103 protein-coding genes and 9 tRNA genes (1 of these 112 running past the window's edge) are annotated in these 115343 nt (G+C 39.7%); 29 read left to right on the top strand and 83 right to left on the bottom strand.

The features are described 5' to 3' along the window. Positions 1 to 500: the 5' portion of a 23S rRNA (uridine(2552)-2'-O)-methyltransferase RlmE gene (gene rlmE / locus ACNART_RS13805; protein WP_036939360.1), read on the bottom strand. 130 nt of this gene lie to the left of the window's left edge; 500 of the gene's 630 nt are visible here — the first part of the coding sequence; it begins with the start codon at positions 498 to 500; its stop codon lies beyond the left edge, outside the window. A gap of 145 nt (positions 501 to 645) precedes the next feature. Between rlmE and yhbY the strand changes: the two genes are divergently transcribed. Next, a complete protein-coding gene (gene yhbY / locus ACNART_RS13800; RefSeq protein WP_036914752.1) occupies positions 646 to 939 on the top strand; it encodes a ribosome assembly RNA-binding protein YhbY in 294 nt (97 codons plus the stop codon). A gap of 120 nt (positions 940 to 1059) precedes the next feature. Here the strand turns inward: yhbY and greA are convergent, their stop codons facing one another. Then, a complete protein-coding gene (gene greA, locus ACNART_RS13795) occupies positions 1060 to 1536 on the bottom strand; it encodes a transcription elongation factor GreA (RefSeq protein WP_088493984.1) in 477 nt (158 codons plus the stop codon). 409 nt (positions 1537 to 1945) lie between these two features. Here greA and dacB point away from each other — a divergent pair, with 409 nt between their 5' ends. Further along, positions 1946 to 3388: a serine-type D-Ala-D-Ala carboxypeptidase gene (gene dacB / locus ACNART_RS13790; protein ID WP_198626352.1), complete on the top strand. Its 1443-nt coding sequence runs from the start codon at positions 1946 to 1948 to the stop codon at positions 3386 to 3388. Between the two features lie 85 nt (positions 3389 to 3473). On the opposite strand, the gene cgtA is transcribed toward dacB, so the two are convergent. The 3 genes from cgtA to rplU all read right to left on the bottom strand — a co-directional run bounded on the left by cgtA (position 3474) and on the right by rplU (position 5362). Continuing rightward, positions 3474 to 4646, bottom strand: a complete 1173-nt coding sequence (cgtA, locus tag ACNART_RS13785) for an Obg family GTPase CgtA (RefSeq protein WP_349443278.1) — start codon at positions 4644 to 4646, stop codon at positions 3474 to 3476. A 130-nt stretch (positions 4647 to 4776) separates the two neighbouring features. Further along, a complete protein-coding gene (gene rpmA, locus ACNART_RS13780; protein WP_006535706.1) occupies positions 4777 to 5034 on the bottom strand; it encodes a 50S ribosomal protein L27 in 258 nt (85 codons plus the stop codon). A gap of 19 nt (positions 5035 to 5053) precedes the next feature. Then, the gene (rplU, locus tag ACNART_RS13775; RefSeq protein ID WP_006535707.1) at positions 5054 to 5362 is read right to left on the bottom strand and encodes a 50S ribosomal protein L21; all 309 of its coding nucleotides are present in this window, start codon (positions 5360 to 5362) and stop codon (positions 5054 to 5056) included. Positions 5363 to 5625: 263 nt separating this feature from the next. Between rplU and ispB the strand changes: the two genes are divergently transcribed. Further along, positions 5626 to 6597: an octaprenyl diphosphate synthase gene (gene ispB, locus ACNART_RS13770; protein ID WP_196571106.1), complete on the top strand. Its 972-nt coding sequence runs from the start codon at positions 5626 to 5628 to the stop codon at positions 6595 to 6597. A 49-nt stretch (positions 6598 to 6646) separates the two neighbouring features. Here ispB and ACNART_RS13765 read toward each other — a convergent pair whose 3' ends face one another. Then, positions 6647 to 7063, bottom strand: a complete 417-nt coding sequence (locus tag ACNART_RS13765) for a DNA-binding protein (RefSeq protein ID WP_023583583.1) — start codon at positions 7061 to 7063, stop codon at positions 6647 to 6649. 82 nt (positions 7064 to 7145) lie between these two features. Then, a complete protein-coding gene (locus ACNART_RS13760; RefSeq protein WP_109372684.1) occupies positions 7146 to 7496 on the bottom strand; it encodes a DNA-binding protein in 351 nt (116 codons plus the stop codon). 186 nt (positions 7497 to 7682) lie between these two features. Here ACNART_RS13760 and ACNART_RS13755 point away from each other — a divergent pair, with 186 nt between their 5' ends. After that, positions 7683 to 7949 (top strand): helix-turn-helix domain-containing protein, encoded by a 267-nt coding sequence (locus ACNART_RS13755; RefSeq protein ID WP_198620218.1) that lies wholly within the window; start codon positions 7683 to 7685, stop codon positions 7947 to 7949. Between the two features lie 102 nt (positions 7950 to 8051). Here ACNART_RS13755 and mdh read toward each other — a convergent pair whose 3' ends face one another. Next, positions 8052 to 8990, bottom strand: coding sequence for a malate dehydrogenase (gene mdh, locus ACNART_RS13750; protein ID WP_196533556.1), 939 nt, complete (start codon positions 8988 to 8990; stop codon positions 8052 to 8054). A gap of 447 nt (positions 8991 to 9437) precedes the next feature. Between mdh and argR the strand changes: the two genes are divergently transcribed. Beyond that, positions 9438 to 9908 carry a transcriptional regulator ArgR gene (gene argR, locus ACNART_RS13745; protein WP_006535714.1) on the top strand — a complete coding sequence of 157 codons (471 nt, stop codon included), beginning with the start codon at positions 9438 to 9440 and terminating at the stop codon, positions 9906 to 9908. A gap of 58 nt (positions 9909 to 9966) precedes the next feature. Here argR and mpl read toward each other — a convergent pair whose 3' ends face one another. Beyond that, positions 9967 to 11346 (bottom strand): UDP-N-acetylmuramate:L-alanyl-gamma-D-glutamyl-meso-diaminopimelate ligase, encoded by a 1380-nt coding sequence (gene mpl, locus ACNART_RS13740; protein ID WP_109372688.1) that lies wholly within the window; start codon positions 11344 to 11346, stop codon positions 9967 to 9969. A 164-nt stretch (positions 11347 to 11510) separates the two neighbouring features. Here mpl and fbp point away from each other — a divergent pair, with 164 nt between their 5' ends. Together fbp and ppa are read left to right on the top strand one after the other, a co-directional pair. After that, positions 11511 to 12518, top strand: a complete 1008-nt coding sequence (gene fbp, locus ACNART_RS13735) for a class 1 fructose-bisphosphatase (protein WP_198632457.1) — start codon at positions 11511 to 11513, stop codon at positions 12516 to 12518. A gap of 199 nt (positions 12519 to 12717) precedes the next feature. Beyond that, entirely contained in the window at positions 12718 to 13245 is a 528-nt protein-coding gene (gene ppa, locus ACNART_RS13730; RefSeq protein ID WP_072069581.1) for an inorganic diphosphatase, read from the top strand. Positions 13246 to 13308: 63 nt separating this feature from the next. Here ppa and ACNART_RS13725 read toward each other — a convergent pair whose 3' ends face one another. The 6 genes from ACNART_RS13725 to tamA all read right to left on the bottom strand — a co-directional run bounded on the left by ACNART_RS13725 (position 13309) and on the right by tamA (position 22385). Beyond that, positions 13309 to 14511 carry an MFS transporter gene (locus ACNART_RS13725; protein ID WP_198620219.1) on the bottom strand — a complete coding sequence of 401 codons (1203 nt, stop codon included), beginning with the start codon at positions 14509 to 14511 and terminating at the stop codon, positions 13309 to 13311. 8 nt (positions 14512 to 14519) lie between these two features. Further along, positions 14520 to 15812, bottom strand: a complete 1293-nt coding sequence (locus tag ACNART_RS13720; RefSeq protein ID WP_198632456.1) for a dTDP-4-dehydrorhamnose 3,5-epimerase family protein — start codon at positions 15810 to 15812, stop codon at positions 14520 to 14522. 49 nt (positions 15813 to 15861) lie between these two features. Further along, the gene (locus ACNART_RS13715; protein ID WP_198620221.1) at positions 15862 to 16131 is read right to left on the bottom strand and encodes an XRE family transcriptional regulator; all 270 of its coding nucleotides are present in this window, start codon (positions 16129 to 16131) and stop codon (positions 15862 to 15864) included. 337 nt (positions 16132 to 16468) lie between these two features. Further along, positions 16469 to 16816, bottom strand: coding sequence for a gamma-glutamylcyclotransferase family protein (locus ACNART_RS13710; protein WP_109372692.1), 348 nt, complete (start codon positions 16814 to 16816; stop codon positions 16469 to 16471). 5 nt (positions 16817 to 16821) lie between these two features. Continuing rightward, positions 16822 to 20646 carry an autotransporter assembly complex protein TamB gene (gene tamB, locus ACNART_RS13705; RefSeq protein ID WP_198632455.1) on the bottom strand — a complete coding sequence of 1275 codons (3825 nt, stop codon included), beginning with the start codon at positions 20644 to 20646 and terminating at the stop codon, positions 16822 to 16824. Continuing rightward, the gene (tamA, locus tag ACNART_RS13700) at positions 20643 to 22385 is read right to left on the bottom strand and encodes an autotransporter assembly complex protein TamA (RefSeq protein ID WP_198620223.1); all 1743 of its coding nucleotides are present in this window, start codon (positions 22383 to 22385) and stop codon (positions 20643 to 20645) included. Before tamA ends, tamB begins: the two co-directional genes overlap by 4 nt. Positions 22386 to 22571: 186 nt before the next feature. Between tamA and msrA the strand changes: the two genes are divergently transcribed. Both msrA and ACNART_RS13690 read left to right on the top strand, forming a co-directional pair. Beyond that, positions 22572 to 23150: a peptide-methionine (S)-S-oxide reductase MsrA gene (gene msrA / locus ACNART_RS13695; protein WP_232797615.1), complete on the top strand. Its 579-nt coding sequence runs from the start codon at positions 22572 to 22574 to the stop codon at positions 23148 to 23150. Between the two features lie 149 nt (positions 23151 to 23299). Beyond that, positions 23300 to 24679 carry a hemolysin family protein gene (locus ACNART_RS13690; protein WP_109372696.1) on the top strand — a complete coding sequence of 460 codons (1380 nt, stop codon included), beginning with the start codon at positions 23300 to 23302 and terminating at the stop codon, positions 24677 to 24679. A 79-nt stretch (positions 24680 to 24758) separates the two neighbouring features. Here the strand turns inward: ACNART_RS13690 and ACNART_RS13685 are convergent, their stop codons facing one another. Further along, positions 24759 to 24965 (bottom strand): DUF1107 domain-containing protein, encoded by a 207-nt coding sequence (locus ACNART_RS13685; protein WP_100159789.1) that lies wholly within the window; start codon positions 24963 to 24965, stop codon positions 24759 to 24761. Positions 24966 to 25248: 283 nt separating this feature from the next. Here ACNART_RS13685 and ACNART_RS13680 point away from each other — a divergent pair, with 283 nt between their 5' ends. Then, complete coding sequence (locus ACNART_RS13680) at positions 25249 to 25809, top strand: YtfJ family protein (protein ID WP_198626356.1); 561 nt, start codon at positions 25249 to 25251, stop codon at positions 25807 to 25809. A 53-nt stretch (positions 25810 to 25862) separates the two neighbouring features. Here the strand turns inward: ACNART_RS13680 and cysQ are convergent, their stop codons facing one another. Further along, the gene (gene cysQ, locus ACNART_RS13675) at positions 25863 to 26603 is read right to left on the bottom strand and encodes a 3'(2'),5'-bisphosphate nucleotidase CysQ (protein WP_196533595.1); all 741 of its coding nucleotides are present in this window, start codon (positions 26601 to 26603) and stop codon (positions 25863 to 25865) included. Between the two features lie 142 nt (positions 26604 to 26745). Further along, a complete protein-coding gene (locus ACNART_RS13670; RefSeq protein WP_006535733.1) occupies positions 26746 to 27366 on the bottom strand; it encodes a peptidylprolyl isomerase in 621 nt (206 codons plus the stop codon). A gap of 260 nt (positions 27367 to 27626) precedes the next feature. Between ACNART_RS13670 and ACNART_RS13665 the strand changes: the two genes are divergently transcribed. Further along, a complete protein-coding gene (locus ACNART_RS13665; protein ID WP_198632454.1) occupies positions 27627 to 29075 on the top strand; it encodes an NAD-dependent succinate-semialdehyde dehydrogenase in 1449 nt (482 codons plus the stop codon). A 142-nt stretch (positions 29076 to 29217) separates the two neighbouring features. Here ACNART_RS13665 and zinT read toward each other — a convergent pair whose 3' ends face one another. The 3 genes from zinT to ACNART_RS13650 are packed head-to-tail and all read right to left on the bottom strand — an operon-like array spanning position 29218 to position 30254. Then, positions 29218 to 29865, bottom strand: a complete 648-nt coding sequence (zinT, locus tag ACNART_RS13660; protein ID WP_198620227.1) for a metal-binding protein ZinT — start codon at positions 29863 to 29865, stop codon at positions 29218 to 29220. 4 nt (positions 29866 to 29869) lie between these two features. Further along, on the bottom strand, positions 29870 to 29995 hold the full coding sequence (gene ykgO, locus ACNART_RS13655; RefSeq protein WP_006535739.1) for a type B 50S ribosomal protein L36: 126 nt from the start codon (positions 29993 to 29995) through the stop codon (positions 29870 to 29872). A gap of 10 nt (positions 29996 to 30005) precedes the next feature. Continuing rightward, on the bottom strand, positions 30006 to 30254 hold the full coding sequence (locus tag ACNART_RS13650) for a type B 50S ribosomal protein L31 (RefSeq protein ID WP_023583603.1): 249 nt from the start codon (positions 30252 to 30254) through the stop codon (positions 30006 to 30008). Positions 30255 to 30489: 235 nt separating this feature from the next. Here ACNART_RS13650 and ACNART_RS13645 point away from each other — a divergent pair, with 235 nt between their 5' ends. Further along, positions 30490 to 32184, top strand: coding sequence for a hypothetical protein (locus tag ACNART_RS13645; RefSeq protein ID WP_198630254.1), 1695 nt, complete (start codon positions 30490 to 30492; stop codon positions 32182 to 32184). Positions 32185 to 32252: 68 nt separating this feature from the next. Next, positions 32253 to 32897 (top strand): LysM-like peptidoglycan-binding domain-containing protein, encoded by a 645-nt coding sequence (locus ACNART_RS13640; RefSeq protein WP_232799443.1) that lies wholly within the window; start codon positions 32253 to 32255, stop codon positions 32895 to 32897. A gap of 82 nt (positions 32898 to 32979) precedes the next feature. Here the strand turns inward: ACNART_RS13640 and rplI are convergent, their stop codons facing one another. The 16 genes from rplI to tsaE form a co-directional block, all read right to left on the bottom strand. After that, the gene (gene rplI, locus ACNART_RS13635) at positions 32980 to 33429 is read right to left on the bottom strand and encodes a 50S ribosomal protein L9 (RefSeq protein ID WP_023583606.1); all 450 of its coding nucleotides are present in this window, start codon (positions 33427 to 33429) and stop codon (positions 32980 to 32982) included. Positions 33430 to 33469: 40 nt separating this feature from the next. Next, entirely contained in the window at positions 33470 to 33697 is a 228-nt protein-coding gene (rpsR, locus tag ACNART_RS13630; protein ID WP_000135199.1) for a 30S ribosomal protein S18, read from the bottom strand. Positions 33698 to 33701: 4 nt separating this feature from the next. Then, positions 33702 to 34022, bottom strand: a complete 321-nt coding sequence (gene priB, locus ACNART_RS13625) for a primosomal replication protein N (protein WP_006535746.1) — start codon at positions 34020 to 34022, stop codon at positions 33702 to 33704. 8 nt (positions 34023 to 34030) lie between these two features. Continuing rightward, positions 34031 to 34429, bottom strand: a complete 399-nt coding sequence (gene rpsF, locus ACNART_RS13620; RefSeq protein WP_023583607.1) for a 30S ribosomal protein S6 — start codon at positions 34427 to 34429, stop codon at positions 34031 to 34033. A gap of 163 nt (positions 34430 to 34592) precedes the next feature. Further along, a complete protein-coding gene (rlmB, locus tag ACNART_RS13615; RefSeq protein ID WP_164996193.1) occupies positions 34593 to 35324 on the bottom strand; it encodes a 23S rRNA (guanosine(2251)-2'-O)-methyltransferase RlmB in 732 nt (243 codons plus the stop codon). Positions 35325 to 35426: 102 nt separating this feature from the next. Further along, positions 35427 to 37919, bottom strand: coding sequence for a ribonuclease R (gene rnr, locus ACNART_RS13610; RefSeq protein ID WP_198620230.1), 2493 nt, complete (start codon positions 37917 to 37919; stop codon positions 35427 to 35429). A 39-nt stretch (positions 37920 to 37958) separates the two neighbouring features. After that, positions 37959 to 38387, bottom strand: a complete 429-nt coding sequence (gene nsrR, locus ACNART_RS13605; RefSeq protein WP_109372704.1) for a nitric oxide-sensing transcriptional repressor NsrR — start codon at positions 38385 to 38387, stop codon at positions 37959 to 37961. A gap of 426 nt (positions 38388 to 38813) precedes the next feature. After that, a complete protein-coding gene (locus tag ACNART_RS13600) occupies positions 38814 to 40112 on the bottom strand; it encodes an adenylosuccinate synthase (protein ID WP_099076371.1) in 1299 nt (432 codons plus the stop codon). 456 nt (positions 40113 to 40568) lie between these two features. Next, on the bottom strand, positions 40569 to 41573 hold the full coding sequence (gene hflC / locus ACNART_RS13595; RefSeq protein ID WP_075672791.1) for a protease modulator HflC: 1005 nt from the start codon (positions 41571 to 41573) through the stop codon (positions 40569 to 40571). Between the two features lie 2 nt (positions 41574 to 41575). Then, positions 41576 to 42850, bottom strand: a complete 1275-nt coding sequence (gene hflK, locus ACNART_RS13590; protein ID WP_198620231.1) for an FtsH protease activity modulator HflK — start codon at positions 42848 to 42850, stop codon at positions 41576 to 41578. A gap of 92 nt (positions 42851 to 42942) precedes the next feature. Further along, positions 42943 to 44226, bottom strand: coding sequence for a ribosome rescue GTPase HflX (gene hflX, locus ACNART_RS13585; protein WP_198630252.1), 1284 nt, complete (start codon positions 44224 to 44226; stop codon positions 42943 to 42945). Positions 44227 to 44320: 94 nt separating this feature from the next. Further along, positions 44321 to 44608, bottom strand: a complete 288-nt coding sequence (gene hfq, locus ACNART_RS13580) for an RNA chaperone Hfq (protein WP_075672788.1) — start codon at positions 44606 to 44608, stop codon at positions 44321 to 44323. Positions 44609 to 44717: 109 nt separating this feature from the next. Next, entirely contained in the window at positions 44718 to 45659 is a 942-nt protein-coding gene (miaA, locus tag ACNART_RS13575) for a tRNA (adenosine(37)-N6)-dimethylallyltransferase MiaA (protein ID WP_196533568.1), read from the bottom strand. Beyond that, positions 45628 to 47640: a DNA mismatch repair endonuclease MutL gene (gene mutL / locus ACNART_RS13570; protein ID WP_368927630.1), complete on the bottom strand. Its 2013-nt coding sequence runs from the start codon at positions 47638 to 47640 to the stop codon at positions 45628 to 45630. Before mutL ends, miaA begins: the two co-directional genes overlap by 32 nt. Positions 47641 to 47663: 23 nt before the next feature. Continuing rightward, positions 47664 to 49067 (bottom strand): N-acetylmuramoyl-L-alanine amidase, encoded by a 1404-nt coding sequence (locus ACNART_RS13565; protein ID WP_416303620.1) that lies wholly within the window; start codon positions 49065 to 49067, stop codon positions 47664 to 47666. 13 nt (positions 49068 to 49080) lie between these two features. Then, on the bottom strand, positions 49081 to 49548 hold the full coding sequence (tsaE, locus tag ACNART_RS13560; RefSeq protein ID WP_198620234.1) for a tRNA (adenosine(37)-N6)-threonylcarbamoyltransferase complex ATPase subunit type 1 TsaE: 468 nt from the start codon (positions 49546 to 49548) through the stop codon (positions 49081 to 49083). 224 nt (positions 49549 to 49772) lie between these two features. Here tsaE and queG point away from each other — a divergent pair, with 224 nt between their 5' ends. Further along, positions 49773 to 50927 (top strand): tRNA epoxyqueuosine(34) reductase QueG, encoded by a 1155-nt coding sequence (gene queG, locus ACNART_RS13555; RefSeq protein WP_368927633.1) that lies wholly within the window; start codon positions 49773 to 49775, stop codon positions 50925 to 50927. Between the two features lie 865 nt (positions 50928 to 51792). On the opposite strand, the gene ACNART_RS13550 is transcribed toward queG, so the two are convergent. The 4 genes from ACNART_RS13550 to orn form a co-directional block, all read right to left on the bottom strand. Then, a tRNA-Gly gene (locus ACNART_RS13550) sits at positions 51793 to 51868 on the bottom strand. Between the two features lie 34 nt (positions 51869 to 51902). After that, positions 51903 to 51978, bottom strand: a tRNA-Gly gene (locus tag ACNART_RS13545). A 36-nt stretch (positions 51979 to 52014) separates the two neighbouring features. After that, positions 52015 to 52090: transfer RNA gene (locus ACNART_RS13540), tRNA-Gly, on the bottom strand. 166 nt (positions 52091 to 52256) lie between these two features. Continuing rightward, on the bottom strand, positions 52257 to 52802 hold the full coding sequence (gene orn, locus ACNART_RS13535) for an oligoribonuclease (protein WP_109372712.1): 546 nt from the start codon (positions 52800 to 52802) through the stop codon (positions 52257 to 52259). Positions 52803 to 52917: 115 nt separating this feature from the next. On the opposite strand from orn, the gene rsgA reads away from it, so the two are divergent. From rsgA to mscM, 3 genes are all read left to right on the top strand, one after another. Beyond that, complete coding sequence (rsgA, locus tag ACNART_RS13530; protein WP_349443462.1) at positions 52918 to 53976, top strand: small ribosomal subunit biogenesis GTPase RsgA; 1059 nt, start codon at positions 52918 to 52920, stop codon at positions 53974 to 53976. An 88-nt stretch (positions 53977 to 54064) separates the two neighbouring features. After that, positions 54065 to 54961 carry an archaetidylserine decarboxylase gene (gene asd, locus ACNART_RS13525; RefSeq protein ID WP_151436684.1) on the top strand — a complete coding sequence of 299 codons (897 nt, stop codon included), beginning with the start codon at positions 54065 to 54067 and terminating at the stop codon, positions 54959 to 54961. 22 nt (positions 54962 to 54983) lie between these two features. Beyond that, positions 54984 to 58319 carry a miniconductance mechanosensitive channel MscM gene (mscM, locus tag ACNART_RS13520; RefSeq protein ID WP_198620237.1) on the top strand — a complete coding sequence of 1112 codons (3336 nt, stop codon included), beginning with the start codon at positions 54984 to 54986 and terminating at the stop codon, positions 58317 to 58319. Between the two features lie 70 nt (positions 58320 to 58389). On the opposite strand, the gene yigL is transcribed toward mscM, so the two are convergent. The 4 genes from yigL to pldA form a co-directional block, all read right to left on the bottom strand. Beyond that, entirely contained in the window at positions 58390 to 59190 is an 801-nt protein-coding gene (yigL, locus tag ACNART_RS13515) for a sugar/pyridoxal phosphate phosphatase YigL (protein ID WP_109372716.1), read from the bottom strand. 12 nt (positions 59191 to 59202) lie between these two features. Then, positions 59203 to 60207 (bottom strand): lysophospholipase L2, encoded by a 1005-nt coding sequence (gene pldB, locus ACNART_RS13510; RefSeq protein WP_198620238.1) that lies wholly within the window; start codon positions 60205 to 60207, stop codon positions 59203 to 59205. 18 nt (positions 60208 to 60225) lie between these two features. Then, the gene (gene recQ, locus ACNART_RS13505; RefSeq protein WP_416303619.1) at positions 60226 to 62055 is read right to left on the bottom strand and encodes an ATP-dependent DNA helicase RecQ; all 1830 of its coding nucleotides are present in this window, start codon (positions 62053 to 62055) and stop codon (positions 60226 to 60228) included. Positions 62056 to 62169: 114 nt separating this feature from the next. Continuing rightward, positions 62170 to 63045 (bottom strand): phospholipase A, encoded by an 876-nt coding sequence (pldA, locus tag ACNART_RS13500; protein WP_109372719.1) that lies wholly within the window; start codon positions 63043 to 63045, stop codon positions 62170 to 62172. Between the two features lie 233 nt (positions 63046 to 63278). Between pldA and ACNART_RS13495 the strand changes: the two genes are divergently transcribed. Continuing rightward, positions 63279 to 63746, top strand: coding sequence for a thioesterase family protein (locus ACNART_RS13495; RefSeq protein WP_109372720.1), 468 nt, complete (start codon positions 63279 to 63281; stop codon positions 63744 to 63746). Between the two features lie 145 nt (positions 63747 to 63891). Next, positions 63892 to 64785 (top strand): EamA family transporter RarD, encoded by an 894-nt coding sequence (rarD, locus tag ACNART_RS13490; RefSeq protein ID WP_099076355.1) that lies wholly within the window; start codon positions 63892 to 63894, stop codon positions 64783 to 64785. 7 nt (positions 64786 to 64792) lie between these two features. Here rarD and ACNART_RS13485 read toward each other — a convergent pair whose 3' ends face one another. The 7 genes from ACNART_RS13485 to lptM all read right to left on the bottom strand — a co-directional run bounded on the left by ACNART_RS13485 (position 64793) and on the right by lptM (position 71062). Then, positions 64793 to 65206: a hypothetical protein gene (locus tag ACNART_RS13485; protein WP_368927640.1), complete on the bottom strand. Its 414-nt coding sequence runs from the start codon at positions 65204 to 65206 to the stop codon at positions 64793 to 64795. Positions 65207 to 65354: 148 nt separating this feature from the next. Further along, positions 65355 to 67511 carry a DNA helicase II gene (gene uvrD / locus ACNART_RS13480; protein ID WP_160229888.1) on the bottom strand — a complete coding sequence of 719 codons (2157 nt, stop codon included), beginning with the start codon at positions 67509 to 67511 and terminating at the stop codon, positions 65355 to 65357. 145 nt (positions 67512 to 67656) lie between these two features. After that, the gene (gene yigB / locus ACNART_RS13475) at positions 67657 to 68373 is read right to left on the bottom strand and encodes a 5-amino-6-(5-phospho-D-ribitylamino)uracil phosphatase YigB (protein ID WP_198620242.1); all 717 of its coding nucleotides are present in this window, start codon (positions 68371 to 68373) and stop codon (positions 67657 to 67659) included. After that, positions 68373 to 69296: a tyrosine recombinase XerC gene (gene xerC / locus ACNART_RS13470; RefSeq protein WP_368927642.1), complete on the bottom strand. Its 924-nt coding sequence runs from the start codon at positions 69294 to 69296 to the stop codon at positions 68373 to 68375. The genes yigB and xerC overlap by 1 nt, the downstream gene beginning before the upstream one ends. Next, complete coding sequence (locus ACNART_RS13465) at positions 69293 to 70003, bottom strand: DUF484 domain-containing protein (protein ID WP_198630244.1); 711 nt, start codon at positions 70001 to 70003, stop codon at positions 69293 to 69295. Before ACNART_RS13465 ends, xerC begins: the two co-directional genes overlap by 4 nt. A 25-nt stretch (positions 70004 to 70028) precedes the next feature. After that, positions 70029 to 70853, bottom strand: a complete 825-nt coding sequence (gene dapF, locus ACNART_RS13460) for a diaminopimelate epimerase (protein WP_099076350.1) — start codon at positions 70851 to 70853, stop codon at positions 70029 to 70031. Positions 70854 to 70894: 41 nt separating this feature from the next. Continuing rightward, positions 70895 to 71062, bottom strand: a complete 168-nt coding sequence (gene lptM / locus ACNART_RS13455) for an LPS translocon maturation chaperone LptM (protein WP_151436666.1) — start codon at positions 71060 to 71062, stop codon at positions 70895 to 70897. A 79-nt stretch (positions 71063 to 71141) separates the two neighbouring features. On the opposite strand from lptM, the gene cyaY reads away from it, so the two are divergent. Continuing rightward, positions 71142 to 71459, top strand: a complete 318-nt coding sequence (cyaY, locus tag ACNART_RS13450; protein ID WP_088494024.1) for an iron donor protein CyaY — start codon at positions 71142 to 71144, stop codon at positions 71457 to 71459. A gap of 68 nt (positions 71460 to 71527) precedes the next feature. On the opposite strand, the gene ACNART_RS13445 is transcribed toward cyaY, so the two are convergent. Then, a complete protein-coding gene (locus tag ACNART_RS13445) occupies positions 71528 to 74122 on the bottom strand; it encodes a class I adenylate cyclase (RefSeq protein WP_198620245.1) in 2595 nt (864 codons plus the stop codon). Between the two features lie 996 nt (positions 74123 to 75118). On the opposite strand from ACNART_RS13445, the gene hemC reads away from it, so the two are divergent. The 4 genes from hemC to hemY are packed head-to-tail and all read left to right on the top strand — an operon-like array spanning position 75119 to position 79308. After that, a complete protein-coding gene (gene hemC, locus ACNART_RS13440) occupies positions 75119 to 76060 on the top strand; it encodes a hydroxymethylbilane synthase (protein WP_198620246.1) in 942 nt (313 codons plus the stop codon). Further along, entirely contained in the window at positions 76057 to 76794 is a 738-nt protein-coding gene (gene hemD / locus ACNART_RS13435) for a uroporphyrinogen-III synthase (RefSeq protein ID WP_196534392.1), read from the top strand. Before hemC ends, hemD begins: the two co-directional genes overlap by 4 nt. A gap of 20 nt (positions 76795 to 76814) precedes the next feature. Further along, a complete protein-coding gene (gene hemX / locus ACNART_RS13430; protein ID WP_368927646.1) occupies positions 76815 to 78083 on the top strand; it encodes a uroporphyrinogen-III C-methyltransferase in 1269 nt (422 codons plus the stop codon). A gap of 4 nt (positions 78084 to 78087) precedes the next feature. Beyond that, the gene (hemY, locus tag ACNART_RS13425) at positions 78088 to 79308 is read left to right on the top strand and encodes a protoheme IX biogenesis protein HemY (RefSeq protein WP_196534390.1); all 1221 of its coding nucleotides are present in this window, start codon (positions 78088 to 78090) and stop codon (positions 79306 to 79308) included. An 89-nt stretch (positions 79309 to 79397) separates the two neighbouring features. On the opposite strand, the gene ACNART_RS13420 is transcribed toward hemY, so the two are convergent. The 19 genes from ACNART_RS13420 to trxA form a co-directional block, all read right to left on the bottom strand. After that, on the bottom strand, positions 79398 to 79715 hold the full coding sequence (locus tag ACNART_RS13420; protein ID WP_368927648.1) for a hypothetical protein: 318 nt from the start codon (positions 79713 to 79715) through the stop codon (positions 79398 to 79400). Positions 79716 to 80662: 947 nt separating this feature from the next. After that, positions 80663 to 80739, bottom strand: a tRNA-Pro gene (locus ACNART_RS13415). Between the two features lie 28 nt (positions 80740 to 80767). Beyond that, a tRNA-Leu gene (locus tag ACNART_RS13410) sits at positions 80768 to 80854 on the bottom strand. A gap of 22 nt (positions 80855 to 80876) precedes the next feature. Further along, positions 80877 to 80952: transfer RNA gene (locus tag ACNART_RS13405), tRNA-His, on the bottom strand. A gap of 64 nt (positions 80953 to 81016) precedes the next feature. Beyond that, positions 81017 to 81093: transfer RNA gene (locus ACNART_RS13400), tRNA-Arg, on the bottom strand. 226 nt (positions 81094 to 81319) lie between these two features. Continuing rightward, positions 81320 to 82057, bottom strand: a complete 738-nt coding sequence (wecG, locus tag ACNART_RS13395; RefSeq protein ID WP_311747445.1) for a lipopolysaccharide N-acetylmannosaminouronosyltransferase — start codon at positions 82055 to 82057, stop codon at positions 81320 to 81322. Continuing rightward, positions 82057 to 83421, bottom strand: a complete 1365-nt coding sequence (wzyE, locus tag ACNART_RS13390) for an ECA oligosaccharide polymerase (RefSeq protein ID WP_198620249.1) — start codon at positions 83419 to 83421, stop codon at positions 82057 to 82059. Before wzyE ends, wecG begins: the two co-directional genes overlap by 1 nt. After that, positions 83418 to 84503, bottom strand: coding sequence for a TDP-N-acetylfucosamine:lipid II N-acetylfucosaminyltransferase (locus tag ACNART_RS13385; RefSeq protein ID WP_198620250.1), 1086 nt, complete (start codon positions 84501 to 84503; stop codon positions 83418 to 83420). Before ACNART_RS13385 ends, wzyE begins: the two co-directional genes overlap by 4 nt. Further along, complete coding sequence (gene wzxE / locus ACNART_RS13380; protein WP_196534386.1) at positions 84500 to 85756, bottom strand: lipid III flippase WzxE; 1257 nt, start codon at positions 85754 to 85756, stop codon at positions 84500 to 84502. The genes ACNART_RS13385 and wzxE overlap by 4 nt, the downstream gene beginning before the upstream one ends. Positions 85757 to 85758: 2 nt before the next feature. Beyond that, positions 85759 to 86889, bottom strand: a complete 1131-nt coding sequence (gene rffA / locus ACNART_RS13375) for a dTDP-4-amino-4,6-dideoxygalactose transaminase (protein ID WP_198620252.1) — start codon at positions 86887 to 86889, stop codon at positions 85759 to 85761. Position 86890: 1 nt separating this feature from the next. Continuing rightward, entirely contained in the window at positions 86891 to 87604 is a 714-nt protein-coding gene (gene rffC, locus ACNART_RS13370; protein WP_198626376.1) for a dTDP-4-amino-4,6-dideoxy-D-galactose acyltransferase, read from the bottom strand. After that, positions 87582 to 88463, bottom strand: coding sequence for a glucose-1-phosphate thymidylyltransferase RfbA (rfbA, locus tag ACNART_RS13365; protein WP_198620262.1), 882 nt, complete (start codon positions 88461 to 88463; stop codon positions 87582 to 87584). Before rfbA ends, rffC begins: the two co-directional genes overlap by 23 nt. 21 nt (positions 88464 to 88484) lie before the next feature. Continuing rightward, positions 88485 to 89552 carry a dTDP-glucose 4,6-dehydratase gene (gene rffG, locus ACNART_RS13360; protein ID WP_109372763.1) on the bottom strand — a complete coding sequence of 356 codons (1068 nt, stop codon included), beginning with the start codon at positions 89550 to 89552 and terminating at the stop codon, positions 88485 to 88487. After that, the gene (wecC, locus tag ACNART_RS13355; RefSeq protein WP_109372740.1) at positions 89549 to 90811 is read right to left on the bottom strand and encodes a UDP-N-acetyl-D-mannosamine dehydrogenase; all 1263 of its coding nucleotides are present in this window, start codon (positions 90809 to 90811) and stop codon (positions 89549 to 89551) included. The genes rffG and wecC overlap by 4 nt, the downstream gene beginning before the upstream one ends. After that, entirely contained in the window at positions 90808 to 91938 is a 1131-nt protein-coding gene (wecB, locus tag ACNART_RS13350; protein ID WP_368927662.1) for a non-hydrolyzing UDP-N-acetylglucosamine 2-epimerase, read from the bottom strand. The genes wecC and wecB overlap by 4 nt, the downstream gene beginning before the upstream one ends. 127 nt (positions 91939 to 92065) lie before the next feature. Then, positions 92066 to 93124 carry an ECA polysaccharide chain length modulation protein gene (wzzE, locus tag ACNART_RS13345; RefSeq protein WP_368927654.1) on the bottom strand — a complete coding sequence of 353 codons (1059 nt, stop codon included), beginning with the start codon at positions 93122 to 93124 and terminating at the stop codon, positions 92066 to 92068. A 24-nt stretch (positions 93125 to 93148) separates the two neighbouring features. Then, positions 93149 to 94237 carry a UDP-N-acetylglucosamine--undecaprenyl-phosphate N-acetylglucosaminephosphotransferase gene (wecA, locus tag ACNART_RS13340; protein WP_198632446.1) on the bottom strand — a complete coding sequence of 363 codons (1089 nt, stop codon included), beginning with the start codon at positions 94235 to 94237 and terminating at the stop codon, positions 93149 to 93151. A 409-nt stretch (positions 94238 to 94646) separates the two neighbouring features. Next, positions 94647 to 95906, bottom strand: coding sequence for a transcription termination factor Rho (gene rho, locus ACNART_RS13335; protein WP_023583649.1), 1260 nt, complete (start codon positions 95904 to 95906; stop codon positions 94647 to 94649). A gap of 567 nt (positions 95907 to 96473) precedes the next feature. After that, positions 96474 to 96800 carry a thioredoxin TrxA gene (gene trxA, locus ACNART_RS13330; protein ID WP_006535838.1) on the bottom strand — a complete coding sequence of 109 codons (327 nt, stop codon included), beginning with the start codon at positions 96798 to 96800 and terminating at the stop codon, positions 96474 to 96476. Between the two features lie 119 nt (positions 96801 to 96919). Between trxA and rhlB the strand changes: the two genes are divergently transcribed. After that, entirely contained in the window at positions 96920 to 98224 is a 1305-nt protein-coding gene (gene rhlB, locus ACNART_RS13325) for an ATP-dependent RNA helicase RhlB (RefSeq protein WP_160229885.1), read from the top strand. Positions 98225 to 98227: 3 nt separating this feature from the next. Further along, positions 98228 to 99736, top strand: a complete 1509-nt coding sequence (gene gppA, locus ACNART_RS13320; RefSeq protein WP_109372744.1) for a guanosine-5'-triphosphate,3'-diphosphate diphosphatase — start codon at positions 98228 to 98230, stop codon at positions 99734 to 99736. A gap of 77 nt (positions 99737 to 99813) precedes the next feature. Here the strand turns inward: gppA and rep are convergent, their stop codons facing one another. Both rep and ilvC read right to left on the bottom strand, forming a co-directional pair. Then, positions 99814 to 101838 (bottom strand): DNA helicase Rep, encoded by a 2025-nt coding sequence (gene rep / locus ACNART_RS13315; RefSeq protein ID WP_196534380.1) that lies wholly within the window; start codon positions 101836 to 101838, stop codon positions 99814 to 99816. A gap of 614 nt (positions 101839 to 102452) precedes the next feature. Then, positions 102453 to 103928: a ketol-acid reductoisomerase gene (gene ilvC, locus ACNART_RS13310; RefSeq protein WP_109372748.1), complete on the bottom strand. Its 1476-nt coding sequence runs from the start codon at positions 103926 to 103928 to the stop codon at positions 102453 to 102455. Positions 103929 to 104098: 170 nt separating this feature from the next. Between ilvC and ilvY the strand changes: the two genes are divergently transcribed. Next, positions 104099 to 104986: an HTH-type transcriptional activator IlvY gene (ilvY, locus tag ACNART_RS13305; RefSeq protein WP_198626377.1), complete on the top strand. Its 888-nt coding sequence runs from the start codon at positions 104099 to 104101 to the stop codon at positions 104984 to 104986. Here the strand turns inward: ilvY and ilvA are convergent. The 6 genes from ilvA to ilvL all read right to left on the bottom strand — a co-directional run bounded on the left by ilvA (position 104972) and on the right by ilvL (position 111563). After that, positions 104972 to 106546, bottom strand: coding sequence for a threonine ammonia-lyase, biosynthetic (ilvA, locus tag ACNART_RS13300; protein ID WP_198626378.1), 1575 nt, complete (start codon positions 106544 to 106546; stop codon positions 104972 to 104974). The two genes, ilvY and ilvA, sit on opposite strands and share 15 nt — an antisense overlap. Before the next feature lie 3 nt (positions 106547 to 106549). Further along, on the bottom strand, positions 106550 to 108400 hold the full coding sequence (gene ilvD / locus ACNART_RS13295) for a dihydroxy-acid dehydratase (RefSeq protein ID WP_109372751.1): 1851 nt from the start codon (positions 108398 to 108400) through the stop codon (positions 106550 to 106552). Positions 108401 to 108472: 72 nt separating this feature from the next. Beyond that, positions 108473 to 109399: a branched-chain-amino-acid transaminase gene (gene ilvE, locus ACNART_RS13290; RefSeq protein ID WP_069369927.1), complete on the bottom strand. Its 927-nt coding sequence runs from the start codon at positions 109397 to 109399 to the stop codon at positions 108473 to 108475. A gap of 10 nt (positions 109400 to 109409) precedes the next feature. Continuing rightward, positions 109410 to 109685, bottom strand: coding sequence for an acetolactate synthase 2 small subunit (gene ilvM / locus ACNART_RS13285; protein ID WP_023583660.1), 276 nt, complete (start codon positions 109683 to 109685; stop codon positions 109410 to 109412). Continuing rightward, positions 109682 to 111331: an acetolactate synthase 2 catalytic subunit gene (ilvG, locus tag ACNART_RS13280; RefSeq protein WP_198626379.1), complete on the bottom strand. Its 1650-nt coding sequence runs from the start codon at positions 111329 to 111331 to the stop codon at positions 109682 to 109684. Before ilvG ends, ilvM begins: the two co-directional genes overlap by 4 nt. Positions 111332 to 111461: 130 nt before the next feature. Then, positions 111462 to 111563 (bottom strand): ilv operon leader peptide, encoded by a 102-nt coding sequence (gene ilvL, locus ACNART_RS13275; RefSeq protein ID WP_071788577.1) that lies wholly within the window; start codon positions 111561 to 111563, stop codon positions 111462 to 111464. Between the two features lie 450 nt (positions 111564 to 112013). On the opposite strand from ilvL, the gene ACNART_RS13270 reads away from it, so the two are divergent. Then, positions 112014 to 113546, top strand: coding sequence for a YifB family Mg chelatase-like AAA ATPase (locus ACNART_RS13270; RefSeq protein WP_109372754.1), 1533 nt, complete (start codon positions 112014 to 112016; stop codon positions 113544 to 113546). Between the two features lie 45 nt (positions 113547 to 113591). Here ACNART_RS13270 and ACNART_RS13265 read toward each other — a convergent pair whose 3' ends face one another. After that, positions 113592 to 113930, bottom strand: a complete 339-nt coding sequence (locus tag ACNART_RS13265) for a DUF413 domain-containing protein (RefSeq protein ID WP_036939631.1) — start codon at positions 113928 to 113930, stop codon at positions 113592 to 113594. A 115-nt stretch (positions 113931 to 114045) separates the two neighbouring features. On the opposite strand from ACNART_RS13265, the gene hdfR reads away from it, so the two are divergent. Next, the gene (gene hdfR, locus ACNART_RS13260) at positions 114046 to 114867 is read left to right on the top strand and encodes an HTH-type transcriptional regulator HdfR (RefSeq protein WP_311747439.1); all 822 of its coding nucleotides are present in this window, start codon (positions 114046 to 114048) and stop codon (positions 114865 to 114867) included. A gap of 248 nt (positions 114868 to 115115) precedes the next feature. Here hdfR and ACNART_RS13255 read toward each other — a convergent pair. Beyond that, positions 115116 to 115191 (bottom strand) — tRNA-Trp (locus tag ACNART_RS13255). A 7-nt stretch (positions 115192 to 115198) separates the two neighbouring features. Then, positions 115199 to 115275, bottom strand: a tRNA-Asp gene (locus ACNART_RS13250). Positions 115276 to 115343: the final 68 nt, after the last annotated feature.

The raw sequence follows: 115343 nt of genomic DNA, 5'->3' as shown, positions 1-115343 counted from the left end.
TGAAACACTTTGACAATAAAACTTCCCCCGGGAGCCAGTACATCACGACACATATCAAGCGCTAACTCTACTAAATACATGGATCGAGGGATATCGACCGCGGGTGTACCGCTCATGTTTGGAGCCATGTCAGACATGACAACCTGGACTTTGTTTTCACCTACTCTATCAAGCAACGCCTTCAACACAAGTTCATCACGAAAATCGCCTTGAAGGAAATCGACTCCAACAATAGGATCCATAGGTAAAAGGTCACATGCGATAATTCGACCTTTGCTTCCTAACTGCTGTACAACATATTGAGACCACCCTCCTGGGGCTGCTCCTAAATCGACAACGGTCATACCTGGTTTAAAGATATTGTCGCTTTGCTGAATTTCTTCCAGTTTAAACCAAGCACGAGAGCGAAACCCTTTTTTCTTTGCTTGCTGAACATATTTATCACTAAAATGTTCTTGTAACCAGCGGCTAGAGCTTGCCGAACGTTTCTTATTGGCCATTGCGTTTTCCAACTATCATACACTTAGCTATCAAAATTTTTACTCTTTCACTCATTTAACCTCGTCTTAACGACATTTTATGGTGATAAGTGAGAGATGGCGTTAGAATAGATCGTTTTCAATCCCAACAAAGCAAAAATTAATGATGACTCTTAACAAAAAACAAATTCAACACCTGAAAGGGCTCGCTCATCACCTGAATCCAGTCGTTATGATTGGTAACAACGGGCTGACTGAAGGCGTTCTTGCAGAAATTGAACTCGCTCTGGCACACCATGAGCTTATCAAAGTCAAAATCGCAGGCGAAGACCGAGATGTTAAAAACTTGATCGTAGCAGCGATTGTACGCGAAAGCGGTGCACAGAATGTACAAGTTATCGGAAAAATTCTTGTTCTTTATCGTCCTTCAGAAGCACGTAAGATCATTTTACCGAAATAAAACTTGTATCTTTATATAAAAATGCCATAAGTAACTCTATGGCAAAAAAGGCCTTTTAAGGCCTTTTTTATATTACCACAGGATAACAGTCTAGTTTTCTATAGAAACGTAAATTACAAATTAAATATATTCTACGTTTAAAACTTCATACTCGACTTGTCCACCAGGTGTTGTGATAACCACGACATCATCTAACTCTTTACCAATTAACCCACGCGCAATCGGTGAGTTAACAGAGATTAAGTTTTCTTTAATGTTCGCTTCATCATCACCCACAATGCGGTAAGTTTGCTCTTCTTCAGTCTCAACATTCAATAGTGTCACTGTTGAACCAAAAATAATACGACCATTGTTATTCATCTTTGTAATATCAATGACTTGAGCATTTGATAATTTTGCTTCAATTTCTTGTATGCGGCCTTCACAGAAACCTTGTTGCTCTCTTGCAGCATGATATTCCGCGTTTTCTTTTAAGTCTCCATGTTCACGAGCTTCAGCGATAGCAGCAATAATCTCGGGACGACGAACACCTTTTAAATATTCCAGCTCTTCGCGTAATTTTTCTGCACCTAGAACTGTCATAGGGATCTGATTCATGTGTTAATACCTCAATACTATTCCTAATAAAAAATAGGTATCATCCTGATTTTTTATACTAACAACACAGAGAAAAGGATCTATTTACTCTTCTCAAGACAAAAAAAGACACAGGCAACCTTAAATTGGGCCTGTCTCTACATATATTCGGTAAATGAGGGGACGCTATTATATTCCCAACTCATGCTATTGGGACGTAAACTAAACCTCCCATACTTAAAACTAAATCTAACACAACAGACGCATTGCTTCACGCCTTATCTCTCTTTATAAAGAGATAAACAGACTTTTTCCGATAATGAGCTAATCCTGCTTGTTACCGTTTACTTTTGCCCTCATTGCCCTTTAGTATTAGCCTCTGGCAATCAATACTGTAACGTTACACGCTATAGTCACGGATAGAGAAATTATGCACTTACTATCAACATTTCGACGGATACTTTACACATTAAGTATCATTAGTTTTTCAACCCAAGCAATACCTGTTGAAAACTACACATCCCTTCTTCCTGAAGGAACACAAGTAGGTTTAATAACTCAACCCGTTGGCGCGGCTTCTCCTAATCTTAACTATCATGCCGAGCAATTAGCACTTCCAGCAAGTACTCAGAAAGTGGTGACTGCACTTACTGCATTACTTCAATTAGGTGGAAATTATCAATTCACCACAACAATGGAAACAGAAGGCAAGATAAAAGACAATCAGCTTAATGGTGATTTGATCTTTCGTTTTACTGGCGATCCTACATTAACCCGTCAGCAATTAAGAGCAATGGTTGCCATATTAAAGCAATCAGGTGTTACAAAAGTGCATGGTGATTTGCTTATTGATACTTCTGCTTTTTCAAGCCACGACAAGGCCCCAGGTTGGGTTTGGAATGATCTGACACAATGCTTTAGTGCCCCTCCTAGTGCTGCAATTGTTGATAAGAACTGCTTTTCCGTCTTACTGCAAAGTGGCAAAAAAGAAGGTGATATTGCCACAATACGTAAAGCTTCTTTCTATCCTGTCACTGTTTTAAGTGAAGTTGAAACTTATGAGAAAGGATCAACTCGTACCCGTTTTTGTGAATTAGATGTCACGGTTCGTGACTTAAATACCTATGTAATCACAGGTTGTATTCCTAAACGTGATGATGCAGTACCTTTAATGTTTTCTATTCAAGATGGTGCTCATTGGGCGGGTACAATTTTAAAAGAAGAGTTACAACGCGCCAATATTGAACTTGATGGATATATCAAACGTCGATCTCAACTAAAAGCGCCTGTTACTGTACTGGCACAGACACAATCAAAACCGTTACATAGCTTACTGACGACCATGCTAAAAGAGTCTGACAATATGATTGCAGATACCGTATTTAGAACTATTGGTCGTGAGTATTATGGCGTTGCAGGTACTTGGCGCTCTGGCGCAGAAGCAACCCGCGCTATTTTAAAACAAAAAGCCGGAATTGATTTAGCAAATACCGTTATAGTTGATGGCTCTGGTCTTTCTCGCCATAACCTCATTTCACCTGCAACCATGATGCAAATCCTTCAATATATTGGAGTACATGAAAGTGAATTAAACTTTATCACTATGCTTCCCCTTGCAGGACATGACGGTACATTACAATATCGAGGCGGTTTTCATGAAGCGGGTGTGGATGGCAAGGTTTCTGCCAAAACGGGATCATTAAAAGGGGTTTACAATCTAGCGGGCTTTATGACCACGGCAAATGGGCAAAAAGTTGCGTTTGTACAATACGTTTCGGCGTATTCACCTCCTACACAGAATCGCAATGCTGGACGTGCTTATTTAGTGCGTTTTGAAACTAATCTGTATAAAGATATGTACAACAACCGCTAGATTTACACTCAGTAAATGTAGTCAATGTATATGAAAAACGCCTGATTAATCAGGCGTTTTTATTTTATCATGATGAAAATAATGATTAACGTTGGTAGATAAACTCGATACCGTCGTCATCCTCTTCATCCCAATCATCATCGTCATCTTCTTCGAAATCAGGATTTTCTAGTTGTTCTTTATGGTAATCATCCCACATAAAGTCAACTTTTCCTGGCTCTGCTTTTGTTGCAACAATATCTTGCTCACGCGGAGTAACATTCAGGAATTCCATGATATTCCAGCAAAGTTTTTTCACACCTTCTTGGTTGATTGCCGCTATCATGTAATAGTTTTCATCCCAACCTAGTGCTTCAACAATTGCTTTTGCCTTCTCTTTTGCTTCTTCAGCATCAAGAAGATCAACTTTATTGAACACTAACCAACGTGGTTTTTGTGCTAATTTTTCGCTGTATTTCTCTAATTCAGAGATAATAATTTTTGCATTTTCCACAGGATCCGATCCATCAATAGGATCAATGTCGATCAAGTGTAATAACACACGACAGCGTTCTAAGTGTTTTAAGAATTGGATCCCAAGACCTGCACCATCAGCAGCGCCTTCGATTAATCCGGGAATATCTGCAACCACAAAGCTTTGGTGATTATCCATACGCACCACACCTAGGCTTGGTACTAATGTTGTAAATGGATAATCAGCAACTTTAGGTTTTGCTGCTGATACTGCACGAATAAATGTAGATTTGCCCGCATTTGGCATACCAAGCATACCCACATCAGCTAATAACATTAGCTCTAATAGGACTTCGCGAGATTCACCTGGCGTTCCCATTGTACGTTGACGTGGAGCACGGTTCACCGACGATTTAAAACGCGTATTACCTAAACCGTGGAAGCCACCTTTAGCAACCATTTGCTTTTGACCGTGAACAGTCAAGTCAGCAATGACTTCATTTGTTGCTAAATCACGGACACGCGTTCCGACAGGAACACTGATAGTAATATCTTGACCACGCTTACCGGTGCAATCACGGCTGTGGCCATTTTCACCACGCTCTGCACGATAAGATTTAGTAAAACGGTAATCAATTAAGGTGTTAAGGTTTTCGTCTGCAATCATGTAGACATCACCACCATCACCACCATCACCACCGTCTGGTCCCCCGTTAGGGATATATTTTTCGCGACGAAAGCTTACACAGCCGTTACCACCATCGCCCGCGACGATTAGGATCTTGGCCTCATCAACAAATTTCATGATTTTACTCCGTATAGTAGCCATTAACGTGCTGGATGGCCGAAATTACCCAGAGATGGCCTTTTTTAAATATAAAAAGCCCCGCAACAGATTTGCAGGGCTTTTGACTCGGTGCTTAAAGGACCAGTAATTATTCAGCTTCGATGCTGATAAATTTACGGTTGTTTGGACCTTTAACTTCGAACTTAATTTTTCCGTCAGCTAATGCAAACAGGGTGTGGTCACGACCACAACCAACGTTAGTACCTGCATGGAACTTAGTACCACGTTGACGAACGATGATGCTACCTGCTAATACAGCTTCACCACCGAAACGTTTAACACCCAGACGTTTTGCTTCGGAATCACGACCGTTACGAGTCGAGCCGCCAGCCTTTTTATGTGCCATTGAACTACTCTCCTAAACCTTAAGCGATACCAGTGATTTTAACATCAGTAAACCACTGACGGTGGCCCTGTTGTTTACGGCTGTGTTTACGACGACGGAACTTAACAATCTTAACTTTATCGCCGCGACCGTGAGCAACCACTTCCGCTTTAACTTTAACGCCCGCAAGGATTGGAGCGCCAATTTGAATGTCATCGCCATTAGCGACCATCATTACAGTATCAAACTCGATTGTTTCGCCAGTAGCTACTTCCAGCTTCTCTAAACGAATAGTTTGACCTTCGCTGACTCGGTGTTGTTTACCACCACTTTGGAAAACCGCGTACATATAAACTCCGCTTTCCGCACACTCCCAATATGTATAATTTGAGTGCACAATTAAAATATTCACATAGGGCGCGAATTCTACGCAAATTTAGTGCCGATGACAAGTACAGATCGCAAACTAGCGTTAAAAAAAAGAGTTTTTTACACGATATTTATTTCAGCCATTTTTAAAGTACAATCTAAATTATAAGAGAGTAAAATCTATGGCATGATCATTTTTTATTAATAATAACGCGCTCATTGGCGAGCCAAAGTCGAAAAAACATGAATTTAGAATCTATTATAAAACTAACATCCGCTGATATGACTGCGGTAAATGAGGCAATCCTTTACCAGCTTAATTCAGATGTTTCTTTGATAAACCAACTTGGTTACTACATCATTAGTGGTGGTGGTAAAAGGATCCGACCAATGATCGCAGTGCTCACTGGACGAGCATTGGACTATCAAGGTGACAAACATATCTCGGTCGCAGCGCTTATCGAATTTATTCATACTGCAACGTTGTTACATGATGATGTTGTTGATGAATCTGATATGCGCAGAGGAAAACAAACGGCAAATGCCGTCTTTGGAAATGCTGCCAGTGTACTTGTTGGCGACTTTATTTATACACGATCCTTTCAGATGATGACGGATCTTGATTCGATGCGTGTATTAAAATTAATGTCTAACGCCACCAATGTGATCGCTGAAGGTGAAGTTTTACAATTAATGAATTGTAACGATCCCGACATTTCTGAAGATGACTATATGCAAGTTATCTACAGCAAAACAGCTCGTCTCTTTGAAGCTGCTTCTCATGCATCAGCGATCCTTTCAGGTGCGACACCTGAGCAAGAAAAAGCATTCCAAGATTATGGTCGTTATCTTGGGACTGCTTTCCAGCTCATTGACGATTTACTTGATTATGATGCAGATAACAACCAGTTGGGTAAAAACACTGGTGATGATCTTGATGAAGGTAAACCAACGTTGCCATTACTTCATGCTATGCATAACGGCAATGAAGAAGAATCCCAATTAATTCGCCAAGCCATTGAACAAGGTAATGGCCGCCATTTATTGGATACTGTTTTAAATACTATGAAACAGTGTGGCTCTTTGGAATATACCCGCCAAAAAGCAGAAGAAGAAGCAGACAAAGCGATTGAAGCTTTATCAATTATACCTGACTCACCGTATAAAGATGCGCTTATTGGGCTTGCTCACGTCGCTGTACAACGTCAATCATAACTTTGATATATAATCCCTATTAGTTATGTAAAGAAGCCCGCTAGAGCAACTACGTCGACTCTGGTGGGCTTTTTAATTTATTGAGAACTTCTTCGTTTTCTCGTTCAATAGCATCTTGATTATCTGCATCAATATAACTAATGAGCTTTGCTAATCCTTCACGGAGCACAAATTTTACAATTTTCTCTCGTTCTGATTTAGTCAGTTGATAATAGGCTTCAACCCAAATCAAAAAGGCATCCTGACGTTTCGATAAATACTCAGCCGGAGGTTCATGTGCAGCGAGCACACTGATCACCTCATCAGGCAGACTTTTTACAGAATACTCAACAGCTTTTCCCTGCACGCCACGTTTACGACGGTTTTCCCATCCTTCACGACGCGCCATCAAGTTAACTCCCTGCGGTGAGTTAGGTAACCCCGCAAGCCCCACTAATTCTTTCGCTGTATACCATTCTTTTTTCATGATCTCATCTCACATTCAACTAAGAGGTTAGTCAGATAGATATCTGTTGCGGATAACGCAATAATAGATTCTTTAAAATCGCTTAATCATTGACGACTTTTTCTAAAAAACTTCTAATACCATCCCGCAATATCAGCTCTGTTAAGGTTTTTTGTTCACCATCATTTAGTTGTTGGAATGCTTTCACCCAGATAACGAGTGGCTCCTCTTTTTTATTTAATTTGTAATGTGCTAATGGCTCATAAAGTTCTAGAGCAATTAAAGTTTCTTCTGGTAAACAAGAATAATGATATTCAACACCATTACCTTGCTTATTTTTTACATTCTGTTTTTGCCAAGATTCGCGTCTTGCTTTTGAATTTATACCTTGTGGTGATTTAGGTAATCCACCTATACCCGTCAATTCCTTTGCCGTATACCACTCTTTTTTCATTATGTTTCTCTAAAATTGTTATCAACTTCAAAAAAGAAATTATTAAGAAAAAAATCAGAAATCTTTTTAGAAAAATAATGTTATTTTATTTTCTAAATAATCAGTTTAAATGCTTTAGGACATTTCTAATAAACTGTTATTTATACCACTAACACAGCAATTAATTTTATAGAAAAAGGATTAAAAATGATTTCAAGGAAATCTGATTGGCATCCTGCCGATATTATTGCCGCACTTAGAAAACGAGGAACAACACTTGCTGCCATCTCTCGCCAAGCAGGGTTAAGCTCTTCAACACTCGCTAATGCGCTATCACGCCCTTGGCCTAAAGGAGAAAAAATCATTGCTGATTATCTTGGTATCTCCCCCTCTGAAATTTGGCCTAGCCGTTATTTTCACCCTGAAACAGGAGAATTACTTGAGCGAAAGATTCGTACCAAAACTAATAATTAACTAATAATTACAGACATTATAATTAATAAAAAAAACCGCTGATATAGTATCAGCGGTTTTTATTTAAATTTGCATTATTTTTATAGCAAAAAAAGTATTTCTTTATTTATTAATAAATTCTTCACCAAGAATTATATCTTTTTTCAATACATCTAACATGCCATTAAGAGATTGCTTTTCAAAATCACTTAATTTACCAATAGATAAATATTCCTCTACACCGTTTTTACCTAAAAGAATAGGTTGTGCAAAGAAACGGGCATATTCTCCGTCACCTTCTGTATAGGTACATTCAATAACATTTTTCTCGCCATTTAGAGCGCGAATTAATGAAAGACCAAAACGAGCCGCTGCTTGGCCCATTGATAATGTAGCTGATCCGCCACCGGCTTTTGCTTCTACTACCTCAGTACCTGCATTTTGAATGCGTTTAGTCAGTGCAGCAATTTCATCATCAGTAAATGAAACGCCATCAACTTGAGATAATAGAGGAAGGATAGTCACACCAGAGTGTCCACCGATTACAGGAACATTGGTTTTTTGTGGATCTTTACCTTTTAGTTCAGCGACAAAGGTATTGGCGCGAATAATGTCGAGTGTAGTAATTCCGAAGAGACGTTTTTTATCATAAACGCCTGCTTTTTTGAGTACTTCAGCGGCAATAGCAACCGTTGTATTCACTGGATTAGTAATGATACCGATAAGTGCTTTAGGGCAGTTTTGTGCAACCTTTTCAATTAAGTTACGCACAATACCCGCGTTAACATTGAAAAGATCTGAACGATCCATGCCTGGCTTACGGGCAACACCCGCAGAAATCAGAACAACATCAGCGCCTTTTAGTGCAGGAGAAGGATCTTCACCCGCAAAACCTTTTACAGTAACTTGAGTCGGGATATGGCTTAAGTCAGCTGCGACACCCGGCGTGACGGGAGCGATATCATATAAAGAGAGTTCACTACCAGCAGGAAGCTGGTTTTTAAGAAGAAGTGCCAGTGCTTGACCAATACCACCTGCTGCACCGAGAACTGCTACTTTCATTCTGATACTCCTTAGTTTACAAGATAGTGGAACGCCTTAGAGATATTCACTATTACGCAATTCACCTTGTAAAAAACAATTATTTAACAGCAATATTGCATAATAAGGCATTTACAGTGAAAAATAATACTTTGGTTATTCTAAACAAATTGCTTATCTGTTAATGAGATAGTGGACACTCTTTTGATAAATAATTTCAATAAACATGACAAAGTGTTAAGTACACCATCATCCTTATGATAATCATTTAACCTTATCATTTATTTAACAAATATTTTACCTTCCTTAAATTATCACATTCACGCGCCGTAAATAAATTTTTTTTGCAGTACATTCTACTTTACAATTTTGAGGAGGCTATCACGCGCCTTTCTTCGTCTTTTGTTGCATAAAAATTCACTTCTCTGCATAATACACAGGTTATTGATAACTCACTAAAGGTGAACTATGCGCGTTCCTTCTAAGCAAGAAGACTTGGTTAAAGCGTTTAAAGCCCTGCTGAAAGAAGAAAAATTCAGTTCACAAGGCGAGATTGTGACTGCATTACAAGAGGCTGGATTTGATAATATTAATCAGTCCAAAATCTCTCGTATGCTAACAAAATTTGGTGCAGTAAGAACCCGTAACGCCAAAATGGAAATGGTTTATTGTCTTCCTACTGAGCTTGGCGTACCAACAGCAAGCAGCCCACTAAAAAATCTGGTACTCGATATCGATCATAACCATTCTGTTGTGGTGATAAGAACAAGTCCGGGTGCGGCACAACTTATTGCACGTTTATTAGATTCATTAGGCAAAGCAGAAGGGATCCTTGGCAGTATTGCGGGTGATGACACCATTTTTTCAACACCGGCACCAGGATTTTCCACAGAAGAATTACGAGACGCTATTCTGAATCTTTTTGATCAGGAATTATAATTAGCCTTTCTACAGCTTCAAAAAATAAGCCACTGAATTTTCAGTGGCTTATTTATTTTTAATACTGGCTATCAAGATCTTTAGGCTGTGCTAATTTTGCGAGCAGTTTTTCGTGAATACCACCAAAACCGCCATTACTCATAATCAAAATATGATCGCCCGCTTGAGCTTCTTTCGCAATCATATCGACTAATGTATCAAGATCCGTACTCCAACGAGCAGGTTGTACACAATGCTCTGCAATGTCACTCACTAACCACTGAATATTAGGTGGCTGGAATAAAAAGACTTCATCAGCACGACCTAATGCAGGTGCGATATCATCCTTGCTAATTCCCATTTTCATGGTATTTGAACGAGGCTCTAACACCGCAATAATACGAGCAGTTCCACCGACTTTACTGCGTAACGCTTCAAGCGTTGCCAAAATCGCTGTGGGATGATGTGCAAAGTCATCATAAACACTTATTTGGTTAACCTCACCACGTAGCTCTAAGCGACGACGCGCATTAATAAACTTATCTAACGCTTCACAAGCATCAGCAGGTAAAACACCAACATGATGCGCTGCAACAATCGCCATTAAGCCATTTTGCATGTTGTGTTCACCAGAAAGTCCCCAACACACTTCACCAACTCGCTCACCTTTGTGAAATACCTCAAAATGACTACTGTCATTACTGAGTTTTTTAGCTTGCCAATCTCCTGTTTCACCTGTGAATTCTTGTTCACTCCAGCATCCCATACCAATGGTCTGTTTTAAATTCATATCGCTATCAGGCATGATGATTTTTCCTGTGCCTGGGACGATACGAACTAAATGATGGAATTGTTTTTGAATTGCCGCTAAATCATCAAAAATATCGGCGTGATCGAACTCAAGATTATTTAAAATCAGTGTGCGTGGAGAATAATGAACAAATTTAGAGCGTTTATCAAAGAAAGCACTATCATATTCATCAGCTTCAATCACAAAGAAAGGGCTTTCGCCTAACTGTGCAGATACTTGGAAATTACCCGGTACACCACCAATTAAAAAACCAGGTTTATAACCACAGTCTTCTAAAACCCAAGCCAGCATACCTGCTGTTGTGGTTTTACCGTGGGTTCCAGCAACGGCTAACACCCAACGTTCAGGTAAAATATAATCATGTAACCACTGAGGGCCTGAGGTATAAGGTAAACCTTTTTCAAGTACAGCTTCAACACAAGGATTTCCTCGTGTCATCGCATTACCAATAATCACCATGTCAGGGGCAGGTTCTAATTGTTTTGGGTCATATCCCTCAATCAGTTCGATTCCCTGATTTTCTAATAAAGTACTCATGGGTGGATAGACATTAGCATCTGAGCCTGTGACTTTATGTCCCTTCGCTCTAGCTAAAATGGCAAGACTTCCCATAAAGGTGCCACAAATACCAAGAATATGAATGTGCATGAATTTCTGTCCAATAGCATGAAGTTGGTCACTATTCTAACGATCAAAAAGCAGATAAGAAACGGATTAACCTTTGAATCGTGCGATTCTTTGGCTAAACTTGCCACCACCAAGGAGATTTTTCTCCTTTTTTACTTTACCCACTCACATTCAGGACCTGCGTCATGAAAACATTAGGCGAATTTATCGTCGAGAAACAACAAGATTTTCCCCATGCAACTGGCGAACTTACTGCATTACTTTCGGCGATTAAGCTTGGGGCTAAAATTATCCACCGTGATATTAACAAAGCAGGGTTAGTCGATATCCTTGGTACTAACGGTGTTTCTAATGTTCAAGGTGAAGCCCAGATGAAACTGGATCTTTACGCGAATGAGAAACTAAAAGCTGCATTAAAAGCGCGTGGTGAAGTTGCGGGTATCGGATCAGAAGAAGAAGATGATATTGTTATCTTTGAAGGTGATCGTGCTGAAAATGCTAAGTATGTTGTACTAATGGATCCTTTAGACGGTTCGTCGAATATTGATGTAAACGTTTCCGTCGGAACAATTTTCTCTATTTACCACCGTATTACGCCTATTGGCCAATCTGTCACTTTAGATGACTTCTTACAACCAGGTCATCGCCAAGTAGCCGCGGGCTATGTCGTTTATGGCTCATCAACCATGTTAGTTTATACAACAGGTTGTGGTGTTCATGCCTTTACTTACGATCCATCTTTAGGTGTATTCTGTTTATCTCATGAAAGCGTACATTTCCCACCAACAGGAAACATGTACTCAATCAACGAAGGTAACTACATCAAATTCCCATTAGGTGTAAAAAAATACATTAAGTATTGCCAAGAACAAGACGCAGCAACAAATCGCCCTTATACCACACGTTATATTGGCTCTTTAGTTGCTGATTTCCACCGCAACTTACTGAAGGGCGGTATTTATATTTACCCAAGTACTGCAAGCCACCCTACTGGTAAATTACGTTTACTCTATGAATGCAATCCAATGGCGTTCTTAGCCGAACAAGCTGGCGGTAAAGCAAGTAACGGTAAAGAGCGTATTCTTGATATCGAACCAAAAAAACTTCACCAACGTATGCCTTTCTTTGTGGGGACTAAATCGATGGTTGAACAAGCTGAAAGCTTTATGGCGCAATATCCAGACGAAGAATAATCCATTCGTTTAGCACTAACATAGATAAACCGGACTTCTTATTCGTCCGGTTTTTTCATCTTTGAAAATAACTCTTTCTTTTATTTGCTGCTTATTTTTACGTCAGAACGCAACATGTTCGGCAAAAAACGGGTATTGTTAAAAACTTTTCGCTATACTAAAGCCCACGTAAAATTAATTTTTTTATAGGAAATTTTTTATGAGCCTGAATCATGTTCCTGCTGGTAAAGAACTACCAGAAGATATCTATGTTGTTATTGAAATCCCAGCAAATGCTGATCCTATCAAATACGAAGTTGATAAAGAAAGTGGCGCACTGTTCGTTGACCGTTTTATGTCAACTGCAATGTTCTACCCATGCAACTACGGTTACATCAACAACACGTTATCTTTAGATGGTGACCCAGTAGACGTTCTGGTTCCAACTCCATATCCATTACAACCAGGTTCAGTTATTCGTTGCCGCCCTGTTGGCGTACTGAAAATGACTGACGAATCAGGTGAAGATGCGAAACTGGTTGCAGTTCCACACACTAAACTGAGCAAAGAATACGATCACATTAAAGATGTGACTGATCTGCCAGAGCTTTTAAAAGCACAGATCAAACATTTCTTTGAACACTACAAAGATTTAGAAGCAGGCAAATGGGTTAAAGTTGACGGTTGGGAAGGCGTAGAAGCAGCTAAAGCTGAAATTCTGTCTTCTTTCGAACGCGCTAAAAAATAATTCTGACCCACTCAGAATAACTAAGTGAATTATGACTTAATAATTTACTAATAAATAAGCTCTTCATTTTATTGAAGGGCTTTTTTTATGATAACGACGTCTCTTTTTTAAGCGTATTACAAGCAATCCACCACTTATCAATGTTATTCCTATAGAAATAATCATCAGTGTGTAAATAACGGTGACCTCCCCCATAGAGAAAAACAAAAGCCCACCAACAATGGGTAATATCATCTGATTTAATAAAATAACCAATGATGAAACGCTAGCGAGCTGATTTATGGGAATAATTTCTATTCTTAATATTCTCAGTATATTACCTGAAAAGACTTTTCCAATAATTGAAACCGCATAGCAAATAATAAATATAATTATTGAGCTTTGAAAAAACACAAGCAAAGAGGAGCTTATAGTAATAATGGCAATTGATATAATCGTTAACAACACTCTACTTATGTACTGATTTAAACAGCCATATAAATATGTTCCAAATACACCGAAGATCCCCGCAGCAATATCAATAAAACCATAGTATTTAATCGGTAAATTCATAACCTGATCAATTAACGCCGTTCCACTTGATTCAATTAAACCATCAAACATATTATTACCAATAGCAATAAAAACAGAAAATATCAGTATGGGTGAGGAAAAAATATAAATAAATTTTTTAGTAAAAAAGATTTTCTCTTCCGAGTTATTTATATTTTCAGTGTTAATCTCTTTTCTTGCATAAAAGAATAAAAAGAAGATAGCATTAATAAAATAGAATAGACACGGTATAACAAGTAAATACTTGTAGCCAAAATCAATAAGAACAATCCCCAATAATGGTCCAATGACCATACCTAAGAAATCCATTCTAGACATTAGATTAATATGATGCTCTTTATGATGACTTATCAACGCAATAATTTTTTCATAAGAAATCAATGTTTGTGAATTTCCAATAGAAATTAAACTACCAATCAAACCAAAACTTATCGCTATCATCAAATCAGATGTAAAATGAGTAATTAATAAAAATAAACACCCTACTATTTTACAACTATCAGAAATAACAGCGATAGGACGAATACCTAGACCATCAATATACTTACCAATAAGTGGTATTAAAAAAAGTCGAGGTAACCACCATAATGCGTATGTTAATCCTGAATATTCAATACTTGTTGTTAACTGATAAACAATAACGGGGGTAAGAAATACCATTAATCCATCAGCTGTTAAAACAAAAAAAAGCATATAAAAAAAGATAATACGCATAATAATAACTAAACCTTTTCTTTAATTAAGACTTTAATCGGTTTATTATTCTTGTCATATATAATAATTGACTTTGGTGTATGATGAGTAGGTTTCTGTTTAATTATCTCTTTTTGTTTAGAGACAATAAATTGATAATAACCTAAGTCAGCCTCTGTTTTATTAGTGCAATATGCTTGATAATTTTTATTAGCGATTTCCCAGTCGATAACATCATGCCCTGGAATATACTCTTTTTCTTCATCTAAATAGATAACAGGCCGATTAACTGTAATAATATTAGCCATATTAAACAATGCATGAGCTACCCCACAGGGGATCACTAATTCCATATTAGGTAAAGGCTTGAACGTTATTTCATCTTCACAAAATAGAGTGGCGGAGCCTTCTCGCATGTCGACAAGTTTTAATGTTATCTCACTAGAAGCATCCCCTAAAAAAGTTAAATGGTCTTCTTGCCCTAGGTGTAAGCCATAAGAGTCAAAGTTGTAATCTTCATTACCATGTTCAACAAGATACATAGGCGATTTTCGTGTTAACGGAACGATGCCACTCTCTTTGCCTGTTTGCATGGTAGGTATGTCACGAAACGCCACACCTAAAATTTTTGATATAGGTAATTGCCGTTTCTGGTTTTCTGTTATTTTTTCTCTGAATCTTAAATTAACTTCATCGCCATCATCTAAACGAATTTTTCGTGTTTCTGAATGTAAAAAAGCATGTTGGCTTAAGATCTCATGTTGTATATCTGCTATTCGATGGTAGACCAGATCAGAGGCTTCCTCTGTCATAGGTTCATAACCATCAATATCATTAATATCAATATCTTCAGGAAGATTAATAACGTCATTATTTGGTGACCACATCAGTGCTTTACTCGCTAATTTATCTATCGGAGGTAAAAGTAAAGTGTAACTATTTAAAGTAAATATATTTTCTAAGTGATGAAAAGTATGAGCAACACCAGGAGGAATAATCAACGTTCTTGCCGATGAGGGCGTAATATAAAAGCTTAATCTTGATTTGAAAGTTGGTGAATTTTTACGACAATCGATAAACTTAGCGAGTATTTTTTTATTTTTATCACCTAAAAAAGTTAATGTATCTTGTTGCCCTAGATGAATACCATATTGCCCATATTTAAATTCATTTTCACCATGATAAATAATATTAATCGGATAGGTCGTCGCGAAAGGAATAACATAAGAATCTTTTTTTCCATTATTAACTCGCCACCGAGAGATCCAATGTAATCCTACTATATTAATATTTTTATTTAACTCAATAATATCCTTATTCATTATTTTCTCCTTGAGTTAATAAAGCAGCCAGAAGGCTGCTTTATTTTAATTAAACACTGACTATTTCGATGTCATAACCTAATAAATTTGCGCTTTCTAGAAGTGAATCTAGATTAGATGTATTCAATTTTGAATATTTATCATCAGCGGGTGCATTTTTAATGCCAGCAAGATAAGCTAATTTATCAAATGCATCTTTTGCAGTTACTTTTGTTTGTAAAATCATATCAGTAAAGTGATGATTTTCTATATTTTGATTTTGCTTTACTTCTTTGGGAGGGGTTTTATAAAGGCGAGAAATCTCATTTAATTCATCCATAAAAGTACCTTATTAAAATTTATTTAATTATTCGCATACAATAAAATATTTTTCATTCTTTTACCCAAAAACTCAATTACTGTTTTAACATTAAGTTAATTTTATTGTCAATTAGCCACACCATTAATAAAATTCATATCTATATAGATAAATAAAAAAGTATTTATTTTAATTTCAATTTTTGAAAACAATTATTACTAATATTTTTTATAAACTTAATATAATTAAAAATATTATTGAATTAAAAAAATACTGACTATTCCATCAATAAAAACGGCTCGATATCACTATCGAGCCGTTTTCAGACATCTTTTCAGTAAAAGGTGAATCTGACCAATTACTCTTCTTCGTGACGTTTTAACCAGTCACCGCTTTTTATTTCACGTAAACCATCAACAGGCTTTTGATAAAGGTAGATCCAAGCACTGCCATAAGGCGTTGAAATCAGTTGGCGCTTGTAATCTTGATCGTTCTTTTTCAATTCATCAAGCTCTGTCAAAATAGAAGGCGTTATCCGATAAACTTCGCACTCTATTTCGCCATCACCTTCAACCACAGCAGGATAAAACCCTAAATCATAAAGTTTATACCCCACTAATTTATGCTCGCCTAATAGCTGCGCATAGGTCATCCAGTGATGGTTACCTTGGTTCTGACGTAAACTACCATAAACAATAATTCGCATATAATTTAAAACTCAAATTGATAAAGCAGATCTATTGCCTGATTCATACCAGACACTGCTTGTAAATACAACCTGGGCATCAAGCGATAACGTAAAGTTAACGTCGCTAGCGAATCAAATATACCCACTCCATATTTTACTTGTAGATCATTGGTTATCTTGCCACTGACCACAACTTGTGAGCTATCACCCACACCTTGCGTATCCAATGCTAAATCTGAAACACCGAAGGTTTCACCAATGCGCCCTACAAGCTGACCACTTTGACCAACACCTAATCCTATCAGCATTGCCGTCATTTGTGATGAGTCTGCATCACCACTTTTATCTAACCCTTCCCCTCTTAGCAAGTAAGATAACGCTTCTTGCTGGGTAAATGCAGGTTCAGAGAAAATTTCAACTTTAGGTTTATCTGCAAGCCCTGTCACTCGTACACCCGCAATAACATTATTTGCTGTGTTTTCAGGATTACGGATCGCTTCAATATTTAAGTAAGGCTGATCAACAGGCCCAGAGAACAAGATTTGTCCTTTACGCACTTGTAAGTCTTGTCCATAGGCTTTGAATTCCCCTTTAGGAATATCAATTTGACCATTTAAACCAAGCCCTTGTTTATTCTGATTGACTTTCAGCATACCCGTCAATCTTGCTTTAAGCCCAAATGCGTCCAGTGTCACATCATTGCCAATATTAATCGCTAAATTACTTTGAATTGGAATGGATGTCTCTTTTGGCGCAATAGGTTGCAAGTTTTTATCCAGCATCACTTCATCAGAAGACGCTGATACCGCAGATTCTGGTAAATCTTGCACCACAATACGCGCCCAAGGAATATCAATGCGACCGTCTAATTTCAGTAAATGCGGGCTTGCTTCAAACACCAAATCAGGATTGACATCGATACGCACCATTGGCGGTAGTGCCACTCGTAACTTATTACCATTTGCAGCCACAACAGCGCGCCATTCATCTAATTTACGCCAATCTGCATTACCCGTAAGATTTAAATAACCTTCTGGTGTTTCGATTCTGCCACTTAAGTCAGAGGTTGCACCATTAAAGCTAATATCAACATTTCCTTTGGTGATATCAAATGGGATCCAATGTCCAACCACTTTTAATTGATTAATACCGAATTGACCAAATAGCAGTGGTGATTGCGCACTTCCTCCTAAACGTAATTGAGCACCCACGCTTCCTTGAGCTATTTCACCTTTCCCTAAGAACGGTTTGATTAAATCTAATGTCAGATTATCAATATCAACCGTACCAGACAGTTGGCGTTTTTTCTCAAGATCAGCAACATGCACATTACCTTTGAAGTCACCATTGCCCGCGATACTAATCAGCCATTGCAATGTGGCTTTGCCATTATTTACGCCAGCATTTAAAGTAATTGTATCAAAATCAATTGGTAAAACAGTTCCATCAATATTCTGTTTTACGCCAACACCTTGCCCTTTAAGGTTTACAGATGCTTTCGGTAATCCGCCTTTTGAATTCCACGTTGCAGTTGCATCACCCGTAAATACACCACTAACAGACGTTTCAGGCGGTAAGAAAGGTTTGATCATCGCTAAATCAAAACGCGTTAGCGTGATAGCTGCACTGCCACTTTCACCAACCGTTATCGCTTTTGGCACACAAACTTGTGCATTTGGATTTATCCAACAATGAGAGCCAATGGTAACTTCTTGCTTCTCAGCCAATAAATTCAATGCAATAGCTTTATTTAAACGCCACTCCCCTACAGGAGTATCAAATGCTGTATTATTTAGCGTTCCTTTCCATTGCTGTTTTTCTTTATCAAATGAACCCGCTAATGTCAGTCCACCAGAAACAGGCTCACCCTCCATTTTTAACGTCAGTTTATGCTGTTTTTCTGTACCAGCAGCATCCAGCGTTAAATTGCGAATAATTAAATCGGCTTGTTTTAACTGACGAGCAGTAATCGCTAGCTTGCCGCCAATTTCTTTGTCCGATTGAACATCACCTTTAATAGTGATGGATTCAACACTAACTTGATCTTGCCATTTAATACCATGAGCATTGATATCAGCGATAATCTTAGGTGTATTAATATCACCTCGAATATTCACTTTGCCCTTAATCACACCTGCTAATCCTGGTACTAAACCATTTAAACCAGGTGCATTGATATTGGCATCTAATGCCCACTTGTCGCCTAAATGTCCTTCAATATCGAGATTATTTTTACCTAGAATGAGCTTTAGTTGCGGGATATTCCATTGACCAGAATCGTTGCCATACGCGTTCCCTCTCGCCTTAATCAAATTATTTTTGAAATTACCATCTAAGGTGATTTCAGGAACACGTAATTGCCAACTGCCACCATATAAACTGCCCGTTGTAGCAATGCGCCCATCTAATTTCGCGGGCATATCTGGGTATTGTTTAACGGTATTAATACCTGAAATGGTTAATAACGCATTCCAGCTAATTGCTTTACTCCAATCGGCAATCCCCGTGATATCAGCATGACCTTGTAATGCAGCTAAACGCAGACGTGTTAATTCAATTTTTTCTTCATTACCTTTTGCATCCAGCATTAATTTCGCAGGTGGGATCTCTTGACCTTCAATATCTGAGCGTAATGAAAGATCGTAGTTATCTGTCTGACCATTTAAACGCAACCGAGTATCATTGAGTTGATACTGCACATCCCCCGTTAACGGCCAGCGGACTTTTTGACTCTCTAAGGTTAATTTTAATGGAAGGTGTGGTTTTGCCAGTTCAGCTTGAGCGTCTAAAGTTGCTGTAACCGTTCCTGTTAAAGAGAGTGCTAATTTAAGCTCTTCAAGTAATGCGCCTTGCAAAGAAAGCGTCGCTTTTTGATCTTTAAAATCTTCAAGCCCTGCAACATCACGAATAGTCGCATTCACATCTAAATTAACAGGCCATTGTTTATCTAAGGTAATTCCCCCATTTAAACTAACTTCACCTTCTGGTGCATCAACAGTTAATTTAGTGAAATTAACTTGCTTACCTTTCGTATTGGCTTCAAAAGATAATTGGTTAATCGTAACAGGTGTATCCCCTGTTATTTGTAACTGCTTACCTTCAATACCTTCAACATTCACATCAACAGGAATAATAATTTCGGGTAAATCAGCTAACAGAGGTTTAGCAAAAATCGCTTTAATCGTGTCGGCTAATGCCTGTTCTTTTTCTTCTGGTGTTGTGGGTTCAGCTTGAGGTTTTGCCGTAGCAACTTCTTTTACATCTTGAGCCGTTGCTTCAACACTTCCTTCTTCTGGTGTCTTTGGTAATGCCACCAGCAAATCATTAATGAGTGTTGGATTTAATGTAACTTGACGACCTTCCCACTGTGCGCCTGTTTTAAACTCACCAAGTGAGATCGCCATATCGTCAATCTTCACATGCGTATTTTCTAATGAAAGTGAATTTAAATAGATAGGTAATGGTGCATTAAGCTCAGTTAAAGGCTCTGAAGGTGGCGTTTCTTCAGAAGGAGGGAAAGCACTAGTATCAATATTAACAACAACATCTCGCGTGCCTAATGTATCGACACAAACTTGTTTATCAGTCAGGCACGCTAAACGTAATCCTAATGATAATTCACCCACATTAACGTCAACGCCAGGCATTTGATATTCAACACCGGTTAAACGTAGATCTTGCCAGCCTCCGTTAACCTCTTTAATGGCTAAACCGGGAACCCAACGCGCTGCGCTGTTAATGGCAAAATGTAAGCCTGACTGTGTGCCTAAAACCCAAGCTACAGCACCGAAAGTAAGCAAAATAAGGATAAGGAGGGTAAGTGCAATCCATTTCAACCACTTCTTCATAACTCTGCTCCTAACCCGATATAAAACTGGAGTCTACGTTTATCTACATCACTAACAGGTAATGCTAAATCAAATTTAATGGGACCAACAGGTGATGCCCAACGAACACCCGCACCCGCACCTGTTTTAAAATCACTTCGAGTAAAATCATTGACTGCTTCACCGCTATCAATAAAGACTGCACCCCACCAGTTTCCTGTCACGTTATATTGGTATTCGGCTGAACCAACTAACATTCTTGAGGCACCCGTTAAGTTACCTTTGCTATCTTCAGGTGAAATGCTTTGGTATTTAAAACCACGAACACTTCTATCACCACCCGCAAAGAAACGAAGTTCAGGTGGCACTTGCCCAAAAGCATTGGTTTCAATCCAACCAAAATTGCCTCTGACAACAAAACGATGTCCTTCCCAAGGCGTGCGTATCCACACTTGTTGAGCATTGAAAGCTAAGAACTCAACATCAGAACCCCAAATTTTATTTGAGTAATTTATAGAGTAACGTTGGCTATCTCCCCAATAAGGCATCATGCCACCACGTTGACGAACCCGACTCGCATTAACCCCTGGGTATAACAGCATGGTAGTATAAGTGTCTTGCCCTTGAGTAAAGTGGCTAAGGCTCCAGCGGGTATTTACGCTATATTGCCAACCTGTAGACATATCCCAATTTCGAGAAAGGTTCAGCGTTGTAGTATCAGAACGCGTGTCATTATAGTCTGTTCTCTTAAAACCACCGTCTACCGCATAATATTGCTCTAATGGATTAATTTTTAATGGGATTTTGTATTTTGCACCAATAGATTGTTCGGGTTGAGAAATACTAAGATCTGACGTCAGGCTATGACCACGAGAATTCATCCAAGGTTTATTCCACTGCATATTCAACCTAGGCCCTACATCAGTTGCATAACCTCCCCCTAATTCAACGTAGTTACGAGAGCGAGGAGTGACAACCGCATCCATAGGTAGCAAATAAGAATGTTCACTGCGTGCTTTTGCGATATCAGGCGTCACAAGTGCTGAGTTAAACCAACCTGTTGCCGCTAAACGTCGATTAAATTCGGCAAGCTCTTCTGAGGAGTAATATTGCCCTTCTTTAAAAGGAACAATATTTTGTAGATAGTCTTCACGGATTTGAGAGCCAGTATAATTCACCTTACCAAAACGGTAACGTTCACCGCTATTAAAGACAAAATCCCAATAAGAGGCGTGATTATCTAAAGAAACACCAAGCTGACTTTTTTCCATTTCAGCATCAAAGTAGCCACGGCGAACGGCAAGCCCTGTTAACGAACCTTTGAGTTTTTCATAATCACCATGATTTAACACGCTATCAAGTGGCGGGGTGTTCTCTTTAATGACCTTAGCATATTGCTCATCGGTTTTAGCGCCACCTTCAAGAACAATATCCACACCTTTGAGTAAAATAGGAATACCCGGCTCTACTTTTGCCGTTAATATCGAACGTGCTGGCGGTGTATTTTCTTGATAAGAGAATGTCACAGTAGGCTGATAATAGCCTAATGGGCGAAGTCCTTCTTGAATTGCCTTTTCAACACGCGCACGAAAACGCCCGTCAGGTGCAACTTCTTCTGTTGTAATGTTTGATAGCTGGACTCGCGCATTTTTTTCGAGTTGCCCTTCTAAACCTTCTACTTTTAAACGCAAATTTGCCCCATAGGCAACAGGTGCGATAAAAGACAGACAGAGAACGTAGATAACGGAGTATCTCGGCACGTTTTCTCCTCAATATGATTTAATCCATGTGATGAATTGACGACAAACTATTTTAAGCTTTATTGTAGATTTAGTTTATAACAATATTAAGCCTTTACCATAGTAAAGCGTTTACAAATATAAAAACTGGAGTCTACCTTGCAACATAAAGCTTACCAACCAGAGAATGCCTTAAGGGGTACTTCGATGCCATTAGAAATATCTGCTAATCATGCAGTAAATGGGCATTCTATTAATGATATTCCTGAAAAGATGAGTATCGCTTATTTTGCGATGGGCTGTTTTTGGGGAGTTGAACGTCTGTTTTGGCAACAACAGGGCGTTTACTCAACAAGTGCGGGTTATAGCGGTGGTGTAACAGAAAACCCAACCTATCAACAAGTTTGCCAAGGATTAACAGGTCATAGTGAAGTCGTGAGAGTGGTTTTTGATCCCTCAGTGATTAGCTATTCACAACTTTTGGCTCTTTTTTGGGAAAATCACAATCCATCACAAGGTATGCGTCAAGGTAACGATATTGGCAGCCAATATCGCTCGGCAATTTACACGGTTAATGCAGATCAATATGCGCAAGCTATTGAGTCCAAAAAACGCTATCAACAAGCTATGAATACTCAAGGTGCTACAGAAGTAATCACCACAGAAATTCAGCCAGCGGGCCCTTTTTATTTTGCTGAAGATTATCACCAACAATATCTCTATAAAAACCCACAAGGTTATTGTGGATTAGGTGGGATAGGTATCTGTTATCCTCCTGAAAAGTAAAACTAGCAGAAAATAGCAGGGCGATGATATAATTGCGCCCTCTTATCTTTCTTTGTGAATAATTTCATCACAATATATTGATTTATCTTCTATTTTAATACTCTAGTATTACCCTTTGGACTAAATACTTGGGGTGGTGTGAGCCTTATATGCTTAATAGTTTACTCATTGTGCTTTTGCTCTGTGCTATCAGCGCCTTTTTTTCGCTGTCTGAAATCTCTCTTGCTGCTTCTCGTCGAATTAAGCTCAAACAACTTGTTGATGAGGGCAATATTAACGCTGCTCGTGTATTAAAAATGCAAGAAATGCCGGGCATGTTTTTTACCGTTGTGCAAATTGGATTAAATGCTGTCGCTATCTTAGCGGGTATTGTGGGTGAATCTGCATTTTCGCCTTCATTAAAAAGCTTTTTCCTACAATTTTTTGATGAAGCACTCTCACAACAATTAGGATCGATTTGCTCTTTTATTATTGTCACATCAATGTTTATTTTACTGGCTGACTTAACGCCAAAACGCATTGGTATGATAAAACCAGAAGCTATCGCATTAAGAATTGTGAACCCAATGCGTTTCTGCCTTGCCTTCTTTCGCCCGCTGGTTTGGTTATTCAATGGCATGGCTGATCTTATCTTTAAATTATTTAAAATCCCGATGGTGAGAAATGAAGATATTACTTCTGATGATATTTTTGCCATTGTAGAAGCGGGGGCTGTTGCTGGTGTTTTACGTAAACAAGAACATGAACTGATTGAAAACGTCTTTGAGTTAGAGTCACGCACTGTCCCTTCGGCCATGACACCACGAGAAGATGTGGTCTATTTTGATCGTGAAGAAACAGAAAGTGATATCAAAGAAAAAATTGCCACACAGCCTCACTCTAAATTCTTGGTTTGTGAAGGCGATATCGACCATATTATTGGTTATGTTGATTCTAAAGAGCTTCTTAATCGCGTTATTAACGGACAAAGCTTAAACCTCAATGAAGGTGTTCATATCCGTAAAGCGCTGATTATTCCTGATACATTAACGCTTTCAGATATGCTGGAAAGCTTTAAAACATCTGGTGAAGACTTTGCCATCATCCTTAATGAATACGCGATGGTGATGGGTGTGATTACGTTAAACGATGTAATGACAACCTTGATGGGGGATTTAATTGGACCAGGGCAAGAAGAACAAATTGTGAGCCGTGATGAGCACTCATGGCTAGTTGAAGGCGGTACGCCAATTGATGATGTAATGCGCGTTCTTGATATTGATGATTTCCCTGATTCAAGTAACTACGAAACCATTGCGGGCTTTATGATGTACCGTTTACGTAAAATTCCAAAACGTACTGATTATGTGAAGTTCTCAGGGTATAAATTTGAAGTTGTCGATATTGATAATTACAAAATAGATCAATTACTCGTAACTAAAGTTGATGATATTCCACCGGTTAAACCTGTTTTGCAAGAACACGTTCCTGTTGTACAGACAACAACCGAAGTCGATATCAAAGTAGATGAAAATAAAACGACAAGTTAACTAGTAACAAATTGAAATTAATAACTGAGTCTTATCGAAAGTTTTCACGAGAAAGACTCAGTTATCTATCAGATAAAAGTTAGCCCAGTTCTGCTTTCAGTAAAACCACCTGCTGGTTCACTTCACTCATCACATTAAAATGTAGCTTATCTTTTATTTTAGGCAGTAGTATTTTGCCATAATCGAATTCAAATGCACCCATTCCTTTGATGTAAAACCGTCCACGAAATAACGTCTTAACGTAGAGAGCAATTTTTTCAGGGTTATAGCGATTGAAGATTTTCATCTTTCAGTTAGTCTCCCATGCTCGTTGTTGAGTTTAATAAGTCATAAAGACTTATCTTTATATATCAAATTTAAAGACCTAATTATAAGTACTAGGTTCAACTTATTTGATTTTCTTATCTGTTTTTACATTTATTGACAGTAAAGAATATAAATAAAGATAGTGTGTGTGTTATTTTACCCACTCAATGTTAAATAAATGTATCAGTGATGAGGTATTATTCTTCACTAGCTTCTATGCTTAGATAGAATCTAACGTCGATTTCAATAATAGGACAATGGCTATGCACAAAATAACCTTAGCTGCTCTTTTACTCAGCACATCCACATGGGCGTTTGCACATAACATCACTGAAAATACAGTACTTCCTGCTGTCACAATCAATGACAAAGGTGAGCTACTTTATGACACAACCAAAGATAAGTTTAGCTACCAAAATTGGAATAGTGGTCTGCTCAGTGGAAAAGTACGTACTGTTCAGCATATAGCAGGACGTAGCAAGGCTAAGGGGATGAATGCACCGTTTATTGAAGCCGTAAAACTGGCTAAATTCCCACATACCAGTTATCAAACTACAACGATTATTAATACTGATGATGCAGTCTTTGGCACAGGTCCATTTGTTCGTAGCAGTGTTGAAGACAGTAAAAAAGAATTTCCTTGGTCACAGTTTATTGTTGATGCCGATGGCGTAGCATTAAAAGGCTGGGGATTAGAAAAAGAGAGTTCAACTATTGTTGTTTTAGATAAGCAAGGTAAGGTTCGTTTCGTCAAAGAAGGTGTATTAAGCGGTGCGGAGATTACGACGGCAATCAACCTTATCAACGATTTAATTAAAGAATAGCTTACCATGTCAGAGCCCTTTCACATCAAGGGCTCCAACTTCATCTGGTCTATTTAAAAAATAGAAACTCTAAATCCTGGGTTTATCAGCGATTCTTTAGGGGAATAATCTAACGTGATCCCTTTCCAATCGGTGACATGCGCACCAGCGGCAATCGCAATAGCATGACCTGCGGCAGTATCCCATGTGTGTGTTGGTCCAAAACGAGGATAAAGTTGCGCTTTACCTTCCGCCACAAGACAAAATTTTAAAGAAGAGCCAACGGCAACCGTTTGATGTTCGCCAAGTTGAGATAAATACTCTTTTAATTCATCATCTTGATGAGAACGACTAATCACAATCACTGGTGGTTCAGCACGGCTCGCATGAATAGGTAATTTCCGACCACACATTTCTTTCCATGCTTGTTTATTGGCAGCCGCATATAACACATTTTGAACCGGTGCATAAACAACGCCTAAAACGGGAATACCTTTTTCAATTAAGGCGATATTCACCGTAAACTCACCATTTTTGCTAATAAATTCTTTAGTTCCATCTAAAGGATCAATCAACCAATAGCGATCCCAATGACGGCGAACTTCCCATTCAGGGGGATCTTCTTCAGATAATTGAGGTATATCTGGGGCAATAGAAGCAAGTCCTTGTTTGATAATTTGGTGAGCGGCCAAATCAGCCTCTGTGACAGGTGAATTATCACTTTTTTCCTGTACTTGGATAGGCTCTGATTGCTGGTAGATTTGCATTATCGCCATACCTGCTTGGCGGGCTAATTTGCTGACTTGTTCTAACATCATGCACCTCTCTTATTTTTATAAGCAGATAACGCCCCTTATAAAAATTAATTACCCGACTATCTCTTTATTTTAGTATAGAGACAAAAATAGCTGGCAAAAACCAGCTATTTTTTACTCTGATTTACCGCAGAATAAGAAATTATAAAATTTCTAATAATTCTACTTCAAATACTAATGTCGCGAATGGAGGAATAGCCGCACCAGCTCCACGTTCGCCATAAGCTAATTGGTAAGGAATATATAATTCCCATTTTGAGCCTACTGGCATTAATGTTAATGCTTCAATCCAGCCTGCGATAACGCCATTTACTGGGAATTCAGCAGGTTGGCCACGTTGAACTGAGCTATCAAACACAGTACCATCAATTAAACGCCCCGTGTAGTGAACACGAACATGATCAGTACGCGCAGGGATTGCACCTTCACCCGCTGTCAGGACTTTGTACTGTAAACCTGATTCTGTAACCTGAACGCCTTCATTTTTCACATTTTCTTCTAAGAAAACTTTACCAGCATCAGCCAGCTCTGCTTGGCGTTCTTGACGAACAGCTTCAGCACGCTCGTGCATAGTACGTAAGGCATTGTGTAATGTTTCAACAGGTACAGAAGGCGCATTACCTTCTAATGCATCGGTCAAGCCAGCTAACAGTGCTGCGGGCTCTAATCCTTGAAGACCTGATTCAGTCAGTTGTTGACCGACTTGCAGACCAATACCGTAACTTGCCTGTGATTCAATAGAATCAAATGATGGTTTTGACATGAAAAATACCTGTTTTTTATGAAAGTTAAACCCAAGAATAACAGTGGTAAGGTACAGCGTAAACCTTCAGTCTTGAGTAATGGGGATTATTCATTAAAAACATAAGCAATTGACCCTATTCACCTCAATTTGACATTTTTTTCTTGGCATTTGTCATACTTATTTTCACAACATCGCAACACAGGCATATAATTATAAGCAGGCACCGAACTGCCTAGCCTTATAAATATCAATATATAATATGTTCAGAGAGGTATTAAGTGAAGATAACGACAAATCCCTATTTCCGTGAACAAGGCTATATTGATGGTCTTTGGTGTAATGCTAAAAATAACGAAACCGTTGATGTTATCGATCCTGCCACAGGTGCTCTACTTGGTACTGTACCCAATATGGCAACACAAGAAGCAATAATGGCTGTTGATGCTGCACAAAAAGCCTTACCAAAATGGCGTGCACTTACAGCACATCAGCGCGGAGCATTATTGCAAAACTGGTTTAGATTAATCACTGAAAATAAAAGAAAACTTGCTGAATTAATGACCCTTGAGCAGGGTAAACCTGTTGCTGAAGCTGAAGGTGAAATTACTTATGCTGCTTCTTTTATCGAGTGGTTTGCAGAGCAAGGTAAGAGAACCAACGGTGAAATTATTCCCTCACCTTCTGCTGATAAACGCTTGATGGTGATTAAACAAGGTATTGGTGTTTGTGCTGCCATTACGCCTTGGAACTTCCCTGCTGCTATGATCACCCGAAAAGCCGCACCAGCATTAGCCGCGGGTTGCACCATGGTGATTAAACCAGCCAATGAAACACCTTATACCGCATTGGCTTTAGCGGAATTAGCAGCTCAAGCAGGTATTCCTGCGGGTGTTATTAATATTGTTACAGGTGATGCCATTAAAATTGGCGAAGTCTTCACCTCTGATAATCGCGTTCGTAAATTAAGTTTTACGGGTTCGACAGGCGTTGGACGTTTATTAATGCGTCAGTGCTCGGATAGCGTAAAAAAAGTCTCTTTAGAATTGGGCGGCAATGCACCATTTATCGTGTTTGACGACGCTGATATAGATAAAGCCGTTGAAGGGGCTATGGGCGCTAAATTCCGCAATGCAGGACAAACCTGTGTTTGTGCTAACCGTTTTTATATTCATAAAGATGTTTATCAACAATTTAGTGAACACTTTGTTGCTGCTGTTAAAAAACTCAAAGTGGGTAACGGTTTTGAAGAAGGTGTCACTATTGGGCCTCTTATTAATCGCAAAGCAGTTGAAAAATCACAATCTTTACTGGCTGACACACTAAAACGTGGCGCTACACTACTTTGTGGTGGTGAAAGCGATAAAGCGGGTGAAAATTTCTTCCAACCTACTGTTGTGGGTAATGTTCCCGCAGATAGTCATATTCTTGAAGAAGAGATCTTTGGCCCTGTGGCACCTTTAGTTATCTTTGAAAATGAAGATGAAGTAGTGCATTTAGCGAATAACACGATTTATGGTTTAGCCGCTTATTTTTATAGTGAAAATCCACAACGTATTTGGCGTGTCGCTGAAAATTTAGAATACGGCATGGTGGGAATTAATACAGGTTTAATTTCCAATGAGGTTGCACCATTTGGTGGCATTAAACAATCAGGTTTAGGTCGTGAAGGCTCTGAACACGGCATTGAAGACTATATGGAAATGAAATACCTCTGCCAAGGGTTATAAATAATCGTTAACCCAACTTATAAAAGTAAGTCAGCATGGATGCTACTGCTTTTTCCTTTTTTATCATTATTGTTAAAAAAAAATACCCTCGGTAATAACCAAGGGTATAAGGTGTTAGCCCAATATTTTTATCAATTAGTTATCAGTGATAAAGCATTTCATGAACAATATCATCTGCCTTCATAGAATAAGGATAGTAAGTTGGCCAATTACTCAGCTCTTTAAGTAATTCATCTTGCGATGTATTGCCCATATATAAATGGAAATGCCCTGCTTTCTCTGGTGCAATAATATGGTCGCTAAATTGAATAAATTTAGGTGCTTGGCTTGTAGCATCGTCACATCTAAATAAATAACGAACCCCTTTTTTACCAGACTCATAATGTAAAATACGATAACCATCATAGTGATATTCGCAACTCTCTACTTTCTCACCTTGATGAAATTCAATGATATTATTTTCAATACCAATCATATCCACATCTGTTTTGTAGCCTTGTGCGTAGTAGGCACGATACTCTTCAACAGTTTTATCTTTTTTCGTCTCTGCCTTTTTCTGTAAAACAACATCGAGTTCGCCACTAAGAAGATAAGGCTCTACAGATTGCCATACCCCTTCCCAATCGCTGAGTTTACGATCGAGAACATCCTTGTCCTCGAAAATCCCATTCGCTGCATCTCGCTGTGCTTGTGTTTGTACTTTTTCATGATGGTGACCATGTGCTAAAACCGACATTGCACTACCCAATAATCCCATAATCAAAACACAAGAAAGAATTGGTTTTTGCATGCTCTTACCCCTGAACAGCTTTAAAACGTGGATTTGACTTACAAATTACATAAAGGCGACCACGGCGACGCACCACTTTACAATCTGGATGGCGTTGTTTAGCGCTTTTCAATGAACTTAATACCTGCATTTTTTCTTCCTTACTTAATAAATTGACCAAAACGTTTATTAAAGCGTGCCACATTACCTTCTTGAGAATGAGTCTTCTGCTTACCGGTATAAAATGGGTGTGATTGAGAGGAGACATCTAATGTCACATAAGGGTATGTTTGCCCCTCATACTCTATTGTCTTTTCCGTTTGGATGGTTGAACCCACTTTAAAATAAGCATCTGCACTAGTGTCATGGAAAATCACTGTTCGATATTGAGGGTGGATACCTAGTTTCATAATAAACCCCATTTATTTGTAATGTTATAATATAACAAATCTAGAATTGCGCTAATGTACCGCTTTTTAATTTTATTGACCAGTTTTTTTTGATTTGTTTTTTATCTCAAGAAGGGAGGTATGTTTCGGGTAGGGATTTTTTAAGTGATATAAGTGGATTTTCTGGCTTTTTTTGTCCAGCTTTCCTATTTTCCGCTAAAGTTATACTAAGACGGCAAAACAAATAGGATCTATTATGACTAATTGGCGCGATAAGCTTTTCAGTAAGTCACCTCTGTCTATCGACCTCACAATAGACTTTCCTAAGGTTTGTCCTTCTTCTGTTCCTTCAATTCTTTCACAATTAGCTCCTTATGAAATAGGTGATACACCTTTACCTGATGAATTAAATCTATTGTCAGACTCTCACCTAAAAATAAAATCTGATTATGATTCAATCCCTTTTAGTTGGTCAGCAGGTGCTCGCGAAGGTATTATTTTGCACCAACGAATAGGTCGAGCGATTGAACAACAGCCTTCTCAAAAAGTATGTGAAGAATTTGCCTTGTCGCTCTATCATGCAATAAAGCATGTCGTTCTTTTGCCTGATAAAGAGCATGTCGATTCTTTTTATTTAATGGCCTGCCAAGATAAACTCGCGCCTATTACCTATCTTTCACATCTGATAGAGAAAATAGAACAAGATGAAACACTGATTAATCATGAGATCTATTTTCAACTCATTTTATGGATCTTGAAGTTAAGTCCTGATAAGAATCCGATCAAAATCGCCTTAGGGCTATTAGGATCGTTTAACGATAGTACTTCTCAACGTTTACTTTTATTGTTTGCTCTTCACCCTGAATTTACACTTTATGCTATTCGATCGCTGAAACAGCGTCTCTCCTGTGAAGAATTTGAGCCTTTTTTATATTCCCTAGGTCAACGAACTAAAGGCTGGGGACGTATTCAATTTATCGAACATCTGCCTTCAACACTGTCTGTTAATAATCGCTATTGGCTGCTGACTGAAGGGTATAAAAATAATGTGATGACAGAATATGTGGCCTATGACTGTGTCACAAAAGGGGCATTATTAGCGATGTTGAACACGCATCCTTTAGATAATGAGTTACTACTTGGTTGTAGTGATCTTTTACGCGCACTGCTTAATGGAGGTCCTGCAAAAGATATCTATGATTATGTAGAGGGCACCCAAGCGTGTAATGCTTTTATTTCACAAGTCGATACTTTGCCACCAAAAGAGTTAAAGCTCCTTTATTGTGTCTGTGAAATCGCTGATTTTGTGCAAAATAGTGGTGAAGATTGGTTATTACTCGAGTCTCTCGGCTGGAACGATCAATGCCAACAACAAATTATCTCTGCTTCACAAAATATTATTCAAAAACCAGAATGGTCGACACTCATTATCGAAGCATTACAAAATCCTTCTCGCTCAAAAAATTACCAAGCAAGCCTTGTCGCTAAATCTCTTCGCCTTGATATTTGGGAATTACTCTTTTCACTACAAAAAGACAACCCCAATGCGGATTGGTGGCACCAATTAATGCAAACAGATGCTTCTCACAAAATAGAAAGAGTAGTTAAACTTGCAGAACAACAAATTGAATTAACAGCATTAGATAGCATAGATGATCCATTAATAACTACCGACTCTGAATATCAGTCTCATCATGCCGTTGAATATATTATGCAAGATCTTGGTGGTTTTCCTGGTATCGGCTGGTCACTTATCAAAAGGCAATTACGCAGTCCAACATTGCGTGATAGAAATATGGCGCTGAATGTTCTTTCAACATGGTCTGACACATTATTGCCTCATGATCTTTATGGTGAATTAACACAGGCTTTAACCATAGAAACTGATAAAAATGTGTATCAACGTATGAAACTGTTTTTAGTTAACCATCAAGGGAATAAAGAACATTAACGGTTAGAGCGAATAGATAATTCTGAAAAGAATTCAGGGAGCAGGTTAGGATCATGGTTCGTGCTAGTATGGCTACAAGGAATAAAAAAGATGTTACAGCAATTCATAATACTGATTCACAGATCAATAATGAGGTGAATATGGGCAAATTCCCTGGCTTACATCGTCGAGCAATACTGGTTATTGCTATTGCTTTATTGGTCGTGTTTTTTTGGCCGACAAGTGAAAACACTAGTGAGCCACCTCAACCGTCATCATCAACGCATGATCTTCCTGTGCCAATAGCATCTACCAATGATCCAGCGTATCAAACACCGATCCCTCAAGCACAAATAAACTCAAATGCCGAACCTGGGATTTCTCCATCAATTGAGGCTCCAACGACAAATGATCCTGAGGGAAATATTGCTCAAACAACACCGCAACAAGACACTCAATCAACACCAGCGCAAACATGGCAGACTTACACCATTAAAGAGGGGCAAACCTTAGCGCAGCTTTTTAGAGACAATCAACTTCCTGTCAATGATGCATTTTCTATGGCGAAATCAGAAGACCAACAGAAATCATTAAGCCAATTGCGCTCAGGGCAAGCTATTCGCTTACAGCGTAATCCACAAGGTGATGTCAGTATGCTAGAAGTGACAAATAGCGCTGGTACTGTTATCACTTACACTCGTTTGAGTGATGGAAGTTATTACCGTACACCATAGTAAAAAAAGCCTTTATTTATCCAAAAAAAACGCCAGCTTAGCTGGCGTTTTTCTTTATCAACATTAACTGTTTAATCAGAGATTATTCAGCAACGATGATAACATTCAGTTCAGCGAATACGTCACTGTGAACTTGGAAGTGAACTTCGTGGTCACCAGTAGTACGCAGAACGCCATTTGGCAGGCGAACTTCGCTCTTACACATTTCAACGCCAGCTGCAGTTACTGCATCAGCGATGTCACGAGTACCGATTGAACCAAACAGTTTACCTTCGTCACCCGCTTTAGAGCTGATAGTGACAGAACCCAGTGCATTGATCTTCGCTGCACGAGCTTCGGCTGCTGCTAAAGTTTCAGCTAATTTAGCTTCTAACTCAGCACGACGCGCTTCGAAAAACTCGATGTTTTTCTTAGTCGCAGAAACAGCTTTACCCTGTGGGATTAAATAGTTACGAGCATAGCCCGATTTTACGTTAACCTGATCACCCAGGCTACCCAGATTCGCTACTTTATCAAGCAGAATAATTTGCATTACCTTATCCTCTACAAGTCATTAATGGACTATATACCTATTACTGATGACGATCAGTATAAGGTAATAAAGACAGGTAGCGTGCGCGCTTGATAGCACGAGCCAGCTGACGCTGGTATTTTGCACGAGTACCGGTGATACGACTTGGTACAATTTTACCACTTTCAGTGATATAGTTTTTCAGCGTAGCGATATCTTTATAATCGATCTCTTGTACGCCTTCTGCTGTGAAACGGCAGAACTTACGACGACGGAAATAACGTGCCATATGGCTAGTCTCCAGAATCTATCAATTCAATCTGCTCGGCATGAAGCACCAATTTAAACAATCCATTTCGCGCCTGATGGCTACTAATGAATCCAGAAACGGTGATTTGGCTGCCGACCGTTATACTGTGAGTAACTGCTTGTAACGCTTTCCCGCTAGCAATAATGGGCATTCGACACCATGATTGTCTTTTTAATCCCGCCTCTTCTTGTATTGAACGATGTTCAATAACAAATTGACAGTGCGGGATCCCAGCGGGGCTAACTTTTCGAATTAATGCTTTGCACACTGTGCCAGTTAGCACCAAATGATTATTAGCCGTCACAGCACTAATTACTCTTCAGAATCCTCTGCTACATCATCAACTTCATCTTCATCATCGAGGTCATCAGCGATATCACGACGGCGTTCGTCTTTTGCTTTAACCATTGGAGAAGCTTCAGTTACTGCGTGTTTAGTACGCATAATCATGTTGCGGAGAACGGCATCGTTGAAACGGAAAGTAGTTTCCAGTTCATCAATCACTTCCTGCGGAGCTTCAACGTTCATCAGAACGTAATGTGCTTTGTGCAGTTTGTTGATTGGATAAGCTAATTGACGACGACCCCAGTCTTCTAGACGGTGGATCTGACCATTTGCATTAGTGATAGCGGTTTTATAACGCTCGATCATGCCCGGAACTTGTTCGCTCTGGTCAGGATGAACCATAAAAACGATTTCGTAATGACGCATTTGATATTGCTCCTTACGGATTTATCAGCCTCCTGTCAGGGTCAGTCACCACCCATGGAGGCAAGGAACTTGTTTAAGTTGTGACTGAAAAAATTGACGCGTAACTATACCCCCGCGGCCAATAAAACTCAAGGGAGTATAGAGAATAAAATAAACTCAGCGATTATTTAACAATAATACGCTGGCGCATCGCTTCAAATAAGCAAACGCCGGTTGCCACAGAAACGTTGAGTGAAGACACCGTACCCGCCATTGGGATACTAATCAGCTCATCACAATGCTCTCGAGTTAAACGACGCATACCTTCACCTTCAGCGCCCATCACTAATGCCATTGGGCCAGTGAGTTTGCTTTGATATAAAGTATGGTCTGCTTCGCCTGCTGTGCCGACAATCCAAACGTTCTCTTCTTGCAGGAAACGTAATGTACGAGCAAGGTTAGTCACTTTAATTAAAGGAACACTTTCTGCTGCACCACAAGCCACTTTTTTGGCTGTTGCGTTTAATTGTGCAGAACGATCTTTGGGAACGATAACAGCATGCACACCAGCTGCATCTGCGCTACGTAAACAAGCCCCTAAATTATGGGGATCAGTAACACCATCTAGCACTAATAAGAAAGGTGTGCCGACTTTAGCTAATAAGTCTGGTAAATCTTGTTCTTGATACTGACGACCGGGTTTTACTTTAGCAATAATACCTTGGTGAACAGCACCTTCTGTTTGGCTATCTAACCATTGACGATTAGCCACTTGAACCAGAATACCTTGAGCTTCTAATTCATGAATAACAGGTGTTAAACGGCGGTCTTCGCGCCCTTTTAATACATAAACTTCTTTAAAACGTGCAGGATCACGCTCAAGTAATGCGGTTACTGCGTGAATACCATAAATAATTTCTTCGCTCATAGCGGTGCTTACTCATTAAAAAATAAAAGGCACAAAACAGATAAAAGGCGGAGTCTCCGCCTTTTAAAAAAGAACCAGAAGAACGAAACTTTATGCGTTATCGCGTTTGGCTGCGCGTTTAGCTTTAAGTTTTGCCTCTATCTTTTTGGTTTGTGATGATGCTTTCTTACGTTTGCTACTTGCTTTATCTTTCGCAACTTGGTCTTTTACAGCTTTGTCTTTGCTCGCATTACCTCGACCTGATGATTTGCCTTTTTTGAAAGCACTATCTGGCTCAAAGTTTTTGTCTTTGCTTGCATCACGACGACGAGACTTACTAGAACTTGCGTTTTTCTTGTCTTTTTCACCTTTTAGGCCACGAACACGGGCTGTTTTACCCGGATTACGCGCGGTACGTGTTGTTGAAATTAAAGAGAAGTCGATAGTACGTTCATCCATACTCACTGCTTCCACTTTCACTTCCACTTCATCACCAAGGCGATAAACTTGCCCTGAAGACTCACCAATCAAGCGCTGACCAACATTGTCATATTGATAGTAATCATTATTTAATGTGGAAACATGCACCAAACCATCGATAAACAGATCGTTTAAGCGGACAAAGAAACCAAAGCCCGTTACGCTGGTGATAATACCTGTAAATTGTTGACCGATTTGATCCAGCATAAAGTCACATTTCAGCCAATCAGCGACATCTCGTGTTGCTTCATCAGCACGGCGCTCAGTTAAAGAGCAGTGCTCGCCTAATTGCAACATGGTGTCCATATCACTATGGTAGCCACCTGTTGGTGTCCAACGCTGTGAACCGTGACCTGCTTGTTTCGCAATTTGATATTTAATTGCACGATGCAAGGCTAAGTCAGGATAACGACGAATTGGCGAGGTAAAGTGAGCATAAGATTTCAATGCTAAACCAAAGTGTCCACGATTTTCAGGATCGTAAATCGCTTGCTTCATAGAACGTAAGATCATGGTTTGCAGCATTTCACGATCAGGGCGCTCTTCAACCTCTTTCATAACACGCGCGTAGTCTGCTGGCTCTGGCGTTAAGCCTCCTGGCAACGTTAACCCTAATTCATTAAAGACTGAACGCAAATTCAGGACGCTCTCTTCTTTGGGCTTATCATGAATACGATAAAGTGCAGGTTCTTCATTTTTCTCAACAAAGCGAGCGGCTGCGATATTAGCAAGGATCATGCACTCTTCAATCAATTTGTGTGCATCATTACGAACCACTGGCTCAATACGCTCAATACGACGCTCTGCATTAAAGATAAACTTCGCTTCTTCTGATTCAAAACCAATCGCACCACGTTGCTCACGCGCTTTATCTAGCACTTGATACAATTCATATAGATGCTCAATATCTTGAACGATAGGTTTATAGTGTTCACGCAGTTCCTCATCACCTTGAATGATTTTCCACACTTTGGTGTAAGTCATTCGTGCATGAGAACTCATGACTGCTTCATAGAATTTATAAGAAGAAAGACGCCCTTGTTCAGAAATCGTCATCTCACAAACCATACATAAGCGGTCAACTTGTGGATTTAATGAACACAATCCATTAGACAGAACTTCTGGCAACATCGGCACTACTTGAGAAGGAAAATAAACAGAGTTTCCTCGGCTACGCGCTTCTGTATCTAATGCCGTTTGTGGACGCACATAATAGCTCACATCCGCAATTGCGACCCATAAACGCCAGCCACCGCCTTTCTTACGTTCACAATAAACCGCATCGTCAAAATCTCGTGCATCTTCACCATCAATGGTAATTAATGGTAATTTGCGTAAATCAACACGTCCTTGCTTAGCTGATTCTGGAACTTCTTCTTTTAAATCAGCAACTTCTTTTGTAACTTTTTCAGGCCATGTATAAGGGATCTCATGAGTACGCAGGGCGATTTCTACTGCAATACCTGTTCCCATCGTTTCGCCTAGGATCTCAACGATACGTCCTACTGCTTGAGTGCGACGAGTAGGTCTTGTTGTGATTTCAACAACAACCACATTTCCCATTCGTGCGCCCATGATATCTTCTTTAGGAATAAGAATATCAAAGCTTAAACGGCTATCATCAGGTACAACAAATCCCATACCTGACTCAATAAAATAGCGACCTACAATTTGGTTATTTCGTGGTTCAATAACACGAACAACACGACCTTCACGGCGACCTTTTCTATCCATACCTAAAGGTTGAGCAAGGATCACATCGCCATGCATAGTTTTTTTCATTTCATCTTGTGAAAGATAGAGGTCATCTTTTTGACCTTCTGCACGTAAAAAACCATAACCATCTCGGTGACCGATTACCTTGCCTTTCCACAAATCAAGGCGTTCAGGTAATGCGTAGCATTGGCGACGGGTAAAAACTAATTGGCCATCACGTTCCATTGCTCTTAAACGGCGACGCAACGCTTCTAAGTCTTCTTCACCAGAAATTTTTAACGCCTGTGCTAAATCTTCACGACTCATTGGTGCCGTGCGTTTTTTCATTTCTTCTAAAATATATTCGCGACTAGCAATTGGAGAGGCGTATTTCTCTGCTTCTCTATCCTGAAAAGGATCTTTTGACATTATGACCTCCAAGCTATCAGATTTGATGAAATAGTAGACTCAAACATCTTCTAATAACAATTTATATAAGGAGCTATTATTTTCAACTAGCTCGGCGAGTGTGTGACGGTCTAACTCTTTCAAAAACTGCTCAATTGCCTGATTTAACACCAGTTTTAGTCGACAAGCTGGGGTAATGTGGCAAAACTCAGCACTACAGTTTACTAATGAAAGTGGCTCTAAAGCACGAACAACCTCACCCACGATGATGTTTGTTGCAGGCTTGCCTAAACGGATCCCTCCATTTTTACCGCGAATAGCCTCAACAAAACCTAAATGGCTAAGTTGATTAATAATTTTCACCATATGGTTACGCGAGACACCATAGACTTGTGTCACTTCAGTGATACTCGTCATTTTGCCTTCTGGCAGTGAAGCCATATATATCAATGCCCGCAATCCATAATCTGTAAAACTGGTTAATTGCACAATGACCTCTGAAAAGTGGTTTTCCCTATTAAAGTCGTTAAGGGATCAGTAATTATTAATGAGAATATCATTTTATTAAGCAATATTATGTTTAATTTTTGGACATTTAGCAAAGATATGCTCAAAAGTGAGTTATTTCCGTCTCTCACTTGACTATTAACAAAATAATAGCGATATCACAGACAAAGAAAAAGCGATACTGTCGATTTTCAACAGATCGCTTTCTTATTTCTGATATTACAACAATAACATTGTCTTACTGTTTTTTACGCGTTACTGATAGAACAGAAGCAAAACCGAGTGTAAAGCTGTCTTATCTTATGTGTAACACGTATTTTTATCTCAATTTAACCAACAAACAGATACGAAAAAATCGCCCCTGTCATTTTCAGGGACGATGTTCACATCAAACCAATTTAATGCAAATTATGCATCAAATGGATGACGGAGAATGATGGTTTCTGAACGGTCTGGACCAGTAGAAACGATATCAACAGGAACACCTGTCAGTTCTTCTACACGTTTGATGTAGTTCAGCGCTGCTTGTGGCAGTTGAGCATGATCTTTCACACCAAAAGTACTTTCGTTCCAACCTGGCATTGATTCGTAGATAGGCTCGATACCTTCCCAATCATCAGCTGCTAAAGGTGTTGTATCAATCACTTCACCATTTGGTAAACGATAACCAACACACAGTTTCACTTCTTTCAGACCATCTAACACATCCAGTTTAGTCATACAGAAACCAGACAGTGAGTTGATTTGAACAGCGCGACGAATAGCGATGATATCTAACCAGCCAGTACGACGGCTACGGCCTGTAGTTGCACCAAATTCTTGGCCTTTCTCACGTAAGAAGTCACCCACTTCATCAAACAATTCAGTTGGGAATGGACCTGCACCTACACGAGTAGAGTAAGCTTTGATGATCCCTAATACGTAACCAACATAGCGAGGGCCTAAACCTGAACCTGTTGCCACACCACCAGCGGTTGTGTTTGAAGAGGTTACATACGGATAAGTACCGTGGTCGATGTCTAATAAAGTACCTTGTGCACCTTCAAACATCACTAACTCACCGTTTTGTGTTGCTTTGTACAGTAAGTCTGAAACATCAACAACCATACCTGTCAGAATATCAGCGATTGCCATGATATCGTCTAAGGTTTTTTGGTAATCAACAGGTTCAACTTTGTAGTAGTTCACCAGTTGGAAGTTATGGTATTCGATGATTTCTTTGAGTTTTTGTGCAAACGCTTTTTTATCAAACAGATCGCCAACACGTAAACCGCGACGAGCAACTTTATCTTCGTAAGCAGGACCGATACCACGACCTGTTGTGCCGATAGCTTTTTCGCCACGCGCTTTTTCACGCGCATTGTCTAATGCGATGTGATAAGGAAGGATTAATGGGCAAGCTTCAGACAGAAGTAAACGAGAACGAACAGGAATGCCACGATCTTCAAGTTGAGTCATTTCCTTCATCAGGGCTTCTGGCGATAAAACGACACCGTTTGCTATGATGCTAACAACATTTTCACGGAGAATGCCTGATGGGATTAAATGAAGAACGGTTTTTTCACCGTCGATGACTAGAGTGTGGCCTGCGTTATGGCCACCTTGGTAGCGAACAACATATTTAGCGCGTTCTGTCAGCAAATCGACTATCTTGCCTTTGCCTTCGTCACCCCACTGGGTGCCCAATACGACAACGTTATTACTCATTTCAAAATACACTCGGTTGCTTAAAAAAGGATTCTACCATCTCAATTCAAGAGTTACAGTAGATTTTATCTAATTATGTCATCCCCGCTTTTAAGCAATAGATTATCTTGCCATTGTCAATATTTTTGCCCGAAAAATCCGCATCACAAACGTATTGTGAATTTTATCAACAGTTTTGATCGCAAAAACAGGAAGCAGAGTGACATAAAAGTGAAAATGGCGAAGAAGACGCTTCGGAATTGCCGAAGGTTTATCTTGAAATGCAATTTTCACTTTATACTATCCCAGCTAAAACCATTTTGGAAACCATTAAGCGTAAATTTTCATCTTTTTATGCACAATTATTTATTTCTTAGCTAGATTACTCGCTTTATCTTATTGATATCAAAAAAAATCCCCCACTTTTTAAGGTGGAGGATTTTATTATTTACTCAAACGGTTTAATACGTTTGGAAATTACTCTTCAATCGCTCGCGCTTTTGTTGGTGCTTTCATATAGCGTAAGAAATCGCTATCTGGGCTTAACACCATGACGTCATTGCCATCTTGGTTAAAGCTCTTTTCATAAGCACGTAAGCTACGAATGAAGGCATAGAAGTCTGGATCTTGGTTGAACGCATCAGCAAACAGTTTAGTCGCTTGAGCATCACCTTCACCGCGAAGACGTAATGATTCACGCTCAGATTCAGCAAGTGTCTCTGTTACGGTCTTATCCGCAGCTGCGCGAATTTTCACAGCTTGCTCTTGACCTTGTGAGCGGTGACGACGAGCAACGGCTTCACGCTCTGCACGCATGCGCTGATAAATCGCCTCAGAAACTTCCATAGGTAAGTTTATTTGCTTGATTCGAACGTCAATCACTTCAATACCTAAAGCCGCCATACTATTCATATTGATAGCAGGCGCTTGACCTTTGGTTTCTTCAGCTACTTTCTTCGCAGCAATGGCAATCGCATCATCAGCAGCACTTGAATCACGAGATGGAGTACCTTCATTCAGTGCATTACGAACATCAATGGTTAAACGACCACGAGAATCCGTAATAATTTGGTTTACGCTCATACGACCAATCTCAGAACGTAAGCGGTCACTGAATTTACGACGCAGTAATGTTTCCGCTTGCGTTGTATTACCACCACCTGTTGCCAGATAGTAGGTGCTGAAATCACTGATACGCCATTTCAGATAAGAGTCGACTAATAAGTCTTTATTCTCGCCTGATAAGAAACGGTCTTGCTGGATATTCATAGTTTGAATACGCGCATCCAGTTTTTTCACATTCTCAATAAATGGAATTTTAAAGTGAAGACCAGGTTCATAAACAACAGGTTTATTTTCAGCATCACGTACAACTTTCGCAAAGCGTAAAATAATACCACGCTCATACTGTTGAACGACAAATACAGAAGAGTACAACAACGCTAAAATAATAACTGCAACAACAGCGATAACTTTACGCATGATTATTGTCCTCCTTGATTATTGCCGTAAGGCTGACCATAACCGCCATTATTACTACCATATCCACCATTACCATAAGTCGTTGTCGCTGGTTTTTGTGTCGGTGCTGGATTTGCAGCTGGAGCAGGTGCCGTTACACGAGCTGGCGCCTCAAACGTATTCGATGGTGTAGATTGAGGTTGCTGACGTAACATTTGCTCTAAAGGCAGCACTAACATGCTGTTACCTTTATCATTAGCGATAACTTTACGTGTTTTTGATAGCACTTTTTCCATCGTTTCAATGTAAAGACGCTCGCGAGTAATTTCAGGAGCAGCACGATATTCAGGTAAGATTTTAGCAAAGCTTGCTACCTCACCTTCTGCTTTCATCACCACACTGGTTTTATAAGCCGTCGCTTCTTCAATCATACGTTGCGCGTTACCTTTTGCTAACGGTAACACTTCGTTTTTATACGCTTCAGCTTGACGAATTGTTTTTTGTTCTTCTTCACGGGCAGCGATTACGTCATCGAATGCCGCTTTTACCGCTTCTGGTGGGCGAGCAACTTGGAAGTTGACGTCCACAATCGAGATACCCATGTTATAAGGACGGATAGTCTCTTCTAATTCTTGACGTGTTTGGTCACGAATTTCTGAACGGTTAGAAGTCAGAATTTTTTCCATTTCTGAACGACCAATAACGCCACGTACTGCGCTGTCAGTTGCCTGACCTAAGCTGTTAATTGGTGTTGTCAGGTTAAACAGGAATGTTTCTGGATCGGAGACAACATACTGCACGTTTATCTCAACTTGAACCATGTTTTCATCTGACGTTAACATCATGCCACCCGTAGTTAAATCACGGATAGTTTTTACGTTAACAGGCTGAACTTCATCAATGAAAGTCGGTTTCCAGTTCAGACCAGGTTCAACGATTTGGTAAAATTTACCAAAACGAGTCACTACGCCTTGTTCTGCCTCTTTGATGGTATAAAAACCACTTGCAGCCCAAACCACGACTACCGCACCTAATGCAAGAGAAATCAAAAGATTTCCAGCATTACTACGAGGACCGCCATTTTGCCCAGAAGAGGAGTTTCCACCTTTTTTACCGCCGAAACCACCAAGCTTTTCACTCAGTTTACGGAACATATCATCGAGATCTGATGCTCCGCGATTCCGACCTCCTTGATTGCCGTTAGAGTTACCGTTGCCATCGCCATTATTATTGCCGCTGTTTCGGTTACCCCACGGGTCGCGGTCTTGTCCGTTGTTACCGGGCTGATTCCACGCCATGTTCTAGCTCCATTATTATGATTAGATTTATCAGGCTTAAGAGCCGATTTCGTCGCCAGCTCTCAGTTAATGTTCATTATTATGGCCGAGTTTCAGACCACGTAATCCAATAAATTTGGTTCCTGCTTGCAAAGGCGGCGCCAGTCTACCATAGGCATACGTATGATTAGCCCAACTTTACCGTCTTTTTCAATCCATTCACGTTCTATCGACTGTAATTGATAAAAACGACTACGTAAACGCCCTGTATTTTCTGGCGGTAAACGTAATTCAAAGTGTGCGATCTCACCTGAAAGACGTTCTGTCAACGCCTGATACAACAGAGGAATACCTTCGCCTGTTTGTGCAGAAACCCAAACCCTAACGGGTAAGTTTTCTTCATTTCGATCAATTCTTGGAGTGAAGTCTTCAAGAAGATCAATTTTGTTCATAACATGCAGTGTTGGTATTTCTTGAGCATCAATCTCTTCTAATACACTTTCAACGGCATGAATATTTTCCTCAAAACGGCTATCTGCTGCATCAATAACATGAAGAAGTAAGGTCGCTTCTCGTGTTTCTTGCAAAGTCGCTTTAAAAGCAGCAACAAGATCGTGAGGTAAATGTCGAATAAATCCAACAGTATCGGCTAATACAACGGTTCCCACATCATCAACTTGAATACGTCTTAGTGTCGGATCTAATGTTGCAAAGAGCTGATCTGCTGCATACACATCAGAACAGGTAATGAGATTAAATAAACTCGATTTCCCTGCATTCGTGTAACCAACAAGGGATAATGTTGGAATATCAGCTTTACTCCGCGCTTGCCGTCCTTGTTCACGCTGACGCTCAACCCTACCCAATCGCATTAGAATTTGACTAATTTTACCTCGGAGTAAGCGGCGGTCTGTTTCTAGCTGAGTTTCGCCTGGTCCTCGTAACCCGATCCCCCCTTTTTGTCTTTCAAGGTGAGTCCACCCTCTGACTAAACGGGTTGATAAGTGACGTAACTGGGCGAGTTCTACCTGTAGCTTTCCTTCATGAGTTCTTGCTCTTTGAGCAAAGATATCAAGGATAACTCCCGTGCGATCAACCACACGGCATTCACAAAGTCTTTCCAGATTTCGCTCTTGTGCAGGTGTCAGTGCATGATTAAATAAAACAACATCTGCACCACTTGCTTTTACAGCCTCGGCAATTTCTTCTGCCTTACCTTCACCCACATAATATTTAGGATGAGGTGCTTTACGATTTCCTGTAATAATCTGAACCGGTTTAACACCCGCAGATGTCACCAAAGATTCAAATTCTTGCAAATCATCAACGTTCTTTTCTTGAGAAAAGAAGACGTGCACTAAAACGGCTAATTCGCCACCTTCATAACGATCAAACAAAGGCGAAACCTCTTGGACTTTATAAAAACAGGAAAAAACATAGGTAAAGTCTCCCTACCTATGTTTTTCTTATATCAAGAATAATATTGAATTATTACTCTGCAACATCATCCTGCTGAGCAGCGCCACCATTGTAGCCTGTACCAGTTTGGTTCGTGCCTGTATTGCTATGATGAGAAACAGGACGCGAAGGTACCACGGTAGAGATAGCATGTTTGTATACCATCTGACTTACTGTGTTTTTCAGCAAAATAACAAATTGGTCAAAAGATTCGATCTGACCCTGCAATTTAATGCCGTTTACCAAATAGATAGAAACGGGAACCCTTTCACGACGTAATGCGTTCAGGAAAGGATCTTGCAAAGATTGCCCCTTAGCCATTCTATGTTTTCCTTATTTTGTTGTTTTATATTAGAACCCAATTGGTTCGAAAAATGAACTACTCAAAAATTGCGCTTTGGCAACTATCAATTTTACACAAACCTACCATCTATGCACTAACTACCTGCAAAACAGTGTCAAGAGATTGTTTTGGATCTTCACTATCAAGCCAGTGAATGTCATTCCAACCTCTTAACCAGGTGATTTGTCGCTTCGCTAATTGCCGGGTAGCGCAGATCCCTCGATAAACCATCTCATCATAATCTATTTCGCCAGATAAATATGACCACATCTGGCGATAACCGACACAACGTACAGAAGGTAAATCTTCATGCAGATCGCCCCGTTCATATAATGATTTTACTTCATCTTCAAATCCACACGTTAACATCTGTTTAAAACGAGCTTCAATGCGTTGGTGAAGAACATTTCTATCTTTCGGAGCAATCGCAAATTGATAAACATCATAGGGCAAAGACTCGCCTGATATTTTTGTCAATTCTGTCATTGTCTTACCTGAAATCAGGTAAACTTCTAGTGCACGAGAAAGTCGTTGAGGATCATTAGGATGGATCCGTTGTGCTGCAACAGGATCAACTAATGCTAACTCTTTATGTATTGCCTCCCACCCTTGTTCTGCTGCTTTTTTCTCTATTTCAGCACGAACATCAGGATTTGCACTGGGTAAAGGCGATAGACCTTCAAGTAACGCTTTAAAATATAGCATAGTCCCGCCCACTAATAGTGGAATTCGCCCAGCTGCGGTAATTTCTTCCATGGCATTTAATGCATCACGTCGAAAATCAGCTGCGGAATAGGGTAATGCGGGGTCTAGAATATCAATTAATCGATGTGGCGCAAGCGATTGCTCTGTCGCATCTGGCTTTGCAGTACCAATATCCATACCACGATAGATAAGCGCAGAGTCCACACTAATAATATCTACAGGCAACTTTTGTCTTAGTGCAATTGCTAATGCCGTTTTACCTGACGCTGTAGGCCCCATTAGGAAAATTGCTTTAGGTTTTATTTGCGTGTTTACTTCGCTCATTATTTAATGCCGCTACCACCGGTTGTAATTCTATTAATTGTAATAAGTTTTTTGCTGGCCGTCTGACATATTGCGGACAAAGTCTTTCAATATCAGCCAATAGTCCTACTGCTTGAGCTTGCGACCACTGTGCTTGCTCTGCACCTAATTGTTTTGCAAACCACTGTCCAAGTTGTTGCTCGGTACAAGATTGCTCTGCTGACAAATAGGCTAATAATGCTGTCAGTAACACAGGTAAATTTTGCTGGCGCAAAGGTAACGACACAGCATGTATTGTTGCTTTACCGTGAGAAATTTCGATAACGATCCCGAAATGACTGATTAGCGATTGAAACTGATTGAATACGCTAATCTCCTCTTTACTCAATGCCAACTTTAAAGGCACTAGCAAAGGTTGTGGCTTCAATGTTTCATCTTTAGGCAGTAATTGCGCACATTTTAACAGAAAATCTGCTTCTTCCAATGATAACAACCCAAGACCTTGTGAAGATTCTATTAACGCATATTTGTGCTGATAAATTGCCAATACTCGCCCAAAAGTATAATCAGTTCGTCCATCTTTCGCATTGACAGAACGAGGCATCACCGAAATAGTATCTTCTTCGATATTATTAGTTGTATGAACGATTTCACCTAAATTCAATGGGGCACGGTCAGGAAATAGTGGTATTTTCTCTTTATCTTTTGATGTAGAGATACTTTCTTGCATCATTTTTTGATAAAGCGCGCCTTGTGTCCGTTGATAGCTCTCACCAAACTGACGACGATCTCCAAATTGAGAGGCTTGCTTTTGAGGTGAGTTATTGTTGTGCTCTCGTTCACTGAATTGGTGTGATGATGATGTATTTTTTGGAGTTTGAGCTACGGATGCTTGATAAGGCTGAGAAAATACGTTTTCACCCGCAACTTGACGATTTTCAGGAAAGTTTAACGCTGTTTCGTGTTCTTCTTCATCATCTGAAGTGAGTGATAAAGACTCTTGTGTTGCTTGTCGTAAAACACTCAGCACACCTTGATAGATAAAATCATGAACCAAACGAGACTCATGGAAGCGAACTTCATGTTTAGCAGGATGGACGTTAACATCAACTTGGTGAGGATCAACGCTTAAATACAAGATGTAAGAGGGTTGCTGCTCTCCTTGTAAATACCCATCATAGGCTTGACGAATAGCATGATTAATCAATCTATCACGCATCATTCGTCCATTCACATAACAATACTGAATTTCACTACTTTGCACAGGCGATAAAGGATGTTCTACCCAACCTTTTATTGCTAAATCACCATGTTCCCACGATAACTGCATTGATTGGTTGACAAAATTATTACCACAAATCGCACTCAAACGGCGATTTTGCTGACTTTCATCTTTCACTGCACGGTATTGCCGAACACGTTTACCGTTATGAGTAAGATTGATGGAGACATCAAAGCGCGATAACGCAATGCGGCGCACCACTTCATCAATATGTGCAAACTCTGTTTTTTCAGTACGTAAAAACTTACGCCTTGCTGGCGTGTTATAAAACAGATCAAGGACTTCAACCGTACTTCCTACGGGATGAGCCGCAGGCTTAACCGTCACAGCCATATCTCGGCCTTCGGCGTAAGCTTGCCATGCCTCTTCTTGATCTTGAGTACGCGATGTCAGCGTTAAACGAGAAACTGAGCTAATGCTCGCTAATGCTTCTCCACGAAAACCCATACTCATTATGGCTTCGAGATCATCAAGACTTGATATTTTGCTAGTTGCATGGCGAGCAAGTGCTAACTTCAAATCATCACGATTGATACCGCATCCATTATCACGAATGCGAATTAGCTTGGCGCCACCTTTATCGATATCAATATCAATTGAGGTCGCGCCTGCGTCTAAACTATTTTCCAGCAACTCTTTAACAACAGAGGCGGGTCTTTCAACAACTTCCCCTGCGGCAATTTGGTTTGCAAGCTGAGGAGGTAATAAATTTATCGCCATTACCTTTATTCCATTCTACTCAATCAATTAGGCGCGTTTTGTAAAGGGTGAGCCAGAAAATAATTTCTTAAACCAGCGTGAATAGATGCCGCAAGTTTCTCTTGATAAGCATCAGAAATCAGTAATTGCTCTTCTGACGCATGACTGATAAAGCCTGTTTCAACTAAAATTGAAGGGATATCGGGTGAACGTAAAACACCTAAGCTTGCATGCTCTGGTGTTTTCTTATGTAGTGAACCCACTTTTCTTAGTTCAGACAATACAGCAACGGCAACGTCATAACCCACTCGCTGTGAATTACCAAACTGTAAATCGAGTACTGTTTGGCTTAAATAAGGATCAGCCCCGTCTAATGCATCACCCGCACCACCGAGTAATTCAGATTGTTTCTCGCTTTGCTCAAGCCACTTACCTAATTCACTGTTTGCACGACGATTAGAAAGCACCCATACAGAAGCGCCTCTTGCACTACGATTGGGTGCTGAGTCTGCATGAATAGACACTAACATATTTGCACTTTGCTTACGGGCGACTTCAGAACGCCCCGCAACTGAGATAAAATAATCGCCGCTGCGTGTTAGAACAGGCTTAAACATAGGATCATTACGTAAGCGAGCTTCTAACTTTCTTGCCACACTTAGCGTTACGTCTTTTTCACGATTACCTTTCTGACCAATCGCACCGGGATCTTGCCCACCATGACCCGCATCTATCGCAATAATAATTTGGCGAGAGCCTGCTTGCGGTTTTGAAGGTGTGGTGCGTGGTTTTGCAATGGGAACAACAGGCGTAACCTCGGTTACTGGCTTAGTCATTAAAGGCGCCATTTCCCGATTTGTATTTGCACTTGAATGTGATGTCGTTGCTGTTGCAGTTGCAGTTGCAGTTGCAGTTGCAGTTGCAGTTGCAGTTGCAGTTGCAGTTGCAGTTGCAGTTGCAGTTGCAGTTGGTGATAACGCAACAACACTTACTGTCGATTGGGCATTGCTATTTTGTCGAGCATTCATAGCTTTGATAGTAAGCACTAACTTATAGCCACCACTTACATTCATCAAACTTTCAGTCACCACAACAGGCTGAGCAAGCTCCACGACCATACTTTGGTATTGGCTATCTTTTGATTGCGTTGAGCGAATTTTATGGACTAACTGCCCATTGCCTAATGTTGCCGGTAATCCCGTGATTTTTGTACCCTGTTTAAAGTCCATCACCAAACGGTCAGGACTTTTTAATGAGTAATATCGATAACTAGGCTTCCCATCACTAAAAGTAAATGTAAGGGTTGTTGCTGAAATACCGTTTTCTGCTTTTACTTCTGTCACAGTAGCGGCTTGTGCTATTTGCACAAAAAATAAAGACAAAACAACCAACAGAAAGGCAACAACATAGCGCTGACTTTGACTCACAGTAGTGATGAGACTCGACATAATCAATATTCCTTTATGCAGACTGAATACGGGATAAAACAGTGTTCCCTCTTGGTGAAAGGGCAACAAAACGCGCTTTTCGACCTTCATCTTCGTAGCTTAAATGAAGTTCTAAATCTGCGTTAGGTAAAAAGCCTTCGCCTTGAGATGGCCATTCAACAAGACATAACGCATCTTGTTCAAAATAGTCGCGTATTCCCATAAATTCCAGCTCTTCAGCGGAAGCTAAACGATAGAGATCAAAATGATAAACGGGATTTGGCGAAAGCATATAAGGCTCAACTAATGTATATGTTGGGCTTTTAACATGCCCTTGATGACCAAGCGCTTGTAAAAAGCCTCGGCTAAAGGTTGTTTTTCCAGCACCAAGATCGCCATATAAATAAATGATCAATCCGCTATGATCCGTCGCTATTGCAACAGTACGCCCTAGTTCAACTGTTGCCGCTTCATCTTCTAATGTAACAACCCATTCTTTCATATTTATATAATCTATTGTTAAGTTATAACGGCTTAATAAAGAGAGATCGTTGGAGAACATCAAATACTAAGCTTTATATGTTTTCTTAAGGCAAATAGTTATCGAAATTACTATCAAATAACCATACCATAAATCTATTTATTGCGAGGATTTTTCCTACCGCCTCACTATGATACACTGCGCGCTCTTAGGACTCACCTCTTACCTACTGATTCGGTTTATTCATGTCATCACTCGATCTTAATCTTCTCGCTCAAAACATTAAATTATGGGGTTCTGAGCTAGGTTTTCAACAAATAGGGATATGTGATACTGACTTATCACTTGAAGAACCTCGCCTGCAAGCTTGGTTAGATAAGCAATATCATGGTGAAATGGCATGGATGGAAAAGTATGGAATGACACGAGCCAGACCTCATGAACTGGTTCCGGGTACATTACGCGTTATCAGTGTCAGAATGAATTATCTCCCCACGGATGCGGCTTTTGCACGAACCTTAAATAACCCAGAACAAGGCTATATCAGCCGTTATGCGCTTGGTCGGGATTATCACAAAGTATTAAGGCAGCGTCTTAAAAAACTCGGCGAAAAAATTTCACAATATTGTCAGCAATTTGAATATCAAGGGGTAGTCAACTTTCGTCCTTTCGTTGATTCAGCCCCTATTATGGAACGCCCATTAGCTGTTAAGGCAGGACTTGGCTGGGTTGGTAAACACTCACTTGTTATTAATAATCAAGCAGGCTCTTGGTTTTTCCTTGGTGAACTACTGATTGATTTGCCGTTACCTATTGATAGCCCAGTTGAAGAGCAATGCGGTAAATGTGTCGCCTGTATGACAACCTGTCCGACAGGTGCCATTATTGAACCTTATACTATTGATGCTCGTCGCTGTATTTCTTATCTCACTATCGAACTCGATGGTGCTATTCCTGAAGAATTTCGCCCTCTAATGGGTAATCGCATTTATGGTTGTGATGATTGCCAGCTTATCTGTCCTTGGAATCGTTTTTCATCACTGACTGACGAAGAAGATTTTTCACCAAGAAGAGCACTTCATACTCCAGAATTACTCGATCTCTTTCAATGGAATGAAGATAAATTTTTGCGTATCACTGAAGGTTCGCCGATCCGTCGTATTGGTTATTTACGTTGGCTTAGAAATATTAGCGTGGCGTTAGGAAATGCACCTTATCAAGATAAAATTATACTTGCCTTGCAAGAACGCTTTGGATTGAGTGATGTTTTAGATGAACATTTAAACTGGGCGATTGCACAGCAGACAGCGAAGAGAAATGAAAAAGAAGTAAAAATACAGACTTCACAACAAAAACGCTTAGTAAGGGCGATAACTAAAGGCTTACCTCGTGACGCTTAATTTTTAACAGGATAAACGCATTACGAATAACCATTAATTTCCTCTGTGAATAAAATAAAAATCCCTTGCCTATCAACATGAAAAAAAAATTCAAGCGAACTAAGACTCAAAATTTAAAAAAATTAAAATAAACTTAGTTATCAATTAGATATAAAATCCAATCAATTTGTTGAAGAGAATAATATCCTTATCACTTAAGGATACGTGCTTGTGGATAACTCTGTGCAGTAAAAAAATAAATAGTGCTTAGATGCGGTGGTTATTAGCATCTCACTGTGGATAAATCGATTTGGGAAGATTTTAAGAATAGTAGAATATATATCACATTTTTTTAAAGAAAAGCCTGAGAAACCCTTTTCTTTTTCTAAAATACTATTCAATGCATGTTTAACAGAATAAAGGCCTAAAACCTAAAAAATGATCTTGCCTCTAATTTCCCCTCTAAATGAGGAAAAGCGCACATTCTAGTGCTGTCAAAATAGAAATGCAAGCAAAGATCAAAGATAGATCACAAAAAAATAGCTTGATCTTACATGTATTAATGACATTTTCTTTTTTGAACAATAATCCAACACACTCTCTTTACGAGTATTAAGTAAAATTCCCTAATCTGCACCCTAAAACAGTGTAGTCGATATTTAAAAAAGCGAGAGAAAAAATAAAGATTTTTTGGTTATATTTTAGACTAGCGAATAAAGCAACTGTACCTTATGAGTTACAAACTTTAGGTATTCATAAATTTCGGCAAATTATTATTTACGTTATTACTGATGGTAGAAGAGATATGAAAGCGCTACTTAGCCGCAGACTATTAGGATAACGTATTGATTTTTGATTAGAAGAATAAAACTAGAAGAGAAAAACTTGGAGCGGGAAACGAGACTCGAACTCGCGACCCCAACCTTGGCAAGGTTGTGCTCTACCAACTGAGCTATTCCCGCATTGGTAAGTTTTGACAATTATAAGTGAAAGATTTGGAGCGGGAAACGAGACTCGAACTCGCGACCCCAACCTTGGCAAGGTTGTGCTCTACCAACTGAGCTATTCCCGCGTCGCATAACACTACTCATAACTGTCTAAGAAAGATTGGAGCGGGAAACGAGACTCGAACTCGCGACCCCAACCTTGGCAAGGTTGTGCTCTACCAACTGAGCTATTCCCGCGTCTTTCTTACACCCGTACAAACGAAATTCTTCATCGGTACGGGAAGCGCATTATACGAGAAAAATGCTTAACCGCAAGCCCTTATCAACAAAAAAATACGTTTTTTTGATTACATGCCGATAAAATCATCACAATGATGCAATATCAATCATGAATGTACGCTTTTTACTCTTTAATAAAGGTTTTACGATAATAAGCTAGCTCTGCAATGGACTCACGAATATCATCCAATGCCTGATGAGTATTCTTTTTCTCAAAACCTTCTAAAATTTCAGGTTTCCAACGACGTGCTAATTCTTTTAATGTACTCACATCAAGATAACGGTAGTGAAAATATTGCTCTAGCTCTGGCATGTAACGGTATAGAAAACGCCTATCTTGCCCCACACTATTACCACAGATAGGTGATACGCCTTTTGGTACCCATTTTTCTAGGAATTCAATTGTCGCTTTTTGTGCTGAATTGTCATCATATGAACTGTTTTTTACGCGCTCAACTAAGCCACTACCAGTATGGGTACGTGTATTCCATTCATCCATTAAACTTAATTGTTCATCAGATTGGTGTACTGCAATTACAGGGCCTTCGGCTAAAATATTAAGTTGAGGATCTGTCACAATAGTGGCAATTTCGATGATACGGTCACATTCAGGATCAAGACCTGTCATTTCCAGATCTATCCAGATCAGATTGTTCTCGCTTTTTGACATAATATATCCTAGCTGTTTCTAAGTGTGAGACATGATATTTTAGCGTTTATCATAGCGCGTTTACTCAATAAGCACGACAGAAGAACATCTAACCGAATAATACAAGTGAGGATCGGTGACAAAACGTAAATTATCTAAAGGCCAGCAACGCCGAGTACAAGAAAATCATAAAAAGCGTTTACAGAGCAAAGAGAAAAAAAACCACGTTGAATTAGACGATACGCAATTAGGCGAAGCGACCGAAGGCTTAGTGATCAGCCGTTTTGGTCAACATGCAGATATCGAAGCTGCTGACGGCACTATTACACGATGCAATATTCGACGCACAATTTCATCACTGGTAACGGGTGATAAAGTTGTTTGGCGTCCTGCGCTACAAACACAAGAAAATGTCCGCGTAAATGGTATTGTAGAAGCTGTACACGAACGAACTTCAGTACTTACTCGTCCTGACTATTATGATGGTATTAAGCCTATTGCTGCTAATATTGATCAAATTATTATCGTTTCGGCTATTTTGCCTGAACTTTCTTTAAATATTATCGACCGTTACCTTGTCGCATGTGAGACTTTAAACGTTGAGCCTCTGATTGTACTCAATAAAATCGATATGTTAGACGAGGAAAGCCGTAAGACTGTCAGTGAATGGATGCAAACTTATAAAGATATTGGTTATCGTGTTCTTGAAGTCTCTAGCTACACCAAAGAAGGTCTTGATGCATTGACACAAGAGTTGATTGGCCGTATCTCCATTTTTGCGGGGCAATCTGGGGTCGGAAAATCAAGCTTACTCAATACCTTATTACCACCAATGGAAGAAAGTATTCTAGTTAATCAGGTGTCTGATAACTCAGGTTTAGGCCAGCATACCACAACAGCATCACGCCTTTACCATTTCCCACAAGGAGGAGATGTCATTGACTCTCCGGGTGTACGTGAATTTGGTTTATGGCACTTAACGCCAGAGCAAGTAACAAAAGGGTTTATTGAATTCAGACCGTACCTTGGTGGTTGTAAATTCCGCGATTGTAAGCACTTAGACGATCCAGGTTGCCTAATTAGTGAAGCCGTAAATAACGGTGAGATCTCAGAAACGCGCTTTGAAAATTACCATCGTATTTTAGAAAGTATGAGTCAGGTGAAAGTTCGTAAGAACATTAATTTAGACTCTTAATAATTGATTCACTGACAACCCTATTAAGGGTAGGTACAATAGACCCCTTTTGTCTATTTTTTATCGTTCAATCCCAGAGGTTGCCATTTTGGACAAGCTAAAAATTAAACTACAGTATTTATTGCCTAAATTATGGCTCACACAGCTAGCAGGTTGGTTTGCAAACAAAAAAGCGGGTGTAATTACCCAATTTGCGATCAAAGCCTTTGCTAAAGCCTATAAAGTCGATATGAATGAAGCAAAAGATAGCCAGTTCCAAGCTTATTCTTCATTCAACGATTTCTTTATTCGTGCATTAAAAGACGGCGCTCGTCCTATTATCGAAGGTGATGACCAACTCGCATTGCCTGCTGATGGCGCAGTAAGCCAACTCGGTCTTATTCAAGACGATCAAATTCTGCAAGCCAAAGGACATCATTACACCCTTGAAGCGTTACTTGCAGGTAATTTTATGCTGGCAGATAAATTCCGTAATGGTCAGTTTATTACGACTTATCTTTCACCTCGTGATTACCACCGCGTTCACATGCCTTGTGATGGTTTATTAAAAGAGATGATTTATGTTCCAGGCGATCTCTTCTCTGTTAATCCATTAACAGCGGCTAATGTCCCTAACTTATTTGCACGTAATGAACGTATTATTTGCCTCTTTGAAACTCAATTTGGTCCAATGATACAAATTCTAGTTGGTGCAACAATTGTTGGTAGTATTGAAACGGTTTGGTGTGGCATGGTAACGCCACCTCGTGAAGGTATTATTAAACGTTGGACATATCCTCAAGCGGATAAAGCAGGAGCGATATTCTTGAAAAAAGGTGAAGAAATGGGTCGATTTAAGTTAGGCTCAACGGTCATCAACCTTTTCCCAGAAAATACCGTTCAACTGAATAAAGATCTTATGAATGGCTCCGTTACATTAATGGGGGAACAATTGGGTTCCATCATCAATGTCGCTGGTAATGACAATAATGCCATCAGTGAATAACACGTAATTCGGAGTAACCTTTGTGCGCCTGATAATCAGTCTTTTCTTCTCGCTCTTTTTGACGCTTTCGTTAAGCACATCTGCAATATCAGCGGATGTAGAGAAATTACGTCAAGATATTAAACAACTTGAAGGAAGTACCAATCCTCAAGATATTGAGGCAGTTCAGGCGCTACAAGGCACTATCAATTGGATTAATGATGGTGAAAAAGCGCAAACGAATGCAGATAATTATCAAAAAACCATTGATGATTACCCTCAAATCACGCAAGAGCTAAGAACTAAACTTCTAGAAGAAAGCCATGCTGTTCCTACTATTCCAGAAAAAATTAGCATCCCTGATTTAGAACAGAAAATTATTCAAATCAGTAGCCAATTAATGGAACAAGCAAGGCTTCAGCAACAAGAGCAAGATAAAAGCCGAGAAATTAGCGAATCTTTAAACTTATTACCCCAACAGCTTTCTGAAGCGCGCCGTTTACTCAGCGATGCAACAGCAAGACTCGCGGCTGCCAGTGCGTCAACAACACCGTTAACAGAGGCACAAAATAAGCTAACACAAGCTGAAGTCACCGCACGTAAAGCAATGGTTAATGAGCTTGAAATGGCACAACTTTCGGCTAATAACCGCCAAGAAATTGCTCGCCTTCGCTTAGAATTATTTAAAAAACGCTATCAGCGTCTTGATGTGCAACTACAACAATTGCGTAGCTTATTAAATATAAAGCGCCAAGAAGTGGCTGATCTGGCATTAGAAAAAACAGAGATGTTAGCGGAGAAAGGTGGTGAGCTCCCTGAGTTTCTGACAAAACAGATCCAAACTAACCGTGAACTCTCTCAAATCCTGAATAAACAAACACAGGAAATGAGTGAGTTATCAGAAAAACAACGCATTACCACCCAGCAGACACAACAAGTTCGCCAAACGCTTACCACTATTCGAGAGCAAGCACAGTGGTTAAGTGGCTCAACAGCATTAGGCGAAGCATTAAGAACACAGCTTTCCCGCTTACCTGAAATGCCTCGTTCACAAGAACTTGATAGAGATATTATTCAGTTACGTGTCGAGCGTTTAGGCTATGAGGATATGCTGGAAAACTTAAGTAAGATCCAGCCGCCAGAAACCGCAGATGGCTCTAAATTGCCTGAAGCTCAGCAATATATTTTTGATTCTCTTATCCAAGCACGTCATGAATTATTGAATTCGTTGTTATCCGGTTATGACTCTCAAATTCTTGAGTTAACAAAACTAAAAGTGGCGACAACACAATTAGCGGATGCATTAAAAGAGACAAAAGACGCCACAAACCGTTATATGTTCTGGGTTGCTGATATCAGCCCCATCAAATTTAATTATCCGGTTTTATTAGTCAAAGATATCACTCGATTGCTTTCGCTAGATACCTTTTCACAATTAGGTCATGCGGCTGTCAGCATGCTTAAAAATCAAGATACCTTTTTGTTCCTATTTGTCACTTTATCTATTGTGGGCTTTAGTCTGCGCACTCGAAAACACTACAACGCATTTCTTGAAAGAGTCAGCAACCGTATTGGTAAAGTCACACAAGATCACTTTTCACTGACGATACGCACGGTTTTTTGGTCTATTTTAATTGCGTTGCCATTACCTCTGTTATGGTCTGCTGTAGGTTATGGCTTACAAAGTGTTGAATGGCGTTATCCAATGGCGGGAGCGATTGGATATGGAGTCACAGCAGCAGCACCTGTGCTGTGGTTATTTATGATAAGTGCAACCTTTGCACGTCATAACGGTCTATTTATTGCTCAATTTAAATGGAAAGAGAGCCGTGTTAAAAAAGCGATGCGCTTTTACCAGCTTTCTATTTTTGTCATCGTTCCGCTGATGATGTCATTAGTTACCTTTGAATATTATAGCGATAGAGAATTTGCGCCAACGGTTGGTCGTTTCTGTTTCTTACTGCTCTGTATCGCCCTAAGCTTTATTACCTCTAGCCTTAAAAAAGCTCACGTCCCACTTTATCTAGATAAACATGGATCTGGCGATAACCTTATCAATACCATTTTATGGTGGTTCTTACTGCTTGCTCCGGTTATTGCAGGTTTAGCCGCCGTCTTAGGTTACCTTTCTACATCGATTGTCTTACTCGGTCGTTTAGAAATGTCTGTCGCCATTTGGTTTGCTCTACTGATTATCTACCACATTATTCAGCGATGGATGCTTATTCAGCGCCGAAAATTAGCCTTTGAACGAGCTAAACAAAAGCGTGCAGAAATTCTGGCTCAGCGTGCAAAAGGTGAAGATGAAAATACGATTGTTGGGAGCAGTGGTGAGAGCACAGTAGGGCTTGAAATTGAAGCTCAAGAAATAGACCTTGATACTATCAGTGCGCAATCCATTGGTTTAGTTCGCTCTATTCTAACGATGATTGCATTAGTCTCGATGATCTTATTGTGGTCTGAATTAAACACCGCGTTCTCTTTCGTTGATAATATCCGACTTTGGGACGTCACCTCATCGGTAAATGGTGTTAACACGGTGCAACCTATTACGATGGGTTCTATTTTAGTGGCAATCCTTGTCATTATTATTACAACCCAATTAGTACGAAATCTCCCTGCTTTACTTGAGTTGGCCATTTTACAGCACCTTGATTTAACACCGGGTACAGGTTACGCCATTACCACGATGACCAAATACACCATCACCTTAATTGGGAGTATTGTGGGTTTCTCTTTATTAGGGATTGAGTGGTCAAAATTACAGTGGCTAGTGGCGGCAATGGGTGTTGGATTAGGTTTTGGCTTACAAGAAATTTTTGCCAACATCATTTCAGGTTTGATGATCTTATTTGAAAAACCAATCCGTATTGGCGATACCGTCACTATTCGGAATTTGACTGGAAATATTTCTAAGATCAACACTCGGGCAACTACCTTAACCGACTGGGATAGAAAAGAAATTATCGTACCGAACAAAGCTTTTATTACAGAGCAATTTATTAACTGGTCACTCTCAGATTCAGTCACTCGTATCGTAATGACCATCCCTGCTCCAGCAGACTGTAACAGTGAGCAAGTAACAAATGTGTTATTAGAAGCCTCAAAACGCTCTACAATGATTTTAGAAAACCCAGCACCAGAGGTTTATCTGGTCGATTTACAGCAAGGTATTCAGATTTTTGAATTACGTGTTTATGCCGCAGAGATGGGACACAGAATGCCAGCAAGACATGAAATTCATCAAAATATTCTCTTAGCCTTTGCAGAGCATGGCATCCCATTACCGTTCCCACCATTCCAAGCCAGAGTGGATATGATGGGCAATACAATCCGCAGCTCTATGCGTGCAACACCAAGAGAAGTCGGTGGATTGTAATTAATCTATTCCATTGGAATATAAAAAAGGCGAACAATATCACGTTGTTCGCCTTTTCTTTTAGGGAGGATCACACTTGGTATAATTTACGTAAATAATGAGGCACAGCTTCATCAGCATTAGTTCCGATCACTTCCATATTTGGGAGTAAATCTTTTAATGTCTGATGCGCATTTTCCATAATGCAACCTTTACCAGCTATCTGTAGCATCTCTTTGTCATTCATACCATCACCAAACGCAACTGCATCTTTGGCAGTGTGTTGCATCAATTTAGCCACTTTCTCGAGAGCTTCACCTTTAGATACACCACCCGCCATCACCTCTAAGCAATTACGCAGTGAGAAACTCACATTGACCTTATCACCCCAGCGCTGATTAATTTCACTTTCCAGTGTCAGCAACAGTTCATGATCATCAGAAGTGAAGAAGACCTTACAGACATTGGTGGTCGGAAACCCTGTTTTACAAAACAGCTCATAATTAAAATCCGATTCTCGAAAGAACTCACAAGCTCCTGGCATTTCTTTATTAACATACCAATAGTCGCCAGCGTAAATATTAGTTTCAATTTCAGGGTGATCAAAAACACACAAAGACAAGTCATAAGCAATTTCAGGCTCAAGATCTTGGCTAAAAATAAGGTCGCCATGAGTGTTATGCACTCGTGCACCATTAGAGGTTATCATATAAGCGTTAATGCCTAATCCATCACGAATTTGAGCAACATCAACATGATGACGACCTGTTGCGAATACAAAATGCACGCCTTTATTAATAAGTAGATGCAGGGTTTCTTGCGTATAGGGAGTTAATACATGATTAGGTGATAACAGTGTGCCATCAAGATCTGAAGCGACTATCGAATACATACACATTCCTGATTAAAATAAATGCTTATCATAAAACTCACAGATTTCATTTAATGCTTGTGAGCGTAGCTTATCTATTTCGAACAAGATTTCATGATGCGCACCCTCAATCACCAGTGGCAATTTTTGCTTTTCTTCTCTTGTTCTGGACTGACTATAACGTTCACAGAAAGCCCTTAGCTCTTGATTATCTACCACCTTATCATGCTCTGCTTCGAGCACTAATAGAGGGGTATTAATCTCTCCCGCATGTTCAATTAACCAATCTCCCATTTTTAGACTTTCTCCCATCCAATGATAAGTCGGTCCGCCTAATCGTAGTTCTGGAAAATCAGCATAATAACGTAAATACCGGCGATATCGCTCATGGCTATGTGTTAACACATTAAGGATAAATGGCAGTGGAAACCATTTACCTGTTGATACCGCATAGTTATTTCTTTCAGATTGACTTTGTTCTGCTCGGTTAACTAAAAAATTAGCCACCCAGCGAGGTATAGGTAATTTAATGCCAAACATCGGCGCACATAGCGCTGCTGCTTTAAACACATCAGGCTGTCGAAGTAGATAGCCTGCTAAAATTGCGCCACCCATTGAATGGGCTAAAGCAAAATAATGTTTATATTGATAAGGCAAAACAATCGTATCGACGAAAGTTGAGAAATCATCAATATAATCACTAAATTTTTCGACATGCCCTTTTTGAGTATCGTCCAGAAGTCGGTCAGAAAGCCCTTGACCTCGATGATCGAGAAGAAAAACATCATAGCCTGAGTGAAAGAAATCAAACGCAACTTCAGGATACTTTACATAGCTTTCACTCCGACCTGAAGCAATAACCAGTGCTTTATTGTGCGATGGTGAGCGCCAATGAACATAACGAATTTTGACGCCATCAACACCAATAAACTCACCTTCTTCACGTTGGCTCCAAAAATCCAATAAGACGCCGTTCGTAAAAGCAGAAAACTGCTTTTCGCGAGATAACCACGAATATTTAAATAGGGTGGTTGTCATTGGCTCTCCTTATTGGCGTTATTCAAAGCCCTCAATATGGTCACGAATGAGTGTCATAAACGCGGGTCCAAATCGTTCTAATTTTCGTTGCCCAACACCGTTTATTAATAACAATTCATCAGGGTAAACGGGGTATTGCTCTGCCATTTCTATTAATGTGACATCATTAAAAACGACAAATGGCGGAATGTTTTCTTCATCAGCAATAGACTTACGTAATTTACGTAGTTTCGCAAACAATTTTCTATCGTACTGTCTATGGGTATTTTTTATTTGTTGATTACGGCTTTTTGTCGGGCTTAATAATCTAGGTACGGCTAATTGTAATGGCACTTCACCACGCAAGATTGGTCTAGCCATCTCTGTCAGTTGTAATGCAGAGCGATGGACAATATTTTGTGTCACCATACCTAAATGAATAAGCTGGCGGATCACACTCACCCAATGTTCATGGCTTTGCGCTTTACCAATACCATAAACAGGTAATGTATCGTGTCCAGAATCACGAATACGCTGATTATTCGCGCCTCTTAATATTTCAACAATATAACCGATACCAAAGTGCTGACCTGTGCGATAAATACAGGATAAGGCTTTTTGGGCATCCACTAAACCATCATATTGTTTAGGGGGATCAAGGCAAATATCACAGTTACCGCAGGCATTTTGTCGATGTTCATCGAAGTAATTAAGTAACACTAAGCGTCGGCACGTTTGTGCTTCTGCGAATGCACCCATCGCATTAAGCTTATGCATTTCAATCGCTTTTTGGTCACTTTCTGGCTTTTCATCTAAACAACGACGCAACCACGCCATATCGGCAGGATCATAAAATAATACCGCTTCAGCAGGCAATCCATCTCGCCCTGCACGCCCTGTTTCTTGGTAATAGGATTCAATATTACGAGGAATATCAAAGTGAACCACAAAACGTACATTGGGTTTATTGATACCCATACCAAATGCAACTGTGGCAACCACAATTTGCAAATCATCTCGCTGGAAAGCTTCTTGTACTTTAGCACGCTGTGCTATTTCCATTCCTGCATGATAACCCGCAATGCTTAATCCTCGTTTACTCAGGCGCTCGGCGGTTTCTTCGACTTTACTGCGACTGTTACAGTAAATAATGCCAGATTTTCCTTTCTGACCGCGAATAAATAGCCAAAGTTGATCAAGCGGTTTGTATTTCTCTACTAAAGTGTAGCGGATATTCGGTCTATCGAAACTGCTGATATGAATCAGAGGGTCACGTAACACTAGCTGATTAATAATATCGTAACGTGTTGTATTATCCGCCGTTGCCGTCAGTGCAATAATCGGCACATCAGGAAGATATTGTCTTAATAATCCTATACCGCGATATTCAGGACGAAAATCATGACCCCATTGTGAAATACAATGCGCTTCATCAACCGCTAATAATGCAGGTTTCCATTGCACTAATTGATGAAGAAAACTCTCCATCATTAAACGTTCAGGGGCAATATACAGCAGTTTTATTTCCCCCTTTTGACAACGTATTTGAACATCAAACTGCTCTTCACGCGTTTGGGTTGAATTTAAATAAGCAGCTTCAATACCATGAAGGCAAAGTTGATCAACCTGATCTTTCATCAGTGAGATGAGTGGCGAAATAACCACAGTCAGCCCATCAAGCAATAATGCGGGAATTTGATAACAAAGGGATTTACCACCCCCTGTCGGCATCACAACTAGACAATCTCTCCCAGTTGTAATGGTATGGATGATTTCTTGCTGACCAGGGCGAAATTGCTGATAACCAAAGGTTTCTCGCAAAATAGCCTGTGCTGATGGCATTGAATTAAGAACTTCTGCTGTGGACACGCCGTTCCTCTGAAAAGCTGCTGATAAAAACTATGATGAGGAGTAAAAGAAAAGGCACCAATGTGAAGGTGCCATCATCATTTATAGCGCTATGCTAACCCAGAACGGGGAAAATTACAGCATATCATTAAGCATCACGCCAACACCGACCCGCGTCTGACGGAAATTATAATCAATCATTGATTCGCCATAACCACTAAATACTTGGGTATAAAAGCGTACATGCTTAGTAATTGGGTAGCTCCAGCCTAATTCAGCCGCCCCATAGCCACTGTTCCAGTTATAACGCCCTGTCGCAGTGATCACACTATCGCCTAAGCGATAGCCTGCTTTTAAACGGTAATAGCCCATATAGCGATTAATTTCTGGATTATCATCACGTTGAGCACTTTCACTAAAGCGATACCAAGGTTTTAAATCCAGCTGCAAATTGCCTTTTTGCGCCATAAAACGTGCATAAGCACGGTTCCAACTACGAGATGTGGGATCAGAGCGCCCATTCGATTCGTGGTTAAAACCCGTTTCTATTTCACGTAGTGTCCAACCCGCAAATTTATAGTCTGTTGCCCAACCTAAAAAGAGTTGAGGTTCATAGTTTGTCTCACGGAAAGGGGCAGATTCTTTCTTATTGCTTAATTGCCACCAAGAGCGTTGGGTATAAGATGCTGCTAAAACAGAGTTTTCACCTGCAATACCGCGCCATAAAGGGAAGGCAAGACTGAGTTGAAATTTCACCTCATCTTTTTTAGCCTTATTCCCCCAATCATAACTTTGAATAGCCTCTTTATTCATATCAGAGGTTTTCGTATAAATAATATAATTGGATTCATAAGGATAAAGAACAAAAGGTGAATCGTATTCTTGTAATAAACCAGAAATAATACTGCCCTGAACAAGCGGTGCAGGAGATGATGATGCTGGTATTTCGGATGCAAATCCCCATGCTGGATAGAATAAAGCCACCGCGAGTAAAGAACGGATGTAACGCATAGTTAATTATCCTGTCTCATTATTGAATAATATAAAAAGTTAGTACTTACTTTAGAATTAGTTCTTATATATGTGCTTTATTACACTTTAGCGCCCATATTTTACACGTAATCGCCATTAAATCTCGTATATTTTTATACCATTATATTTATAGCACAAATGTGCAATTACGATTTTGTCATGTATTATTAACATAGTATTAACTTAATAACGTGATGTCAGGGGTTCTAAAAATGGAAAAACAGTTAACATTAGAAGAGGCTCAAGCACTTATTGGTCATGTTTTTGTTTATAAGATGCCCTTTAATCAATTAATCGGCTTAGAGCTAGTTCGCTTTGAACAAGACTACGCTGAAATTCAATTTCGGTATCAAGATAAACTTGTTGGTAATATTGCTCAACGTATCTTACATGGCGGACTTATTGCTTCTGTACTTGATGTTAGTGCGGGATTAGTTTGTGTCGGTAACGCATTAACACGTTTAGCACCAATATCCCAAGAGCAACTCGAACAGAAACTTGCTAACATGGGCACAATTGATTTACGTGTTGATTATTTAAGACCAGGACGTGGAGAATGTTTTACTGCAAGTAGCCATATTTTACGCAGTGGTAATAAAGTGTCTGTTGCTCGTGTTGAATTACATAATGAAAAACAAGTTCATATTGCGAGCGGGACAGCAACCTATATCGTAGGTTAAGCCTTTGTTAAGATTCATTGCGCTCTATGATGCTTAGATTGATATTAATTACTTGTAAAAATACATGCCTAATGACACATTAGATAATGTCATTGGGTATGATAACCCCGTCACACTTTTCCTTTCCATCAATTCCAGAGATAGCATGAGCCAGAAAAACACGATGAAAGGCGTTTTATGTGCCTTAGGCGCCTATTTGATCTGGGGTATTGCCCCTGTTTATTTTAAAAGCATTCAAGAAGTGCCCGCAGAAGAGATCTTAACGCACCGTATTTTATGGTCGTTCTTTTTTATGTTGATTTTAATGACTATCAGCCGTCATTGGCCTTATTTGCGCCAATTAATACGTCAACCTAAAAAAATTCTTCTTTTAGCACTGACTGCCGTCATTATCGCAACTAACTGGCTTACCTATATATGGGCGGTTAACCACGGCTATATGCTAGAAGCCAGCCTTGGTTACTTTATTAACCCACTGGTTAATGTACTGTTTGGCATGCTTTTCTTGAGCGAGCGCTTCCGCCGTATGCAATGGGTCGCGGTAGGGTTAGCATTTACTGGTGTATTTATTCAACTCTGGCACTTTGGTTCAGTCCCCGTGATTGGATTAAGCCTCGCCGTGACTTTTGGTCTTTATGGCTTACTGCGCAAAAAATTGGGTGTCGATGCACAAACAGGTATGTTGGTAGAAACATTATGGCTATTCCCTGTTGCATTAGTTTATATCTTATTTTTCACACATTCACCGACGAGCAATATGCTTGAAAACAGTTGGTCGTTAAATACCCTGTTAATCGCAGCTGGTATCATTACAACCGTACCATTATTGCTATTTACAGAAGCGGCGCATCATCTGCGTTTATCAACCTTGGGCTTTTTCCAATATATTGGTCCAACCTTGATGTTTATTCTTGCCACAATGGTATATGGCGAACAAATTGATGCAGAACGATTAGTAACCTTTGGCTTTATTTGGGTTGCGCTGATCCTCTTTACACTTGATGCGCTCTATACTCAACGCCGTTTAAGACGTAGTTAGTACATACTCACTCTTCCGCTAAATTACCAATTTGAGTAAAAGCGGAAGAGCATTTTTTCTTCTGATTTTTCTTTAATAGATGTGCATTCTTCAATAGATGTGCATTCTTCGCTATCTCTTCCACATACCGACACGAGCGCCTAAACAGTGCTGATATTGAGTTATTAATCACTTGAATACGGTTAATCACAATCCAAGGATAGAGATTGATTCGAGGAACAAAATCACGCTGATGCCTCAGCAATTTACAATAGAGATCTTCTTCAAATTCATTGATAGGTTCGCTAGGATAATAGGTATCACAAAGGACTTCCTCAGTATTTTCGATCAACAATTCATTACTAGAAAAAGAGACAGAAGACGTTCGCGTGCAAGGTGCGACAAAAGAGTAGGCATGAAAAAATACGCTAGAGATTTTCATCAATTAATCCCGTTAAGTAAGAATAGATAACGAGATTATTAAGTAACCAACTTGAACTTCCCTTAAAAAAAACACCCCAGCTTAATCTATTAAATAAGTAAGGGTGTTTTTTTATATTGAGGTAATGCTAATTCACTCTAATTGAGGTTTATTCCAGTCGAGCAAATGCTGCCACCAGCCATTTAATACCTTCACCATTAAAGGCAATTTGTAATCGGCAATGTTCACCACTGCCTTCGATATTAATGATAGTACCGTCACCAAATTTAGGGTGCTTCACTCGTTGTCCAAGTGAATAGCCCGTATCATTGCTGATAATCGGAGTCCCTAAACGACTATGATTAACAGGGCGTGAAACTGTTGCGCGTAAACGGACTTCTTCGACACACTCTTTCGGTAACTCACCAATAAAACGAGAAGGACGATGACTGACTTCTTTTCCATATAAACGGCGGTTTTCAGCGTAAGTGAGCGTTAACTTTTTCATTGCTCGGGTCACGCCAACATACGCCAAGCGACGCTCTTCTTCCAAGCGACCACCTTCATCCAACGACATTTGACTTGGGAACATACCCTCTTCTACACCCACAATAAAGACTTGTGAAAACTCGAGCCCTTTAGCGGAGTGAAGTGTCATTAACTGTACGGCATCTTGATATGCATCAGCTTGGCTTTCGCCTGATTCTAATGCGGCATGTGAAAGAAACGCTTGCAGTGGCATTAAATCTTCGTCTTCATCTTGATAACTAAATTGGCGAGTTGCCGTAACCAACTCTTCCAAGTTTTCAATACGAGCTTGAGCTTTTTCACCTTTTTCTTGCTCATACATCGCTTTTAAGCCTGAATCACGAATAATTCGGTCTGTTTGCACATGTAGTGGCATATCAGCCGTTTCAGAAGCTAACGTCTCAATTAATTCTAAGAACCGCTGAATGGCCGCGGTTGCACGCCCTGCCAGCATTTTATGCTCAATAACCTGCAATGCACTTTCCCATAAGGTAATCTGGTTATCTCTTGCCACTTGACGAACAATATCTAAGGTTCTATCACCAATGCCTCGGGTTGGTGTATTCACAACACGCTCAAAAGAAGCATCATCATGGCGATTAGCTGTTAATCGCATATAAGAAAGTGCATCTTTGATTTCTTGGCGTTCAAAAAATCGTTGACCACCATAAATACGGTATGGCATTGCGGCTTGTAATAACGCCTCTTCCATCACACGAGATTGCGCATTACTACGATAAAGAATGGCGCAATCTGTTAGCGCGCCGCCTTCTTCTTGCCAACGCTTGATCCGCCCAACCACATAGCGGGCTTCATCCAAATCATTAAAGGCGCAATAAAGCGAGATAGGCTCACCTTCGGCACCCTCAGTCCACAGATTTTTACCTAATCTGTCACTGTTATTTGCAATTAACGCATTCGCCGCTTTTAAAATATTGCTTGTCGAACGATAGTTTTGCTCTAATCGAATGGTTTCTGCACCAGGAAATTCATTTAAGAAATTTTGAATATTCTCAACTTGCGCACCGCGCCAACCATAGATGGATTGATCATCATCACCCACAATCATGACTTTACCAGATTGACCTGCCAACATTCTTATCCACGCATATTGAATGCGGTTAGTATCTTGAAACTCATCCACTAAAATATTGGTAAAACGGTTTTGGTAGTGCTCCAAAATTTGCGGTTTGTTTAACCAAAGTTCATGAGCACGTAATAAAAGCTCTGCAAAGTCCACAAGCCCTGCGCGATCGCACGCTTCTTGATAAGCTTGGTATACTTTCAGCCAAGTGGTTTCAACAGGATTGCCATAGGTTTGAATATGTTGAGGACGTAAACCTTCATCTTTTTTACCGTTGATATACCACATACCTTGACGCGCAGGCCACTGTTTATCATCAAGATTCATTGACTTAACAATACGACGAATAAGGCGATATTGATCATCACTGTCAATAATTTGGAAGTCTTGTGGCAAATTCGCATCAAGATAATGCGCTCGCAATAAACGATGAGCCAGGCTATGGAAAGTACCAATCCACATGCCACCTTGGCTTGTACCAATTAAGTCTTCAATACGATGGCGCATCTCTGCGGCGGCTTTATTGGTAAACGTCACTGCCATAATCGAAAAAGGTGAAGCTTGTTCAACAGATAATAACCAAGCGATACGATGTACCAGTACCCGTGTTTTACCACTGCCTGCGCCAGCTAACACCAGCATATTAATACGAGGTGCGGCTACAGCTTCGCGCTGTTTATCGTTAAGGCCTTCTAGCAGATATGAGACGTCCATAATTACCAATCATTTAGTGAAGAAAAATACTGTGGATATATACAGAAATAGAGAGTAAGCAACAAACTAACAGGAATTTACGCACTATGCAAAATAAAGCCTTTTTTAGCCTCGTTTATCTGTGCCATTCTTACCGAACATCACATTAAACCAATTCTATCAGTTTGCTTAAATCTGTAATTTCAATATGTGGCATTACTCTGGTTTCACCTTCTTCAAACAAGCTACGGTTATCAAGGTTAATCCAGCACGCTTGTAATCCACTATTAACGGCACCCTCAACATCTGTTACAAGGTGATCACCCACATGTAGGATTTTCTCATGTGGAAGATTTAACAGTGAGGAGGCTTTATCAAACATATCAGGATAAGGCTTAGAGCGACCATCGGGACCGGCTTTTAAAATATGTGAGAAATACTGTCCCAAACCACAACTTAATGGGTTTGCATTACCATTTGTGATCGCAATTAATGGGATTTTCTGTGCCAATTCGGTGAGGACTTGATGAGTATTTTTAGGCACATTAATGTGGCTACGCCAATAAGCAAAGTGCGCCATAATTTCATCAGCACCTTGCTGTGCTTTGGCTTCATTGTAACCATAATCTAACAACATATTTCTAGCCGCAAGCCAACGCCATTTTGTAATATCATGAAAAATATCAGGATTGTTCTCTAGAAGTGGCTTTTTATAGGCATTCACATCTTTTTCTGTGAATTGGTTAAAACGCTCATCATATTGACGAATAAAGGCCAGCGTCTCTTTTTCAGTTTTATCCATTACTGGCACATTGTCATACAGCGTGTCATCTAAATCAAAAGTCATCGCTGCAATTGGCGTCAGAGTTCTATAAAAGCGCATTATGATTTTTCTCTCTTAGCTCTCGGATGAGCAGCATCATAAACTTTCGCTAAATGCTGAAAATCTAAGTGGGTATAAACTTGTGTGGTCGCTAAATTAGCGTGCCCTAATAACTCTTGTACAGCACGTAAATCACCACTGGATTCCAATAAATGAGTGGCAAACGAGTGGCGTAATTTATGAGGATTCACATGGCTACTTAGTCCTTGTTTAATACCCCAAAGTTCAAAACGTTTTTGCACGCTACGTACCGATAAACGCTTACCACTTTGGGTTGAGATAAAGACAGCTTTATCCTCAGGGGCATAGAGCTCTCGCATCGGAAACCAATTTTGTAACCACTCTAGCGCTTTTCTTCCTAGCGGAACTTTTCGCTCTTTACTTCCTTTACCTAATACACGAACTTCACCTTCATTCATGTCAATATCGCTAATATTTAAGTTAGTCAATTCTGATAGACGTAATCCTGCACCATACATCACTTCCAGCATGGTTCTATCTCTAACAGAAAGAGGATCTTTTAAGTCAATATTCATTAATTGGCTAACTTCATCGACATCCATATTTTTAGGAAGGTGACGACCGGATTTAGGTGTGCGAATGCCTTTTGCTGGATTAACGTCTAACATTCCTTGTGCCACTTGCCAATCAAGAAAGCTACGTAACGCCGAAAAGCGCAAAGCAAGGCTGGTGGGTTGTAATCCACTACGGTGACTTTTCGCCAATAACATGCGCACATGTTGGCTTTCCAGTGATTTCCATTCGCAGATATTCATTGCCACCATCATTTGCGCTAATGCAGTCAGTTGGCGATGATAATTTTCTACTGTGACAGGGCTTAATCGGCGTTCAACTTGAATATAACGCAGGAATTGTTCAATAGCGGTAGAGAGTGTTTCTGGAATATCTATTGGTTGATTCATTGCCTTGCAATCCAACGAAGTAACAATTCTGGTAAAATATGGGCAAGCTTATCCAGCATGACTGTTCCCATCCCTTCCTGAAAATGTTGGTTATCTCGGCTATTAAAAATAATCACGCCCAAATCCCCATAATGCCCTAACAATGAAAGCGCAACGGAACCAGAGCGTCGTACATTAGGCATCAATAGCATTATCTCTTGCCCATTTAATGGACCTAAATAGTGGTTATCATCACCCATACGTTGAATGCGAAAATGTTCAAATGCTTGGCGAGATAATGGGAGATCTTGTGCATCTAAAGGTGGCTGTAATTGCCAACGATCGGTAAATAGACGTAATTGAACTGAATAAAGCCCTAATCCCTTAGCCCAAAGGTTTAATCGTTCTAGCATTTCGTGAAGAGAAGCACTGTTGGATAGTTCAGAAATTAATAATAAGAGTTGGCTAAACAGTGCTTCATTTTCAGAGGCTTGTTCTATCAACAAACGCATATCTTCTTCAAGATAATGGATGCGGTTACGTTGGCGTGACATTATCCATTCGACTAAAGAAACGGTTCCTCTGACGGGATGAGGAACTTGCATTTGCTCAATATAGCTTGCATTACGGATAAAAAAACCAGGATGTTCCCTGAGATAACGGATCACTTGTTGATCATTAAGTTCGTTGGTTTCAGGGCAACAGAACTGCTCATTTTTATCCGTCATACAGATAGCCTCTCAAAAAATAATATTATAGCTGAATGATCCCATCATAAATATGTGTCGCAGGCCCAGTCATATAAAGAGAGTTACCCTCTCCTTTCCATTCAATTAGCAATGATCCACCCGGTAAGGTGACTTTCACACGTTTATCTAATAAGCCTTGTGAAATACCAATTGCGACAGCTGCACAAGCCCCGCTACCACAGGCATTTGTTTCACCTGCACCACGTTCAAATACCCGCAAATGAAGATTACTTCTGTCTACGATTTGCATAAAACCAATATTAGCACGTTCAGGAAAACGTTCATGTTGCTCTAACACAGGCCCTAACAACTCAACTTCTGCTGTTTTAATGTCTTCAACCTGAATAACGCAATGAGGATTTCCCATTGAAACTACACCGCATAACACAGTGCGTTCCATTGCCCTGATAATATAGGTCTTTTCTGCCTTTTGTGCACGGAAAGGGACTTTTTGAGGTTCAAATTCGGGCTCGCCCATATTGACGCACACATCATCATTGTCCATAACATGCAAGGTCATTCTGCCAGACTGCGTACTGACTTTTATCTCTCTTTTGTTTGTAAGTCCTTTTAATCTCACAAATCGAGCAAAGCAACGAGCACCATTACCACACTGTGCAACCTCACTTCCATCAGCATTAAAAATGCGATAATGGAAATCGAGTTCAGGATCATAAGGTGCTTCAACTACCAATAATTGATCAAACCCAACACCAGTATGGCGATTCGCTAATCGACATATTAACTCTGGTGAAAAATAAACATTTTGAGTCACAGCATCGACCACCATAAAGTCGTTGCCAAGACCATGCATTTTTGAAAATTGCATCTTGCCCCTGCCTGAAACGAAATTACCGTTTCTAAGATTGACTAATTGGTCTGAGTTGAGTCGCTCTCAACTTGCTGGGTTGGCTGGGATGACTGTGTCATTTTTGCCTGAGTATCTTCAGGAGGGAAATAAAGAGGGCCTTTCAAGCCACAACCAGAAAGAGAAATCAGTGTTATTATAGCAAGAGTGCAACGTAAATACGTTTTCATTCGAAATCTGCCTGTCATTTATTTGGTTAATATCCTCTATAATCGCAGTTAGATCTCGAAAAGCAAATAGGAAATGAAGATGAACGACAGTGAATTTCACCAATTAGCTGATGAACTCTTGTCAGAAATAGAACAAACTATTGATAATTATGAAGGTGACGCAGATATTGATTGTGAAATCAATGGCGGTGTAATGACATTAACCTTTGAAAATAATAGTAAAATTATTATTAATCGCCAAGAAGCGTTTCATCAAGTTTGGTTAGCGACACGCTCTGGTGGCTATCACTTTGATTGGAAAGACGAACAATGGATTTGTGATAGAAGTGGTGGTGAATTTTTAACCATGCTGGCACAAGCAATAACAGAACAAAGTGGGGAAGCGTTTTCTTTCTAATAAGCGCAATTAACAACAATAATGGGAGCTATCAAAGCTCCCATTTGTGTTTATTGGCTTGTACTTAATTAAGAATGCTGTACCGCTTTATAATCTGTAAATCCGTGGGCAACAACATTCATTTCAGGTTGCGTTTCTTTACTACCCAGATCGGATAATTTACCAAAGGATCCACCAGCAAAAGGTAACACTTGAGTTGATCCTTCCACTTTCACAATTTGATAAAACTGCGGCAGATTAAAATTAATAAAGCTTGATCCGTATGTGAATCGATCATGAGATGAAGAGTAGAAACGACTAACATCTTTCACTAACTCTTCTTTACTTCCTTCACAATGGGAATAGATTTCAACGCGATTTGCTTCATCTAATATATAGATATTAAAGACATTACTATCTTCTGTGGTTTCGAAGAAGAATTGAATAATCCCTTCACAAGCAAAACCATCAATCACCGCAGGTAAATAGCGGGCGTCCTTATCTAATTTAACTGGCAACCCATGAAGCTTGTTATACGAAATTGCGCCATAAAACTCGATAGCATTTTCTAATTTTTGTACCGACACATTGAGGCGTTCAAAGAACAATCCCCACGTTTGCCCAGCAATGCGTAAAGCTTTAAAACGACCCGGCTCTAAACGATTCGTTGATAATCGCAATTCAATACATTCTGAGACTAACTGCTGAACACGAGTGCGGATTAAACCACGCAAATGTTGGCTATAACAAAACACTTCCACAGAGGCAGGTGGAGCCGCATCTTGGTGCATTTTACCCAATATCGTTTTTAACGATTCCAACATAGATTGTGTGCCACTGAAATGAAGGGTTCTAACTTCATTCCAAGAGTTACGGTACAACAAATCAATACTACCAATAAGACACTGCTCTTTTTCACCGAAACTAAACACATCGAGTTTTCTAAAATCAAAGTGAACCACGTGATCAGAAAAACTTTCTGTTGGATCAGTTTCTAAATTGACAATAATCGCTAGATGTCTAATTTCACAAGGGCTATACAGTGCTTTCGGTGTTGGTGCAGGTAAACGAATTGGGAAATGGCTCGACATATCCCTGACTAATTCATGCAGTTTAATTTCATCACAAGAGGATTCTCCTTGATGAATATAAACTCGAGACTCTTTTGTTAGCAGCCCATTAAAATAAGACCATGCCACTAATTTATTTAAATAGCGGTTATATTCTAATGGTTGATGTCCAACAATATTTTCAAAATCAGGGGCGCGATTATATAAATACCAGCCGCTACGATTTGCTCGACCTTGTGGTACATAAATAAAGGTTAAATGTGACTCTGATAAATCAGGTGAGATTTGTGGATTAACCAGTGTGACTTTACCGGGTAATGCTTCAAACGCCGCGTAAAGTTTACGTGTTAGAACACCGATATCTTGCGGGCTTGCACTGACACTTAAATTATTACGACGCGCAAAACGGATAAGATTACGATAGCTTTGCATCATCGTATCTAATAACTCATTGTGTGCATCACGCACACGCTCGATTTTCCAACTATCACGCGTATCGAGTACTGTTAAGCGCTCATTATCCCATTGCCATTGAGTAACCAATTGCGATAAGACTTGTCGTCTCCAAGCTTCAGGTTCGTTCTGTGTTTTTTCGCTAGATAATTTTTCACACACTTTCAGGTAGAAACAGCGACGGATAAGATCAAGGCGGGTTAAATCATTAATAGAAACCAAATAGCGAGTGACGCGCTCCAGCATCATACAATAAGCATCTAAACCATAATTAACGATTTCGCCACGGTGTAGATGTTGCTTCATTTCTAATGCCAGCAACTTCCCATTAGGGTAGTCCGCTGAATAGGCTTCTAATAAAATACTTTTTAGTACGGCTTTATAAGGTGAATCGACACTTTTATAGAGTTGCCATAAACTTGCGCCAAAGTACTCTTCAGCAGAAAGTTCACCTAATCCCCCGAGATCTAACCACTCATTTGGCGTTAATACACCTTGAGCATAAAGGGAGTTAACATACTCGTCATAATGATGTTCTTCTTCAACAGGCACCATCGCCCATAACAAGCGCTTACCTGCTAGGCGTACCGCTGTACGATAAAATTCATCAAGTAAAAGAATATGTTGGGTAGAGCCGCAATCTTCTCCACCTAAGCTACCACTTGCATGGTGGCGAAATCTATTTTCATCAATTAAGAAAAACGTAACATCAATACCTAGTTCGCCAGCCCATTGTTCAATCAATTGGCATTTGCGTTGTAAAAGTGCACGTTCATCTTGATCCAGCCATGATTGATGGCAGACCCAAATATCAATATCGGAGCAGTGACTTTGACCAATAGAAGAGGTACTCCCCATTGAATAGATGCCAGTAATTGGCAACTCTCCATTGGCGTATCCATCCATCGGATCATCACATAATGCGTTAACCAGCTTATTCGCCCATTGACGTTGCATGTCATCGGGTTCAAAGAAACATGTGCCGTGAGGAACATTTCCTTGTATGTAGCCGGGCAACTCAGGATGGTGGTAATGCAATAAAACAGGAATTAAACCATAGACCTGTTTAAAAACATCACACATCGATGCAAATGCTCGTTCCAGTCTGAGTTGATTAATCGCATCCAGCCGTTGCTTCAGTGTTTCAATATAAAGATACAAGAGTTTCGCCTGAACAATACTAAGAAGATAGTAGAATCTGAGTTTATAAGTGACCAAGGTTGAGTTAGGGAATATTAATAGATAAAACTTTACTAACAAAATCTCGGAAACGTGATCAATTTAACACCTTGAGCGCAAGGCGTAAAGAGGAACTCAAAATATAGCACCAAGATCTAAAAGTGATATTTAAGCGCTTAATCGTGTAAAGCCATCAAATAAATATCTTTATAATCATGAAGATAAATTGTTTTATTTATAGAAAAAATGATAAAAAAATATCTCAATCCTCCCTTTACCCCACAAAAACCCCTGTTTACTTAATGATGAAACTGAAAATAAATTTTGACAAAACGTAAAAAATAGATAAAAAAGTAAAAATAAAAGCAACCGATTGATAATCATGAATTATTTTTAATTTTTGATTATTTTTTATTTTTACACTTAAAATAAGAATTCTATTTTTAATGTTGCGATAATAATATTTAAAATAATATTTAATTTTTATTAATTAATTATTTAATTTAAGAATAAATTCTTTTCTCTATTTTTATTATTTCTCTTTCTTTTATTTAATAATAATTTTGTTAAAATTTATAGTATTTTTATATATTGAAAAATAATAAGAAAAATAAGTAAATTTAAAATAATAGTTGTTTTATCAATGTGTTCAGATTAAACATAATATTTGTCTCACTTCTCACCCATCAAATGTTAACAAAATTAACTCAATGTTTTGATTTTGTAAATAACCACACTTTTTATATAGATATAAAAAGAATAAAATTCTAAAAATAACTAAACCCGATAGTATCCATTAATAATTTACTTATTTTTTATTTCCTCTTTCTTTTTTTCTTTTTCGAAGATGGCCTCATTTCTTTCATTGTTATTACGACTCAAAGCGCCTTAACTGGAAAATTGAGCTTTAAAGTGTTAAAACAATGCCTTATTTCTAAACAAAAATATCGATAATCGCTCGGAAGAGATAATACTATTATGTCAAAAAGTACCATCCGTATTGCTACCCGCCAAAGCCCTCTTGCTATGTGGCAGGCGCTCTATGTGAAAGAACAACTACAACTTGCTCATCCAGGTTTAGTCGTCGAATTAATACCGATGGTCACTAAAGGTGACATCATTTTAGATACACCTTTAGCTAAAGTAGGTGGCAAAGGGCTATTTGTAAAAGAGTTAGAACTTGCCCTACTTGAATCACGCGCAGATATTGCCGTTCACTCTATGAAAGATGTTCCTATTGATTTCCCAGAAGGCTTAGGGTTAGTGACTATTTGTGAACGCGAAGATCCTCGTGATGCCTTTGTCTCTAATCATTATGATTCTTTAGAACAACTTCCTGCGGGTAGTATTGTAGGCACATCCAGTTTACGTCGCCAATGCCAATTAAAAGCACAGCGCCCTGACCTGATTATTCGTGATTTACGTGGTAATGTCGGTACTCGTTTAGGGAAACTAGATAATGGTGATTATGATGCCATTATTCTTGCCGTTGCTGGCTTAAAACGCCTAGGTCTTAACGAACGTGTTCGTACACCATTATCTGCTGAGCAATCTTTACCTGCGGTTGGGCAAGGTGCAGTGGGAATTGAGTGTCGCTTAGATGATAATGAAACTCGTCAGTTATTAGATGCACTAAACCATTCTCGCACTGCAATTTGCGTTAAAGCAGAGCGTGCAATGAATACTCGTCTTGAAGGCGGTTGCCAAGTTCCGATTGGAAGCTATGCCATTTGGCAAAATGACAAAATTTGGTTACGTGCTTTAGTCGGTTCTCCTGATGGCGAAACTATTTTGCGTGGTGAGCGCTTAGTGTCTCCAGAAGACGCTGAAACTGCGGGTATCTCATTGGCTGAAGAGCTTTTAGATAAAGGTGCACGAGCCATTTTAACGGCAGTGTATCAAGGCAGCACACCTGCATGAGTATTTTAGTTACTCGCCCCAACCCAGCAGGAAAGGCATTAACCCAGCGTTTAATTGATGCGGGAAAAACAGCCTTTCAAGCACCTTTAATAGAGATCACCGCAGGTCGTGAGCTCCCTTTATTAGATGCTAAACTAAAAGGATTAAGGGCGGGTGATTGTGTATTTTTACTTTCTAAAAATGCGGTGTCATACGCAAACTGGCAGCTAAATCAATTACAACAATCATGGCCAGATACGCTATCCTATTATGGAATAGGTCAAAGCACAGCGAAAGATTTCCAACATTTAAGCAGTCTTCCAATTTGCTACCCTGAGCAAGGAGAAACCAGCGAAGATCTTCTTGACCTTCCTGAGCTTAATCAGGTGAAAAACAAGCAAATATTACTGCTTAGAGGTAACGGTGGTCGTGACTTACTCGCAACAACATTGAGCCAACGAGGCGCAATCGTTGATGAATGCGAATGTTACCAACGCCTATTTATTCATTATTCCCCTGAAGACTTTGCGCTTCAATGGGAAAAAGCACAGGTTGATACGCTTGTTGTCACTAGCGGTGAAATGTTACAACAACTCTTTGATCTGGTCGCTGAATCTAAAAAAGCATGGCTGTTAAACTGCCATTTACTTGTGGTCAGTGAACGATTAGCAACAATAGCAAAAACATTAGGGTGGGAAACTGTCACCGTTGCTGAAAGTGCCAATAATGATGCTTTATTTCATGCATTAATATAGAACCTAAATGAGACGCCGATATGACGGAACAGAAAAATACAAATGATAATGACTTGCCAAAAGATGCAGCTAAAGCTGATGAGAATGTCCGCTATCAGGAAGTCAAACCTGTTAATAACAAGCGCTCAGGTCTAATTGGAAGTGCTGTTGCTATCCTTGTTATTTTGGCAATCGGTGGTAGCCTTTACTATTACACCAATCAACAAGCATCAAAGCTGAGTGTAGAAAATCAATCACTCAAATCTGAGCTTACCCAATTACAACAACTCCAAAATACGTATCAACAACGCTTTGACAATATTGATAGTATGTTTGACTCACAAAAACAGACTATCGATAAATTACAAAACGAACGCCAAACAACAGAGCGCCAAATTCAAGATCTACAAACACGCTTTGCCGCTATTTCTAGTGCAGATGTCAAAAGTTGGCTATTAGCACAAGCCGATTTTATGGTGAAAATGGCTGGTCGTAAGTTATGGAATGATCAAGATGTTGTGACCGCCGTGAGTTTACTAAAAGGTGCTGATAGTAGCTTAGCGGAAATGAACGATCCGAGTTTACTTGAGATCCGTCGTGCTATTAATGAAGATATCAGCAGTTTAGCTGCTCTCACCAAAATTGATAATGATGGCATCATCTTACAATTAAACCAGTTAGCGAATCAGGTTGATAATCTCCGTTTAGCTGATCTTGAGCGTAATGGCTCCCCAATGGATAAAAACGATGAAACCATTTCAGGTTCACTTTCTGATTGGAAACAGAATCTAAGTAAAAGCTGGAAAAGCTTTATGGATGATTTTATTACTATTCGTCGCCGTGATACCGCAGCCGTTCCTTTATTAGCACCGAATCAAGATGTCTATTTACGTGAGAATATCCGTTCACGTTTATTAATTGCTTCTCAAGCCGTGCCTCGTCACCAAACTGAAACTTATCAGCAATCACTGGAAGCGGTATCCACTTGGGTACGTGCTTATTTTGATACCTCTGATCCAAGTACAACTGCATTTTTAGATACGGTTTCTGAATTAGAGAAACAACCTATTACGCTTGCAATGCCATCAGAATTGAAGAGCCCGACATTGCTAGAAAAACGTGTAGAAAAACAAATTCGCAATTTACTGGCACAAAATGAGTATGCAGAACCACAAGTTGCTGGAGCACAAGCTGTTGAAGCCCAAGATGCCCAAGCCGTAGAAGCTGAACATAATGCATCAGAAAGCGTACAAGATGCTGTAGCTGATAGTACAACTGTTGATGCACCAGTAACACAACAAGGAGAATAAGCTTATGTTAAAAATACTGCTCCTTTTTGTGGTGCTTATTGCGGGCATCATTTTTGGCCCACTATTGGCAGGCCATCAAGGTTATGTACTTATACAAACTGATGATTGGGATATTGAAACCAGTGTAACCAGCCTTGTCATTATGTTTGTTTTACTACAATTAGCATTGTTACTGATTGGTTGGAGTTATCGCCGTTTCATTGGTACAGGCTCAAAAGCATATAGTTGGTTTTCTTTCCGTAAACGTAATCGCGCACGCAAACAAACCAGCATGGCATTAATGAAATTAGCGGAAGGTGATTTTAAAGAAGTTGAAAAACTAATGAGCCGTAATGCAGATTATGCAGAGCAGCCTGTTGTAAACTACCTGTTAGCCGCTGAAGCCGCACAACAACGTGGTGATGAATTCCGAGTTCAACAACACCTCGAACGTGCAGCTGAGCTTGCCGATACCAATCAGCTTCCTGTTGATATCACTCGAGTGCGTATTTTATTAGCACAAAACGAAAATCACGCTGCGCGTACTGGGGTTGATGAGTTATTAAATCAAGTGCCACGTCACCCAGAAGTGTTACGTCTTGCAGAAGTCGCTTATACACGAACAGCAGCTTGGCAAGCACTGCTTGATATCATTCCTTCCATGCAAAAAATTGCATTACACACAGATGATGAACTAGAGCAATTACGCCAAAAAGCCTATATCGGTATTATGGGACAGAAGATGTCCGAAAATGGCTGTGATGGACTGAAAAATTGGTGGAAAGCACAACCGCGTAAAGTACATCATGATAATGCATTGCGTGTCGTTTTGGCTGAACACCTTATTGAGTGTAACGATCCTGATACCGCTCAAACGATCATCTTAGACGGTATTAAACGCCAATATGATGAACGCTTGATCTTACTATTGCCTCGTTTAAAAAATACAGATGCTAATGTTATTATGAAAGTGCTTAATACATTAATTAAACAACATGGGCCAACGCCATTACTCAATAGCACATTAGGTCAGATAGCGATGCAACAAGGGAAATGGGCTCAAGCTGAAGAGGCTTTTCGTAATGCATTAAAGCAACGCCCTGATGTTCATGACTTTGCGTGGCTTGCTGATGCATTAGATAAACAGAAAAAATCTGAAGAGTCGGCGAAAGTGCGTAAAGATGCTTTATTAATGACACTGAAAAAGGATTCTGTCATTTTTGAAGAGCCTAAAAAAAGTAAATAAGCTTATTCGATAAGAACGTGATCATAAATCGTTTAATCACCTGATCTAAAAACCCTCTTTATTAATTATTGAGGGTTTTTTTATGTGATTTAAAAGATACGTTGAAATAACAACACCACTTCCACACATAAAGTCAAAAACACATACACCCAAGCAATACGATAAAAGCGAGTGGGTATTCCCTTCTCATTTTCTTGCTTAAATGACAGATAATGTTTTCTCGCTTGATAAAACACGACGATATAAATCAGTGCGATCCCCTGACAAAGAAAAGCCACATATTTAGCCCATGATTTTCCACCAATAATAAGCATGATAAGAGGGATCAAAAAGAACAATAATGGGCCAAACTTCTCTATAAGAAAGAGTTTTTCTTGTGCAAGATATGCTTTTTGTTTATTTATCATATTGATGCTATCTCCAATCTACCCTTGCGCTGGATAATAGCGTGATAATGCGGTGAATACAAAATGGATGAGTGGTTGATATATAAAAAAACGCCTGTATAAAACTATACAGGCGTATAAATATACAATCAGGTCTACAGACGGATGGTGCCTCACTCAACGTTTCGTCCTGTTGATGATGAATGATGTTCATCGTTAACGTGGACGTAGGCACCGAATAATCGGCTCTGCATCATTCCTAGGTTTATGAAGCCATATGCTGTCATAAGGAGTGGAATGAGCATCTACAATATACGTATTGCATTTAGCGTGCCAATTTTTCATTTTTTATTAAAAATATCCCCTATCGCTAAAAAGTATAAGATAACTTATTGAATTTTGGTTTTCCTTTCTGGCTTTATTCATTTTCAATGATAAAGACGCTATGGTTTGTGCTTTCACCATGCTATTGCTAAATAGAAAAGAAAATATAGGGTCTGATATACGTCTCTTTTTCACGACAAGAAAAACACACTGGTTATTTAATTATTTAAAATCAATATGTTAAATGTCTCCTATTGGAGACATCAAAAATAGCAAGTGTTGGCATTTACCGACAAATAAAACAAAAAACTTATATTTCATATAGTTAAAATCAATTATTTTACGTATTTAACTCATCTTTTTATGAAGATTAAAATTCGGTAATAAATTAAATTATTAATAACCCTTAAGTGACAAGGGTGGCATTTCCGTTAAAAACATCATTTTGGTTTTCTTATCTGGAACACATAACAAGAAATAAAAAATATGGATAAGAGTAACGACTTATAGAAGTAGAAGTAGAAGTAGAAGTAGAAGTAGAAGTAGAAGTAGAAGTAGAAGTAGAAGTAGATATGGTATAGCGGTTTTTAAAAAGTAAATCGTAGATACGAAAAAGCCTCGATATAATCGAGGCTTTTTCTTATTGGTCGGCGAGAGAGGATTCGAACCTCCGACCCACTGGTCCCAAACCAGTTGCGCTACCAGGCTGCGCTACTCGCCGTCTGCATCACTGCTCTTATCTTGTTTATTGGTGCGAAGGGGGGGACTTGAACCCCCACGTCCGTTAGAACACTAACACCTGAAGCTAGCGCGTCTACCAATTCCGCCACCCTCGCATAAACAATAACTAAGATAAGATGGGGTGGCTAATGGGACTCGAACCCACGACAACTGGAATCACAATCCAGGGCTCTACCAACTGAGCTATAGCCACCATAACAGCTATCTTATTACTTCTTACAACAACGCTCTTCACCGTAACTCTTAGCACGCTTTAATGGCGCGCCCGACAGGATTCGAACCTGAGACCTCTGCCTCCGGAGGGCAGCGCTCTATCCAGCTGAGCTACGGGCGCTTCACGCCGTTGCGGGAGAGGATAGTACGGATTTACGCTCTGTCTGTCTAGTGCTTTTTGAAAAAAAAAGTTTGTTTGACGATAGTTTGTGCATTTCGTCGATAAATGGAGCGTTTTTACACGCTAAACGCCCCGTCAGTATAATAATTAAACAAGTAAGATGCTAGATAAATGCATGAATAAATCATTTAATCAGCCCCACCTAACAAAAAAGACGCTATTACTATTACAATTTATTGGAATAATAATACCCAACGAATTTTAACAGCTTAAATTGACGCTTAATTCGACTTGGTTGTGATAACAAACGATATAACCACTCTAATCCAAGATTTTGCCATGCTTTTGGTGCTCTCTTAACATGACCCGTAAACACATCATAAGTCCCACCGACACCCATATATAATGCATCAGGATAAATTTCACGACATGCACGAATAAACAACTCTTGCTTAGGTGATCCCATGGCTATAGTCACTATCTTCGCACCAGAGGCCTTTATACGCTCAAATAACGCCTCTCTATCTTGTGGTGTGAAGTAACCGTTCTGGCTATCCACAATGTTTACGTTCCACTGTGCTTTAAGCTTATCTTCGGTTTGCGAAAGAATTTCAGGTTTACCACCGACAAGAAAGACAGGTGTTCCCTCTTTACCTGCTCTTTCCATTAACGCTTCCCATAAATCCGCACCAGCAATACGAGAAACATTTGCATCAGGATATTTACGACGAATACCTCGCACAACACTGATACCATCTGCATAAAGATAATCAGCTTCATTGAGTAGCTCATTGAGTGCTGAGTCTGTTTCTGCTGTGAGAATTTTTTCTGCGTTAATGGCAATCAGAGAGCCACTTTTTATTTGTGCTCCTTCATAGAGATAATCCAGAAAATGAGCCATATCGCGAAATCCCCAGATATTATGTCCACGGATTGAATACTTCGGAATTGAATTGGATCCCATTACTTTTCCTTTTTCTCTAAACGAGGTTCACTTTGTAGTTGACGAGTCACGTAATTGCGTACCAATCCCGCACTTTCAAATAACCAATAAAGCAGTTTTGCGACCACTAAACATAAACCAAAAACTAAACAGAAGAACACAACACGAGAGACGAACGAATCGACCCCTTCTCGTGCTAAAACAATCATATTAAAAATCGCCCCAAAGCAAAAAGCTTGTAAGATAGCGGACTTATAGCGATTGCTCTCACTCAACCCTTGCTGGTATAGCCAATCAAACCATTTAATAATCAACCCGACTACGATGGCACCTAATGGGATAAAGACAACGCCCCCCATCACAACCAACGAGCCAATTAAGGTTGGCGAAATAGCAAGACCCGCATGGTAATTAAGCACTTCCCACGTAAAGTAATTTGCAGAGTTCAGTACAACATCTGGGCGTTCAGGCCAAACCCAAGAAGGAATAAAAACATAAAAATCACGAATTATCGGAGCAAGTCCTTGGAACTCAATCTTGTCATAGTTATCAAGTAACAACGCTAAGTTTTCCCAAGGAGAGAACGTATCACGAGTAAGGTACAAGAAAGTATAGAATGCCTCGGCACCACTCACATCAAGACCATAGCGTTTTAATGCCAACCAGAACATTCCAACGATACTCATAACCCCTGCTGCAACCAGCATCCACAAGGTTATCCAGCCACGAACAATACCGATAAACAAAAACAGCGCAAAAGCGATGATGATATTGGCGCGCGTTCCACCCACGATAATGTAAGTTAAGATCCCAAAACCTACCGTCGCACAAAGGAAGAAAATCCAGCGTTGTTGCGTTGGTTTTAAGAAATAAACCACCAGCATTGCGGGAATAAAGAAATAGAAAAAGCGCTTAAGCGCGACACCTGACACTTGGCTTGAAAAAATTTGGCTATACGTTTTGAGCTTAAAGAGTAAAAAGCCATTTTGCAGAAAGAAAATTCCGACGGTTACAAATGCGATTAATGCCAATAAAATCCAAGTGAGGTTGGTTTCTACTCTATTCATGGTAAATAACGACCTAGAAGGGCCGCTAACCGGTTTTCTCAACCTTACCTTATAAGTGACATAATAAATGGCATAGAAGCAGGTAGAAGCTAATAGCGCGTATAATAATGAATCAACTGGTACAACTGCGACATCAAATTGGAATACCAACATACAAGTCAGTGGAAAACCAAAATAAAAGGTCAGCAGATAGAGCATTGAGAAAAAAACATTAAAATTAAAGCGAACTCGACGAAATTCTTGATAAGTCAGCAATAAAATAAAACTTAAAGAGATAAAATAAACAAGTGCTAAGCCACCCAGTTCCGCCAATGTCATTGCGGCTCTCCTGTACTCATCTCAATTAGCTCTTTCCATCCGTCCGTAAAATTAGGCGCAAAGAAGGCAATATTTTGGCGATCAAGCATCAGTAATTGACGTTTAGCCTCTTCAATTAGCGCAACATCTAATTTATCACCCGAGAAAAAAACAGGAACATTTTGCTCAGTTAAATCCTGCCAAAATGGGTTTTGACGACTAATAACAAAAGGGATCGCAAATTGAATAAGCAGACAAAGCGTGCCGATACCTTGTTGACGATGGAAAATAAAATAGCCTAAATCACATGTTTTCAATAACGTAAGATAATCATCAAATGCCAATTTATCACGTAATATTTCAACCTGATTATATGGAAGCAACTGGCCAGCTGCTTGGGTTACTTCATCAATATAAACGTGATTATTTTCAGGATATCCCATTGGAATAATCACTTTTGCGCGTGTTCCATATTGCTCTGCAATCGCCTGTAAAGCTTCAATATGACGATTCGATCTATCCCCTGAATTACCCACAATAATGGTGATTTGTTTTTCATCAATAGGCGCTTTTTCTGTTACCGTCAGCGCAGGATCCATTCTTGTTGGAAAATAGAGCAAACTGGCTGGAATATTAACGTTAAATTGCGCGAAGTAATTTAGATCACCTCGTGTACCAAATACTCGCCCCACACGCTTTTGAGCAAGTTTACGAAGAAGATAAAAGAGTCTAAATTTTAGCTGTTTAGAATCCTGATATAAATCAGCACCCCAAATATGCCACCAAAATTGATGACGTTTAATCTTGCCAGTCAATAATGCCAGCCAAATAGGCGCATTAAACTGACCTAAAAAAAGGAATCGTTGGTGAGTATCGGCTTTTGCCAATGTAACCACTCTCTGTGCAACCTGCTTTTTATCAGCTAAACACTCAATATCTAAAGCTGGATAGCTTTCTTGCAGTGAAGTATTTTTACTGGCAACGATAAAACGAGGTTTATACGTTAACCCCGCCTCAGTCACGAGGTGGTCGTTAAAAAACCGTAACATTGTGTTGTTATGATGCACAATGTCTGAACCTAGTACGTAAATCAAAGTTGTCATTTGCGCCTGCAATAAATCACGAAAACAGAACTACAGAGAAGGAAGTAAATAATATACGTTGCCATATAGGCTTGAGCTGCACCCAGTGCGCCATGCTCAGGAATAAGCCAACGCGAAAATAGCGTTAATAAGGCAAACTGGCTTACTTCTGTAAGGATATAAAAACGTAGTGCCGCTTTTGCAATGACAAGATAGCCAAAGACATAGGCGCCTACTTTTAAAACATCACCGACAAGTTGCCATGCAAATAAATCACGCATAGCGACAAATTTATCTGAAAACAGTAACCAAATCGCAAAATCACGTAATAACCACACCATAAAGCTGGCAACAGCAACCGCAGGTAATACAAACTTCAGCGACTTTACTATCTCTTTAGTGATATCACTCTTTTGTGTTAATCGAGAGAGGGTTGGCAGTAAATAAACAGAGAAAGATGCCGTAATAAATTGTAAGTAAGCATCTGAAATGCTACTCACGCCTTGCCAAATCCCAACCTCATCCCAGCTATAATGTTTAGCCAATAGATTACGCATCATGATATAAGCGACTGGGAGCGTAATAGAGGTCAAAATAGCCATAATAGTAAATTTGCCAAGATGGCTGGCAATCGCTTTATCCCAGTGGGGTTTCAGCTCACTCAACGCGAAGCGTTTACGCTTTACTACTAAAAATGTAGCAGGAAATAAAATAAGTGCAGGCACTAATGCTAGTCCAATTAATGCACCGTGATAACCCGCAAATAAATAGCATAAATAATAAGCAACAACACCAATAATGCTACCTGCAATCACTGATAAGGCATTACCTGCCGCATCACGATAACCTTTTAATATGGCAAGAAAATAATTGCTATATGCAATTCCCATTTGAATAAAAGCAACAGCTCTTACAATATCCTGATATTGATGATAATCATCACCAAATAACACTTGGCTAATGGGGGCAGAAAAAAGAAGAAATAAAATAGCTAATAGTGTGGAAAACAGCAAAATCATGGATGATGAAGTACCCAACACTTTTTTGCGTTGAATATCATCATCTTGATATTGTGCGATTAATTTCGTCACACCATTAAAAATACCCGCACCAGACAAGACGCCTAGTACGGTGATTAATTGACGAAAGTTACCCGCTAATCCGACTCCTGTTGGACCAAAAGAGACAGCAAGTAACTTAACGACAAGCAGACCAGCCCCGATTTTTATCAGGGTTGATCCGGCTGTCCAAATCGATGCTTTGGCTAATGACATAATTAAGCAAAAAAGTCGCGAATATGACCAATAACAGTCTGTTGCTCTTCTTCTGTCATGTTGTAGAACATAGGTAAACGCACTAAACGCTCACTTTCTCGCGTTGTGAAAATATCTTCACCGTCAAAGCGACCAAACTTCATACCTGCTGGGCTGGTATGTAATGACACATAGTGGAATACCGTTAAGACACCATGCTCTTTCATGTAGTCATTAAACGCGGTACGTTGCTCGATATCTTTCAGTTTGATATAGAACATATGTGCATTGTGTTCTAACCCTTCAGGAACGATTGGAAGCGCCAATAAGCCTTTTTCTGCTAATGGTGTCAATGCATCATAGTAAATCTGCCAAAATGCTAAACGACGCTCATTAATTTTTTCAGCTTCTTCAAGTTGAGCCCACAGATAAGCTGCTTGTAAGTCTGACATTAAATAGCTAGAACCAATATCTCGCCAAGTATATTTATCTACCTGACCACGGAAAAATTGGCTGCGGTTAGTGCCTTTTTCACGGATAACTTCTGCGCGATTGATTAAATCAGGATCGTTAATTAACGTTGCACCACCCTCACCACCTGATGAGTAGTTTTTAGTCTCATGGAAGCTATAACAACCAATATGACCAATCGTGCCAAGCGCTTTGCCCTTGTAAGTTGACATGACACCTTGTGCAGCATCTTCAATCACGAATAGATTATGTCTTTTCGCAATCGCCATAATGGTATCCATTTCACACGCAACACCTGCGTAATGAACAGGCACTATCGCGCGCGTTTTATTTGTGATTGCTGCTTCAATTTTTGTTTCATCAATATTCATAGTATCTGGACGAATATCAACGAAAACAATCGTTGCGCCACGTAATACAAACGCATTAGAGGTCGAAACAAAGGTAAAACTTGGCATGATAACTTCATCGCCAGGCTTGATATCTAATAAGATGGCAGCCATTTCAAGCGATGCTGTACAAGAAGGCGTTAACAGCGTTTTATGACAATGAAATTGTTCTTCTAACCACTTTTCACATTTCTTTGTGAAATTGCCATCACCACAGAGCTTGCCACTTTCCATAGCCTGTTTCATATATTCTAATTCTGTGCCGACAACGGGTGGTTTATTAAACGGAATCATATTATCCCCTGTATAACCAATAAGTGGTGCTCTCTATTAAGCCCCCACTGTGTGTGTATAAACGCGAAGCTGCAATATTGCTGATCTGTGTTGCAACATATAAGGTTGAAATACTTTGTTGTTGACACCAAAACTTCGCGACCGACATCAGTTGTTTACCAATGCCTTGTCCTATTCTGTTGGGCATTACTGCGAGTAATCCCACTCTTGCTTCACTTTCAGATATTTGACGTAAAGTGACAAAACCACTCACGTTATTTTCAGCATCACAAGTCAGTAAACAGATATCATCGAACGTACCTAACACTGCTTTTTTAACCCATAATGCATAAAAACGACTGCTATCGCCTTCTTGATACCAAGGTGTTCTAAAACGACTTTGTACAAAAGCTTCTGAAGCCGTTGCCATCAATAAATCGATATCATCTTCATTGGCTTTTCTAAAACAATATTCCGTCGCTTTCTTACAAGCATTTTCTGTGCCAATTGAAAGTTTAAAATCAATTTCACCTTCCGCAAATTGAAAACCTAATTGGCTGAGTTTATCGATGAGAGAAAGCTCATGAGATGCGACTTTAGCTTGAACCACAGCAAAAGCGTCAAGTTGTTCGTCTGTTAACACGGGCGCTTGTGTATCAAACTCAAGGCGCCCTGTTTTGAGGGAGAAATACTCACTTTCCCACTCAAGATAATTAATATTGGCGAGGACGGACATGTAATAAATCCAATAGATAGCGGCCATAACCTGTTTTAGACAGTGATTTTGCGCTTTCTCTTACTTGGTCATCACTGAGCCAACCATTGCGCCAAGCAATCTCTTCAAGACACGCCACTTTAAATCCTTGGCGTTTTTCAACGGTTTGAACAAAGGTACTAGCTTCAATTAAACTATCGTGAGTTCCGGTATCTAACCACGCAAAACCACGTCCCAGTAGTTCAACGTTAAGCTCACCACATTCAAGATACATCTGATTAATCGACGTAATTTCTAATTCACCACGAATCGAAGGTTTGACTCGTTTGGCAAAATCAACCACACGGTTATCGTAGAAATAAAGCCCTGTCACCGCCCAATTAGACTTAGGCTGTTCTGGTTTCTCTTCAATGGATAACACTTTGAAATCATCGTCAAATTCAACGACACCAAATCGCTCAGGATCCATCACTTGATAACCAAACACAGTTGCACCACGTTCACGTTGTGCAACTTGTTTCAGTTTTGGACTAAACCCTTGACCAAAATAGATATTATCGCCTAAAACTAAACAGCAATGGTCATCATCAATAAATTCCTCGCCCAAAATAAAGGCTTGGGCTAAGCCATCAGGAGATGGCTGAATTTTATATTGAAGACGAACACCAAATGCAGAACCATCACCCAATAAGCGCTGAAATGAGGTCATATCATCTGGTGTTGTGATGATCAAAATATCTCGAATGCCAGCAAGCATCAGAACTGAAAGCGGATAATAGATCATGGGCTTATCATAGATAGGTAATAACTGCTTCGATACCCCTTTGGTTATCGGATGCAGTCGTGTACCAGAACCACCCGCTAAAATAATACCTTTCATCATTTATCCTTCTTTACTTAATCAGTTCCCAAGCCCTAGACGTTCACCTGCATAAGAGCCATCAAGCACACGTTTCCACCAAGTTTCGTTATTTAAATACCACAACACGGTTTTACGAATGCCTGATTCAAATGTCTCTTCTGGTTTCCAACCTAATTCAGCTTCAATTTTCGCTGCATCAATGGCGTAACGTAGATCATGACCCGGTCTGTCTTTCACATACGTGATTAAATCAACATATTGAGCAACGCCTGCGGGTTTGTTCGGGTATAGCTCTTCAAGTAACGCACAAATTGTTTTCACAACATCAATATTACGACGCTCATTATGACCGCCAATATTGTAGGTTTTACCCGGTGTTGCCGTTGTTGCGACTAAATAAAGCGCACGAGCATGATCTTCAACATAGAGCCAATCACGGATCTGTTCACCTTTACCATAAACAGGTAATGGTTTTCCTGAAATCGCATTTAAGATAATTAATGGGATTAATTTTTCAGGAAAATGGTAAGGACCATAGTTATTTGAGCAATTGGTAATTACAGTTGGTAAGCCATAAGTCCGTAACCAAGCACGCACTAAGTGGTCACTTGAGGCCTTAGAAGCAGAATATGGGCTACTTGGTGCATAAGGCGTTGTTTCAGTGAAGAAGTCGTCTGTACCTTCTAAATCGCCATACACTTCATCTGTTGAGATATGGTGGAACCGAAATGCCGTTTTCTTTTCTTGTGGTAACACTTGCCAAAAGTGGCGAGCTGCTTCCAATAAGGTGTAAGTGCCAACAATATTGGTTTCAATAAACGCAGCAGGACCATCAATAGAGCGGTCAACATGGCTTTCTGCCGCTAAGTGCATCACAACATCTGGCTGATATTGAGCAAATAAGCGGTCAAGCTCGGCTCTATCACAGATATCGACTTGCTCAAAAGCATAACGTTCACTGTCGGCTACAGTTGCTAATGACTCTAAATTACCGGCATAAGTTAGTTTATCCACCACAACAACGCTGTCATTGGTGTTTTCAATAATATGTCGAACAACAGCAGAGCCGATAAAACCGGCTCCGCCTGTCACTAGAATGCGTTTCAACGCCATACTCCTTTAGTATCTACAATCCATTTTTGAGTGATTTTACTACCAGGGATCGCTTTAAATTGTTGGTGATCAACTAACATTAAGACAATATCAGCGTCTTTCAGAGCTTGTTCTGTTGATACTAACTCTGTGATCCCTTTCAGTTTTGTTGGTAATTCATGAATATTAGGTTCAACCGCCAACGTAGTACCACTGTGCCAATCAGCGACTTGTTTAGTGATATTCATTGCTGGGCTTTCACGTAAGTCATCGATATTAGGCTTAAAGGCTAAACCAAAGCAGGCAATTTTAATTTCGTTTGCACGTTTACCTGTTTCAGTAAGGCAATCTGCAACAGCGGCTTTAACTTGATCTATAACCCACACTGGTTTGCCATCATTGACTAAACGCGCAGTGTGAATTAAACGAGATTGTTTTGGATTTTGTGACACGATAAACCAAGGGTCAACAGCGATACAGTGTCCGCCAACGCCTGGACCTGGTTGTAAAATATTGACGCGAGGATGGCGGTTCGCCAAGCTAATTAGCTCCCACACATTAATATCTTGGTCAGCGCAGATCAGTGATAATTCATTAGCAAACGCAATATTAACATCACGGAAGCTATTTTCAGTCAGCTTACACATTTCTGCGGTACGTGCATTGGTGATAACACATTCACCTTCAAGGAAAATTTTGTACAACTCACTCGCACGTTCTGAAGATTTACGGTTCATCCCACCGACAACACGGTCATTGCGGATAAGTTCAATCATCACTTGACCTGGTAATACACGCTCAGGGCAGTAAGCAACATCGATATCAGCATCTTCACCTTGTTGATGAGGGAAAGTTAAATCTGGGCGAGCTTCTGCTAACCACTCTGCCATTTTTTCAGTAGAACCAACTGGTGAGGTTGATTCTAGAATAATAAGATCACCTTTCTTCAGTACAGGTGCGATAGAGCGGGCAGCTGCTTCAACATAAGCCAAATCAGGCTCATGCTCACCTTTAAATGGTGTAGGTACAGCAATAAGGTAAGCATCTGCTGGTTGTGGCGTGGTATAGGCTTTTAAATGACCTTCTTCAACCGCTTGTTTAACGACTTTATCAAGATCAGGCTCAACAATGTGAATTTGACCTTTATTAATCGTATCAACTGCATGCTGATTAACATCAACACCGATGACGCTTTTTTTACGAGAGGCAAAAGCTGCCGCTGTAGGTAAACCAATGTAGCCGAGGCCGATAACAGAAATAGTTTCAAAACTCATAATGTCACCTGATTTTTTTTCAATGCTTCAAGAATACGTTGGCAGGCATGACCATCACCGTAAGGGTTTGTCGCCTTACTCATTTGGTGATACGCGTTTTCGTCTGTCAATAAAGAAGTTACTTCGCTAACAATACGTTTAGTATCTGTTCCGACTAAACGAACAGAGCCCGCCTCAACAGCTTCTGGGCGTTCTGTTGTGTCTCGCATTACAAGAACAGGCTTACCTAATGAAGGAGCTTCTTCTTGAATTCCACCAGAGTCGGTCAAAATAAGGTAAGCATGGTTCATTAAGTAAACGAATGGGAGATAATCTTGTGGCTGGATCAGCTTAATATTATCAATACCATGAAGGATCCGTTGAACAGGCTCACTCACATTAGGATTTAAGTGAACAGGATAAACAACTTCTACATCAGGGTGTGCTAATGCAATTTCAGCTAAAGCTTGGCAGATACGTTCAAAACCACCACCAAAGCTTTCTCGACGATGTCCTGTTACCAAGATCATTTTCTTATCAGGCTGAATAAATGGATAGTTTACAGCAAGCTCATTTAAGAGTGTTTGATTGCCCATCACTCTGTCACTTACCCAAAACAACGCATCAATTACCGTATTCCCCGTGACAAAAATATTTTTATCCACAACCGCTTCTCGTACCAAATTTAATTTTGCAGTTTCTGTTGGTGCGAAATGATACATTGCAAGATGACCTGCAATAGTACGGTTTGCCTCTTCAGGCCAAGGGGAGTAAAGATTGCCAGTACGTAGCCCAGCCTCCACATGACCAACGGGAATTCGTTGATAAAATGCGGCTAAACTTGCTGCCATGGTCGTTGTTGTATCACCATGTACCAAAACAACATCAGGTTGAAATGACGCTAATACCGGTTTTAACCCTTCTAAAATACGACAGGTAATATCCGTTAAATCTTGTCCTGGTTTCATAATATTGAGATCGTAATCTGGTTTGATCTCAAAAAGATTTAATACCTGATCAAGCATTTCTCGATGTTGGGCCGTAACACATACCTTCGCTTCAAACGAATCATCATTTGCTAAAGCGTGCACTAAAGGTGCCATTTTTATCGCTTCAGGGCGTGTGCCAAAAACAGTCAACACTTTCACAGTGGCTCTCTTTTTTTTCATTGTTATATCGCTTATTTTTGGGAAAGCAATATGCCCTTATTCTCAATACATCAAGTGCCGAAACACCTGATGTCTCGTTATTGTCATCAATGACAAAATTTAATTATTATTTTTTTAATGAACTGCGTCTTACTAATGCAACACCTGCACCCGCTAAAATACCAATAGCGCCCCAAAGTACCATCATAAAGGCACGGCGAGGACTATCACGTTTCACAGGATCTTCAGGGGTACGTAGAAAACGGTAAGTTTGGAAGTTGTCTTGTAATTTGGCGCCCACAGCAAGGGTCGCTAACATTGCCGTATTTTGATCATAATCACTATCAAAATCAGCACCTGTTGCAACTAAAGTTTCTAGCTGTGATTGCAACAGCGGGACACCTAACAAAAACAGTTTAGAATCTGGTAACTCATCAATCGCAATCGAGGTTTGTTTTTGAGAAATACCTTGTTTCTCAGCCACTTTGATTGATTGCTCTAATAAGTTAATTTGGCGTTGATACGCAGATTGAGCCGCCATTTCTTGACGTTTAACTAGCGCTTTCATTGATTGAGTTCTAGTTGCCCAAGCTGTTATCACTTCATCATTAAGATGGGTAGCTGCTCTCTTATTAGCAAAAGCAATATACTCATTTAATAATTGGCTCGCTTCTTTTGATGTTTCCGCAATAAGTTTTAGTTGATCATTAACTAATTTTTTCTCATCGGCAGGCGTAAATTGAATATTGTTAATTAACTCATCCAATAACGCAGCATTAGCCTGTTCATCACTCTCTTTGCGCTGTTTAAAATAATCCGTTTGCAACCAAAATTCACGACGTGTATCAAACGCCGCGATTTGAGTAATAAACTCTTGATAAGCTTCATCTGAAATAGTTAAAGCTGAGGTTTGTGCAGCAGGATTAATCTGTGTATCAAGATTGCGCAAAAACTGAGATTGCGAATAATAACTGCCTAAGTTATTAATCGTTGGTTTCTCTGTCATTGCAATTGCACTCCATTTAGGTTGCATCAAATAAGATGCACCGAGTGCAATCACTGCAAAAAGCAGAGCGAACCCTATAATCCAGCTTTTTCCTGACCAAAGTGCACAAAAAAGACCTCGAATATCGAGTTCATTATCTGGCTGTTCACCCTGTCGGGAGGCGTTATTTTCCGAGTTCATCACGTTAAAAAACCTCTGCTTATATTAATGCTGTTGTGTTGCTCTACGTAAGCGACGCTTATGTCGTTTAATAAAACGAGCGACTCGCCACGCGCGTTTAATACAATAACCATACATAACAAATGCAAGCAAGAATAATGCCAACATAAACCATTCAGGTACAAATGGTAGGTTTTGACCGATAATACCAATTGCGGCTAATAAAGCTGCCGCCAACGTAATTAAAATAAAGGCTTGGCGAGAGGTAAACCCTGCACGCATAATCAAGTGGTGGATATGTTGGCGGTCTGGTGAGAAAGGGCTCATCCCTTTGCGTAAACGACGGTACATAATTGCCACCATATCCATAAGAGGGATAGCAATTATCCATAATGCGGTTACCGCTTTAACAGGGCGAGGTTGAGTTTGTGTTGATGCGACCAATAACCAAATAATGGTAAATCCAATCAGTGTGCTTCCCGCATCTCCCATAAAGACTTTGAATTTTTTACCGCATAACCCTAAGTTTAAAAGGATATAAGGTAGAATCGCCGCGATAAATGAGAAGCACCAGAATGCAAGAGCTGAATTGCCACTTTGATATAATAAAATACCAAGCGCGCCAAAAGAGACACAAGAAAGACCACCTAATAACCCATCAATACCATCAACCATATTAAAGGCATTGATTGCTGCCCAAACAGCGAAAAGTGTAACAATATAGCCGAAAGGCCCTAAATGCATTTCCCAAGGACCAAAAGCATGACCCAGAGTGTCAAGTTTTAACCCTGCACCCACCATCATTACGATCCCAACAAAAGCCTGAATTGTAGCTCTAATTTTGACACTAATATCAAAGCGATCATCTAAAGCACCGATAAAAACAAGAAGTCCCGCACAAGCCAGATACAGTTCCTTATGAGGAATATAGATATCTGCAATATAAAATGCGAAAACAATACCAAAATAGACTGATATTCCGCCAACTAAGGGGATCAATCCATGATGTTTTTTACGATAATTCGGTTTATCCACGAGTCCAATTTTCTTTGCAATTTTACGAGCCAAAAATAAAAAAGCGAAAGAAAATAAGAACACATAAAAAATGCTTGTGCTCATTTTTAGTATATCCACAGTACTTGTTCTCTATAATAAATATAGCTGGTTATTTTACGCTTCCATGTGTTTTTATTCTTTTTTCCAGCCTCACCACGACGAGTTCATTCAAAACCCACCACCCTTCATCAATTATAAGTTTTCCTTAACTATTTTTATTGATGCCATCGCTATTTTTATCAATTACCAAAACATGCAATATATATACCAACATCGCGCTAAAATATTGCAATCTAAAATTGAATTACATCCATAAAAAACAAAAAAACGCCACAACTATTGTGGCGTTTTCATCATATCGTCATTCTTACAAAGTAAATGAGCTTAACAGCATATAAATTGAGGTGATATTACTTATTCTGTAACAGAGCACACTATTTTAATATTTTATATCCTATTCTCAGCTCAATCACTTTGCTAATACCCTTTATGAACGTTTCATAAAGTCGAAGAATTCTTCATTTGTCTTAGTCATTGCTAACTTGTTAATGAGGAATTCCATTGCGTCAATTTCACCCATTGGATGAATAATTTTACGCAGGATCCACATTTTTTGTAGCTCATCTTGAGACGTCAGTAACTCTTCTTTACGTGTACCAGAACGATTGTAATCAATCGCAGGGAAAACACGTTTCTCAGCAATTTTACGAGACAGGTGTAATTCCATATTACCTGTACCCTTAAATTCTTCGTAGATAACTTCGTCCATCTTAGAACCCGTATCGACTAATGCTGTTGCAATGATAGTCAAGCTACCACCTTCTTCAACATTACGAGCCGCACCGAAGAAACGTTTAGGACGATGTAATGCGTTTGCATCCACACCACCTGTTAACACTTTACCTGATGAAGGAACAACTGTGTTATAAGCACGCGCTAAACGTGTGATGGAGTCTAACAGGATGATAACGTCTTTTTTATGCTCAACTAAACGCTTCGCTTTTTCAATCACCATTTCTGCAACTTGTACGTGGCGAGAAGCTGGCTCGTCAAAGGTTGAAGCAATAACTTCCCCTTTTACTAAGCGTTGCATTTCTGTCACTTCTTCTGGACGTTCATCAATCAGAAGTACCATTAATACGCAATCTGGGTAGTTATGAGCAATATTTGCTGCAATGTTTTGCAGCAACATGGTTTTACCCGCTTTTGGTGGAGCAACGATAAGACCACGTTGACCACGGCCAATTGGTGCCGCTAAGTCAAGAACACGCGCGGTTAAGTCTTCTGTTGAACCATTACCACGTTCCATGCGTAAACGATTATTAGCATGTAAAGGTGTTAAGTTTTCAAAGAGGATTTTACTGCGGGCATTTTCTGGCTTATCAAAGTTAACTTCATTAACTTTTAGGAGGGCAAAATAGCGTTCACCTTCTTTAGGAGGACGAATTTTCCCTGCGATGGTGTCACCAGTGCGAAGGTTAAAACGGCGAATTTGACTTGGAGAAACGTAGATATCATCGGGACCAGCAAGGTAGGAACTGTCTGCGGAACGTAGGAAGCCGAAGCCATCCTGCAATATTTCCAGCACACCGTCACCGAAAATATCTTCTCCACTTTTCGCGTGTTGCTTCAAGATAGAGAAAATAATGTCTTGCTTTCTCATTCGAGCCAGATTCTCTAGCCCCATATTTTCGCCAAGTGCTATCAGTTCTGATACCGGCGTATTTTTTAATTCGGTAAGATTCATAATGGTGGGTTCTTAATAACTCGGGGTAACTCTCGAACTATGAACGTGAATAGTATAACAGCGAATCGCTGTCAGTTTCGTCATGTGTAAAATTACAGATTATAACTTTCTAACATAAGGGTATAACTAAAATGATAATGTTAGAGAGTGTTAATACTATTAGACCAGTCTGCTTTATCCCAGAAAAGTGACATTCATTTTCGCGATGTATGAGTGTACTTTCAACTTATGGGTTAGGAACATACTTTGGAAAAATTTATATTCCCTGAATACTATAGATTATTCTAAGGCAACTTGACTGGTTAGATGAATTCAGATTACTTATATTAAATATCATATTAGATTAAATATCATATCATGTTATTCAATTCTATTACTTTGCACGCTTGATATTCAATATCTCAGACTTATTTAATCGTGTCTAATCATATTGACAAGTAGATCCGATATATTATGTAAGTAAGTGGCGCTAACTTATCATGCTTCGAAGCGGACGTCTAGCTGTCAATAACAGAAATACTGACAAGGTCTAAACGTCCTACTTTTATTTTTGATATCTAAATCAAATTAGATATTTTCGTCTAAAAACTCTTTCAGTTGAGTTTTTGACAATGCGCCTACTTTAGTCGCAGCAACTGCACCGTTTTTGAATAAAATCAGTGTAGGAATACCGCGAATACCGTATTTTGGTGCTGTCAGCGGGTTTTGATCGATGTTTAGCTTAGCAACTGTTAATTTACCAGCGTATTCTGTTGCAACTTCATCTAGAATAGGAGCAATCATTTTACATGGGCCACACCATTCAGCCCAGAAATCAACGAGCACAGGGCCGGTTGCATTTAATACATCAGCATCGAATTTGCTGTCAGATAAGTGAAGGATTTTATCGCTCATTGTTCTACTCCAAAGAATAATATTGACCGTACCAGTGTAACATTAAATAACAAAAGTCTGTCTGCATTTCAGCGGATAAACTTTTGTAATGCAACCCATAACTGATATTCTATTACATTATGAGCAAAACATATTTGACAGAAAAGAAGTTTTCCGACTTCGCCTTGCATCCAAAAGTGATAGAAGCCCTTGAGAAAAAAGGGTTCTCTAATTGTACACAAATTCAGGCATTGACGTTACCTATCACTGTGAAAGGTCAAGACATTGCCGGGCAAGCCCAAACAGGAACAGGCAAAACGTTGGCGTTTTTAACCTCAACGTTTCATTATCTTTTAACACACCCTGCTAAAGAAGGGCATGAAACCAATCAACCTCGTGCACTTATTATGGCGCCAACACGCGAATTAGCCGTGCAGATTTATTCTGATGCTAAAGAGCTTGCGCAAAATACAGGGATTAAAATGGGTCTCGCCTATGGTGGCGATGGCTATGACGAACAACTCAAAGTATTAAGTAATGGTGTCGATATTGTTATTGGCACAACAGGTCGTTTAATTGATTACGTTAAACAAGGCCATATTAACCTTAGCGCAATCCAAGTTGTGGTACTTGATGAAGCTGACAGAATGTACGATCTCGGCTTTATTAAAGATATTCGTTGGATTTTCCGTCGTATGCCAGTTGCAGCTGAGCGTATGAATATGCTGTTTTCTGCAACGCTTTCTTACCGCGTCAGAGAACTGGCTTTTGAGCAGATGAATAACCCTGAATATGTTGAAGTTGAACCTGAACAAAAAACAGGTTTTAGCATAAAAGAAGAACTCTTTTATCCTTCAAATGAAGAGAAAATGCGTCTTCTTCAAACATTAATTGAAGAAGAATGGCCAGATCGCTGTATCATTTTCGCCAATACAAAACATCGTTGTGATGACATTTGGGCGCACCTTGCCGCAGATGGACACCGCGTTGGTTTATTAACAGGTGATGTTCCTCAGAAAAAACGTCTACGCATTTTAGAAGATTTTACCCAAGGTAATATTGATATTCTGGTTGCCACTGACGTTGCTGCTAGAGGTCTTCATATTCCATCAGTAACGCATGTTTTTAACTATGATTTACCTGATGATTGTGAAGATTATGTTCACCGTATTGGTAGAACAGGGCGTGCTGGAAATAGTGGTAACTCAATCAGTCTTGCATGTGAAGAATATGCACTGAATTTACCTGCAATTGAGACTTATATTCAACATGCTATTCCTGTGAGTAAATATAATAGTGATGCGTTATTAGCTGATCTTCCTGAGCCTAAACGCCGTCACCGTCCTCGCCAAGGTCAGCCTCGTCGCAATAATGCGCCAGTGCGAAATAATAGAGGAAATAATACTCAACGTAACAACCGAAATAAACGCCCGAGTCATCCATAAATTATGCTGAAATCCTCATCACTTTATGCTGCTATTGATTTAGGTTCTAACAGTTTTCATATGTTAGTCGTTCGAGAAATCGCGGGCTCTATACAAGTTCTTTCCCGCGTGAAACGTAAAGTTCGACTCGCTGCTGGCCTAAACAGTGAAAATGAATTGTCAGAGCAGGCAATGGAACGCGGTTGGCAATGTTTACGACTTTTTTCTGAATATCTACGTGATATTCCGACTGAACAAATCAGAGTCGTAGCAACAGCCACATTACGTATTGCTAAAAATGCAGATATTTTTGTCGCAAAAGCGTCTGAAATATTGGGCAATACTGTTCATGTTATTAGTGGTGAGGAAGAAGCACGCCTTATCTATCGTGGCGTTGCACATACCACTGGTGGTGCAGAGCAACGTTTAGTTGTCGATATTGGTGGTGGCAGCACAGAGCTGGTTACAGGTACTGGTGCTAAAACGACACAATTAATGAGCTTAAGTATGGGCTGTGTAACTTGGTTAGAGCGCTATTTTACTGATCGCTCTTTAACTCAAGAAAATTTTGCTAAAGCGCAAGACGCAGCCAAAGCGATACTCGCCCCAGTGGCGGATAAATTAATTGAGCAAGGCTGGCAAGTGTGTGTGGGCGCCTCTGGTACTGTACAGGCGTTGCAAGAGATCATGATTGCTCAAGGTATGGATGAATTAATCACCTTACCTAAGCTTGAGCGGCTCAAACACAAAGCCATTGAATGTGGAAAACTGGAAGAATTGGAAATTGAAGGGCTTACTTTTGAACGAGCCTTAGTGTTTCCGAGTGGGCTTGCTATCTTAATCGCCATATTTGAAACACTGCATATCGACAATATGATCTTAGCAGGTGGTGCATTACGAGAAGGCTTAGTCTATGGAATGTTGCATCTTCCTATTGAGCAAGATATTCGCCAACGTACTCTTCGTAATGTCCAGCGTCGGTTTCAGATTGATATTGAGCAAGCACACCGAGTTCAACAACTTGCAGAACACTTTTTTATCCAAGTCAGCAAGAGTTGGCAGTTAGATAATCGTTGCCGCGAGTTGCTTAATAGCGCTAGTGCATTACATGAAATTGGCCTAAGTGTTGATTTCCGCCAAGCACCTTCACATGCAAGCTATCTGATCTCTCATCTTGATTTACCAGGATATACACCGGCGCAACGACGTTTATTAGCTTCTTTGCTAAAAAACCAAACAGGGATCATCGATCTTGCACCTCTTAATCATCAAAATGCCCTACCGATAACTCAAGCCAATCGACTGGTGCGTTTACTGCGATTAGCCATCATTTTTGCTAGCCGTCGCCGTGATGATACGCTTCCTGCATTACGATTACGCACTGAAGATGAGAAACTCATTATTACACTGCCATATCAATGGCTTAATGAGCATCCGTTACGTGCTGAAAATCTCCAAGAAGAGATCCAACTTCAGAGTTATGTCCATTGGTCTTTAATGATTGAAGAACAAAATAGCTCTCGTATAAGTTAACTTTTTTATTTATACAAAAATAAAACCCCTTGGACATCAATATGCCAAGGGGTTAGTTTTATCGACAACTCTCTATGCTATTCAGGTTTATGCCTTGCCAACATAGCTCTTAATCCTGCAACACCTTTTTGCCCTTTCTCTTGTTTTTCCTCAGCACTTAACACTTTCTTTTTATTGGTATCCCAATTCAAATCATCTTGAGGTAATTCATAAAGAAAACGGCTCGGTTCAGGTTTGATTAATTCACCGTATTGGCGCCTTTCCTTACATAACGTAAACGTGAGTGTTTTTTGTGCTCGAGTAATGCCCACATAAGCAAGACGTCTTTCTTCGTCTACATTATCTTCATCAATACTGCTTTGGTGTGGCAATATGCCCTCTTCCATTCCCACTAAAAACACATGAGGGAACTCAAGACCTTTAGAGGCATGTAATGTCATTAACTGAACTTGATCTAACTCTTCTTCTGTTTCTCCTCGCTCCATCATATCGCGCAAGGTAAAACGATTAACGACTTGAGAAAGCGTCATCGGTTCATGCAATTCATCACCTTCAAGCATTTCACTCATCCATAAAAATAGCTGATTAATATTTTTCATCCTCATTTCAGCCGCTTTTGCGCTACTTGAGGTTTCATATAACCAGCTTTCATAATCCATTTCATGCAATAAATCACGTACAGCTAACAGTGGTTCTCGCTCTGATTTTTGTACTATACGCGACATCCATTGCGAAAATGCTTGTAATGAATTCAAACCTCGACCTGTTAATGTTTGGCTTAGCCCCAAATCAAAACAGGCATTGTATAAGCTTTTATCTCGAACTTTTGCCCACTCACCTAATTTTTGAATTGTCATAGGGCCGATTTCACGACGAGGCTTATTCACAATACGTAAAAATGCCGCATCATCATCAGGATTAGTAATGACTCGTAAATAGGCAAGGATATCTTTTATCTCTTCTCGTGAAAAAAAGGAGGTTTCACCCGAAATACGATAAGGAATGCGATTTTGCATCAAGTATTTTTCAAAAATACGCGACTGGTGATTACCACGATAAAGTATCGCGTAATCCTTATAATTGGTTTTATTAATAAAGTGATGCGCAATTAATTCGCCCGCGACACGCTCTGCTTCGTGCTCTTCATTATTTGCCGTTAAAACACGAAGTTCATCACCATAACCTAACTCTGAAAATAAGCGTTTTTCAAAAACATGGGGATTATTTTCAATCAAGATATTGGCAGATTTTAAAATACGCCCCGAAGATCGATAATTTTGCTCAAGTTTAATGACATTAAGTTGAGGGAAATCTTTTTGTAACAACACTAAATTTTGAGGGCGAGCACCACGCCATGAATAAATAGATTGGTCATCATCGCCCACAACGGTAAAACGCGCTCTTTCACCCACCAACCATTTCACTAATTCATATTGGCTGGTATTGGTGTCTTGATATTCATCCACCAGCAAATAACGGATACGTCTTTGCCAGCGCTCTCTCACTTCTTCATTCGTGCGCAATAACATAGTTGGTCGACTAATTAAGTCATCAAAATCGAGCACATTACAACTACGCAGATGTTGTTCATAACGTCGAAAACATTCGGCAAAAGTATGATCTTGTTGCGATCTCGCTATTCCTATTGCTTGCTCTGGCGTGAGCATGTCATTTTTCCAGTTAGAGATTTGGCTCTTTAACTGAGACAGCAAATCTTTATCTTCTTCTAATAAATCAGCCGTTAATTCTTTAAGTAATGCAGATTGGTCTTGATCATCAAACAATGAAAATTTAGCTTTAATACCTAGTGCTTTATATTCACGTTTAATAATTTCTAATCCCAAGGTATGGAACGTTGAGATCATTAATCCTTTCGCTTCTTGGCGACCTAAGGTTTGAGCAACACGCTCTTTCATTTCACGCGCGGCTTTATTAGTAAACGTAACCGCCGCAATCTGCTTTGCTGGGTATTGGCATTGACGAATAAGATGTGCAATTTTATTGGTAATAACCCGTGTTTTACCCGATCCCGCACCTGCCAAGACCAAACAAGGGCCTGACACATATTCCACTGCTTTTTGCTGACCGGGATTTAATCGCATACTTTTTCCAAACTTCATTAACCAAGAACATAACGGGGGATAATTGTAGCAGAAAGTGCATAGAAAGATGGTTCGGTTTTAGGATTTGGAGATCATTTTCGATAAGAAAATTAAATTTATATAGTTTAAACTTTGTATACTATTTCAACGAAATAGGAATATATTGCAGACATAAATCAATTTGAACATAACAAGATGAACAGAAAACAAAAAAATATTAATAAATACATAAAGAAGAATAAGTTTGAACCTAATCCAAAGACATTAATCACTTTTATAAAAACAGATAAAAATATTGATATTTTTCATATTGATGGCGCTAATAATTTATTCAAAAACTTAGATATTTAGACCAAAAAACAAAAAACCGTATTTCATTAAGAAACACGGTTTTCAACAAATTGAATCTTACGCTTATTTTTCTAAGCTATTTGCGAGAGAAGAAGGCGGCAAAGGAGGTTATCCCAAGGAGCATACATGAGTATGTGACTTGGGTAACCGAGTGTAGCCAACGCACTTATCGCGTAAAGGGCGACGAAAAATTAGTATGTGACTAGGATAACCGAGTGTAGCCAACGCACTTATCGCGTAAAGAGCGACGAAAAATCGGAAAATTAGTTGCCTACAGCAATTTTCTTCATATCCGTCATATACCCACGCAGGGTTTTACCTACGGCTTCAATTGGGTGCTGACGAATTGCTTCATTGATATCACGCAATTGCGCATTATCTGTTCCATTATCTTGAACTTTCTTCGCTAAATCGCCACTTTGCAATGTTGTCATAAATTCTTTCAACATCGGCACAACCGCAAATGAGAACAAATAGTTGCCATATTCTGCCGTATCAGAGATAACCACATTCATTTCATACAAACGCTTACGAGCGATGGTATTCGCGATTAATGGTAACTCATGCAGTGATTCATAATAAGCTGACTCTGCAAAGATCCCTGCTTCAATCATGGTATCAAACGCTAATTCAACACCAGCTTTAACCATTGCAACCATTAATACACCGTGATCAAAGTACTCTTGCTCACTGATTTTACCCTCATATTCAGGGTAATTTTCAAATGCGCTTGCTCCAGTCTCTTCACGCCATGTCAGCAAGTTTTTATCATCATTTGCCCAATCTGCCATCATAGTTTCAGAGAATTTACCTGAAATGATATCATCCATATGTTTCGCAAACAGTGGAGCCATGATCTCTTTCAGTTGCTCTGATAATGCATATGCACGCATTTTCGCAGGGTTAGATAATCTGTCCATCATTAAGGTGATACCACCTTGTTTCAGTGCTTCTGTAATGGTTTCCCAACCAAACTGAATCAACTTACCTGCATAGCCTGGTTCAACACCATCGGCAACCATTTTGTCATAACATAACAATGAGCCTGCTTGTAACATACCGCACAGAATGGTTTGCTCACCCATTAAGTCAGATTTGACTTCAGCAACAAAAGAAGATTCTAAAACACCAGCGCGATGACCACCTGTTGCCGCTGCCCATGCTTTAGCAATAGCCATTCCTTCGCCTTTCGCATCATTTTCAGGGTGAACAGCAATCAGTGTTGGAACACCAAAACCACGCTTATATTCTTCGCGAACTTCTGTACCTGGGCATTTTGGTGCAACCATCACAACAGTGATGTCATCACGAATTTTTTCGCCAACTTCAACGATATTAAAACCATGAGAATAGCCTAATGCTGCACCTGATTTCATCAGTGGTTGAACAGCTTGAACAACAGCAGAGTGCTGTTTGTCTGGCGTTAAGTTAACCACTAAATCTGCCTGAGGGATCAACGCTTCATAGGTGCCAACTTCAAAGCCGTTTTCAGTCGCGCGACGCCATGATGCACGTTTCTCATCAATCGCTTCTTGGCGTAAGGCATACGCAATATTCAAACCTGAATCACGCATATTTAAACCTTGGTTAAGACCTTGAGCGCCACAACCAACGATAACGACTTTTTTGCCTTTCAGATAATTTGCTTCATCAGCAAATTCTTCGCGTGACATAAAGCGACATTTACCTAATTGCGACAACTGCTGACGCAGATTCAATGTATTAAAATAATTTGCCATAGAAGACTCCAAAATCGTTGTGTATGTGTTTGCTGTTATTATCCTCACTCTCAGTGAGGTGTTGCATGACTTTACTATATGGGATGAAAGCCATTGCTTAAATTGATATATTTACAAGATAGTGTTGCAAAAAATGCAACGTACTTTTTTATCACAATGGGTGGCTGACAATGGATATTCGTGATCTCAAACTCTTCCTGCATTTAGCTGAAAGTTGCCACTTCACCAAGACAGCGCAGGCAATGCACGTCAGCCCTTCAACGCTCTCTCGTCAAATTCAACGCCTTGAAGAAAGCTTAGGTCATCCTCTGTTTTTACGTGATAACAGACAAGTGACTCTCACCGATGCTGGCGAGCAGTTAAAACGCTATGCTCAACAAACCTTATTGCAATATAAGCAACTTAAGCACACGTTAAATCAAAATAGCCCAAGCCTTTCTGGCGAATTACGCCTATTTTGTTCTGTAACAGCGGCTTACAGCCATTTACCCTCTATTCTTGATCGCTTTCGTGCTGAACACCCATTAGTTGAAATAAAACTCACCACAGGAGATGCAGCTGATGCAGTCGATAAAGTGCAATCTGATGAGGCCGATTTAGGTATTGCAGGAAAACCTGAAAAGCTTCCTGAAAATATCTGTTTTGAAAAAATAGGCGAAATTCCATTAGTACTGATTGCGCCCGCTCTGCCTTGTAATGTTCGTCATCTTGCAACACAAGAGAAACCCGATTGGCTCAATATTCCATTTATCATTCCTGAACATGGCCCATCGCGACAACGAATTGCATTATGGTTTAAGCGCCACCGTATCCATAATCCCTTAATTTATGCGACTGTTTCAGGGCATGAAGCGATTGTCTCAATGGTTGCGTTAGGTTGTGGTATCGCGCTTATTCCACAGGTCGTCGTTGATAATTGTCCAGAGCCTGTGCGTAATCGCATCTCTTCATTGGATAATATTTCAATGGTAGAACCTTTCGAATTAGGCGTTTGCGGATTACACAAACGCCTTCAAGAGCCTGTGATCAGTGCTTTTTGGCGATTACTCCACGACTAAGCTTGTCGTTTGTGGTGACAGAAATAGCTGAAAAGAAGGATTTCCTGTCTCATCATGATATTCATAGCCTAATGCATCTAAATGTCGCTCGAAACGCCCTTCTGTTTCGGGCAATTCAAATGCCACCAGCACTCGACCATAATCAGTACCATGACTGCGATAATGGAATAGTGTGATATTCCAATAAGTGCCTAACGTTTTTAAAAACTTCATTAAAGCACCCGGTGATTCTGGAAACTCGAAACTAAATAGACGCTCTTTAAGCGGCTTATTAGGACGACCACCGACCATATAACGCACATGCAGTTTTGCCATTTCATCGTCAGAAAGATCAGCAACTTGATAACCTGCAGTCGTAAGCTCCCGCAAAATTTCTTTACGCTCTATAAGTCCTTGACTTAAACGTACGCCCACGAAAATACGTGCATTTTCAGGATCAGCATCGCTATAACGATAATTAAATTCAGTGACCACACGTTGACCTAGGATTTGGCAAAAACGTAAAAAACTGCCTTTTTGCTCAGGAATAGTCACAGCGAATAGCGCTTCACGTTTTTCGCCTAGTTCACAGCGTTCAGAAACATAACGTAAGCCATGAAAATTCACATTTGCACCAGAAAGTATATGCGCTAGACGCTCACCTTTGATCTGGTGCTCTTCTACGTATTTTTTAAGCCCAGCTAATGCCAATGCGCCCGAAGGCTCAGCAATCGCACGCACATCTTCAAATAAATCTTTTACAGCAGCGCAAATTTCATCACTATCAACAGTAATCACATCATCGACATACTTCTGGCATAAACGAAAAGTTTCATCACCAATACGCTTAACGGCAACACCTTCTGCAAATAAGCCTACGCGAGCTAATTCAACAGGGTGTCCTGCCTTTAATGCTGCTTTTAAACATGCTGCATCTTCTGCTTCAACGCCGATAATTTTAATTTCTGGCATAAGCTGTTTGATTAATACAGCCACTCCAGCAATTAAACCTCCACCACCTACAGGTACGAAAATACGATCAAGATGAACATCTTGTTGCAATAATTCCATTGCTAATGTTGCCTGCCCTGCAATCACAGCGGGGTGATCAAAAGGCGGAACAAAGGTGTATCCCATCTCTTCAGATAGTGCGATAGCTTTCGCTTTTGCTTCATCAAAGTTGGCACCATAAAGCAATGCTTCTCCACCAAATTGGCGAACCGCATCGACTTTGATATCCGCTGTTGCCACTGGCATCACGATTAATGCCTTTACACCCATTCGATTCGCTGACAACGCAACGCCTTGAGCGTGGTTACCCGCCGAAGCAGTTACAACGCCTTTCGCTTTTTGCTCAGGAGTCAACCCTGCAATCATGGTGTAAGCACCACGTAATTTAAAACTATGAACAGGTTGTCTATCTTCACGCTTAACTAAAATCGTATTTTCTAAGCGTTCAGAGATTTTTGTCATCTCTTGAAGTGGCGTGACAATTGCCGCTTCATAAACAGGTGCGCTCAGCGCCGCTTTTAAATATTCAGCGCTACTTGGTGCTGAATTTAAAGGTCTAAAGGCAGCCATTTCTTAGCCCCCTAATTTAGATTTATCGCGCACAGCACCTTTATCAGCACTGGTTGCTAAAGAGGCGTAAGCACGTAAGGCAAAAGAGACTTGGCGCTGTCTGTCTTGTGGTGTCCACGCTTTATCACCACGAGCATTTTGTGCATCACGACGTGCAGATAACGTTTTATCATCTACCTTTAATGAGATCTCACGAGTTGGAATATTGATAGAGACAATATCACCTTCTTCCACTAAACCAATTACACCACCACTTGCTGCTTCAGGTGAAACATGCCCGATAGATAAGCCAGATGTTCCCCCAGAGAAACGTCCGTCAGTGATAAGTGCGCAAGCTTTACCTAATCCCATTGATTTTAAATATGAGGTTGGATACAGCATCTCTTGCATACCTGGCCCACCTTTAGGACCTTCATAGCGAATAATGACCACATCGCCTGCCACTACTTTTCCACCTAAGATGGCCTCAACAGCATCATCTTGGCTTTCATATACTTTTGCAGGACCGCTAAAAATCAAGTTATCTTCATCAACGCCCGCAGTTTTAACAATACAGCCATCTTCTGCTAAGTTACCTGATAACACGGCCAATCCACCATCTTGGCTATAAGCATGTTCTTTACTGCGGATACACCCGTTTTCACGATCGGTATCTAAGGTTGGCCAACGGCAATTTTGAGAGAATGCCTTCGTGGTACGAATACCCGCAGGACCTGCTTGGAACATCGATTTTACTTGCTCATCTTGCGTTAACATCACGTCATATTGCGCTAATGTTTCTGGCAAGCTTAGCCCTAAGATATTATCCACATTACGGTTAAGTAATCCGGCTCTGTCTAATTCACCTAAAATACCCATAACTCCACCTGCACGGTGAACATCTTCCATATGATATTTTTGTGTACTTGGTGCCACTTTACATAAATGAGGGACTTGGCGAGAAAGTCTGTCGATATCTTCCATGGTGAAGTCAACTTCACCTTCTTGTGCAGCAGCTAATAAATGCAGAACCGTATTTGTCGAGCCACCCATTGCAATATCTAAGATCATCGCATTTTCAAAGGCTTCTTTTTTAGCGATATTGCGCGGTAATGCGGACTCATCATCTTTTTCATAATAACGCTTGGTTAATTCAACAATTCGCTTACCTGCGTTGATAAACAGCGTTTCACGATCTGCGTGTGTTGCTAATAATGAGCCATTTCCGGGTTGAGATAATCCCAGAGCTTCGGTTAAACAGTTCATGGAGTTTGCGGTAAACATACCTGAACACGATCCGCAAGTCGGACAAGCAGATCGTTCAATTTGCTCACTATCCGCATCGCTAACATTGGGATTTGCTCCTTGGATCATGGCATCAACCAGATCCAATTTGATCAGTTGATCTGAAAGCTTCGTTTTACCTGCTTCCATAGGACCACCCGAAACAAAAATAACAGGAATATTTAAGCGTAAAGACGCCATTAACATTCCTGGGGTGATCTTGTCGCAGTTTGAGATACACACCATCGCATCAGCACAGTGCGCATTAACCATATATTCAACAGAGTCTGCGATAAGTTCACGCGATGGCAAAGAATAAAGCATGCCACCGTGCCCCATTGCGATACCGTCATCAACCGCAATAGTATTAAATTCTTTAGCGACACCACCAGCGGCTTCAATTTGCTCAGCAACCAGTTTTCCTAAATCCCGCAGATGCACATGACCCGGTACAAATTGCGTAAATGAGTTCACAACAGCGATAATGGGTTTACCAAAATCAGCATCAGTCATTCCCGTTGCGCGCCATAAGGCACGGGCTCCCGCCATATTACGACCGTGTGTCGTTGTCGCTGAACGGTATTTAGGCATTTTTCACACTCCTGCGATAAAGAAAGCGAGTAGGGAACGAGCTACCCGCTAAACAAATTTATTTGATTATGTTTATGAATTGATTGGATCTAACCAGCCGTATTTATCTTCTGTCTCACCTGTGAACAGACCAAAGAACGCCTTTTGAATTGCTTTGGTCACAGGGCCACAACGTCCAATACCGACTTGAATACCATCAACACTACGTACTGGGGTTATCTCTGCGGCTGTACCTGACATAAAGACTTCATCTGCAAGATAAAGTGATTCACGAGAAAGGACTTGTTCACGCACTTCATAACCGAGATCTTTTGCTAATTTGATAATGGCATCACGCGTGATCCCCGGCAGTGCTGATGAAGTAAATGGAGGTGTAAAAATAACACCGTCTTTTACTTCAAATAGGTTTTCACCTGCACCTTCTGATAAATAGCCATGCACATCTAATGCAATCCCTTCTTGATAACCATGACGGCGAGCTTCGCTTCCCACTAATAGTGAAGATAAATAGTTACCACCCGCTTTTGCTGCTGTTGGAATAGTATTTGGTGCAGCACGATGCCAAGAAGAAACCATTGCATCAATACCTTTATCTAACGCTTCTTCACCGAGGTAAGCTCCCCATGGAAATGCAGCAATGATCACATCTGTTTTATAACCAGCTGGTGGATTAACACCCATACCGACATCACCAATAAAAACTAATGGGCGAATATAAGCACTGACTAATTTATTTTTACGTAAGGTCTCACGACAGGCTTCCATTAACTCATCAACACTTTGCTCAACAGGCATACGATAAATTTTTGCTGAATCATGTAAACGTTGCATGTGTTCACGATGGCGAAAGACCACAGGGCCTTTATGAGAATCATAACAACGCACACCTTCAAACACAGAGGTTCCATAATGTAATGCATGAGACATAACATGAACCTTTGCCTCAGCCCAAGGAACCATTTCACCGTTAAACCAAATATAATCAGCTTGCTTTGTCATTCTTTTATCCTTACATGGCACTTAGTGCATTCATGAATCGTAATTTTTCTTTCTGTTGATGTGATACTTGAATACCTGCAACATCAGCTAATTTTGTTAACTGGCTGCACAGAAGTTCTAATGGCCGCTGACTACTCACCGTCAGGCTTAAATTGATATTATTACTTTCAGTGATATTCATATTCATTGAGCATATATGAAAACCACGATGACGAATAACTCTCAGGATACGTTCTAAGATCTCTGGACAAAAACGGGCTTCAATTGTGATATTGTGTTGGTTCATTTTGATTTCTCCATCATCTCATCATTACTTGCGCCCGGCGGGACTAAAGGCCAGACATTTTCTGCGTCATCGATAGATACCTGTAATAAGTAAGGACCATCGCTCTCTAATAAACATTTTATTGCATCAGCAACCTGTGCTTTTTCTGTGATGCGTTGCCCAGGGATATCAAAAGCTTTTGCCAAGGCAACAAAGTCTGGATTATCTGTTAAAATCGTTTCGCTATAACGTTGTTCAAAAAATAACTCTTGCCATTGACGAACCATACCAAGACGTTGGTTATCTAATAGCACCAATTTGATAGGTAATTGCTTACGCTTAATTGTGCCCAATTCCTGTACATTCATCATAAAAGAGCCATCACCAGACACACAGATAACACATGCATCAGGTCTAGCAATTTGAGCGCCCACTGCTGCTGGGATACCAAATCCCATGGTGCCTAAACCACTTGAGGTGATAAAGTTTTCAGGTGCATCAAATGTCATATGTTGTGCCGACCACATTTGATGTTGGCCTACATCTGTTGTCACAATCGTATTTTCAGGTTTCGCATCTGATAATTGTTTTAATAATAATGGGGCATAAATTGCGGAGCCTGGATGATCGTAACGCCACGCGTGTTCGGCTTTTAATTCTTGTATTTCTTGTTGCCAAGCAGCGATAGATAATGGCTGAGACAAAGCAGGTAACAACACTTTCGCATCACCTAATAACGCCACATGCGCTTGTTTCAATTTATTTAATTCTGCATGGTCGATATCGATATGGATAACCTTGGCATTAGGTGCAAAAGTATTTAATCGCCCAGTAACGCGATCATCAAAACGAGCACCAACAGCGATTAATAAATCACTACGCTGAACAGCATAATTTGCCGCTTTAGTGCCATGCATACCTAACATGCCTAAATAGTTAGCATCTAATGCATCGGCACAGCCTAACCCTTTTAAAGTGGAAACAACGGGCATTTCTGTTTGCTTCACAAATGCTCTTAACGTTTCCACTGCATTGCTCATGGCAACACCACCACCTACATACAAAATCGGTTTTTGTGCCTTCGCTAACATCTGCTTAGCTTGATTTAACTCTTGTGTTGGATAAGAAAATTCTTGCTCTTCTGGTAATTCATAGCTTGATAAATGAGAAGCATCCGCCAATTGAACATCTTTAGGAATATCAATTAAAACAGGGCCAGGGCGACCTTGAGATGCGATAGAGAATGCCTCTGATAACACTCTTGGTAATTCATCAACCGTCGAAACTAAAAAACTATGTTTCGTACACGCCAATGAAAGACCTAAAACGTCAATTTCTTGGAATGCATCAGTACCAATTAAATTGGAAGCAACTTGCCCAGTGATAGCAACAACAGGCACAGAATCTAACAATGCATCAGCAAGTCCAGTGATGACATTAGTAGCGCCTGGGCCTGATGTCGCGATACAAATACCTGTCGTACCCGTAGAGCGAGCAAAACCAATAGCAGCAATTGCAGCACCTTGTTCATGGCGACATAAAACATGTTCAACACCACCATCATAAAGGGCATCGTAAACAGGCATGATAGCACCGCCAGGATAACCAAAGACTGTTTCGACTTGATGTTTTCGTAATGCCTGTACTAACCACTGTGCTCCATTCATTCTTTCACCCTGCCATCTTAACTTCTTGTTTAATTTGAATTTATTTTCTATTTAATCTTTTTTTCAAACTCAGGCTCAAAAAAAACCCCCGCGCCTTTCGGTGCGGGGGTTTTTAAGAGATCCGGCTAGTTTAGTTAGCCTTTCTTCGTCCTAGTGCAGCCCCGCACGGTGGGTTAATAATCACCACCACGCTGACAATAATTAGGCTAATCACTAGGACGATAGTATTCATAGTTTTATAACTTCTTTTCTTATTTAAAATGTATGTTTGTAATGTTGTGTTGTGTTTTCTTTCACTCTGTCCTTTTAGAGTTATCATGATATTTTAGAATTGACAATGTTTATTTTAAAAATAATTATAACATGATGAATTTTATATGTTTTTTATAGCGCAAACACCAATTAGAATATTCATCTATAAAATATTTATTTTTCAGTTATTAATACCAAGAAAGAACGCGTTATTTTGTTTTTTCTGCTATTGCATTTTATTATTCCACGTTAAAAAACAATGATAATTTTCATTATATTTATATTAATTTATTAAATTAATTATTTAAAAAATTAATCATTATATTTCAATATGTTATATTATTTTCGAGATATCTCGCATTTATTTAACTCTTCATTTAACACAAAAGAAAAAATAATTTAAAAAGAAAAAAATAATGGAGAATAAAAAATGGCATTAGCAATAATATATACGCGTGCCTCTTTAGGAATATCAGCTCCGCTTATTACTATCGAGGCTCATATTAGTCAGGGATTACCTGGATTAACATTAGTTGGATTACCTGAAACTGTCGTAAAAGAAGCAAAAGATAGAGTAAGGAGTGCATTAATTAATAGCGGATATACTTATCCTGCAAAAAGAATAACGATTAATCTTTCACCTGCCGATTTACCCAAAGAAGGTGCGCGTTATGATTTACCTATTGCACTAGCAATACTCATTGCATCAGAACAATTAATATCAAATAAATTAGAGTGTTATGAGTTTATTGGAGAACTTGCACTTTCTGGAAAATTACAACGAGTTAATGCGGTTATTCCATCAATTCTTAGTGCATCAAAAGATCATCGAATATGTATTGTATCAACAGAACATCAAACTGAAGTTTCATTATTACCCAATAAATCGGCTTTATTAGCCTCTCATCTTTTAGAGATTTGTCATCATCTAGAAAATAATACGCCATTAATTGAAACAGAAAGTTTTATTATTAATGATGAAATTGAAAATCAAAATAATAAAGATATGAGCGATATAATTGGTCAAAATAATGCAAAAAGGGCAGCAGAAATCACAGCCGCAGGAAATCACAACATTTTATTTCTTGGGCCACCAGGAACAGGCAAAACAATGTTAGCGCAAAGAATAAGTACGCTTCTTCCGCCTTTAACTGCTAAAGAAGCACTTGATGTATTAATCATTAGTAGCTTAAGAGGAGTGACATTTGATGAAAGAAAGTGGCCTACAAGGCCATTTAGAGCTCCACATCATACTTCCTCTGCTGTTGCTTTAACGGGAGGAGGCTCTCTTCCTAAACCTGGAGAAATTACATTAGCACATCATGGTATTTTATTTTTAGATGAATTACCAGAATTCGAGCGCCGAGTACTCGATGCATTACGTGAACCTCTAGATGCTAGGGAAATTACTATTTCACGCGCAAAAGCCAAAATAAGCTACCCTGCCAATGTATTATTGGTCGGTGCATTAAATCCAAGCCCAACAGGACATTATCAAGGTAATCACAACCGAGTACCAATAAAGCAAATCCTACGCTATTTAAGCAAGGTTTCTGGACCTTTTTTAGATAGGTTTGATTTATCTGTCGAAATGCCACTTCTTCCCCAAGGCGCGCTTATTCATCCTACATTTACTACAGAAAATAGTACGACAATTAGAGAACGTGTTCTAAAGGCAAGAGAAAGACAATTTGCACGATGTGGAAAAGTGAATACTTATTTAACTGGAAAAGAGATTGAATGCTATTGCTCATTGAATACCAGTGATGCAACTTTTCTTGAAGATACGCTTAATAAATTAGGATTATCGATACGAGCTTGGCATAAAATTTTAAGAGTATCGAGGACTATTGCAGATCTTGCAAATGAAGAGAAAATACAGAGAAATCATTTAATTGAAGCATTAAGCTTTCGTGCAATGGATAGATTAATGATCTATTTACAAAAACAACTAGATGGGTAATAAAAAGGAGCGAAAAAACGCTCCTTTTGACTAAAACTAATGATATTAATCATCAGAGTCGGTATAGTCATCAGATGGATCGAGCTGCGGCTTTCCACCCGATAATGTATGAAAACGTTTTGGACGACTTATACGACTCGTATATTTCTTCCAAATTTTTTCTTCAACCGTTGCTGCTTCTCGTTCGCCACGACACATGGCAACAAATAATTTTTCCGCTTCAGTTGTAGGCTCTCGTTTACCTAAATCAAGCTCGTTAAAGGCTTGACCATGACGTTCCAATATCTGGGATTCCTTGATAGTGAAATCGCCATGACGAGAAAAACCACGCGGATAATGTTTATTGTCAAAAAAACGATTAGTCGTGATAAAACTTTCTGCCATCTGACACACTCCTAATTCTCTATCATCATACTTATGGCGCGGAGTATTAGATAGTCATGCGGTTCTGTAAAACAAAATATTTAAATCGTAACGACAAATTTTTTTGGAGATATATGTGGATACCGAATTACTGAAAACCTTTTTGGAAGTCAGTAAGACTAGACACTTTGGGCGAGCCGCTGAATCTCTTTATTTAACTCAGTCTGCGGTTAGTTTTAGAATACGACAACTGGAAACACAATTAGGCACAAATCTATTTACTCGCCATCGTAATAATATTCGTCTAACTGTCGCAGGTGAAAGGCTGATCCCTTATGCTGAATCGTTAATGAATACATGGCTTCTCGCTAAAAAAGAGATTAGCCATGCTTCTCAACATTCAGAGCTATCAATTGGCGCCACAGCATCACTCTGGGAAGCATATCTGACATCTTGGTTGCAGGAATCTTATCTAGAAAGAGAAGAGCTCAGAATCGAATCTAGAGTCTCTACAAGGCAATCTCTTGTAAAACAACTTCATGCAAGAGAGCTCGATCTTCTTTTTACGACTGAAGCACCAAAGATGGATGAATTAGAAAGTAAAATTATTGGTGATATTACTTTTCAGTTGATGAAAATCGCATCAAATAAAACCGAAGAGATAGCACAATTTATCAAAATTGAATGGAGTGCTGATTTTCAGTCTTTTCTTTCTAATGGTGCAGTGCAAAAAATTGATCCTATTTTAACCACTAACTCCGCAATGATTGCTTATCAGTTAATGAAAACAACACAAGCAGTTGCATTTTTACCTATGCATTGGCTAGATCTCTATTCAGATCTAGCCCCTGCCTCAACAGAAATTATTCAAAAACCTTTATTTGCGGTTTGGCTAAATACGAGTGATCAACAAGTATTGATACAACAGCTATTAAAACAGCCGATAAATCATCAATAAAGCTTAAATCCACGCTATAGTTATTCATGATATTAACGAATCACTCTTGGGTTTAAGCTTCATCTCTAGAATTTTTATTACATATAACAGGGAATATTACTAATAGATATTAGTAAAAGAAGCTCATTGGCAGGTTAGTCGGTGGGAATTTAGTACAGTAAGTATTGAGAATATATAGATAACAAAAAGCCCAGTTAATTAACTGGGCTACAAAGAAGTATAAATTTTGTTATTACTTAATTGGTAACTGGCAGGGGCGGAGAGGCTCGAACTCCCAACACCCGGTTTTGGAGACCGGTGCTCTACCAATTGAACTACGCCCCTAAATAGTTGGCGGAACGGACGGGACTCGAACCCGCGACCCCCTGCGTGACAGGCAGGTATTCTAACCAACTGAACTACCGCTCCGCGTATTCTTTGCGCGATTAATGTTACCTAACACTAACGCTTTATTTAATGCCTGGCAGTTCCCTACT

Origin of the sequence: Proteus sp. LHD240705 (assembly GCF_047921555.1) — a bacterium.
Taxonomy (GTDB): Bacteria; Pseudomonadota; Gammaproteobacteria; order Enterobacterales; family Enterobacteriaceae; genus Proteus.
The sequence above is the reverse complement of the archived record's forward strand: the minus strand, read 5'-3'. Positions and strand labels throughout refer to the sequence as shown.

Bases quoted from the DNA above. Each gene is read 5' to 3' on its own strand.
- rfbA (WP_198620262.1), bottom strand. From the start codon at position 88,463: ATGAAAGGTATTATTTTAGCGGGTGGTTCTGGTACACGACTGCATCCG.
- ACNART_RS13715 (WP_198620221.1), bottom strand. From the start codon at position 16,131: ATGGATGAATTAAATGAGATTTCTCGCCTTTATAAAACCCCTCCCAAA.
- ilvE (WP_069369927.1), bottom strand. From the start codon at position 109,399: ATGACAAAGCAAGCTGATTATATTTGGTTTAACGGTGAAATGGTTCCT.
- mpl (WP_109372688.1), bottom strand. From the start codon at position 11,346: ATGCACATTCATATTCTTGGTATTTGTGGCACCTTTATGGGAAGTCTT.
- hemC (WP_198620246.1), top strand. From the start codon at position 75,119: ATGTCAAAAAGTACCATCCGTATTGCTACCCGCCAAAGCCCTCTTGCT.
- queG (WP_368927633.1), top strand. From the start codon at position 49,773: ATGTCATCACTCGATCTTAATCTTCTCGCTCAAAACATTAAATTATGG.
- rffC (WP_198626376.1), bottom strand. From the start codon at position 87,604: ATGTCCGTCCTCGCCAATATTAATTATCTTGAGTGGGAAAGTGAGTAT.
- hemX (WP_368927646.1), top strand. From the start codon at position 76,815: ATGACGGAACAGAAAAATACAAATGATAATGACTTGCCAAAAGATGCA.
- ppa (WP_072069581.1), top strand. From the start codon at position 12,718: ATGAGCCTGAATCATGTTCCTGCTGGTAAAGAACTACCAGAAGATATC.
- hflK (WP_198620231.1), bottom strand. From the start codon at position 42,850: ATGGCGTGGAATCAGCCCGGTAACAACGGACAAGACCGCGACCCGTGG.
- greA (WP_088493984.1), bottom strand. From the start codon at position 1,536: ATGAATCAGATCCCTATGACAGTTCTAGGTGCAGAAAAATTACGCGAA.
- ilvA (WP_198626378.1), bottom strand. From the start codon at position 106,546: ATGGCTGCCTTTAGACCTTTAAATTCAGCACCAAGTAGCGCTGAATAT.
- yigB (WP_198620242.1), bottom strand. From the start codon at position 68,373: ATGCGCTTTTATAGAACTCTGACGCCAATTGCAGCGATGACTTTTGAT.
- rho (WP_023583649.1), bottom strand. From the start codon at position 95,906: ATGAATCTTACCGAATTAAAAAATACGCCGGTATCAGAACTGATAGCA.
- hemY (WP_196534390.1), top strand. From the start codon at position 78,088: ATGTTAAAAATACTGCTCCTTTTTGTGGTGCTTATTGCGGGCATCATT.
- ACNART_RS13650 (WP_023583603.1), bottom strand. From the start codon at position 30,254: ATGAAACTAGGTATCCACCCTCAATATCGAACAGTGATTTTCCATGAC.
- ACNART_RS13600 (WP_099076371.1), bottom strand. From the start codon at position 40,112: ATGAGTAATAACGTTGTCGTATTGGGCACCCAGTGGGGTGACGAAGGC.
- hflC (WP_075672791.1), bottom strand. From the start codon at position 41,573: ATGCGTAAAGTTATCGCTGTTGTTGCAGTTATTATTTTAGCGTTGTTG.
- ilvC (WP_109372748.1), bottom strand. From the start codon at position 103,928: ATGGCAAATTATTTTAATACATTGAATCTGCGTCAGCAGTTGTCGCAA.
- mdh (WP_196533556.1), bottom strand. From the start codon at position 8,990: ATGAAAGTAGCAGTTCTCGGTGCAGCAGGTGGTATTGGTCAAGCACTG.
- ilvM (WP_023583660.1), bottom strand. From the start codon at position 109,685: ATGAACCAACACAATATCACAATTGAAGCCCGTTTTTGTCCAGAGATC.
- argR (WP_006535714.1), top strand. From the start codon at position 9,438: ATGCGCGTTCCTTCTAAGCAAGAAGACTTGGTTAAAGCGTTTAAAGCC.
- ACNART_RS13645 (WP_198630254.1), top strand. From the start codon at position 30,490: ATGACTAATTGGCGCGATAAGCTTTTCAGTAAGTCACCTCTGTCTATC.
- wecG (WP_311747445.1), bottom strand. From the start codon at position 82,057: ATGGGATCCAATTCAATTCCGAAGTATTCAATCCGTGGACATAATATC.
- hemD (WP_196534392.1), top strand. From the start codon at position 76,057: ATGAGTATTTTAGTTACTCGCCCCAACCCAGCAGGAAAGGCATTAACC.
- rep (WP_196534380.1), bottom strand. From the start codon at position 101,838: ATGCGATTAAATCCCGGTCAGCAAAAAGCAGTGGAATATGTGTCAGGC.
- rplI (WP_023583606.1), bottom strand. From the start codon at position 33,429: ATGCAAATTATTCTGCTTGATAAAGTAGCGAATCTGGGTAGCCTGGGT.
- xerC (WP_368927642.1), bottom strand. From the start codon at position 69,296: ATGAATCAACCAATAGATATTCCAGAAACACTCTCTACCGCTATTGAA.
- lptM (WP_151436666.1), bottom strand. From the start codon at position 71,062: ATGAAAACGTATTTACGTTGCACTCTTGCTATAATAACACTGATTTCT.
- ACNART_RS13760 (WP_109372684.1), bottom strand. From the start codon at position 7,496: ATGAAAAAAGAGTGGTATACGGCAAAGGAATTGACGGGTATAGGTGGA.
- ACNART_RS13265 (WP_036939631.1), bottom strand. From the start codon at position 113,930: ATGGCAGAAAGTTTTATCACGACTAATCGTTTTTTTGACAATAAACAT.
- wzxE (WP_196534386.1), bottom strand. From the start codon at position 85,756: ATGTCATTAGCCAAAGCATCGATTTGGACAGCCGGATCAACCCTGATA.
- miaA (WP_196533568.1), bottom strand. From the start codon at position 45,659: ATGAGCGAAGTAAACACGCAAATAAAACCTAAAGCAATTTTCCTAATG.
- ACNART_RS13420 (WP_368927648.1), bottom strand. From the start codon at position 79,715: ATGATAAATAAACAAAAAGCATATCTTGCACAAGAAAAACTCTTTCTT.
- mutL (WP_368927630.1), bottom strand. From the start codon at position 47,640: ATGGCGATAAATTTATTACCTCCTCAGCTTGCAAACCAAATTGCCGCA.
- orn (WP_109372712.1), bottom strand. From the start codon at position 52,802: ATGTCAAAAAGCGAGAACAATCTGATCTGGATAGATCTGGAAATGACA.
- ACNART_RS13270 (WP_109372754.1), top strand. From the start codon at position 112,014: ATGGCATTAGCAATAATATATACGCGTGCCTCTTTAGGAATATCAGCT.
- rffA (WP_198620252.1), bottom strand. From the start codon at position 86,889: ATGATTCCGTTTAATAAACCACCCGTTGTCGGCACAGAATTAGAATAT.
- ACNART_RS13670 (WP_006535733.1), bottom strand. From the start codon at position 27,366: ATGTCAAAACCATCATTTGATTCTATTGAATCACAGGCAAGTTACGGT.
- rpmA (WP_006535706.1), bottom strand. From the start codon at position 5,034: ATGGCACATAAAAAGGCTGGCGGCTCGACTCGTAACGGTCGTGATTCC.
- yigL (WP_109372716.1), bottom strand. From the start codon at position 59,190: ATGTATTCGATAGTCGCTTCAGATCTTGATGGCACACTGTTATCACCT.
- rplU (WP_006535707.1), bottom strand. From the start codon at position 5,362: ATGTACGCGGTTTTCCAAAGTGGTGGTAAACAACACCGAGTCAGCGAA.
- tsaE (WP_198620234.1), bottom strand. From the start codon at position 49,548: ATGAAAGAATGGGTTGTTACATTAGAAGATGAAGCGGCAACAGTTGAA.
- wzzE (WP_368927654.1), bottom strand. From the start codon at position 93,124: ATGAACTCGGAAAATAACGCCTCCCGACAGGGTGAACAGCCAGATAAT.
- cyaY (WP_088494024.1), top strand. From the start codon at position 71,142: ATGAACGACAGTGAATTTCACCAATTAGCTGATGAACTCTTGTCAGAA.
- ACNART_RS13565 (WP_416303620.1), bottom strand. From the start codon at position 49,067: ATGTCGAGTCTCATCACTACTGTGAGTCAAAGTCAGCGCTATGTTGTT.
- ACNART_RS13680 (WP_198626356.1), top strand. From the start codon at position 25,249: ATGCACAAAATAACCTTAGCTGCTCTTTTACTCAGCACATCCACATGG.
- fbp (WP_198632457.1), top strand. From the start codon at position 11,511: ATGAAAACATTAGGCGAATTTATCGTCGAGAAACAACAAGATTTTCCC.
- ACNART_RS13495 (WP_109372720.1), top strand. From the start codon at position 63,279: ATGGAAAAACAGTTAACATTAGAAGAGGCTCAAGCACTTATTGGTCAT.
- uvrD (WP_160229888.1), bottom strand. From the start codon at position 67,511: ATGGACGTCTCATATCTGCTAGAAGGCCTTAACGATAAACAGCGCGAA.
- ACNART_RS13720 (WP_198632456.1), bottom strand. From the start codon at position 15,812: ATGAATAAGGATATTATTGAGTTAAATAAAAATATTAATATAGTAGGA.
- cysQ (WP_196533595.1), bottom strand. From the start codon at position 26,603: ATGTTAGAACAAGTCAGCAAATTAGCCCGCCAAGCAGGTATGGCGATA.
- ACNART_RS13685 (WP_100159789.1), bottom strand. From the start codon at position 24,965: ATGAAAATCTTCAATCGCTATAACCCTGAAAAAATTGCTCTCTACGTT.
- zinT (WP_198620227.1), bottom strand. From the start codon at position 29,865: ATGCAAAAACCAATTCTTTCTTGTGTTTTGATTATGGGATTATTGGGT.
- rhlB (WP_160229885.1), top strand. From the start codon at position 96,920: ATGAGCAAAACATATTTGACAGAAAAGAAGTTTTCCGACTTCGCCTTG.
- ilvY (WP_198626377.1), top strand. From the start codon at position 104,099: ATGGATATTCGTGATCTCAAACTCTTCCTGCATTTAGCTGAAAGTTGC.
- msrA (WP_232797615.1), top strand. From the start codon at position 22,572: ATGCCATTAGAAATATCTGCTAATCATGCAGTAAATGGGCATTCTATT.
- gppA (WP_109372744.1), top strand. From the start codon at position 98,228: ATGCTGAAATCCTCATCACTTTATGCTGCTATTGATTTAGGTTCTAAC.
- pldA (WP_109372719.1), bottom strand. From the start codon at position 63,045: ATGCGTTACATCCGTTCTTTACTCGCGGTGGCTTTATTCTATCCAGCA.
- ACNART_RS13710 (WP_109372692.1), bottom strand. From the start codon at position 16,816: ATGCGAATTATTGTTTATGGTAGTTTACGTCAGAACCAAGGTAACCAT.
- ACNART_RS13485 (WP_368927640.1), bottom strand. From the start codon at position 65,206: ATGAAAATCTCTAGCGTATTTTTTCATGCCTACTCTTTTGTCGCACCT.
- ACNART_RS13690 (WP_109372696.1), top strand. From the start codon at position 23,300: ATGCTTAATAGTTTACTCATTGTGCTTTTGCTCTGTGCTATCAGCGCC.
- ilvD (WP_109372751.1), bottom strand. From the start codon at position 108,400: ATGCCTAAATACCGTTCAGCGACAACGACACACGGTCGTAATATGGCG.
- wecC (WP_109372740.1), bottom strand. From the start codon at position 90,811: ATGAGTTTTGAAACTATTTCTGTTATCGGCCTCGGCTACATTGGTTTA.
- tamB (WP_198632455.1), bottom strand. From the start codon at position 20,646: ATGAAGAAGTGGTTGAAATGGATTGCACTTACCCTCCTTATCCTTATT.
- ACNART_RS13725 (WP_198620219.1), bottom strand. From the start codon at position 14,511: ATGCGTATTATCTTTTTTTATATGCTTTTTTTTGTTTTAACAGCTGAT.
- hfq (WP_075672788.1), bottom strand. From the start codon at position 44,608: ATGGCTAAGGGGCAATCTTTGCAAGATCCTTTCCTGAACGCATTACGT.
- rarD (WP_099076355.1), top strand. From the start codon at position 63,892: ATGAGCCAGAAAAACACGATGAAAGGCGTTTTATGTGCCTTAGGCGCC.
- ilvG (WP_198626379.1), bottom strand. From the start codon at position 111,331: ATGAATGGAGCACAGTGGTTAGTACAGGCATTACGAAAACATCAAGTC.
- ACNART_RS13465 (WP_198630244.1), bottom strand. From the start codon at position 70,003: ATGACGGATAAAAATGAGCAGTTCTGTTGCCCTGAAACCAACGAACTT.
- rpsR (WP_000135199.1), bottom strand. From the start codon at position 33,697: ATGGCACGTTATTTCCGTCGTCGTAAGTTCTGCCGTTTCACAGCAGAA.
- ispB (WP_196571106.1), top strand. From the start codon at position 5,626: ATGAATTTAGAATCTATTATAAAACTAACATCCGCTGATATGACTGCG.
- dapF (WP_099076350.1), bottom strand. From the start codon at position 70,853: ATGCAATTTTCAAAAATGCATGGTCTTGGCAACGACTTTATGGTGGTC.
- ykgO (WP_006535739.1), bottom strand. From the start codon at position 29,995: ATGCAGGTATTAAGTTCATTGAAAAGCGCTAAACAACGCCATCCAGAT.
- ACNART_RS13640 (WP_232799443.1), top strand. From the start codon at position 32,253: ATGGCTACAAGGAATAAAAAAGATGTTACAGCAATTCATAATACTGAT.
- ACNART_RS13755 (WP_198620218.1), top strand. From the start codon at position 7,683: ATGATTTCAAGGAAATCTGATTGGCATCCTGCCGATATTATTGCCGCA.
- yhbY (WP_036914752.1), top strand. From the start codon at position 646: ATGACTCTTAACAAAAAACAAATTCAACACCTGAAAGGGCTCGCTCAT.
- trxA (WP_006535838.1), bottom strand. From the start codon at position 96,800: ATGAGCGATAAAATCCTTCACTTATCTGACAGCAAATTCGATGCTGAT.
- rpsF (WP_023583607.1), bottom strand. From the start codon at position 34,429: ATGCGTCATTACGAAATCGTTTTTATGGTTCATCCTGACCAGAGCGAA.
- pldB (WP_198620238.1), bottom strand. From the start codon at position 60,207: ATGACAACCACCCTATTTAAATATTCGTGGTTATCTCGCGAAAAGCAG.
- ACNART_RS13385 (WP_198620250.1), bottom strand. From the start codon at position 84,503: ATGACAACTTTGATTTACGTACTAGGTTCAGACATTGTGCATCATAAC.
- dacB (WP_198626352.1), top strand. From the start codon at position 1,946: ATGCACTTACTATCAACATTTCGACGGATACTTTACACATTAAGTATC.
- cgtA (WP_349443278.1), bottom strand. From the start codon at position 4,646: ATGAAATTTGTTGATGAGGCCAAGATCCTAATCGTCGCGGGCGATGGT.
- ilvL (WP_071788577.1), bottom strand. From the start codon at position 111,563: ATGAATACTATCGTCCTAGTGATTAGCCTAATTATTGTCAGCGTGGTG.
- ACNART_RS13765 (WP_023583583.1), bottom strand. From the start codon at position 7,063: ATGAAAAAAGAATGGTATACAGCGAAAGAATTAGTGGGGCTTGCGGGG.
- wzyE (WP_198620249.1), bottom strand. From the start codon at position 83,421: ATGACATTGGCGGAACTGGGTGGCTTAGCACTTGTTTATTTTATCTCT.
- rnr (WP_198620230.1), bottom strand. From the start codon at position 37,919: ATGTCAAAAGATCCTTTTCAGGATAGAGAAGCAGAGAAATACGCCTCT.